This is a genomic window from Corallibacter sp. (genome assembly GCF_048381695.1).
GTDB classification, from domain to species: Bacteria; Bacteroidota; Bacteroidia; order Flavobacteriales; family Flavobacteriaceae; genus Corallibacter; species Corallibacter vietnamensis.
In genome coordinates this window covers 216244-331586 of sequence record NZ_JBLXHI010000002.1, presented here as the reverse complement: position 1 = coordinate 331586, position 115343 = coordinate 216244, and the positions used below count along the sequence as shown (strand labels likewise).

The following is a 115343-nucleotide window of genomic DNA, read 5'->3' as shown; positions in this document are numbered from 1 at the left end:
CCTCCAAATTTTTTGGTTCCCATAGCAGGTATCACATAATCTAGAGCAAAAACAATTAAAGCGACAGCTAGTGTAATGCCTAAAAACCACCAGTTGTTGTCAACGGCATTTGTAAGGTATAATAAAAGTAGTCCAATCCAGCTCATAGGAGGTCCTGGCAATACAGGAAGAAAGCTTCCTAATATGCCAATAATCATAAAAAGAAAGCCAATACACGTTAGTAAGATATCCATTGTTTTTTTATTTGTATGTCGAAGATACATAAAGAAAGTTACATTTTTTAACTAAAAAATTAGTTCAAACTAAATATTTAGTTATATTTGTATTCAACTAAATTTTTAGTTTTTAAAGAATAATACATTTTGAAACAACATAAGATGAAGCAACTTACTAAAGCAGAAGAAGAGATAATGCAAATACTTTGGCAACTAGAAAATGCTAATGTTAAACAAATGATACAAGAGTTACCAGAGCCAAAACCTGCATACAACACGGTGTCTACAATAGTGCGAATATTAGAGAGTAAAGGATTTGTTGATTATGAAAAACAAGGAAAAGGTCACAGGTATTTTCCGTTAGTGAAAAAAACAGACTATAGTAATCAAAGTATAAATTCTTTAGTAGATAACTACTTTCAAGGTTCATTTAAGAGTATGGTTTCGTTTTTTATGAAGAAAAACGACATTGGTTTAAACGAGTTAGAATCGGTGCTTAAAGAAATAAATAAAAGCGAGAAATCATGATACATTATATAATACAAACCATAGCTTTTCAGCTGGTTTTTTTAATATTTTATGAAGTATTCTTGAAAAAGGAAACATTTTTTAACTGGAACAGAATCTATTTATTAAGTACAGCTTTACTGTCTCTTATTTTACCGTTTGTAAAGGTTGATAGTTTTAAAAATGTTGTATCACAAAACTATATTGTGTCTTTTCCAAAACTTGCCTTTGAGACTCAAACACCCATTGTTTTAGATGAAGTAGTTTTACAAGGAGTCAATACATCTTATGATATGTTATGGTATATATCTGCAATTTTGATTTTAGGCTGTGCGTTGGCATTATTATATTTTTTGTATCGCATAATATCTATAGTAAAGCTTATTTATAAAAATCCAAAAACAAAGCAAAATCATATTCGCATTGTTCAAATGTTGAATAGTTCTGCGGCATTTTCTTTTTTTAACTATGTGTTTTTAGGAGAAAAAATAGATGCTCAAAACAGAGAATCAATATTAAAGCATGAGTTGGTTCATATTAACCAAAAGCACACATTAGATTTACTTTTTTTTGAGCTGCTTCGTATTGTGTTTTGGTTTAACCCTTTTGTTTATATGTATCAAAATAGAACATCTGACTTGCATGAATTTATTGCAGATTCTAAAGCGGTAAAAAACAATAAAAAACAATATTATGAAAACTTGTTATCGCAGGTTTTCGATACCAAAGCGGTATCATTCATCAATCCATTTTTTAAACAATCATTAATCAAAAAACGAATTATTATGTTACAAAAATCAAAATCAAAACAGTATCAATTATTAAAGTACGCCTTGCTAATCCCAATGGTTTTAGGAATGTTAGTCTATGCTTCATGTTCCGATGAAAGCAATCACGTTAAAAAGCAAGACGAATTAAATTTAAGCCAATATTCATACTCATTAAAAAAAGGAGAAGAGTTAGTTGGTGCTAAAAAAGAGATTCATAACAATTATGAAGCATTCTTGAAAAATAATCCAGAATATGTGGCCTGGGCACAAATAAGTTCTGATGAAAGTGAAATAACATATAGTGTTCATTCTAAATTAGAAGAGATTCCAGAAGGATTAACTAGAACAGAAGTGTCTTCTTCAAATGGTTCTTATTTGATGTATACTAATTTACCTAATTCAAATAACGGCAGACCTGAATCAGGAGAATTATTAAACAAAATTGATGCTGTAAAAGAACAAATTGAAGTACAAGGAAACATATCAGATAAAGAGGAAAAAGGTATTGAGTTATTATTTAATATGCTAACTCTAAATGCTGAAAACGTAAACCAAAAATTAATTGAGGATGTTCAAAACTTTAATAATGCAAAAAGCAAAAGTGAGCTACATCAGCGTATTTCAGACTTGTTTTTAGCTATTCAAGAACAAGGTAATATGTCTGTTGAAGAAGAATTATCATTAAAAACGCTATTAACTTTAGTTTCTAAAGCAGGTTTGAATAGTAGCTTTTATGAAGAAGTAAAAGACCGAATCGAGATTCCATTTGCTATTATTGATAAAGTCCCTGAATTTCCAAATAGCAAGGCTTTCGCTTCTCAAGAAGAAAGCAAAGTCTTTTTCAATAATAAAATTAACATGTTTGTCGGTCAAAACTTTAATACAGAGTTAGCGAATACCTTAAAATTATCTGGTGCTCAAAAAATTTCGGTTTTCTTTAAAATAGGCCATGATGGACAAATAAAAGATATAAAAGCAAGAGCGTCACACCCAGAATTAGAAGCTGAAGCCATTCGCGTAGTTAGTATGTTACCAACTATGGTTCCGGGAGAACAAAACGGCAAACAAGTAACTGTACCTTATTACTTGCCAATAAAATTTGAAGTGAAGTAATTGTTGATTATGCTTACAAACTGCATAAATGCAGATTAAAATATAAAAAAATTGTACATTTCGCTTTCAGATGAATTTATGAAGCGCATTAGTTTTATTTTAGGATTTTTATTGTTGTTTTCATGCAATTATTTTACTGCAAAAAAAACATCTTCTGAAGCTATATTAAATGAAGAACTAAAAGCATTTAATTGGAATGAGGTTGATGATTACCCTTCTTTTGCTTTGTGTGATACAGCAGCATCAAAAGAGTTTAGAAAGCTATGCTTTCAAAATACTTTAACTAATGTTATTACTGATAATTTGCAAAAAGAAACCATTATAGTAAAGCAAGATGTTAATGATACCATTACTATAAAGTTTCAAATTTCAGAAACAGGAATATTATCACTTATAGATGTGACTGTAGATTCTATAACGCTTCAAGAAATCCCTGATATAAAGAATATGCTTACATCAAGTTTAGATTCGTTACCAAAAATTTATCCAGCATTAAAACGAGGGCAACAAGTAAAAACAGAATTTAAATTGCCAGTAGTGATACAAGTAAATTAAAACCTGATGGCTAATTTTTTCATTAGCCTTAAAATCTCAACATAAAGCCAAATAATAGTAACCAAAAGTCCCCAAGTGGCAAACCATTCTTTAGTTTTAGGAGCTTTGTTTTTATGACGTTCTATATAATCAAAATCTAATAGTAATGCTAGCGAAGCAAAAATAGCAGCAACAATATTGAATACAATTGCTAGCCAAGATGTTCCCCAAAGAAAAGATTTGATGCCAAAAAAACTTAATATCCACGAAATAATATAAACAACAAAAATACTTGCACAAGCAGTAATAATAACACTGCGTAGCTTTTTTGTCACAACAATAATACGTGTTTGATACAAAGAAAGCATCACAAAAAAAGTAATAACAGTAACTCCAATAGCTTGGTAAGGCATATTAGGAAATTTTGCATGAGCATAACTTGTGATGCCTCCCAAAAAAACACCTTTAGCTACAGCGTACAAAGGAACTAAAAACCAAGCCCAGTGTTGTCTGACTGAAATAACAACACTTATAATTATAGCAGATAGCATGCCGCCGGTTACAAACCATTTTATGTTGGTACCTTGACTATAAAGTTTCCAAATACCAACCGTAATTGTTGTAATAATGAGTAAAGAAAAAAGTGTTTTTATAAGAATGCCTTTAACGGTCATTTTTTGAGAACTCTTGTTAGAATTACCCCAAAAGTAGTCGTTAAACGCTGGATTTGATGTTTTGTCTAAACGCACTATAAATTAAGTTTGTAGCCTATTGCAAAATCAATAGGAAAATCAGAATGATTATCTATAAATACAGCATAAATATCATGATAAGCTAAAGTAATGAAGCTATGATCAGATATTTTAATGTCGCCTCCTAAACCAAGAATGAACGGCGCTTGAATACCAGAAAAAGAATCTTTGTAAGCAAATGGTGTGTTAGGATATTTTGTTTCTTCAGATGCTGTGTAGGTTGCTATTTTTAGATTTGTATATAGATTAAAACGCTCTCGGTTTATAAATCTGAATCTATAACCAATAGCTAGTTGAGTAGCTGTATATTTAAAATCATCGCTTTCTAGAGCGTGTTCTAGATTAAAAAATAAAGCGTGTCGAGCTAATTTTTTTTGTTCAAAAATTTCAAATTCAAAACCAAAAAATGGCACAGATTTGTTGTCAGGATTAACAACAAAAGGTTGATTAGTTAATCCACCAAAAACACCTAATCTTGCTTGTAGTTTCGCTTTTTCTTCGTAATTAAAATTTAAATCTGTGGTAGCGTTATAAACATTAAAAAAATCTCGTAAACTTGATAGCGTAAGTTTAACTTTCTCAACCGAAACACCATAACCTTCGGTTAATGATTTTAATACGGTCTTGTATTCTTCTTGATATTTTTTGTCCTCGCCTTTTGTGTTTTTTAACTCCTGAATGTTGCCATTTTGCGTTTTTACAAAATAACGATATTCGTTATCAATAACATTCCACAGTAAATCTAGATTACCATCAACTTCAGTTTTTAGTTTTAAAGTTTCGTTGTTTATGGTATATGACTCTTGAGAAAATGCAAGAGTATTTATGATAATAAAGAAGAATAAAAGTAACTGTTTTTTCATGGCAAGAATCATTTTAAGATACTTGTAAAACTAAAAAAATAAAATGAAATTTTATGTGTTTGTAATATTATTTGTTAAATGATCTGTCTTTCCATTTGTAGCCTTTAAACGTAGATAATACAGCAATATAGACACAGAAAAACGGATAAAACACAGTGCTAAATAAATAAGAAGAAAGGAGTTGTTCTTGATTTAAAAAACGTGCTGTTTTAAAAAGTAATAAAAAGTCAATACCACTTTTTATTATAAAAATATAACCGATAAATTGAGGCTTCAAAACTCCTGTAATTCCCAAAACTATAGATGCTAGTAATAGCATGTTCATAAGTAACACAGCAACACCAATAAATGTGGCATACATGCTGGAGTAGCTTGTGGTTTTTGATGCCCAACGAATACGTTGAGATATTAGGTTTTTTAGATTTTTTTCAGGCGTTGTTTTCACAACAACCCTATCAGATTTAAGGTAAGAAACAGTTTTTTGGTTTTTCTTTATAGCCTTTTGTAATAAAAAAACATCATCTCCACTTGCAATATTGTTATTGTTCTCAAATCCATTTACACCATTAAAAAGTGTTTTTGTATAACCTAAATTGGCACCATTACATAAAAAAGGTTTTTTAATACCAAATGCTCCTATGGTTGTGCCAATTAAGCTAAAAAAATCTAACGTTTGAAACCTGTCTAGAATACGTGATGAGCTATTGTAACTTACAGGAGCAACAATCATCTGTTTCTGCGGGTTGTTTTGTATAAAACAATCATAAGTGTCAAGCCAATATTTAGGTAATTCGCAATCAGCATCAGTAGTAATAATCCACTCGGTTTTTACATGGCTAATAGCCGTAGTAATAGCATCTTTTTTAGGCGAGTTTGAACTCCGCTTATTTTTTAAAATGGTAATAGGTAATTTATGAGTTTTAGCGTATTCTTGAATAATACTCACAGATGAGTCACTAGAATCATCATCAATAAAAATAAACTCTGTTAAATGACTCGGGTAGTTAAGTTGAGATATAGATGCTAGTAATTTAGGTAAATCTGTAGCTTCATTTCTAAAAGGAACGATAACCGAAAATTTTGTTTTAGCAGGCATATCTTCAAGATTAAAAGCAGGTACTTTATCAAAACCGTATATAAATCTGCCTATAACAAGTAGGTATAGTATAGTAATGCTAATAAAAATAACGCTTACTATCATAACTGATCTTTAGATTGATTAAAAACCATAACGTAATAACTACCTATAACACTTGGTATAACAAAATTTAAAATCCACATAAGTGTAATAATACTCAAAATAGTAAATGCATTTATACCAACAATTGAAAATAAGTATAAAGCAACACTTCCTTTTATTACAACATCAAAAATAAAAATAGAAGGAATTATAGAAGATAATAAGTACATAGATGTAATAACGATCATGGCGTTGAAATAAGAAACATCAATGCCAAATATTTGTAGAAGTATAAAAAATTGATATGAAAAAATAAGATAGCGTATTACGGATAGTGAAAAGTTTGTAGCATAAAAACGTGTTGAAATTTTCTTAAAAAAATCTATTATACGCTTGACGCTAACACCTTTTATAGAAACATTTTTTTTAGAAAGTCCAAAAGCAGTAGCAAACGCTATAATAAGTAAAATACCAGCAAATCTTACAACCTTATAATAGTTAATATCCATCGGGTATTTTAAAACAAAAAAGTACAAACCTATGCAGCCTAATATAACAGTAATAAGCATTTGCATACTGTTTCCTAATACATTTAGAGCGACTATTTTTTTTCTGTGTTCCGGTTTGTAAAACAATGCTTTTGCGCCGTATTCGCCTATTCTGTTAGGAGTAAAAATAGATGCTGTTAGTGAGCCTAAAGTTTGTTTTGTAGCCGTTTTAAAAGAAATTTTCTTGAAGAAAGAAACAAGATGTTTCCATTTTAATATTTCAAAAAACCAATTAAAAAAGCTTAAACTAATCAAAAAGTAGATGTTTTTTAATGAAAACACGTTATTTTCCTTTAAAAAACGCCAAAAAACAATGAAGTCTAATTGTTCGTTTGATGTAAGCTTTTGATAAATAAAATAAAAAGCACCAACAACAATACTTAATTTAATAAGTACAAAAAAGAATTGTTTAGTTTTGTAAGGTAGTGCTCCAAACATCTAATGCGTAGATTATTTAAGAGCACAAATTAAAACAATAAAGTTATATGAACTCATCATTTATAAATTATAAACTTTTCATTGCTTGTTTAGCATGTTTTATTTTTGGTTTTTCTGGATTTTCTCAACGTGAAACTAGCAAGTGGAAAGCACAATTAGCCCTTGGTGTAAACAGTCCGTCGCAATCAGGTTTTGTAACCAATTTTGAAGGAAAAAGCCTAAATTTACCTACTGTAAATTTAGGCTTACAGCACATGCTAAAACCACAATTTGGAGTAAAATTAGATTATGGTTTTAATAGAATTACTAACGATGGTAGCTCTCCATATTTTAAATTGAATTACTCAAGAGTAAATGCCCAAGCTGTTTATGATGCGTCAAGATTACTTATGTTTTTACCAGAAAATATGGGTGTTGTTGGTCATGCAGGTCCAGGGTTTTCATTTGTAAAACCATTAGCAACCTACGGAAGCAATAAGACGTCTTTTTTTAATGCAACGGCTGGCGTAGAAGTACATTATGGTATTACGCAATTACTTTCAGTGTATTTTGATGCGTCTTATATTTATGGATTCTCAAAAGATTTTGACCCTGTAATTGATGGTTATGGTTCTTTTAATGGAAATTTATTGACAGCAACTATAGGAATATCTATATCTTTGAGTGGTTGCTATTATTGTGATTAATGAGTAAAGAAAAAATAATTTTAGGTATTGATCCCGGAACTACAATTATGGGTTTTGGACTGATAAAAGTAGTGGGAAAAACCATGTCTTTTTTGCAACTCAATGAGTTAGATTTAAAAAAGCATAGCGATCATTATTTAAAGCTAAAACTCATTTTTGAGCGCACCATAGAACTTATAGATACACATCATCCAGATGAAATAGCTATTGAAGCGCCATTTTTTGGAAAAAACGTACAAAGTATGCTTAAGCTTGGTCGCGCGCAAGGTGTTGCAATGGCAGCAGGTTTGTCTCGAGAAGTGCCTGTGACTGAATATTCTCCAAAAAAAATAAAAATGGCTATAACAGGTAGTGGAAATGCCAGTAAAGAGCAAGTAGCAAAAATGTTACAAAGCTTATTGGGATTAAAAACATTACCAAAAAATTTAGATGCTACAGATGGATTAGCTGCTGCAGTTTGTCACTTTTATAACCAAGGTAGAATAGAAGTAGGTAAGAGTTATTCTGGATGGGCAAGTTTTGTAAAACAAAATGAAGACAGAGTTAAAAAATCGTAAAGGCTTATTTTTGTTTTCTACAAGGCATAAATTAATTTAAAAAAAACTAGTCACTTTTAGTTGTCAGGAATTTATATTCATATCCCGTTTTGTAAACAGGCGTGTCATTATTGCGATTTTCATTTTTCTACATCTTTAAAAAAGAAAGAAACGTTAATTCAAGCATTAATAACCGAGTTAGAATTACGTAAAAAAGCGTTTGATAACGTCATAGTTTCTACCATTTATTTTGGTGGCGGAACACCTAGTTTATTATCTGATGAAGAAATACAAGCTATTATAAAAGCTGTTTACAAAAATTTTGAAGTAGCAGAAAATCCAGAAATTACATTAGAAGCAAACCCTGATGATTTAACAGATGCTAAAATTAAAGAACTCGCAGCATCACCAATAAACAGGTTGTCTATCGGGATTCAATCTTTTTTTGAAGATGATTTAAAAGCGATGAATCGTGCTCATAATGCATCAGAAGCTCAAGCTTGTTTAGAAAAAGCAACCCGCTATTTTGATAACATTACAATCGATTTGATTTACGGCATACCAAATATGAGCCTAGAAAAGTGGCAGCAGAATCTTGATATTGCATTTCAATTTGGCATCAATCATATTTCTAGTTATGCATTAACAGTAGAACCAAAAACAGCGTTAGATAGTTTTATAAAAAAAGGAATCTATCCGCCAGTAAATGAAGCTTTAGCACAATCACATTTTAATCATTTGGTTGCAGAAACTAAAAAACAAGGCTTTGTGCATTATGAGATTTCTAATTTTGGTAAACCGCATTTCTTTTCAAAACACAATACAAGTTATTGGCAAGGAAAACCGTATTTAGGTATTGGACCTTCAGCTCATTCTTTTTTAGGAAAAACAAGAAGTTGGAACGTTGCAAATAACACAAAATACATACAAGCAATATCTCAAGGAGAATTACCAGCAACTTCAGAAGTATTATCAGTAACAGATCAATATAACGAATATGTAATGACTGGTTTGCGAACCATTTGGGGTGTTTCTCTTGATAAAATTGAAAATGATTTTGGAACAGTCTATAAAAATTTTATCTTAAAAGAGGCAGAAATATTTTTGTCTAAAACGTTACTGGTTGTAGAGCAAGAAAACCACCAATCGGTGCTGAAAACAACATCAAAAGGAAAGTTTTTAGTAGATGGAATCGCTTCAGAGCTATTCATGATTTAGTATCTTTGATACACGTTTTGTCATGTCTTGTTAAGGCAAATAGTAACGTATTTCTATTAATATAATTTTAAAAAAACAATTAGTGAAAGCAACTATAGAGACCAATTCAAAAAAGTATAAAATAGATTTAAAAAAACCACTAGATATATCTATTCCTTTACAAGCTTCAGAAAGCAATGTAAATGCTTGGTATCAAGATGCACCAAAAATTGAGCCTGTAAAAGATGAAGATTGGGTTGGTAGCGTGGCACAAGGTTCTAGTGTAAATTTTAATAACATTTTTTTTAATCCGCATGCGCATGGTACTCACACCGAATGTGTTGGTCACATTACAAAAAAAGTACACTCTATAAATCAAAATTTAAAACAATTTTTCTTTTTAGCAGAAGTAGTAACTGTTGCGCCAGAAAAACTAGATGATGATTTTGTGATATCTAAAAAGCAGTTGCAATTTGCTTTGGGTAACAAAAAACGAGAAGCTCTTGTAATTCGTACTATCCCAAATATGACTGATAAAACATCAAAACAATATTCTAATACAAACCCAACATATTTACTAGAGGAAGCTGCAATTTATTTAAGAGAAAAAGGTGTGAAACACTTACTAATAGATTTACCAAGCGTAGACAAAGAAAAAGACGAAGGGAAACTTCTAGCGCATCATGCCTTTTGGAATACCGCAGGAAGACCGCGATTAGATGCTACCATTACCGAGTTTATTTTTGTGCCAAATAACGTTTTAGATGGTACGTACTTTTTAAATATTCAAATTGCACCTTTTGAGAATGATGCATCACCTAGCAAACCTGTTTTATATCAAATTTTAGAATAGTGATTTAATATGAATATTGAACAATTATACACATATTGTCAATCTAAAAAAGGTGTAACCGAGCATTTTCCTTTTGATGAAGATGTTTTGGTGTTTAAAGTAGGTGGCAAAATGTTTTTATTAACTTCTTTGAAGAGTTGGGAGCAAGAAGAGCAAGCCATTAATTTAAAGTGTGATCCAGACTATGCTTTAGGGTTACGAGCTATGTATGAAAGTGTTGAGCCAGGTTACCATATGAGTAAAAAACATTGGAACACGGTTAAGCTGTATAAAGGTGAGATAGAAGCACAGCTCATAAAAACGTTGATAGATCACTCATATGATTTAATTGTAAAGTCATTACCAAAAAAAATACGAGAAATGTTATTATAAAAAAAGAGACTGTTTACAGAAACAGTCTCTTTTTCTAACACTAAAACAACTTACTGTTTCTACTTCCAGCCACCACCAAGATGACGATACATAGAAACTCTAGCAAGTAATTGGTCTTTTTTAGTTTCTACAAGTTCCATTTTAGACTCTAAAGCATCTCTTTGAGTCAATAAAACTTCCATATAGTCCGCTCTTGCAGATTTAAAAAGTTTATTAGTAATATCAATAGATCTAGTAAGTGCATCAACTTGCTGCGCTTTTAGATTATAGCTATTTTTTAGATTGCTTATGTTTGATAACTCATTAGCAACGTCAACATATGCCTGTAAAATAGTTTTTTCATATTCAAAAACAACTTGTAACTGCCTATCGTTTGCAGTATTGTATTCTGCTTTTATAGCATTACGATTTATCAATGGCGCAACCATGTCACCAACTACAGAATATATTAAAGATTCTGGAGTTGAAGTAAGGTATTTTGTGTTGAATGCTTCAAAACCTATACCAGCTCTGATAGTAAAAGCAGGGTAAAAATTAGCTCTAGCTACTTTTGTGTTTAATTTGGCAGCTGCTAGCTCATATTCAGCTTGCCTTATATCAGGTCTGTTTAGTAAAAGTTGAGAAGGAATACCAGTAAAAATAGTATCAATTTTTTGCTCAATAAAGCCATTAGAATCGCGCGCTATTTTTTGTGGTGTTCTACCTATTAAAAAGTTGATTTTATTTTCTGTTTCAACAATTTCTTGTTTTACTGAAAAAAGTTCGCTTTTATTTTTAAAAACTTCAGCTTCTAAACGTTGTACACCAAGTTCTGTGGCTCTGGCAGCTTGTTTTTGAAGCTTAATAGTTTTTAATCCAGAATTTTGAAGCTCTAAATTTTGCTCTATAATAATCAGTTTGTTATCTAATGCTTGAAGCTCGTAATAAGAGTCTGCAATTTCAGAAATAAGATTGGTTACCATAAAGTTTTTGCCTTCTACGGTAGATAAATACTCCATAACTGCTGCTTTTTTAGAGTTACGAAGTTTTTTCCAAACATCTATTTCCCATGAAGCTGATAGACCAATATTATAATTAGGTAAAGGTTCAGGGAATTCTTCTCCAGGCTTTATGTTAGTATTAGAATCGTTTGCACCTTGACTGGTATAGCGCCCTACTTTTTCTACTTCGCCAGCAGCTTGAAGACCAATAAATGGTAAGTATTCTCCTTTTCTTGCTTTTATTTCGTTTTTAGCAATTGCTACTTGTTGAAGCGCTATGTTTAACTCTTGGTTGTTTGCTAAAGCAATATTTATTAGCGAATCTAAATGCGCATCATTAAAAAATGATTTCCAATCTATATTGGCAGAGTTTAAAGTGTCTGTAGAAACTGCATTTTGATAACTTTCAGGAAGTGATGTGTTTTCTTCACGAATGTTCTTCACTGGTACACAGCTATAAAACAGCAGTGTTGCTATAGCAGTGATGGTACCAATTTTATATATATTAGACTTAATGTGCTTATTCATTTTCTTTGCGTTTCATTAATTTTTTCAATTGTTTGTTTATGGTTTTAAGCTTATGTCTTATGCCACTTTCTCCTTCGCTATATCTAATAAATTCTTCAGATACAGGTTCGTGCTCTTGATCTTTAATTAAACTGCGGCCATCTGCCATTTTTCCAAACATATAGTATAAGCCAGGAATTATGATAACACCAAATAGAGTTCCTATAAGCATACCACCTAATGCAGAACCTCCTATTGTTCTATTTCCAATAGCACCAGCTCCAGAGGCTAAAACAAGAGGGATTAAACCGGCTATAAAAGCAAAGGATGTCATAAGAATTGGTCTAAAACGCATTTTGGCTCCTTCAATGGCTGCTTCTAGAATTGTTGAGCCTTGCCTGTTTTTTTGCACAGCAAACTCTACAATTAGCACAGCGTTTTTACCAAGTAAGCCTACAAGCATTATGACGCCAATTTGTGCGTAAACATCATTTGATAAGCCCATGAGTTTTAAAAGTAAAAATGAGCCAAAAACACCAACAGGAAGAGATAACAATACGGCAAATGGAAGTAAAAAGCTTTCGTATTGTGCCGCTAAAACTAGGTAAACAAAAATAAGTACGATACCAAAAATAACAATGGCATCATTGCCTCGGTTGGCTTCATCATAAGATAATCCTTCCCAAGCTATATCATAACCTCTAGGAAGCTTTTCTTTGGCAACTTCTCTAATTGCATTAATAGCATCAGCACTTGTGTGTCCAGCAGCAGGAAGTCCGCGAATTGCAGCAGAATTATAGAGGTTGTAGCGTGTAATTTCATTTGGACCTAAACGTTTTTCCATTTTCATAAAAGCTGAATATGGAACCATTTCTCCTTCTTCGTTTTTTACATATAATTTTTCTAAATCTGAAGGTAAGCTTCTGTATTCAGGAGCTGCCTGTGTGTAAACTTTAAAGAATCTTCCAAATTTAATAAAGCCTTGCTCGTAAGTACTACCAATAAGAATGTTAAGGTTTTCCATAGCTTTACCTATTGAAACGCCTTTTTGCATAGCTGCTTTATTGTTGATTATTAATTCATATTGCGGATAGTTAGCAGCAAAGAATGTAAATAAGCCGCTTAACTCTTTGCGTTTTCCTAGTTCATCTAGAAAGGCATTGTTTATTCTTTCAAATTCATGGTAGTCAGTGCCGTTAGTTTTATCTAGAAGACGTAAGGCAAATCCTCCTGAAGATCCAAAACCTGGTACAGCAGGTGGTTCAAAAAATTCAATTACAGCACCTAAATCTTTTGATTCTTCTTCTAGTTCTTCCATGATTTCATGAACAGAATGCTCTCTTTTAGACCAAGGTTTTAAGTTGATTAAACATGTACCTGCGTTAGAACCTCTACCTTCTGTCATGATTTCGTAACCCGCAAGAGACGAAACAGATTCTACACCTTCCATTTCTTCACAAAGTTTTTGAAGCTTATGTGCTACTTCATTTGTGCGTTCTAGAGTTGCTCCAGGAGGCGTTTGTATAATAGCATATATCATACCTTGGTCTTCACTAGGTATAAAGCCAGCAGGAAGTACTTTATTGGTAATAACAATACCAGCGCAAAAGGCAATTAATATTCCGAAAGTAACAACTCTTCTGCTAACAATGTGTTTTAGGAAACCAGTGTAGCGACCAGTTAGTTTTTCAAAACCATTATTAAACCAATCTATAAATCGGTTTATAGGTGTTTTTTTTCTTGCTTTACCATGGTTGTTTTTTAGTAACATAGCACAAAGCACAGGTGTTAATGTAAGAGCAACAATAGCTGAAATTATAATTGATCCAGCCATAGTAATAGAGAATTGTCTATAAAAAACACCAACAGGACCTGACATAAACGAAATAGGAATAAATACAGAAACCATAACTAATGTAATAGCTATAATAGCTCCACCAATTTCTCCAAGAACTTCTGTTGAGGCTTTGTAGGGAGACAGGTTTTCTTCTTCCATTTTAACATGTACTGCTTCTACAACAACAATAGCATTATCTACCACAATACCAATAGCTAAAACAAGAGCAAATAATGTGATTAGGTTTATAGATAATCCAAATATTTGCATAATAAAGAAAGCTCCAATAAGCGAAACAGGAACTGCAATAATCGGGATAAGTGTTGATCGCCAATCTCCTAAAAATAAAAACACAACAATAGCTACTAAAATAAATGCGTCTCTAAGAGTATGAATTACTTGCTCTATTGATGCGTCTAGAAAGTTTGATACATCATAACTTATTTTGTAATCTACGCCTGGAGGAAGGTCTTGTTTTAGTTCGTTTAGTTTTGCTTTTACATCTTTTATTACATCGCTACCATTACTTCCAAACGTTTGTTTAAGTACTATGGATGCTGATGGATTTCCGTCTAGATTAGAATAGATGTCAAAAAACTCACTTCCTAATTCAACATCTGCAACATCTCCAAGAGAGATTGTTCCTCCTTCAGCATTAGCACGAATTATAATGTCTTTATATTCATCAGGTTCACTGTATCTGTCTCTGTAGGTAAGTACATACTCTAGTGCTTGAGATTTTTTTCCAGAACTACGGCCAATTCTTCCAGGTCTAGCTAGAATACTTTGATCTTCCATCGCTTCTAAAACTTCTTCGGCAGAAATATTATAAGCACGCATTCTGTCTGGTTTTAACCAAACTCTAATAGCAAACTTACGGCTTCCTAAGATTTTTGCACTTGCAATTCCGTTGATACGTTGAATTTCAGGAACTATTCTTGTGTATGCGTAGTTGTATAAAAACTTCTCATCGTTGTTTTTGTTTTTACTAAACAAGTTTACATACATAAGCATACTAGGTTGTACAGGAGTAATAACAACACCTTCTCGCTGAACAAGTTCAGGAAGTAAGGGCATAACTTGATCTACGCGGGTTTTTACTCTAACAACAGCATCGTTAGGATCTGTGCCTGGTTCAAAAATAACACGCAGTGTACCTTCTCCAGCACTTGTTGCATCTGAAGCAATGTAGCGCATGCCTTGTACGCCATTTATGGCTGTTTCTAAAGGAATTAATGTTGATTTTACTAATACATCTGCACTAGAACCGGGATATGCGATAAAAATATTTACTGTAGTAGGTGCAATTTGAGGAAACTGCGAAATAGGTAATTGTTTTATTGCTAATAACCCTGTAAAAACAATAATTACCGATATGACAATAGCCAAAACCGGTCTTTTAATAAATTTCTTAAACATGAGTTTATGATTTTTTTTTAAGGTTACTCGGCATACATATCTAGATGCGATAGTACTTCATCCGGACGTTCTAATTCGTATTTTATTTTTTGACTGTCTTTAACCAGTCTTATGCCATCTAAAAGAATTTTGTCATTTTCACTAAGGCCATTTTCAACTACAAATAAATGCGGAAGCTCTGCACCAATGGTTATTTCTTTTTGTCTAACAATGTTATCGTTATCAATTACAAATACATAGCGTTTGTCTAATATTTCAAACGTGGATTTTTGAGGAACAAGAAGCGCATGTTTTAAAGGAATAGTCATAAGTACGCTTCCGGTTTCGCCATGTCTTAAAATGCTGTCAGGATTTGGGAATGTTGCTCTGAAGGCAATGTTTCCTGTTTCGTTATTAAATTCGCCTTCAATGGTTTCTACAATACCTTTTTGGTTAAATACCTTGTTGTTTGCCAGAAGTAGAGAGACTTCTTCTTTTTCATTTTTTTGGGTATTCATCATGTAATCTAAATATTCAGCTTCAGGAACATTAAAATAGACCCACATTTTACTGTTGTCTGATAAGGTTGTTAGCAACTCACCTTCGTCTAGCATGCTGCCTTCTCTTACATGTAAATGATCAACAATACCCATAAAAGGAGCTTTTATGCTTGTAAAACTTAAATGTGTGCTAGCTAGAGAAACTTCAGCTTTTGCTTTGTCGTAATTGGCTTTAGATAGTGCTAACTCATTTTGAGAAACAACATCATTGTCAGCAAGTAGTTTGGTGTTTTGATATTCTATAGATGCAGCATCGCTTTCTGCTTTTGCTTTTTGTAATTCGGCTTGGTAAATATTAGGCATAATTTGAAATAATGCTTGCCCTTTTTTTACTGTTTGTCCTTCGTCTATAGAAATGTTTTGTAAATACCCTTTTTCCATTGCTCGAAGTTCTATGTGCCTAATAGCATGTATTTGTGATACATATTCTTTAGTTATGGATGTGTCTTTATAAACCGGGTTTGTAACCACAAAGGTTCTTTCTTCATGTTTTTCTTGCTTATGTGTATTGCAGCTTGTGCTAAATACCATAGCAAATAGCCCTAAACAAATAGGAATTTTTTTCATAGTAAAATGAATTTTATTTAGATAGTAATAAGTGATTGCTGCTAGTTAGGTAACAGCAGCGTTGTTTTAATTGTTTGTTGAGAAGAGAAACAAGTTTGTGTTAAAACTTGCTTGCAGGAAAAGGTTTATATCCTAAAAACTTCGAATTGGATATATTTCTTACAGAGATTACGATTAATAATCCTATTGTAATAGGTTGTTTGCTTTTTTCTTTTATTAAGAAATTCAGAAAAAATTAATACACATAAAAAGAAGCTGTAACTGCTTGTGTAGCTTAATGTCTCTTTGTTTGCAGTGTCTTTGTAGTTTTTAACTTCTTCATTTTCTATTTCTTCAGCTATTATTTTTTCAAATTCTATACTGCCTTTTGAAGAGTGCGAAGAAATATGTTTTTGTTGTAAACTACTATTTTCTTGAAAATGGCTTATGTTTTTTAAGGATGTGTTTGCTTGTAGTTGAGCACCAATCCCTAAAAAAGTAATTATAAGAAGTAGGTATTTTATGTAAGCCTTTTTCATATAGCGCACAAAACTATTTTTGCAATTGGTATCTCACAAATTTTTGATGTTAAAATTGTTTTAACTTTTTTAATTTAATTTATAATCTAGCTAGGTTAGGAGTTGTTTAAAGCTTTAATTAACTCTATTATTGCAAAATAATATTTTATAACATGAGCGTTTTACAAACATTACAAGAAAGAAGCAATACCAGCTGTGAACTTTGTGGTTCAAAAACAGGTTTAAAACAATACAATATTCCGCCAGCATTAAATGAAACTGTAGATACAAGTATTCTTGCATGCGAAACCTGTTTTAATCAAATTGAAGGTAATGAAGATATGGATGCTAATCACTGGCGTTGTTTAAACGATAGCATGTGGAGCGAACACAAAGCAGTACAAGTAATGGCTTGGAGAATGTTACAAAGACTTCGTAAAGAAGGTTGGCCACAAGACTTACTAGATATGATGTATCTAGATGACGAAACAATGGCATTTGCAAAAGAAACAGGCGAGCATAAAGACGACAGCGAAAAGATTATTCATAGAGACTCTAATGGTGTAATATTAGAACATGGTGATTCTGTAGTGCTTATTAAAGACCTTAAAGTAAAAGGCTCAAGTATGGTAGCTAAACAAGGAACAGCCGTTCGTAACATTCGTTTAGATCATGAAAATGCCACTTATATTGAAGGAAAAGTAGACGGACAACAAATTGTTATTGTTACCGAGTATGTCAAAAAATTATAGTTTTTTAAGATTTTTCTTTCATTAATTTTTACCGTTTATCCTAAAAACAAGTAAGGTTACTTCATTAAACTAATACTCTGGTTTTTTATCGAACAGTTTGTTTTATAAAGAATTAAGGCATTATATTTACATACCTTATAAATTGATTAATAGCATGATGTATTAAGAGATTAAACAAATGTTATTATGAACCTTACAATTACCAATAATCAAGATTTTTTTAAAGTAAAAGGAATCTTAAATAGGCATTCTGTTGCGTTTTTTCAACAAGAATTAGAGAGAGCTTTTGAAAAGCAAGCAAAAATTACCATCAATATAGAGGGAATAGAAAGTATTGATAGGTTTGGTGTTATGGCTTTTGCAAAACTTCACAACAGCGCATTGCAAAACAATAAAAGTTTTTCAATTATAGGTTTAGGCTGCAAAGATCTTTATGAGCATTTTAAATCTGTTGAAGCAGCTTAATTAGGTTGACATGTCGGCAATTATTTTCCAATGACCATCAATTTTTTTGAAAACAATTAAAAATGTTCCTTCTGCATTACCACTAACAGAGCGTTTTAAATGATATTGTCCCATAACATAGTAAGAGTTTTCTTCTATAGGAGATATAGATTTTATAGTAAATTTTAATTCTCCTGTATGGTCTTTAGTAGGGTATCCCTTTTTATAATTATCTAGTGTTTTTTGCCAGCCTTTTTTAACATTATTACCGCTATAAAATTTCAAAGAATCATTTTTCCAGTAGCCTTGCATAAAGGTTTCTAAATCATGATTGTTCCAGGCTTTTATTTGCGAGTTTAAAACATTTCTAATAGCCGCTTCATCTTTCTGAAACTTACTTTGTGAAAAAGTAGCTGTTGATATTATAAACAAAACTATAAGGTGAAATTTTTTCATTATGTTGGCTTTTTATTTCTTAAATGTACTAACAAAATAATTAAAGTCCCTTTTTTTGATGTTGAAAAAATGCATCTGCTTGTAATTGCATTAATTCTCTAGCTTTTTTGCGTTTGTAGTTGTAAAGTTCATCCTCTTCAGTAATGTCAGTATAAATTCTATTGTTTAGATTCATATCGGTTTCTAGTAGTTTTTTTCGCTCATTAACTTTTTGGTTTGCCCAGGTTTTTGTAGTGGTTTCAGCATCTTCTAACTTGTAATCATATTCACCTTGTGAAGCTAATAGCTTGGCAAAAATAGGAGAGGTTTCAATAGCTAAAAATAGAAGGAAAATAAAAAATGATGGTAGCCAAGGCAAGCTGTTCAAGGCATTAATACGAGACATTAGGCCATCAAAATTATTAATAATAGGTTGTGTAGATGCTATTTGAGATTCATAATTGTTTTTTAGTAGTGCAATTTGCGATTCTGCCTCTTGTATTTTTGATTTATTAGTTTCTTTAAGCTGGTTAAGGTCAGCTAGGGCTGCATCGTGTTTTTCACGTTTTTCTTTATAAACAGGGCCTTTTCCTAATAGTTTTGATCCGGCAGTTCCTTCGGCTTCAGAAATATAAGTGTTATATAATGCGTTAACTTCAGCTTCTTTATTAATGATTTGATTTTGAAAAGCTATAATATCATTTTCTAAAGCAGAAATTTCAGGGGTGAATTGTTCGCCAATTTGATTTTTATTGGCTATGGTTAATTCATTTTTTTGCTCAAGTAATACTTGATTAATTTCTTTTTCAAAAATCTTGAGTTCTAATGGTTTTGATATAACTACGGCAATAATAACAGCGAGCAAAATTCTAGGTAATGCTTGTATAAGTTCATCAATTATATGTCCACGTTTTTTTATGGTTGAGACAATAAATCTGTCAAGATTGAAAATAAGTAAGCCCCAAATTAAACCAAAAAATATTGACGTGTAAAGGTTGTCAAAAACTGTATAAAGTGCATAGCTTGCAGCTATAAATGCCATGACAGCTGTAAAGAAAACTGTTGCGCCAACACCAGCATATTTATTTTGTTCGCCATTAGAGCAGCTATTTAATATGTTAGTGTCTGCTCCTGAACACAGAATGAAAAATTGTTTTAACATGATTGATTGTTTTTTGATTGATAGACTATTAGAACGTAAAAAGCTGTGAATTGTTACAAAAAAAGCCTCGAATTATCGAGGCTTTTTTTAGACATATGTTTAATAAGCTATTTAACTGACCAAAACTTAACAGTTCCTTTGTTGTTTTTAATGTTGGTAGAGATATTGATATTTGGTTCTTTTTTTACGATTTTTAAAATCTCGTCATAAGACACTTTTTTCTTATTGTAATAATAAGTGATATCATCATTTTTTAAGCTTTGTACAAATTCAAAAGCAGATTTTGTTGATGATGGTGACGGTATGTTATGCTCTTCAACGACCTCTATTACTTCCGGTGCTTTAGGAGGTTTAGGTGCAGATGCTTTAGGTGCTTTAGGTGCAGACGGTAAAGGCTCTCGCTCACTTACTTTACCATTTTCAACTTTGTACTTTTTATAGTATTCCTCACTTATTTTTTGATATTTTTCTTTTTGTTCTTTTGTAGCGTTTTCAGGAACAGGTGGCGGCGGTGGCGGCGGAGTTTTAGCATTTTTTTCTACTACTTCAACTTTTACAGCTTTTCCATTTTCATCAGTGTATTTGTAAGTATGTGCTTTACCTGCTTTGTCTTTTTCACTAACAGCTTCAGGTGCTGGAGCAGGTGGAGGCGGCGGTGGGAAATTAGGCAAAGGTTCAGCTGATTTTCGTTGTTTGTCAGTCATTAAATCGTATAAATATTTGATACGATTCATATCTGAAAGCTTGATAGTGTAGTTTGAGCCTTTTTGAGAGTTATAATATTTTGCTAGTTTATTGTATTCAGCAATTTGTTCTTTGGAAGCATTTGCGTTAACTGATGGCGAAGTTTCACTTTTATCAATAAGTTTAATAACAACAGGAGACCTAACAGGAGTAGTCGGAGTTTTTATTAGGGTTGTTGCTGTTTTTAAATGAAATAACTGAATATAATCACCGCTTTTTGAATTGTTTAAGTAAGAAATGGCTTTGCTGTTTAATCTGTTGCCTGTTACATTAACAGTTGGTTTTTCAGAAAATTTTATGTTGAAAGAGATTATGGGCTCTTTTGTGTTGGTTTCAATGGTTAATTTTTCTAAATCTTCTTTAGTAAGACTCAACTCGCAACCATCACAAACACGCCCGTAAATTTTTGTAAGCGGATTGGTTTGTATAAGATTGTTTTTTTCAATTGCAAAAGGTTTATTACCTTTTTCGCTAACAATTTCTTGGTTATGTGTTACAATGCGATGAAACCCGTATTCTATAAATGAATTATAAATAAACCAAACGTCTTCATCTGAAACAGACTTTTCACTCTTTACGTGTACATTAATTATTTTTTCTCGTATTTCTTTAGAAATATCTTGGTGTAGTTTATTTATAACAGAGGTAAATGTTTCTTTTGTTGCGGCAATATCGTCTATCAAGTAATTTTCATTATCTAATATATTCACACTAATGCTTCTGGCTGTGTGGTTTGTGTCATGGGAATTAGAGATTTTCTCTACTTCCTTTGTTGTGCTAAAACTATAAATAAGTGTAGCTAATAAAGGTAGAAGCACTAAACTCCTAACCCAAATAATGTGTTTTGATGTGTGTGTTTTCATAACTGTAAATCGTTTTTTGATTGATGAATAATTCATGGCATTTGCCAATTGAGGTTCTGTAGCATTTGATGAGAATGCCAATAACGTATTTTGATATTTTTTAAGCTCAAAGCCATGGTTTAAAACAGCTTGGTCGGCTAAAAACTCATGATTGAGTTTGATATCTTTTTTAATGAAATAGATTAGCGGATTAAACCAAAAAAGGATCTGTAATATTTCAATAAACAAGATGTCTAAAGCATGCTTTTGTTTTGCATGGGTTTCTTCGTGAAGTAGTACTTCTTCAGGTATTTCATGTGCTTCATATTTAGATTTGTTTAAAAATATATAGTTTAAAAAAGTGTGCGGATGCACCAAATCGTTTAACAATACATGAATAACCGAATGGTTTTTAAATTTTGGATTGTGTTTAATACGTTTGAGAATATTGCTTAAGTTCATACCGAAGCGTATTGTAAAAACTAAAACACCAATAAGGTAAACACTCCACAAAATTATAGACCAAAATTTAGCAGATCCTTCAAGCATATGTTCAGGAACATAAGGTGGTGTTGCTATTTCGGAATTGTAAGCGGGAATTTCTATTGAAGCTATTTCAACGTAGGTTATAAATGTAATCAGAGGAATAATAGCTGATATAATTAATATAACCAATAAGTAGCCACGTTTGAATTTGTGAAAGCTCTCTTTTTCTAAAAAGAATTTATAGAACAGCATAAAAACTGCCAAACAAGCACTAAATTTTAAGAGATAGCTTATCATAACTATTTGTTTTTTATTTCGTTGTCTATCAGTTTTTTCAACGCTTCCAGTTCGGTTTTGGATAAATTGGTTTCTTTGGTGAAAAACGATGCAAATTGCGAAGCACTATCATTAAAAAACTGTTTTATAAGTCCGTTTACATGTTTAGAGAAATACTCTTTCTTTTTAACTAACGGATAGTATTCGCGAGATTTTCCATAGAGCTTATAAGCAATAAATCCTTTGTCGTTCATACGCTTTAATAGGGTCGCAACTGTAGTGGTTGCAGGTTTAGGCTCTGGGTAAGCATCTAGTAAATCTTTCATGAAAGCTTTTTCAAGTTTCCATAAATGATTCATTAGTTCTTCTTCCGAATTTGATAATTGCATGTTTCTACAATGTTAGAGTTTGTTCTACAAATGTAGAATAAATATTTGTATTCTACAAATGTAGAGTAAAAAAACATTATCTATTGTAAGGCGTTTCGTTTATCCAATTAAAGCCGCGGCTATTTAAAAGAAAGGATTCGTGGTCAATTTTATTAAAAATAATATTCAGAGAGTCATTTTCTAATACACCGTTAAGTTCTAAATAATGACTGTTTGGATGTTTGAAGTTAAAGTTATAATGAAGTGTATCTGCATTGCGTTTGTACATGCTAATTTTTTTTGATGTAGAATCTACAATAAATTCATAATACAAAACATTATCAGTCATCAGCTTTACAGAAGCTCGATCTTTATAATCTATAATTAAATATCGCCAACGATTAGAATCTGTTGTAAGTGGTGGTAGCGTGTCATTGTTTTTTATAAAATAGGATGATTCCCAAATTCCGTAAAGATGAGGTTTGACTCTTTGATCTCCCCATTTTTTTTGATTAGAGCATCCTTGAGGAACAATGAGTGCTAATACTAAAAGTAGGAAAGAAGCTTTTATCCAAAAGGTTAACATGCTATAAAAAGTCTCTTTTGTTGGTCTGTAATACTGATATTTGTCTGTTGGTTTGTTAAGAACAAATACGTTAAATAGACGTTTTATATCTGTGCTAAAAATAAATATAGCCATTAAAACAAGGTGAACCGAGAAAATTTTAACCGGAATATCAAACATGAAATTCATAACGGCAACATGGGTCATAACTCCAGCAACCATTAGTGCACCTAGGCTTTGTGTTCTTTTTGGGATTAATAGCAACCCTGCAATTACTTCAAGACTTCCTGTGAAAATATTAAACCCATTAGAATATCCCATATAAGTCCAGGCTAATCCCATTGGAGAAAATTCACCTAAAGGTTGAAGCATTCTTGTTAGCGAAGGATAAGGAAATTGTGATTTAAATACTTTAATAAACCCATAAACAAGCATAAAGTAAATAATGTAAATGCGAATTATAACTGTAAACCAGTATAATAAAGCATTATAAGATGCCCGTTTTCTATCAATGACACTCCAGATAAGTGTTAGAATTATAGAAAGTAAAAAATTGGTAAATAAAGAAACATATGAGAAAGTATTGTCTCCGCTTCCATAACCACTTACATCATATTTATAATCAATATTTAAAAACACATCACCAACCCAACGAATGGGAGCTTGAAATAATGAGCCAGTAAACGATAGTAGTATGTAAAGAGTAAAATAACAAAAAGCAAATCGGAATACAATTTTAGCCATTGTACTCCAATTTGCTTTGGGTTCTAATGATAATATCATTTATAAAAATGAGTTTTTAGATTGGTTTAGTTAAATGTTTACCTAAAAACGTTTCGGGTTATCAATTAATTGTGTAGTTCTGTAAAATATTTGTAGAACAGTGGTATGGTTTCAATGCCCTTTAAATAGTTCCAAACACCAAAATGTTCATTTGGAGAGTGAATAGCATCACTATCTAGACCAAAGCCCATTAAAATTGTTTTGCTTTTTAATTCTTGTTCAAATAATGATACAATTGGAATACTGCCACCGCTTCGTTGCGGAATTGGTGTTTTTCCAAAAGTGTCAGCATATGCTTTGCTAGCGGCTTGATAACCAACGCTGTCAATTGGAGTTACATAGCCTTGTCCTCCATGATGCGGATTTACTTTTACGGTAACACCATCTGGAGCAATACTTTCAAAATGTGTTTTAAAAAGCTGTGTAATCTCTTTCCAGTCTTGGTTAGGTACCAATCGCATAGAAATTTTTGCATAAGCTTTACTTGCAATGACAGTTTTTGCACCTTCACCGATATAGCCGCCCCAAATACCGTTAACATCAAGTGTAGGACGAATGGAGTTGCGCTCATTTGTAGAGTAACCAGCTTCACCGTAAACAGCATTAATGTCTAATGCCTTTTTATAGTTTTCTAAACTGAAAGGTGCTTTTGCCATTTCAGCGCGTTCTTCTGTTAATAATTCTTCAACCTTATCATAAAACCCAGGAATTGTAATATGGTTGTTCTCATCATGAAGAGATGCAATCATTTTAGTTAATACATTTATAGGATTTGCTACAGCGCCTCCGTATAAACCTGAATGTAAATCACGATTTGGACCTGTTACTTCAACTTCAACATAACTTAAGCCTCTTAAACCAGTAGTAATAGAAGGAACATCTTTTGCTATCATTCCTGTGTCAGAAATTAAAATGACATCATTTTTAAGTTTCTCGCGATTTTCCTTTACAAAATCAGCAAGGCTTTCGCTACCAACTTCTTCTTCACCTTCTATCATGAATTTTACATTACAAGGCAACTGATTTGTAGAAGTCATAAACTCCATTGCTTTTACGTGCATATACATTTGACCTTTGTCATCACATGCGCCGCGAGCAAAGATAGCGCCTTCAGGATGCAATTCAGTTTCTTTTATAACAGGTTCAAAAGGTGGAGAGTTCCATAAGTTTAACGGATCAGGTGGTTGCACATCATAATGACCATAAACTAGAACTGTTGGTAAGTTTTTATCAATGATTTTTTCTCCAAAAACAATAGGATAGCCTTTTGTTTGACAAATTTCTACAGAATCGCAACCAGCTTTTTCTAATTGGTTTTTAACAGCTTCAGCTGTTTTTAAAACGTCATTTTTGTAAGCGGAATCAGCGCTAATTGACGGTATTTTAAGGAGTTCTATGAGTTCGTTTAAAAAGCGATCCTTATGTTCCTGCACATAAGATTGTATGTTTTTCATAAGTTATTTTTTGCGTTTGAATCAAAAATACGAAAAGAAGAAAGATTTTTATAAAAATAAGCGTTTGTATATTAAAACAAATTTTTATATTTGCACACCTTATTGCGGGCGTGGTGGAATTGGTAGACACGCTAGACTTAGGATCTAGTGCCGCGAGGTGTGAGAGTTCGAGTCTCTCCGCCCGCACAATAAGCAAAAAAGCCTCTCATTATTGAGAGGCTTTTTTTATTTTAAAAAGGTTGTAAACTATTTGTCAGATTTCAATTTTAGTTTTCCTTTTTTAAGTCCTTTACCAGTAACGGTTAATTCTATATCGCCTGCGTCTTCGGTAGATTGAACTAATACTACCAATTTACCACTGAATAATTTCATAGTTGGTAAGTGAAATAATTCAAGTGATGTGGCGTCGCCATTACAAGCAGCTCTGTAAGTGCCATTACCTTTAACTTTAAAGTTAAGTTGATTGGTTGCTGTTGGGCAAGGAATACCATTTTTATCAACAACAGAAACCGTTACAAAAGCCAAATCTTCGCCATTTGCTTTTATGGTTTTTACGTCAGAATCAAGTACAAGTTGATATGGTTTGCCTGCAGTTTTAATTTCTTTTTCTGCTGCCGGATTACCGTTGTCATCAAGTGCAACGACTTTTAATGTACCTGGCTCGTATTTTACATCCATCCACATTAAGCGATAACGATTTTGCTTGGTGTCTTTGTTTTTATTTTGAATACCTAAACTTTTTCCGTTTAAGAACAGTTCTGCACTATCATAACTTGTGTACACAAAAACAGGTGTGGTTTCGCCTTTGCGACCTTTCCAATTCCAATGTGGCAAAATATGAAGTGTTTCATCGGTTGTGTTCCAACGGCTTCGGTATAAATAATATCGGTCTTTTGGTAAACCAGCCAAATCATTTATGCCGAAATACGAACTGCGAGAAGGCCAAGCTTCATCATAAGGTGTAGGTTCTCCTAAATAATCAAAACCAGTCCAAACAAATTCGCCAATAACCCAAGGTTTATCATCTTGTAAAACAAAATCATCATCAGGAAGATTAGACCAGCTGCAATATTCTAAATCGTAAGAAGAAGACTGAAAATCTGGATAAGTTTTCATACTAGCTATCTCTACAGGAAACTTATAAATTCCACGAGAACTCACAGTTGAAGCTGTCTCGGAACCTAAAAGAAACCCTTGCGGAAAACGTTCATAAGCTTCTTCATAAAGATGCACACGATAGTTTAAACCGGGAACATCCATAATAGCGCCAAAGCCAGATTCCATAACGGCTTTTACTTGGTCCATACCAACCGTTACAGGTCGTGTTGGGTCTTCTCTGTGGAAAATATCTTGCAACCATTTAGCACGTTTTACACCTTCGCTACCCCATTGGTCTGGTACTTCGTTGCCAGAACTCCACATGACAATACTTGGATGATTTCTGGTTGCTCTTACCAGATTTACAACATCTTTTTCGGCATATTCATCAAAAAAGCGATTGTAACCATTTTCAACTTTTGGTTTTTTCCATTCGTCAAAACTTTCAGCTAAAAATAGAAATCCCATTTCATCACAAAGCTCTAATTGCTCAAAAGATGGCATATTGTGTGCGCTTCTAATAGCATTACAACCCATATCTTTTAAGATTTTGAGTTGACGTCTCAAGGCAGACATATTCACTGCAGTACCAATAGGACCTAAATCGTGATGCAAACAAACACCTTTAAATTTTCGGGTTTCGCCATTAAGACTAAAACCAGTTTTTGGACTGTAATCTATGGTTCTAATACCAAAGCGTTGCGTTATTTCGTCTTTAAGAACGTTGCCTTTATAAAGCTTTAAAACTGCCGTGTATAAATATGGTGTTTCAGGACTCCAAAGTTGAGGTTGGCTAACTTTTATGTTTTGTTCAAACTCATCATTGATAATGGTTGAGGTTTCTTTGGAAGTAATTTTGTTTCCATTAGCATCAAAAATTTCGGTTACTAATTTTAAGTCAGTTCCAGAAGCTTTAGTTTTAATGTTGACTTTAGCTTCATCTTTAGTAATTGAAGGTGTAGTGATGAAGGTTGACCAATGATTAAAACTTTCTTTGTCTTTTACAATAAGTCTTACATTTCTATACAAACCAGCACCAGGATACCATCTAGACGATTTGCCGACATTAGTGAGTTTTACAGCTAAAGTATTTTCAGATGTATCATTAATGTATTCTGAAACATCAAAATAAAAATAGCTGTAACCATATTTCCATTCGCCAACTTTTTTGCCATTCAAAAAGATTTCTGGTTCGCTCATTGCACCTTCAAAAAGTAATAATACCTTTTTAGAGTCGTCAAAATTTTCAAGTGAAAATGTATTTCTGTACCAAGCTTCTCCGATATATGGTAAAGCGCCAGTTCTGCCTGTTTTTTCTGTGGCAATGTTTTCGCCATTTTGGGTAATGGCAACGGTTTGCTTGTCAACTTCTTTGTCAAAAGGACCATAAATTGCCCAATCATGTGGAACGGTTATAGTTTCCCATTTGGAATCATTAAAGTCTATTTTGGTGGCATTAGGATGTTGTCCTTTGTTGAATTTCCATCCTTTTTTTAGCGTGATGACTTCTCTGGTTTGAGAAAAGGATTTGCTGAAACAACATAAAAATAATGCAATGAAAATGTATAGGTTAAGATTTCTCATGAAAGTGTTTTAAAAAGAACCGTTATAAAATTGCATTCCTAAAGTTGCTTTAAAATCAAAATCAAATAAAGCAGCATTTTCCCAGGCAGAACCTTGGCAACCATTTGATGTTGCAGAAATCCAAGCTGGTTCCCAGTAAACAATACCTTTTCCACCGGAACTTTCAACAATGCTTTTAAGTTGATTTAAGTAATTTAATTGCCCTTGCTGTGTAGCTTCATAGCCGTTAACTAATGCGTTTTCACCTAGAATATTATTGTTAGAATCAGCATAATCTAAAGTAAAAGGATAAGCTGTTTCTACAATCATTAGTTGCTTGTTATAGGTGTTTATTAAAGTGCTTAAAGCTGAACCAAGGTTGTTTAGGTTGTATTCTGACCAAATAGGGTAGTAAGAAAGTCCAATCCAATCAAAGTCAGTAACGCCATTTTCAGTTGCTTGCTCAAACCACCAAAGTCCGTTTTCAGGTTGCGCAATGTGTAACATAACTTCTATTTCTTTGTTTTTTTCTTCAGAAATATCTCTTACAGCTTGTATACCTTTGTTTATTAGGTGTGAGTTTCTAGACCAATCTATAGGCCAAACAAGATCACCTTGTTGTAAAATCATACCATTTATTTCGTTTCCAACTTGAACCATGTCTGGAAGTAGGTTTAAACTAGCTAAATTGTTAAGGGTGTTATATGTGTAATCGTAAAGTAATTGTCCTAAAGCTTCAGTATTGTTGATTTCGCTAGCCCATGCAGCAGGTATTTCTTGCGAGTCAGGATCTGCCCAAGTATCAGAATAATGAAAATCTAATAATACTTTCATGTTATTTGATTTTGCTCTTTGTATAGTAAGTTTTACATCATCATAATTAGAATAATTTGTCCATGTTGGGTTATGCCATAGTCTAACACGAACTAGATTTGCACCTGAATTACTAAATATTGCAAAAGGATCTTCTGTTTGATTGTTTTCGTTTTTATAAGTGATACCGCAATCTTCCATCTGGTTTACATAAGATAAATCTGCACCATAGAAGAATGGAATTTCTTCTGGTTCCGGATCTGGGTTTGAACCAGAATCTGGGATGTTATTTATTGGGTTGGAATCATCACTTGATGAACAAGCATAGAATAACGTAATTGCTATTAAACATGCTATTGGTTTGAAATTTAGATATTTCATAATATTTAGGCCTTGAAAATTTTATATTGATTTAAACAACGTATGTTTTTTGCTAAATTATAAATTTTTTTCAAAAACCCAACCAGTACCTACCAGTTTTTATTTATATTTGTTGCATGAGTTTAATAACAATAGAAGATACTATAGGGATTCCTAAATACAAGCAAATTGTATTGTCTGTAGAAAAAGGATTAACCGATGGGTCATTAAAAAAAGGCGATAAATTGCCTTCTATAAATAGTGTTAGAGATAGGTTTTTGCTGTCTCGAGATACGGTTATGATGGCTTTTAATGAGCTTAAAATGCGTGGTATTGTTGAGTCTATTTCAGGAAAGGGTTATTATATAAAAAGTGAAGATATAGCAGTTACACAAAAAGTGTTTTTGTTATTTGATGAGTTAAATGCTTTTAAAGAAGATTTATATAATGCGTTTTTGAATAGTTTAGATGACGGAATTCAAGTAGACATATTTTTTCACCATTTTAGTTATGATGTTTTTAAAAAGCATATCTATGATAGCATAGGTAATTATAACTATTATGTGATAATGCCTGCTAACTTAACAGAAACTGAACTTGTAATAGATAAGCTTCCAGAAGATAAAGTGTTTATTTTAGATCAAACACATGAGGCTTTAAAACAATACCCATCTATACATCAAAACTTTGAAGATGATATTTATAAAAGTTTAAATCAATCTTTAGATCTTCTTAAAAAATATCAAAAAATAGTGCTGCTATTTCCAGATAAAAAACAACCATTAGGAATGCTAAAGGGATTTCAAAAATTCAGAAAATCTACAAGCTTTCCTCAAGAAGTTATTAATTCATTAGAAAATAGAACGCTAAAAAAAGGAGAGGTTTATTTGATATTAGATGATAGAGACTTAATTGTACTTATAAAAAAAATAAAGGAGCAGCAATTAGAGATAGGAAAAGACATAGGTGTTATTTCTTATAATGAAACATTACTAAAAGAGATTGTAGAAGGTGGTATAACAACTATATCTACAGATTTTAAAGCAATGGGAAAACGTTTAGCAACTATGATTGCAAACAATGAACGATCTCAAATTGAAAATCCCAATGCGCTAATTATAAGAAACTCCCTTTAAGTTTAAGAAATGGCTGTAAAACAGAAACAGAAAGAACAATTAGATACTATTGTTAAGTTGGGTAATTTAGACAATACGTATGCAAAAATTAACCTTACACAAGGAGGTGCAATACAATCGCTGGTTTATGGAAATAAAATTATTATTGATGAAAACCAAAGCTATCCTTATGCATCATCGCTATTATTTCCTTTTGCAAATAGGGTTGAGAAAGCAAAATATACTTTCAATAAAACCTCATATGAATTAGAAACAAGTGCTGTTGACAATGTAAACGCAATTCATGGATTAATTTATAACAAAACATTTCAGGTTTTAGATAAAAATGAATCTTCGGTAAAACTTGTCTTTAATCAAACAGAAAAACACAAAGGATATCCCTTTTTATATCAAATATTACTTACCTATACATTAAAAAGTAATGGGTTAGAGTTACAGATGGATATAAAAAATTTAGATAGCCAATCAATACCTTTTAGTTTAGGTTGGCATCCATATTTTAATACAAGTAATTTACAGGAAAGTTTCTTGATTATGGATACATCAAAACGCTTTTTAGTGAATGAAATAATGATACCTACGGAGCAAGAAGATATTCAATGGAGTAACACCAATGTAATAGGAGATAAAAGTTATGACGATTGTTTTGAGTTAAATACCAATCAAGTCATTTTAAAAACACCGGACTATCAGTTGAAACTGACATCGCAACCTAAAGCAGACTATTTGCAGGTATATACGCCAAACGATAGAAATTCTATTGCGATAGAACCACAAACAGCACCAGCAAATAGCTTTAATAGTCAAATAGGTCTTCAGGTAATAGAACCAAATGCAACATATACTCAAAAATGGTTAATAGAAATTAAATAACAGTTAATGAATCCCAATTTAAAAAGATATATAAACACCCAGTACCAAGAGAAATTTAATGAAAAGCCAATCATAGTGTGTTCTCCTGGAAGAATTAACTTAATAGGAGAGCATACAGATTACAATGAAGGTTTTGTGTTTCCTGCTGCTATTGACAAAGGAATTGTTACAGCTATAGAAAAGAGTCAAACAGAATTATGCACCATTTATGCAAGTGATTTAGATGAGATATTATCATTTTCATTAGGCGACGTGCAGCCAATTCCTAATGGCAATTGGCGAAATTTTATTTTAGGCGTTGTGGGAGAACTTCAAAAACTACATATTGAAGTAAAACCATTTAACATGGTATTTGGCGGTGATTTACCTAAAGGTGCTGGATTATCTTCATCTGCTGCATTAGAGAATAGTATTGTTTACGGATTGAATACATTATTCAATTTAAAACTTTCAAAATCTCAAATGATTTTAATATCTCAAAAGGCAGAACATAATTATGTAGGAGTTCGTTGTGGAATTATGGACCAATACGCAAGTATGTTTGGTGAAGAGGATCATGCTTTATTATTGGATTGTAGATCTCAAAAAGCAACATCTTACAAGATAGATTTTAAAGATTACGAACTTATGCTTATTAATTCTAATGTAAGTCATAATCTAGTTGATGCTGAATATAATGACAGGCGCCTTGTTTGTGAACATGTAGCCAAGTTACTCAATGTACCTTTTTTAAGAGATGTAAATGAAGACATGCTTTTGCAAGTGAAATCGCAGTTGTCAGAATCAGATTATCAAAAAGCACTGTATGTGGTTCAGGAAAATCAGCGTGTAATAGAATCAGGAAAAGCATTAGAAAATAACGATTTACAAGCATTAGGAGGTTTGCTTTATGAAGCTCACCATGGCGCGCAATATCAGTTTAAAATAAGTTGTAAAGAGCTTGATTTTTTAGTAGAAGAAACAAAAAAGCATCCTGAAATATTGGGAGCAAGAATGATGGGAGGCGGCTTTGGTGGTTGTACCATAAATATCATAAAAAAATCGGCAGTAACTGATTATTCTAATCACATATCAAAAACATATCAAGATACTTTTGGCATTAACTGTACTATTCATACAGTAAAACTTTCTCAAGGTACCCACATTATAGAACTATAATTATTATGGAAACAGACATTCAAAATTATTCACATAAACGATACAATCCCTTAACAGGTGAATGGGTTTTAGTATCTCCTCACAGAGCAAAACGTCCTTGGCAAGGACAGGAAGAAGAAGCGGTTAGTCAAGAACGACCAAAACATGATGAAACCTGTTATTTATGTGCTGGGAATAAAAGAGCTAATGGAGAAGTAAATCCTAATTACGAAGATGTTTTTGTGTTTGTAAATGATTTTTCGGCGCTACAAAAAGATTCTAAAACATTTAATATAAACGAAGGCTTACTAAAAGCTGAAAGCGAGCAAGGCATTTGTAAGGTTATTTGTTTTAGCCCTGATCATTCTAAAAGTTTAGCACAAATGACAGTTAAAGGTATTCAAAAAGTCATTCAAGTATGGCAAAATGAGTTTATCACTTTAAGTAAACAAGAAACTATAGAGTATGTGCAAATTTTTGAAAACAAAGGCGCTGTAATGGGATGTAGTAATCCACATCCTCATGGTCAAATTTGGAGTCAATCTTCATTGCCAAATGAGGTTCTAAAAAAAGACAAACAACAATTAGCATATTACAAGCAGCAAGAAAAAACACTACTTCAAGATTATTTAAAGCAAGAGCTAAAACTTAAAGAGCGTATTGTTTTTGAAAACAGAGCTTTTGTAGTTTTAATTCCTTTTTGGGCTGTTTGGCCTTATGAAGCAATGATTGTTCCTAAAACACCACAACGTGATATTTCAGAATTACCAGCTGAAGAAACCATTTTATTTGCCGAAGCTATTTCTGTATTAACAAAAGTATATGACAAACTTTTTAATACATCATTCCCTTATTCTAGTGGTATTCATCAAGCGCCAACAATCAAAAAAAATAATGACCATTGGCATTGGCATATGAGTTTTTATCCGCCATTATTACGCAGTGCAACAGTAAAGAAATTTATGGTAGGCTATGAAATGTTTGGTATGGCACAACGAGACATTACCGCTGAAACTGCTGCTCAAACATTAAAACATTTAGCAGATAATTTATACACAACAAAATACGCCTAATTATGAAAATTAAAAATTGCCTGTTTTTACTTATTTGTTTTATCTCTTTCTCTTTAGGTTTTAGTCAAGACAAATCATTAAAAGGAAATGTTATCATTGATGATAGTGGTGTTATGCGTTGGGAACACTCACAAGAAGAAGTACATGGTTTTGGTGTAAATTATACCGTGCCATTTGCTCATGCTTATCGCACAGCTAAACGATTAGGTGTTGATGTTAAAAAAGCTATTGATAACGATATTTATCATTTTACAAGGTTAGGCTTTGATCTATATCGTATACATGTTTGGGATACCGAAATAAGCGATGTAAACGGTAACCTAATTGTAAATGAACATTTAGATGCTTTTGATTATTTATTAAAAAAACTAAAAGAAAATAATATCAACTTTGTTATTACGCCAATAGCCTTTTGGGGTAACGGTTGGCCAGAACCAGATACAGAAAGTCCTGGGTTTTCTAGCAAATATGGTAAAGCAGACTGCCTAACAAATCCCGAAGCTATTAAAGCCCAACAAAATTATCTTTATCAGTTTATAAACCATGTAAATCCTTATACAGGCATTGCTTATAAAGATGAGCCAAACATTATTGCTTTTGAAGTAAGCAATGAGCCACACCATAAGGGAGAAGCAAAAAATGTTACTGATTTTGTTTCTAAAATGGTTACGGCTATTAAAAAAACAGGGACTAAAAAACCTGTTTTTTATAACATGAGTCATGCTGTACATTTTATGGATGCATACTTTAAAGGAGGTGCGCAAGGCGGAACTTTTCAATGGTACCCAACAGGCCTGGGCTATGGTAAAGAATTGTCAGGAAATTTACTTCCTAATGTTAATGATTATAACATGCCTTTTGACTCTATTATAAAAAAGCATAACGGGGCGAAATTAGTTTATGAGTTTGATGCAGCCGATGTTGGAAAATCTTATATATATCCAGCTATGGCAAGAAGTTTTAGAACAGCAGGAATACAAATAGGTACTCATTTTGCTTACGATCCTACATTTCTGGCACCTTTCAATACCGAGTACAATACGCATTATATGAACTTAAATTATGCACCGCAAAAAGCTTTAAGTTTAAAAATTGCTTCGGAAGTATTTCATGAAATTCCTATGCACTCTCAATACGGAACTTATCCTGAAAACAATGAGTTTGGAAACTTTAAAGTGAATTATGAGCAAGATTTGGCAGAATATAATTCAAAAGACAAGTTTTTTTACACTAATACAACAACATCAACGCCAGTAAATGAAAAACACTTAAAAGAAATAGCAGGTTATGGTAATTCAAAATTAGTGTCTTACAATGGACTTGGTGCATACTTTTTAGACAAAATAGATAAAAACTCATGGCGATTAGAAGTTATGCCAGATGCTATTTGGGTAGATAATTTATTCGGAAAAAATAGTTCTAAAAAAACTGTAGCTGTTATTAATTGGGATATACATACAATGTCTTTAAATATAAAAGATTTAGGTACTAATTTTAATATAGAAGCTATAAACGAAGGCAACACACATAAGGTTAATGTTTCAGAAAATACTTTTATAATAAAACCAGGAACTTATATTGTGAGTAAAAGCGGAGCAAAAAAGCGCTGGTCTAAACAAGATGTTTTTAAAACCAATACGTTAAATGCCTTCTACGCTCCACAAACAACTGTGAGTAAGCCTTGGTTTAATCATGCTTCTATTGAAGAGGTTTCTGAAAATACTCTGCTTAACATCAATTTACAATATGTTGCACCTGAAAAACCAGATTCAGTAAAAATGGTAGGGTATTTAGGGTCTAAGAGATTTACATTAGACATGAATGAAGTTACTCCTTATCAATTTAGTGTAACTATTCCAGCAGAAGCGATTAAAACAGGATATTTGTATTATCATATTCTTGTTGAAACAGGAAATAAAACTGTGACTTATCCTGCCGGAAAAGAAGGAAAGCCAAACGAATGGGATTTTTACGACACAACAAGTTACAAAACAACTGTTGTAGGGAAATCTAACCCAGTTTATTTATTTGAAGCTATAAACGACTCTGATAACCTTGTAAGGCAATGGAAGCCTGGTTTTAAGCTAATGCCAACGCAAAATAATAATGAAGCGGAATATCAAATACATTTAAAAAACCTGTTTGAACCTGATGTAGAAAACCTAAATGCGAAACCAATTTATGATTATACATTTAAGCACTTTGTTTTTGAAAATATTAAAGGAAGAGTTCAAGATTTAAATAATAAGAACACAATTGTTGTAAAAGCAAGATCTTTAAATAACAAAGTATGCAAACTACAAGTAGCTTTAGTACTTAATGATGGATCAGCTTACGGAACTATAATAAATATTACTCCTGAAATTAAAGAACATAAACTTGAGGTTCAAAATTTAAAACCAGTAAAAACAGTGACACTTCCTAGACCTTATCCTAGTTTTTTACCATACAATTTAGAGCATCATATTTCAAGTGATTTTGATATTACAAAGTTAGAAAGTATTCAATTTTCAATAGGCCCAGAAATGTCAAAAGATGAGCAAAAAGACACTTATAGTTTGGGACTTATAAATGTAAGATTAGATTAATAGCAGAGATTTATTTTGAATTAGATCTTTAAACTTAAAAAGGTTCAACATTTGTTGAACCTTTTTTTACCCAGAAAAAATTAATTGGTGTTAAAATCTCTAGCGTTTCACAAGTTTAGTGGTTTTAATTGCTCCTGAGTTGTTTTGAGTTTTTATGATATATATGTTTTTATCAAGGTTACCTCCATTGTTATTAAAAAAAGCAGTATAGTTCGTAGCTCTTTGGAGATATTGAATTGTTGTTTGCCCATAATGTGCTAATGAGACAAAACAACAAACTATGATAAAAAGCTTTTTCATAATTGTTGATTTAGTTAATAATCAGTTTTCTTGTAGTTGCATTATTATTCTCACTTAATTTTACGATGTATAATCCTTGAGTCAGGTTTGATACATTGAATTCATGATTTTTTTCAAAACGACCAGTTTCACTAAAAACTAATTTACCGGTAGTATCAAATATTGAAATTTTATCTAAAGCTCTATTAGCTTTAAAAGTATTTGATGTTGGGTTCGGATAAATTGTTAGTGTTGAAATATTAGTGAAATTTTCTGTAGATAGAGTAGAAGATGCATTACCGTAAATTCTAAACGATCCAGCAGGAATGTTTATGGCAGTACTTGTGTTTGAAACATTAATTGATGTGTTTCCTGTTTCATCCATTAAGTCATACCATGTTCCTGTGTAAGGAAAATCTGGTGTAATATTTTGAGCAGTTATATCAAAATTTGCTAAAATAACAACGTTTTTTAATTCAGTTGATGGTAAAGCATCATTCCAGATATAAATACGTGGCGTTAAATTACCAGAGTTTATGGTGTAGTTTCCTTCAAAAACAGCTTCATTAATTTTTAAATCATTAAGTCTAGCCCAATCATTGTAAATCTGACTTCTGTTAGCATCTTGAGTCCAATTGTTTACCCATTGAGGTTGAGGTTTTGTGTCTAATTTACAATCTCCATCTGTACCACTTGAATCATTTACGCTTCCATCATTACAGGTAAAAATAGAGTTTTCCATCCCTAACTCACCAAAATGCCAAATCATTTTAGGCCCAGGAATAGTTAGCGTCACGGCACCTAAAGCAGACATACGTTGTAAGGCTGTTTCTAGGTTAGTAACATCATAGCTTCCAGAGCTATTACCGTATAGTAAGTTTTTATACATTAAACGTTCTTCATCATGGCTTTCGGCATAACCAACAAGTCTTGGTGCATTAAAACCTCTTGAGTTGTGTCCCATTCTGTTTATGTTTGCTGGATAACCCATAGTAAGTTCGTTATAATCGTGGTTCATAATTCCCCACATCATAATACCTTTACTTACAGCATCATTAATTCTGTAGTTTGCCCATTCTTGCTCTTCAGCATCAGTACCTAAATGTTCAAAAATCACATAGTGTGTTTCGTCTAAACTCCAACTATAATCAGCATAAGATTTTAAAATATCAACACGATCTTGTTGGTATGAATTTGTACAGCCTTCATCGCTTCCAGAACAGTTTTGAGTAAATCCTTTTGTTAAATCCCAACGGAATCCATCAATATTAAACTCTTCTATCCAGTGTTGAACAACTCGCTGAACGTAATATTGAGTCATAGGTTGTTGATGATTGAAATCATTACCAACATTATAGCTGTGTCTTGCTGTTTGGTTAAAATATGGGTTTTCACTACTTGGTCCGCCCCAACCATCACCATCAGGATCATCCATCCACATGCGTACCATTGGATTACGACCAAAAGCATGATTTAATGCAATGTCAAGAATTATAGCAATTCCATTTTGGTGACATACATCAACAAGTTCTTTAAATTTATCTTTTGTTCCATAAAACTTGTCTAAAGCCATATGAAAAGAGGTGTTGTATCCCCAGCTTTCATTACCTTCAAACTCCATTACAGGCATTAGTTGTATGGCGTTAATATTAAGGTCTTTGAAGTAATCTATTCTATCTATTAAATCTTGAAAGTTTCTATCTTCATCAAAATCTCTAATTAAAGCTTCGTAGATAATTAAATCTTCTTTTTTAGGTTTTTCAAAGTTTGTTACTTGCCAGTTATATTCTGATTGACCGGTTTCTAAAACTGTAACCTCTCTTTTTTGTCCTAAAGGATAAGTTGGTAAGTTTGGATATGAAGATGAAGGAATCCAAGGGTCGTCATCAGGGGATAAAACTAATGTAGAAAAAGGATCAGCTGTTTTAACTTCGTTAGGAGAACCATTTACAGGGTTGTTATCATATAGCCAGTATTGATATGTATAAGCTTCACCAGGTGTTAAGTTTGTTAGTTCAAGCCAAAATTTTGAACTTGAAGGGTCTTTTTTCATTAGATAAGAGTCATAAGGATCCCAGTTGTTAAAGCTACCAGCAACATATACAAAGTCTTTATTTGGTGCATTAACTACTAGGGTCGCTTTTGAAGGATCTGTTTCATCATAATTAATCCCATCAACAAGACCAGCAGGTAATGTTTCAAGTGTTAATGAGGCTATAGCAACTTCAAAAGTAGCTTCACCAGACTCTGAAGAACCAACAGGTGTTCCAACAACCCTCATAGTACCTGATTCAGTAATATTGTTTACGGTAGTTCCAAAGTTAGGAAATCCTGTTCCCGTAGCTACGGAGTTATTGTTTAGAAAAACCTCAAAGTTTCCAACCTCTGTGCTTCCACCAGATTGCATGTAAGCATTGATAGATATGTTTCCTCCAGATTCAATAATAACTGTTTCAGACGTAGGGTTACTAATTGTTACAGTAACAACGCCTACATAGTATAGTTCATCTTGAGATTGTTGCGAGCCATCATTACTTTTTATTAACATTCCTATTTGACCAATTCCTGTGTCGTTAAAAAAGGTTGTAGGTGTTAATGTTAATGTGTATGTACCGTCTCCGTTGTTTGTGAATTTTTGTGATTCATTTGAATCTGACCATGAACCATTGTTTGGAGCATCACCAACTTGGTTACCATTAGTGTCAAAATACCAAGCCCATAGATAAATGTCTTCACCATTTGTACTTCCCCAAATACTTGCATCTAAATTTGATATTGATATTGTTATTTCTTCATTTTCTTCAAATGTTGAAGGAGATATATCAAAACTAACATCCGTTTGAGTTTGCGCAGAAAGTGTTAATGCGCAAAAAAAGAATAGAATAGTATGTAGTGTTTGTTTCATAGTGCTTTTTTTAAAAGAAAAAGGCTATGATTATTATTACCATAGCCTTTGTTTATATTAAACCAATTATTGTATAGATATGGTTTTGTTTACAGTATCCATAGTCAAAGTATAGGATCCAGGTGTTCCAACAAATTGGAAATTACTATCACCATCTAAAGCATTAACAAAATTGCTGTCTATTGTATAGCCTTCACCTTCGTAATAAGGGAAGTTTCTTCCAGAACCCCAATCACCTTCAGTTGTAAAAAACCTAAAGGCATCATTAGCAAATGTTACATCAGCCGAATATACTCCAGCACCTATACAAGCTAATTCTACAGGAGAGTCCCAACCCCAACCAGCATCAGGTACACCAGCTCCAACTAGCCATAGTTGGTCAAACTCACAGTTAACTTGAGCTGCATCTAAAACTATTGTTTTATTAACCGTGTCTACGGATAAGAAGTATTCGCCAGTAGTTCCAGTAAAGGCAAAGTTACTATCGCCATCTAAAGCGTTTGTGAAATTTGAATCTATTGTGTAACCTTCACCTTCAAAGTAAGGGAAGTTTTGACCAGATCCCCAGTCGCCTTCAGTAGTGAAAAATCTAAAGTTATTATCTGCACCACCATTGTTTTGAATCGTTACATTTCCAGAATATACTCCAGCTCCTGTACATGGTAGCTGCACAGCAGTTTCCCAGCCCCAACCAGCATCAGGTATACCAGCTCCAACTAACCAAAGTTGGTCAAACTCGCAGTTAGGTCCAATAATAGGAGGTCCTAATGTTATCGTTTTGTTTTCTGTATCTATTTCTAATAGATATTCTCCCTCTGTACCAATAAATTGAAAGTTGCTATCACCGTCTAATGCGTTTACTAAATTAGAATCAATTGTGTAGCCTCTAACTTCATAATAAGGGAAGTTATAGCTTATTGGTCCCCAGTCTTGTTGTGCAAAAAACCTGAAATTACCATCATTATCTGGACTTAATAAAACGTTTCCTGAGTAAACAGCTCCTTGTAGAATAAACTCTTGAGGTGTGTCCCATGCCCATCCAGCATTTGGCATTCCTGCTCCAACTCCATAAATAACAGGAGGTAAAGCGGTTTCATAAGGAGTAACGGTTATTGTTATAAAATCTGATATACGCTCTAAACTATTTGATGTTGTCTCAATAACTGAACGAACTCTTAAGTCTAATTGAGAAGCTGCGTCAGCGTTAAGCCCTAAGTTTAAAGCAGCTTCGTTTAAACTACCGTGAGTTGATTCTAAAACTCTATCTTGGGTGTTGCCAAGTGTTTCAATAGTGACAAAGTTAGAACCAGCTACAGCTATCTCAATATAATAATCAATTTCAGCTGAAGTGTCAACAGAAAAGTCAGGATCATCCCACTCAACAGCTAAAGCATTTTCATTTTCTGTTATATCAGATAAGACAACTTCAAAAGTGCTGTCAGGACTTATTATTACAGGATTTTCTTCTGGATAAGTAACTACATTAAGAGATATAACATTACTTGTTGTTTCCTCTGCTTTAACTCTTACGTAAATAGACGTGTCTTCATAAGCGTTAGGAGCAACTTCAATAAGTGCGTTGTTAAGCTCATTTACAGGCATTGTAAATGTATTTGAAGATGAAGATCCTAATGTGATAGAGGTATCAAAAGATGCCTCTGTAGACATTTCTATAGTATAAGAATCTGCACCAGTAATATCATCAACCCAGACAATGGTAAAAGCAGGGTTGTCAGGGTACTCATAGTTTAACACAATGTTTGATGCATTAGGAGTACTTAACTCAAATTTTTTGGCTTGAGGTACTACCTGTATTGTATCATCATCACTACATCCAAAAGGGATAATAAGTAATAGTGCTAGGCAAATTTTTAATATATGTTTCATTTTTTAAAGTGTTTTAGGGATTAAAATATATTCTCCCGTTAAGTCGTTAAACCAAACTTCGTAGTCATCTTCAACAATTACAGTTATAGAGCCACCACCTAGTGTAGTTTGTCCTGAAAATTCAGTGTCACTTCCCCAAGTATCAGAGCCATTAATTACAAATTGTAATTCACCTGGAACTAAAATAACGCTTCCTAAAAACCATATGTGATTGTCAAAAGTTGTACCGCCTATACCATATTGTTGTAGCGATGTTTCTGTACTTCCATTAGGAGTAGCAGAACCAGTTATTCCTACAGAAGATAGTGTTGGAGAAGTGCTTTCGTCATAAGGTTCTAAAGTGTAGCTTAACTCGCTTAAGTCAGCGCTAAATCTGTAATATCCAGCAGTAGCTATTTCAATAGGAGAAGGATCTGCGTCATCTTCAGTTGGTCTTGCAATCAAGTTGTTGCTAGTATCTCCACCGTATTGTGGAGCCCAAGACCCTTTGTTTTCAATGATTTTAAGCTGATCTGCATTAAAATATCCTGTGTAAGTATATTTGTTTTCATTTGATTCATCTCTAAACATTGCTGCGTTTGAGTTGTCGTTATTCCAACCAGCTGCACATGCAGGACCTACTAAATATACATCTTTAAAAGGATAGTTATAATAAGATTTTACCGAAAGAGTAATAGTGTTTGAAAAATCTTCTAAAGTATTTTGGGAGCCTAATGCAGATTTTACCCTAACATATAAAGGGTAAAATTCAAAAGGAGCAATACCAGAACCAGCAGCTATAGAATTAAGTTCTCTAACATTCCAAGAAATTGAGTTTTCTGTAGATGAACCAGCATTGTAAGGGTTTGTAAAAGCTTCGTCAGCTGAAGCTTCAACAGTATATCTGACTGCTGTAGGAACTCCGTAGTTAGCATCACTCCATGTAATTGTAATAGCTGGGTTATCAGGGTTTGTATCATCTAATTCTATAGTGCTTATATCTGCATCTAACAGAATAGAACTTGAGACATTAGAGGCTGTAAAATCCTGATCGTCATTTTCACATGAGTATAGGCAAATGATTGAAAAAATCAAAAAACCTAATATTTTAGTTGTTTTTATCATGATTTTTAATTTTTAATACCCTGGGTTTTGAGCAAGGTTAGGATTTGTTGATATTGAATTGCTAGGTATAGGGAAAACATTTCTAAAGTTACTTACAGAAGCACCATTAGGTTGGTTTCCTTTAAAAGGCCATACATAGTTTCCGGTAGTAAAATAGTTATAGCGTACTAAATCTGTACGTCTTTGTCCTTCCCAATATAATTCTCTTGAGCGTTCATCTAATACAAAATCTAAATCTAAAGCAGATGTAGAAATGTTTCCTGAATTGTCACCATAAGCTCTTACTCTCAATTCGTTAATAAGGTTTACGGCAGTGCCTAAATCTCCGTTGCCACCTCTTAATGTAGCTTCAGCATAGTTTAGGTAAATTTCAGCTAAACGAATTATAGGTAAATCAGTATCTGCAAATTCACCATTTGCATCATTACCTTGTGCACCTGTTGATGTTATATTTTTGTATTTAGTAATTGTATAACCTTCTTCAAAAGCTGAAATGTTTTGTATTTCTAAACTTTGTCCGTTAGTGTAAAACATACCTCTTTGATCATTGGTATCAAACTTATTTACTAAGGCAGAAGTGGTTCTGTTTCCTCCCCAACCACCGTTTACTCCAAAGGCAGAAGCATCCATAGTGCCTCCTATAGCGGCATGAATTAAGAAGGTAGATCCTCCGTAAGTTTGTGACTGTACTCCGTCAAAACTTAAAACAAAAATGAATTCATTTTGAGCTCCGTTAGAATTGTTATCTGCAAGGAAAAGCTCATCGTATGAAGTGCCATTGTTGTTTGCATCATTCATGTTTATAGAGTATGATGAGTTTATTACATTGTTAGAATAAATAACACAATCATCATATCTTTGAGTCCCTGTCCAAGTTTCGGCATTTAAGTAAAGTCTAGATAACAACGCCCAAGCAGCAACTTTGTCAACTCTTCCGTATTCGTTGTTGTCTGGTAAAGTGTTTTCTATTTCTAATAATTCAGCTTCAACAAAGTCAAAAATTTCTTGTCTAGAACTCTGTGTTGGTAGCTCTGTACTAATTTTAGTAACTAGAGGAACATTTGCGTAAAAATCCATAAGGTTATAGTAAGCAAAAGCTCTTAAAAATCTTGCTTCAGCCAAGAAATCCTGAATAGCAGGATCGCTTATTGCTGCTGCTTTGCTAATGAAAGAGTTACAAAATGATACTTCTTGAGCTAAACGCACATACATAGCTTGAGAGAAGTCGTTTCCAGATGTCCAATACATACCGTGTAAATCTGGTAATCCAGGATCTCCCCAACCGCATACAGCGTGATCTGTTGTTAACTCGTTTAAGTTAAACAGCATACGTGTAAACTGTGAAGCTCCTTCATCAATGTCAGCAATATCTGCTTGTCCTGTGGTAGCCTGCCCTGTAAGAGTTAAACTGGCATATAATTTAGCTAACGCACCTTTTGCTTCAGTGGCGTTAGAGAAAACATCTTCTTCGGTAAAGCTATCCGGATCAATTGGAGATTGATCTAAGTCATCATGACAAGCACTAACGAGCAAAGAAAATGTTACGGGTGCAATTAAAATTTTAAATATTTTTTTCATAATTCTTTTTTTTAAAAATCAACATTAAATCCAAGCATGAATGATCTTGGTCTTGGATAGAAACTGTTATCAATTCCTCCAGTTATTTCAGGATCTAATCCATCATAATCTGTAAAAGTAGCTACGTTTTGTACTGAACCATAAACTCTAATGTTACTATCTTTAATAGCATTATCAAAAGTATAGCCAAGCGTAATATTATCTATTTTTAAGAATGATGCTTCCTGAATCCAGTGACTGCTTAAAAAGTTTTGATCTGTTTGTTCTACAAACCCAGTTTCTAAATAATCAGAATGTATGTTCCATAAGAAATTATTTGTTGTTGGAATAACACCATTTAAGTATGAGTTTCCTGAAGCCACATTGTTGTATGCATAGTTACCAATGTTAGCTCTTGTTTGTATTGAGAAATCCCACTTTTTATAGTTTAAGTTAGTGTTTAGACCCATGATCACATCAGCATAAGGGTCTTTATATATGTAACGGTCATCATCATTTATAATGTTATCACCATTTCTATCAACAAAGGCACCTTCTATAGGGCGTCCGTTAACGTCATAAACTTGTTCAAACACATAGTAGCTATAAGGAGCTTCTCCTTCTTTGTGTATTTGAATAGTGTTTCCGGTTCCTCCACTAATTCCACCTGTATCTTGATCAAAAGGTAGATTGGTGATTTCGTTGTCATTAAGCGATATGTTATAGCTTATAGACCATTCTAAATCTTCAGTACGAACAGGAACTAAATTAAGTACAAATTCAAGACCTTTATTTTCCATGTCACCAATGTTTTTAGATATTCTACTTCCAAAATTAGTAAAAGGATCAACAAAGGCAGAAGCAATTAAGTCTTCAGTTGTTTTCTTGTAAGCATTAATAGAACCAGATATTCTACTGTTGAATAAAGAGTAATCAAGACCAACGTTTATTGTTTTTCCTACTTCCCAACGTAAATCATCATTTGTAGGTTCTGGTCTGTATGTTTGATAAAACGCAGGCAAGTTATTAGCTCCGTTTCCAAACTGGTAATTTGCTGATGATTGACTTCGAGTATAACGAGTTAAGAATAAATAATCAGAAAGGCCATTAACGTTTGCTATTTCTCCATATCCTACACGTAATTTTAAGTCGTTAATAGTGTTTGAGTTTTCTAAAAAAGACTCATTACTAATATTCCAAGCTAATGCAGCAGAAGGGAAGAGTCCCCATCTATCATCTGGGTTTAATTTAGAAGAGGCATCAGCTCTTAAAGAAGCTGTAAGTAAATATTTGCCTTTGTAATCATAGTTTAAACGTCCAAAGTAAGATAATAATACGCTTTTCCATTTGTCTATGAACTCGTAATCTATATTAGCATTAGGATTTCTTTCATCACGTTCTTTGTCTTCACTATTAAAACTATAATTATCACCTTCAAAAGATTGATAAGAATAACCAGCAACAACAGTTAGGTTGTGAGTGTCTTTAAACGAATCATTATACGTTAAATAGGCGTCAAAAAGTTGACTAGTGCTTTCGTTTATGTAGCTAGATCTAGAACCGTTCCAATATTGCCAACCATCATTTGTTAATGATGTTGATAAACTTTGTTGTGTTATGTTTCTACCATGGCTATTAGATTTATCTAAACCAACATTTACTGTTGCAGTAACTTGAGGTAAAAAGTGTAATTTGTAATCTACTTTAGCATTTCCAAAAAGTCTTCTAACTTCAGCCGTGTCATCAACTAAATTTAATTGCGCTAAAGGGTTTTGGTTTGCTAAATTTATTTGACTTAATACTGGTAATCCTGTATTTGGGTCAATTGCGCTAGATAAAGGTTCGTACCAGCCATTATATCCAGCAAATTGAGAAATAACTTGTGGATCGTTACTAAATACAGGTTGAGTTGGATCAAATGTATTAGCTGCTCCAATAGCGCCTCTATTAGCAAAAAAGTTTTCTGTGTAACTTCCTCTTGCATTTAATTCAACTTTTAAGTGATCATCTAAAAAGCTAGGGCTTAAATTTAAAGAAGCCGTTGTTCTAGTAAAATTATCTCTTTTTAATATTCCATCATGGTTAGTATGACCAAGTGAAATTCTTACTGGTAATACACCAAAAGCTCTACCTCTTGCGCTTATGTTGTGGTCTTGCCCAAAAGCAGTTTGGTAAATTTCATCTTGCCAATCTGTATTAGCATTGCCTAATAAAGCAATAGTGTTTGCGTTAGCTCTAGGATGGGTAGTAACTACATTTCTGTAAGCATTTGCATCTAAAACATCAACATAGTCTGTTGGCGTATGAACAGTTGTTGATGAACTAACATTGAATTTAAACTCGTCGCCTTTACCTTTTTTGGTAGTAATCATGATAACACCATTGGCAGCACGAGAACCGTAAATAGAAGTTGCAGAGGCATCTTTAAGCACAGTCATGCTTTCAATATCGTTAGGGTTTATTAAGTTTAAAGGGTTTCTTGTACCTCCAACACTATCTCCCATAGGTACACCATCTACAACAATTAGCGGGTTTGCAGATAAGGTTAAAGATCCTGTACCTCTTATTATAATGTTTTGACCATCACCAGGAGCACCACTACCAGAAGTAACAGATACACCAGCAATTTTTCCTGAAATTAATTGTTGTGCTGAAACTACAGGGCCTTTGTTAAAGTCTTCACTTGTAATTAAATCTACAGCACCAGTAAGGTCTTCTTTTTTCACACTACCATATCCAATAAGGACAACCTCATCAAGTTGTGCAGCATCTTCAACAAGTGTCACATTAAGAGATGATTGTCCTTGATAACTAACTTCTTTCGTTAGGTAACCAACATAAGAAAAGACAATAATATCTCCTTCATTAGCTTCAAGTTGGTAATTCCCATCAAAATCTGTAGCAGTTCCTTGAGATGTCCCTTTTATAATTACGTTAACTCCAGGTAAAGGTAATGATGATTCTTCTGTTACTGTTCCAGAAACTTGATTTTGCGCAATCAAAAATGAGGGCAAAAAGAAGAGTAAAAACAGCAAGCTATTTAACATTGTTTTCATACAATACTTTGAATTAATTTGTTAATTTTTTAGTTATATTCTCACTTCTCGATGTTAAATCTATGTAAAAAATGTGTATCTTTTTTGTATTCCAATAATTGCGACGTTGCGAAAACGTTTTCGTGTTAAAAACTTTCTTGAAATTATAGGAAAACAACAAAAAAACACCTATAATTAAGAGATTTGTATTTAAAGTACAGCTATATTGTTAAATATCTAAAACTGTATTTCGTGTGTAGTAATTAAAAGTCAAGTTTTTAGTGTGAATTTTAGTTGTTATATTTAGAGCCTCTAAAGAATACAATGAAAAGAAAAATAACTTTAAAACAAATAGCAAGAGAATTAGATGTTTCTATCTCAACAGTTTCCAAAGCTTTAAGAAATAGTAAAGAAATTAGTGAGGATACTAGACAAAAAGTTCAGGCCTTTGCAAAACTCTATAATTACCGCCCAAATAATATAGCATTAAGCCTGAAAAACCGAAAAACGAAAACGATAGGTATCATTATACCTGAAATCGTACACTATTTCTTTTCAAAAGTTATTCGTGGTATAGAGCTGGTTGCTAATAAAAGAGGGTACAATGTAATCGTAGGGCTTTCTAACGAATCGTTTGATAAAGAGGTGATAAACATGGAGATGTTAGCCAATGGAAGTATAGATGGTTTTATATTATCTATATCTAAAGAAACATTGTTGCAACAAGATTATCATCATTTTTATGAGACCATTAATCAAGGAATGCCTATTGTAATGTTTGACAGGGTTGTTAATGAAGTAAATTGTGATAAAGTTATTGTTGATGATTTAAAAGGGTCAAAAAAAGCTGTTGAACAGCTTATAGCAAATGGTTGCAAAAACATTGCTATTATTACAACTAAAGATTATGTTAGCGTAGGAAGGTTGAGAACTCAAGGCTATTTAGAGGCTTTAGAGGAAAACAAAATGGAACCTCAATCAGAACTGATTTTAAAAATTGTTGAAGAACTAGATTCTGAAGACCATTTAGAAGACCTTGAAGCTGAAATAGAACAGTTGCTTGTGAACAATAAGAAAATTGACGGTGTTTTTGCTGTAAATGAGCTTTATGCACTTACAGCTATGAAAGTAGCAAGAAGACTCAAGAAAAAAATCCCAGAACAATTACAAGTGATTGGTTTTACAGATGGTGTTTTGTCCAAGCATGCAACACCAAGTCTAACAACCGTTAGCCAGCATGCTGAAGAAATGGGGAAAAAAGCCGCTGAACTATTAATAAATAAACTGGAGAATGAAGATGAAGAAGAATACTTTGAAACGCACATAATTGAAACGGAGATTATTAAAAGAGAATCTACCAAATAGAAATTTAACATTGCGTATTTAAAAACTTTTATATCTTTACTGCCAGAAATCAAAACTTATATTTTCACTTCTCACCATAAGTTTTGATGAGTATATGCTTATCAAAATAGTATTAATCTAAATTATACTATTAATGAAAAAGCGTTCCTTAAGTTTTTGGGAAATCTGGAATATGAGTTTCGGTTTCCTAGGAATTCAATTTGGTTTTGCGTTACAAGGAGGCTTCATGTCTCGAATATTTCAAACACTTGGTGCTGATAAAGATGCTATTCCATTGTTATGGATTGCAGCTCCTTTAACAGGATTACTAGTGCAACCCATTATTGGTTATTTAAGCGATAAAACCTGGCATCCACGCTGGGGAAGACGTCGTCCATATTTTTTAATCGGAGCTATTTTAAGTTCACTTGCGCTGTTTTTAGTACCACATTCATCAGTTTTGTGGATGGCTGCAGGTTTTTTATGGATTCTTGATGCTTCTATCAATGTTTCAATGGAGCCTTTCAGGGCTTTAGTAGCAGATAAGCTACCCAATTCGCAACGTTCATATGGTTTTGTTGTGCAAACACTTATTATTGGTATTGGTACTTGGATAGCAAGTAATTTGCCTTGGATGGTATCACAACTAGGTGTTAGCGATGCAGCGCCAAAAGGCGTTGTGCCAATGTCAGTAAAAGTAGCCTTTGGTATTGGTGCTGTTGTATTTTTAATAAGCATTCTATATACCGTATTTACTACATCCGAATATCCTCCTGAAGACATGGAGGAATTTGAGCGTGAACGAAAAAAGAAAAACCGCTTTATTCCTGATATTTTAGAAAACATAGGCAAAATGCCACTAACAATGAAAAAACTAGGACTTATACAGTTCTTTAGTTGGTTTGCGTTTTTTACTATGTGGAGTATGGCAAATCCTGCGCTTACAGAGCATGTGTTTCAAACACCTGCACCATTAGAGGCAGCATTTGATTTAACTATTGCATCACAAGCTGAAGCTTTTGATACGGCAAATACAGCATTTCAAAAATCATCAAACTTGGTAGGTTCTGCAATGGGTGTTTATGGATTGTCTTCTATGGCATTTGCATTACTACTAGCACTGTATACATCTAAAAAACGTATAAACAGAAAATTTGTTCACATGGGTTCTCTTATACTAGGAGGCGTTGGGTTTATGGCTATGTATTATGCAACACCAGAAACCTTAAAGTACTGTTTTATTTTAATAGGAATTGCATGGGGAAGTATTCTTTCAATGCCGTATGCGATGTTATCAAGTTCCGTAGATCCTAAAAAGATGGGAGTTATTATGGGTATCTTCAATATGTTTATTGTAATACCTCAAATTATAGCAGCACTTGGTGGTATTAATTATGTGTCTAGTCTTTTAGGTGAAGATGCAATTAATGCTATGACTGTTGCTGGTATTAGTTTAATTCTAGCAGCACTTTGCAACCTGTTTATTGTGAATAAAGACGCAATTTCATATCAACCAGAAAACGAAATAAATTAAAATGAATACAAAAGGATTCATATTTGACCTAGATGGTGTTATTGTAGATACTGCAAAATACCATTTTTTAGCATGGAAAAAATTAGCCAATAGTATTGATGTTGATTTTACTGAAACACAGAACGAACAACTAAAAGGTGTAAGTCGTGTAAAATCTTTAGAAAAAATCTTGTCTTGGGGAAATAAAACAATTTCAGAAGATGAGTTTATGGCATTAATGGCAAAAAAGAATGATGATTATTTAAGCTACATAGATAAAATGGGAGAAAGCGAAATTCTTCCAGATGTGCCAAAAATTTTAAATCATCTTAATGAAAATAATCAAGGAGTAGCTTTAGGGTCGGCAAGTAAAAACGCCAGAAAAATACTTCAAAAAGTAAACCTTATTTCAAACTTTCAAGCCATTGTTGATGGTAATGATGTAAGTAAGGCAAAACCAGACCCTGAAGTATTCCTTATAGGAGCAAAAGCACTTAACCAAAAGCCTGAAAATTGCATTGTGTTTGAAGATTCTGTAGCAGGTGTTCAAGCAGCAAATAATGCCAATATGATTTCAATTGGTATAGGTGACAAAACAGTGTTATCTGAAGCAGATTATGTGTTTAAAGATTTCACTGAAATAAGTATAGAATTTATAGAAGAATTAATAAAGAAATAAGTTGTCGTTGTAGCGATAACAAGACAATATATTAAAATTATGAACCAAGATTATATTAAACCAGATAATTGGTCAATCATAGAAGAAGGGTTTCATGCAGAGCGCGTAGAATCATCAGAAAGTTTGTTTAGTATTGGCAACGGAGCCATGGGACAACGCGCTAATTTTGAAGAACAATATTCAGGAAAAACCTTTCAAGGAAGCTACATAGCAGGTGTATATTATCCTGATAAAACACGTGTTGGTTGGTGGAAAAATGGCTACCCAGAATATTTTGCAAAAGTACTTAATGCGCCAAACTGGATTGGTATTAATGTAGCAATAAATGGCGAACAGTTAGACCTAAACAAGTGCAAAACGGTTCAAGATTTTAGAAGAGAACTTAATATGAAAGAAGGTTGGTTGTCTAGAACTTTTAAGGCAACACTTCAAAATGGTATAGAAGTAGAAGTTAACGCAAAACGTTTTTTAAGTCTTAACCAAGACGAAATGGGAGTAATCAATTATCAAGTAACACCATTAAATAGTGATGCTGAAATTGTATTTCAACCTTATATCGATTCAGGAATTACAAACGAAGATACTAACTGGGACGATAAGTTTTGGGACACTACTCAAGTAAGTCACGATAATAACCAAGCGTTTATTCAGGCTAAAACCATGAAAACCGATTTTTACACATGCACGTTCATGGAATCAAAGGTTTTTATCAATGGTAAGTCGGTATTAATCGAGCCAAACGTTAGTGCAGATGCAACATTAGTATCTTACAGCTACAAACAAAATGTTAAGCAAGGCGAAACATATGCCATTCATAAATTTGGAGGTTATACTGTAGATAGAAACCATGACAAAAACGCATTGGTGACTGCAGCAAAATCAGTGTTGGAAACAGCTACACAACTTGGTTTTGATACTTTGCTAGAGCAACAAAAACAAGCTTGGGCAAACATTTGGGATATGGCAGATATTACCATTAGTGGTGATGTAAAAGCGCAACAAGGTATTCGTTTTAATATCTTTCATTTAAATCAGACGTATTTAGGAAAAGATTCTAGATTAAATATTGGTCCAAAAGGATTTACGGGCGAAAAATATGGAGGAAGCACCTATTGGGATACTGAAGCATATTGCATTCCGTTTTACATGGCTACAAAAGACCAAAAAGTAGCAAGAAGCTTATTGGAGTACAGATATAATCATCTGCAAAAAGCTATTGAAAATGCTGAAAAATTAGGCTTTACTAATGGCGCAGCATTGTACCCAATGGTAACTATGAATGGAGAAGAATGTCATAACGAATGGGAAATTACTTTTGAAGAAATTCATCGTAATGGCGCCATTGCTTTTGCCATTTATAACTACCACAGGTTTACAAACGATTACAGTTATATACCTGAAAAAGGCTTGGAAGTACTTATTGGTATTGCACGTTTTTGGCACCAACGCGCTACGTTTTCAACAGCAAAAAATAAGTACGTTATTTTAGGTGTTACAGGTCCAAATGAGTACGAAAATAACGTAAACAACAACTGGTATACTAACTATATAGCTAAATGGTGTATAGATTATGCTATTGAAAATATTAGTAAAGTTGAAGCAGAATACGATACAGACTTTACTAGAATAATGAACAAAGTTAAGCTGTCTAAAGCTGAAATATCACAATGGAAATCGGTTGCAGATGCGATGTACTTCCCATATTCTGAAGAACATAATGTGTACTTACAGCAAGACGGGTTTTTAGATAAAGAATTAATAAAAGTTGATGAGCTAGATGCTAGTCAACGTCCTATAAACCAATATTGGTCTTGGGATCGTATTTTGCGTTCGCCTTACATAAAACAAGCCGATACATTACAAGGTTTCTATTTCTTTGAAGATCATTTTTCTACTGAAGAGTTAGAGCGTCATTTCGATTTTTACGAGCCATATACTGTTCACGAAAGTTCATTGTCACCTTGTGTTCATAGTATTCAAGCGGCAAAAATTGACCGTATGGAACAAGCTTATACGTTTTATTTAAGAACATCGCGATTAGATTTAGATGATTATAATAAAGAAGTTCACGAAGGCTTACATATTACATCTATGGCAGGAACTTGGATGAGTATTGTTGAAGGTTTTGGCGGAATGCGTGTAAAAGATAATACCTTGTCTTTTTCACCTAAAATTCCAAAAGAATGGGATGGTTATTCGTTTAAAATCAACTTTAGAAATCAAATCATAAAAGTGAATGTTAACCAAGGTAAAACCAACTTCGAACTAGAAGGTGGCGAAAGTTTAGACATCTTGGTAAACGATAAAAAAGTAACGATTGAAGCTAATAGCTTGGTTACTGTTTAATGAGTAAAAACACACTTAAAACTATTTAACATGAAAAAGTACACACCTATATTTTTAATGCTTCTATTGGTTTTAAGTGTGTCTTGTAAAGAGCAAACTTCTACATCAATAGCCAGCAGTCAACCTAAAGCGTTGATTAATAAAAACGATATTGATCGCGTAGAACCACCTAATTGGTGGACTGGTTTTAAAAATGATAGCTTACAGTTATTAGTACATCATCAAAATATTGGGAGTTACCAACCAAGTATTGAATATCCTGGAGTAACTATTGCACATGTAAGTAAAGCAGAAAAAAGCAATAACTACCTGTTTATAGATGTCATCATTTCAAACAGTACCAAAGCAGGAACTTTCAATATCATATTTAAAAATGATGACAACGAAGAACTCGTAACAACTTACGAGCTTAAAGCTAGAGAAAAATCAGCTGAAGATTTTGTAGGGTTTAATAGTTCAGATGCTATTTATCTAATCACACCAGATCGTTTTGCAAACGCTAATCCAAACAATGATACGTTTGATAACCTAAACGAAAAACACATAGATAGAACCAATGATTATGCACGTCATGGTGGCGATCTTGAAGGAATTACAGCGCATGTCAACTATATTAAAGATTTAGGTTTTACTGCTGTTTGGCCTTGTCCTGTGCTAACTAACGACATGCATCATGCATCCTATCATGGTTATGCTATTACTGATTATTATCAAGTAGATCCAAGATTTGGTACAACCGAAGACTACAGAAAATTAGCTGACGAATTACGAAAAAATAATATGAAGCTAATTATGGACCAAGTCGCAAACCATTGCGGTTTGGAACATTGGTGGATGAAAGACTTACCATTTAGTGATTGGGTAAATTATCAAGCGCATTACGAAGCAAATAAAGCTAATTGGAGTAATGAGATTGTAAAACGTTCATCACACAGAAGAACGGTAAACCAAGATAGCTATGCTTCAAAAATTGATAAACAGGAAATGAGCGATGGTTGGTTTGTTCAGGGAATGCCAGATCTTAATCAACGTAATCCGTTTATGGCAAAGTATCTTATTCAAAATAGTATTTGGTGGATAGAAACACTAGGTCTTGGTGGTATTCGTCAAGATACTTATCCATATCCTGACAAAGATTTCATGAGCGATTGGGCTGGAGTTATAATGGCAGAATATCCAAATTTTAATATTGTAGGTGAAGAATGGTCAAGCAATCCGTTGTTAATTGGATATTGGCAAGATGGTCATCAAAATGCAGATGGTTATGACTCTAACTTACGCTCAACTATGGATTTTGCTATGCAAGAAAAAATTATAGCAGGATTAAAAAACGAAGAAACTTGGGGAACTGGTCTTATGGAAATATACACAGCATTGGCTAACGATTTTCATTATACAAGACCTGAAGACATTTTAGTGTTTCCAGACAACCACGATATGAGCCGTATTTTTACGCAATTACAAGGTGACATTACCAACACGAAAATGGCGTTGAGCTATTTGGCAGTATTACCGCGTACGTTTCAAATGTATTATGGTACAGAAATCTTAATGAATGATTTTGATAAACCAGGTGATCACGGATTAATTCGTACCGATTTTCCTGGTGGTTGGGAAGGTGATGCTGTAAATGCGTTTACAGGCGACAATCTGGAAGAAACTAAAAAGGATATGCAGAGTTATGTGTCTAAACTGATGAATTTTAGAAAAAACTCTAAAGCCATTCATAATGGAAAAACCATGCACTTTGCACCAGAAGACAATACCTATGTTTTAGCAAGGTTTAATGATGACGAAACAGTTGTTCATATTCTGAATAAAAATGAAGACGCTTTTAATTTAAATACAAGCCGATTTGAAGAATTAGGTTTAACAGGAAAAACATTAAAAAATGTATTTACAGGAGAAACTGTAATTTGGAAAGATAGCATTGTTTTAAAAGAAAAAGGAGCCATAGTATTAACAACAAAAATTAAATGAAACAACTAACCTACATTTTATGTCTTCTTTTATTCCAAACAACGTTTGCTCAAGTTACTATTGTTGTAGAGCAAGTGCCAAAGGAAACACCAGAAAATGCTTCGATATTTATTTCAGGCGATTTTGAAGGTTGGTCTGGAGGACAAAAAGCCTATCAATTAGAGTTACAAGATGGTCGTTATACCATCACATTACCTCAAAGCGAAGGCACAATTAATTTCAAGTTTACGCAAGGTGCTTGGAGTTCTGTTGAGTGTGACAAAAAAGGTTTTGCTATTGAAAATCGTAGCTACACATTTGGTAGTAAACCAGATACTTTAAAACTAAAGATAGTAGGTTGGGACAATTTATTTGATGTTGAAAATGCTTCAACAGTCACAAAGCATGTTACAATTCTATCAGATACGTTCAACATGCCGCAACTCAACCGTAAACGTCGTGTTTGGTTGTATTTGCCAGCAGATTATAAGACCTCAAATCAATCGTATCCTGTTGTGTATATGCATGACGGACAAAATTTATTTGATAAAAAAACATCTTCATATTCAAATGAATGGAGTGTTGATGAAACACTAGATAAACTATTCCGAAATAAAAATTTAAAGCTTATAGTTGTTGGTATTGATAATGGCGCTAATAAGCGTCTGGATGAATATTCACCTTTCAAAAATGAAAAATATGGCGGAGGCGAAGGCGATGCCTATTTAGAGTTTATCGTCAATACACTAAAACCATGCATTGATTCTAATTACAACACCTTAAAAGATAAAAAGCACACAGCCATTTTTGGGAGTTCAATGGGAGGTTTAATTTCGCATTATGCAGCCTTAAAATATCCTAACGTATTTGGGAAAGTAGGTGTGTATTCACCAGCATTTTGGTTTGCACCAGAAATTGAAAATTACACAAAATCGCATGCAAATCTAAACGATACAAAAATGTATTTCCTTGCAGGAGGAAAAGAAGGTGAAAAAGCAGGTTTTGATGAGATAAGTCAGACCGTAAAAGACATGAATCAAATGATTTCTGTTTTAAAAAACAATGGTTTTTCTACTGAAAACATAAGGTCAAAAGTTGTTCCTGACGGAAAACACAACGAAACATTATGGCGAGAAAATTTTGAAGAAGCTATTACGTGGTTGTTTCAAGATGCTATAAAAACGCGTGAGTTTGTTAATGCTTCTTTTAACAATAATGAGCTAAACGTGAAAGTATCTGATGGTTCATATAACATTCAATTCTTTACATCTAAAATAGCAGAAACCACCTTTCTGCCAAAAGGTGAAACTGCAAGCGCAAAACCATCTCACGCAGTGGTTTTAAATAAAGGATTTTCAGGTGTTCAATTTTCTGAAACCAATTCAGAAGTGACGTTAAAATCTAAAGATTTATCGGTTCTTATAACCAAATCGCCTTTCAATATTTCATATTGGAAAGACGGAAAAGAAGTCATTTCAGAAAAAAATGGCTACCAAAAAAATGATGCTTTTGAGACCATTCAATTTAATCTAACACCTGATGAAGTGTTGTATGGAGCTGGAGCAAGAGCTTTAGGAATGAATCGTCGTGGTCATCGTTTGCAGCTTTATAATAAAGCGCATTATGGCTATGAAACTACAAGTGAGTTAATGAATTTCACCTTGCCAATTGTGATGTCGTCAAAACAGTATATGGTACATTTTGACAATGCTCCAATAGGATATTTAGATTTAGATAGTAAAGGCGACAATACACTAACTTACGAAACCATTTCTGGTCGTAAAACGTATCAGGTCATTGTTGGAGATTCTTGGTATGATGTCATAGATAATTATACCGATTTAACAGGAAAACAACCAATGTTGCCTCGTTGGGCTTTAGGAAATTTTTCAAGTAGATTTGGTTATCATTCTCAAAAAGAAACATTAAAAACCATTGATGCTTTTAGAGAAGAACATATTCCTGTTGACGCAGTGATTCTGGATTTATATTGGTTTGGAAAAGAGGTTATGGGAACCATGGGTAATTTAGAATTTCATAGAGATTCGTTCCCAAACCCAAAACAAATGATAAAGGAATTGCAGGCCAAAAATGTAGAAACCATTCTCATTACAGAACCTTTTATATTAACAACATCTAACCGATGGAACGAAGCGGTTACCAACAACGCTTTAGCAAAAGATAGCTTGGGCAATCCAGCAACCTATGATTTTTTCTTCGGAAACACAGGCTTGGTAGATGTATATAGTAAGTCTGGTTACAATTGGTTTAAAGGAGTAAATAAAGACTTGTTGAATCTTGGAGTTACAGGAATTTGGGGAGATTTAGGAGAACCTGAAGTACATCCTTCTAGTGTAATTCATGCAACAGGAACAGCTGATGAAGTTCATAATACTTTTGGTCACGATTGGGCAAAACTGGTTCAAGATGCTTTTCATGAAGCTTTACCAAATCAACGACCATTTGTTTTAATGCGTGCTGGTTATTCAGGTTCGCAACGTTACGGTTTAGTACCTTGGTCTGGAGACGTCAACAGAACTTGGGGCGGATTGCAAAGTCAGCCAGAAATTGCATTGCAAATGGGAATGCAAGGATTAGCCTATATGCATAGTGATCTTGGTGGTTTTGCAGGAGCAAATCTTGAAGATGAACTGTATGTGCGTTGGCTTCAGTATGGCGTTTTTCAACCAATTTATAGACCTCATGCGCAAGAAGATGTGCCAAGTGAACCGGTTTTTAGAAGTGAGAAAGCCAAAGCCTTGGCAAAACAAGCCATAGAATTACGTTACAAGTTGTTGCCTTATAATTACAACCTCATGTTTGAAAACAACCAAACAGGAGCACCATTAATGCGACCATTGTTTTTTGAAGAAGCCGCTAATTCACAGCTTTATAATTATTCAAAAACGTATTTATGGGGAGACAATATTCTAGTTGCGCCAATTCTTGAGGCTGGACAAAAAACGACATCGGTTTATTTTCCAAAAACATCTAATTGGTTTGATTTTTATTCCGATGAATTATACAAAGGAGGTCACCCAATTAATTACGAAATAAAAGAAAATAGCATACCAACATTTGTGAGAGGTGGAAGTTTTATTCCTATGGCAAAACCAATGCAATCAACAAAAACCTACAATGGTTCGGTATTAGAGCTTCATTATTATTTTGATAAAGAAGTAGGAAGTAGTGATTATCAAATGTATAATGACAATGGTTCAACTGTTAACGCTTTTGAAAAGGGGAACTACGAAATTCTCGAATTCAAATCTGAAAGCAATCAACGCTATTTAGAATTTGAGTTTAATGCAGAAATAGGTAAGCATTTTTCAAGTGAAACAAAACAAATTGAGCTTGTTATTCATAACATTTCTAAAACACCAAAACAAATAAAAGTTGATAATAAACAACAAGAAATAATACATAATACAGAAATAAAAAAAGTGCGTATTCCGGTAACTTGGAGCACTAAAAACAGTAAAACAATTAGACTAAAATTAAACCAATAAACATGAAAAAATTAATAGCCCTTTTAATGACGATTTCCGTTTTTACAGCTTGTAAAAATGATAAAAAAGTAGAGCAACCTGCGGAAGAAAAGCAGGTAGAAGCATTTCCTAATTTTAATGCTGATGTAGAAGAGCAAGCCGTGATTTATGAGGCAAACATTCGTCAGTATTCACCAGAAGGTACTTTTGACGCGTTCACTAAAGATATTCCTGTGTTAAAGGATTTAGGTGTTAAGGTTATTTGGGTTATGCCAATTAACAGAATTTCTGAAGTAAAACGTAAAGCTACCGACGGACAATTCACTAGCGATATTGAAGACGAAAATGAACGTAAAAAATATTTAGGTAGTTACTATTCAGTGTCAGATTACCGTTCTATAAACCCAGAATTTGGAACGTTAGAAGACTTTCAAGAGTTAGTTGATACAGCTCACGAAAATGGAATCTATGTTATTGTTGATTGGGTACCTAACCACACAGGTTGGGATCATCCTTGGATTGCTGAACACCCAGAATATTTCACACAAAACGACAAAGGTGAAATTATTGATCCTATCAACCCAGACACAGGAGAATCTTGGGGATGGACAGATGTTGCTGATTTAAATTATGACAACCAAGATATGCGTAATGCAATGATTGCTGATATGAAATATTGGGTTGAAGACGTAAATATTGATGGTTATAGAATGGACGTTGCACACAAAGTACCAGTTGATTTCTTTAAGCGTGCTATTGATACTTTAAAAACGGTAAAACCAGTATTTATGTTAGCTGAAGCAGAACAACCAGATTTATTGCAAAACGGTTTTGATATGCATTACGGTTGGGAAGCACATCATATTTTTAACGACATAGCTAAAGGTCACAAAACGGTAAAAGCACTAGATGACTATATGGTAAAAATAGATTCTACGCTACAAGACGATGATATTAACATGTACTTTGTTACAAACCATGATGAGAACTCTTGGGCTGGAACTTTAAAAGAGCGTATGCCAGAAAATAAAGAAATATTTACAGCATTAAGCTATACAATTCCTGGTATGCCATTAATTTATTCTGGTCAAGAATACGACATGGATCATCGTTTGAAATTCTTTGAAAAAGATTCTATTCCAAAGACAAAAGGAAACTACTTTGAACTACTAAAAAAGTTAGGAACACTTAAAAACAGCAATAAAGCATTAAACGGAGGAAAACAAGCAGCAGCTTACCAAAGATTAAATGCTGATAATGAAAATGTATTAGTTTTTAAACGTGAAAAAGCAGGAGATGAAGTTGTCTTTATTGGTAACTTTACAAAAGAGCCACAAACTATTACACCTGAAGTATCTGGAGATTTTACAGATTACTTATCTAATCAAGCTGTAAAATTAGAAGCAAGTGAGATGACGCTTCAACCATGGGAGTTTAAAATTTTAGTAAAATAAGAATGAAAAAAATCATTGCAATTCTTGTTATTGCTTTACTGTTTTCAAGCTGTAGTAGTAACAATGAATCAAAAAAATATCAAGCAACGTCACCAAACGGAACCATCGTTGTAGATTTCAACTTGAATGCTAAAGGAAAGCCTTTTTATTCAGTTGTTTTCAATAATAAGAAGGTTGTGGATAGCTCGTATTTAGGGTTTGAGTTTACAAATGCTAAAGCCTTAAAGGATAATTTCAATATTGTAAATACAACAACAAGCACGTTCAATGAGACTTGGCAAATGCCTTGGGGAGAACAAGTAGATGTAGTAAACCATTACAATGAATTAAGAGTTGAATTACAAGAAACATCAGAATTAAAACGAAAACTAAACCTTGTTTTCAAAGTATATGACGATGGTATTGGGTTCAGATATGAATTCCCTGAACAAGCTAACTTTAAAGAAGCACTGATTAAAGATGAACATACAGAGTTCAATTTAACCGAAGACTACAAAACCTTTTGGATTCCTGGTGATTGGGATATTTATGAGCATTTGTATAATACTACAAAGTTATCAGAGGTTGATGCCTTACAGTTTGCAAACCACAAAAATTTAGCACAAACATATATTCCGGAAAATGCTGTTAACACACCAGTTACTATGGTTGGTGCAGATGGAACACATTTAAGTTTTCACGAAGCAGCGTTGATAGATTATTCAGGAATGACCTTAAAAGTAGATACTAAAAACCTTGATTTAAAGAGTAGTTTAGTAGGTTCAGAAAACACCGATTATAAGGTGAAAAGAACGTTGCCTTTTGAGACGCCTTGGAGAACAATTCAAATCTCAAATAATGCACCAGAACTTATAGAATCAAAGTTAATCGTGAATCTAAATGAGCCAAATAAACTTGGAGACGTATCTTGGTTTACACCAATGAAGTATACAGGTGTTTGGTGGGAGATGCATTTAGATAAATCAACTTGGCATTATGGTATGGAGCACATAAACGGTGAATGGAAAGATACTGGTAAAGCACACGGAAAACATGGTGCAACAACTGAAAATGTTAAAAACTTTATTGACTTTTCAGCAAAAAACAATATCGGAGGTGTTTTGGTTGAAGGATGGAATACTGGTTGGGAAAACTGGATAGGTTTTGAAGACCGTGAAGGCGTATTTGATTTTGTAACACCTTATCCAGATTACGATATAAACGAAGTAGTACGCTATGCTAAAGAAAAAGGTGTAGAAATTATTATGCATCATGAAACATCTGCAGCTACCGAAACATATACAAAACAGCAGGATACAGCTTTTGCTTTGATGCAAAGTTTGGGTATGCATTCGGTAAAAACTGGTTATGTGGGTAAGATTTTACCAAAAGGCGAATACCATCATGGGCAATACATGGTAAATCACTACAATAATACTGTTGAAAAAGCAGCTAGATACCAAGTAGCTATTAATGCGCATGAACCAATAAAAGCAACAGGATTACGTAGAACGTATCCTAACACCATTTCTCGAGAAGGATTGAGAGGGCAAGAATTTAATGCTTGGGCAAGCGACGGAGGTAATCCGCCAGAGCATTTACCTATAGTTGCTTTTACAAGAATGTTGTCTGGTCCAATAGATTATACGCCTGGAATTTTCAATATTAAATTTGATGAATACAAACCAGATAATCAGGTAAACACAACCATTGCACAACAGTTAGCATTGTATGTCGTGATTTATAGTCCAATTCAAATGGCGGCCGATTTAGTAGAACATTACGAGGCTAATCCAAAGGCACTTCAATTTATAAAAGACGTAGGTGTAGATTGGCAACAAACTACAGTGTTGAATGGAGAAGTTGGAGATTTTGTAACAATTGCAAGAAAAGAACGTCTTACAGAAAATTGGTTTGTTGGAGGTATTACTGATGAGAATGCTAGAACAATTGATGTAGATTTTAGCTTTTTAGATGCAGATGTAACGTACCAAGCTACAATTTACAAAGACGGTAAAACAGCACATTGGGATAACAATCCAACAGACCTAGAGGTTGAAACGCTTACAATAACAAAGGCGTCTAAATTATCATGTAATTTAGCAGCCGGAGGTGGTTTCGCCATTAGTTTAATAAAAAAATAATAGCGTAAGTAAATAAGGAGTTGTACGACTTAAGTTATTATTTGTAGCTTTGCAATATGAAAGGTTTGAATGGTAATTTAGAGTCTCCTTTTACGCTTAAGATTAGTTTTAATAAGCTGTTAGAGCAATATGAGGAATTAGCAAATAGTGAAGATACATTTCTATCTGCTAAGTCAAAACGTGTTTTAAAAACAGCCGAGGCTTATCCGGAACTGCGTCAGGGGTTTACGAATCTTGAAGTTTTAAAAGAAAGAGAAAACGAAATAAAACTTTTACTTCAAGATTCGTTTAGTCCTGTATTGACTAAAAACGAGATTAAAACAGCCTCTATGCCGTTTCATGATATTATTTTTAATGAATCTGAACGATTTAAAAAAATAATAAGTGATGCAGGAGATGATTTTAAACTTACCATAAATAACTTACCAGAAGATTATTTATACATAGCTGCTTGTACTATCATTCTCAACATTAAGTATGGCTATGATTTAAATTTTAAAAGGCCTTTTTTTTACGAGATACCAGGAGCAGATGGTATAATGAGGTATTATAAAATACTTTATAATGCTGATTTTACTGAAATAGAAGCAACAAGCAAAGCACCTAAAATAACACAAAATGATGTAGATGAATTATTAGATAATTTTGATAACATTGAAATGTGGAAACAAAAATTTCCGCCAAACACTTATGTGTTTAGTGGCTTTGTTATTTCTAATATTTTTAATGTAACTGATGATCACGCTATATCAACAATAAAATCAAATTTAATTGCTGAAGGAAAACGAAAAGACGAAAATTTTATTGAGAATTTTCAGTCTATTTTTAAGTCGTTTTTAAACATACCTGATATTAAGGTTGGTTTTTTAGTTTACAATAAAGATGATCAAACTTTTGATAGGGTTTATGGAGAAGGTATGTGTAGTTTCTTACTTCACGATATAGATTCTAATAGCTGTGTTGATGTATTTTGTGAATGGTCATACAATAAGCTGTTAAAAGAGAATAAACCAGTATCAATATCTAATGTAGATAATGCGTTTAAGCAATCATCAAGTGCATGCACACCTCAAATTAATGTATTGCACGAGCAAGGTATAAAGAGTGCTATTTTTGCTCCTATTGCCAATGATGAAGGCTTAATGGGAATTTTAGAGTTAGTGTCTAATGTGCCTAAAGCATTAAATAGTATTAATGCCAATAAGTTGGTAGATGTCATGCCATACATTGTGGCAGCGGTAGAACGTTCTAAAAACGAACAAGAAAACCTTATTGAAGCTATTATTCAACAAGAGTGTACATCAATACACCCTAGTGTGCATTGGCGATTTAAACAAGCAGCACAGTTATTTATAAAAGAAAATATTTTTCAGAATAAAAACACAGCTTTTAGTAAAATTTCATTTAAAGATGTTTACCCATTATTCGGACAAATAGACGTAAAAGGTTCTTCTGAAGCTAGAAATTTAGCAACACAAAAAGATTTATCTCTACAATTATCTTACGCCGAAAAAATAATTGATAAAGCTTTAAAAGAAAAGAAAATGCCTGTTTATGAGCAAATCATGTTTCAGGTTAAAACTTTTAAAGAGCAATTAAAGTCAGGTATAAAAGTTGATAGCGAACACCAAATAACAACTTTTTTAAAGCATGAAGTTGGTCCGTTATTTGACCTGCTTCTTAAATCAAAATCTAGCTTAAAAGACGAAATAAAAGACTATTTAAGCAAGCTGGATGATGAGCTTGATGTCATATATCATTACCGTAGTAGTTATGATAATACCATAAAGCTTATAAATAAAAACATGTCAACATTGTTAGATACTAGGCAAATGGAAGCTCAAAATATGTACCCACACTTTTTTGAGCGTTTCAAGACAGATGGTGTAGAGCATAATATGTACATAGGAGAGTCTATTACTAGAGAAGATAGTTTTAATATGATATATCTCTATAACTTGAGATTGTGGCAAATTCAAGTTATGTGTGAGATGGAAAATGCTTACTATAGTAATCAGCAGTTATATCCAATTTCGCTTGATGTAGCCTCTATGATACTTGTTTTTAATCAACCACTTTCTATAAGGTTTAGAATGGATGAAAAACAATTTGATGTAGATGGAACTTACAATGCAAGATATGAAGTTGTGAAAAAACGTGTAGATAAAGCTTTTGTAAAAGGAACTGATGAGCGCGTTACTGAAAAAGGTAAATTAAGTATTGTTTATTCTCAAAGCGAAGATGAAGATGAATACTTAAGATACATAGAGTTTTTCCAAGCTAAAAAACTACTAGGTGACGATGTGCAAATAGTAGAGTTGGAAGATCTTCAAGGAGTAACTGGATTAAAAGCTTTAAAAGTTAGTATTTTATATCAGCATGAAAAGGCCGATGAAAATGAATTTTATACCTATAATGATTTAATGCAAGCTATTAAAGATTAGATACAATGTAAGTGTCTTTAATAGGTGTTTTTACATCATTTTTTTCAGTCTTAATTGAAATAACATCCTCAAGCTTTTTATTACTTTGTAACTTAAAAGACACAGCAAAAGATAGTACAGATATTATCATGCCAATCATAAAAATATTATAAGTAAGGCGTAAAATTCTGTATTTTCTATCAAGCACTTTTCCTAAAAAATACAAATCTTTTGTTAGTGAACTGTAAACATAGTCTTTGTCTTTCAAAAGTTCGTTAATTGCCCATTGATATTCGTTAAGTTCCATTTTATGGAAATTACCAAAAAACGTAAGGTTAACATCTTTGTTTTCTACATCTTCTTTGGTAAACTCGCCACGTGTTATGTTTGGTTTTGTAGCAATAATAGATAACACCATAGATATTACACTAGAAACTGTGAAAATAGCAGTAGGAATAATAAGGTATTGATTAGAAGGACTATCTAATTTAGACATCAAGTTAGAAAGTACCAATGAAATAATAATGGCGTTTACAGAAAGCAAAATGTTAGCTTTTGTATCAGCAATATCACTTAATTTAATGTGGTTTCTTAAAGCAACTCTATAAAAGGTTTGAATACCTCTTTCAGGACTTTCATTTTTATATTGAGCTTTGTATTTTGCTTTTTGTTTTTCGCGTTTTTCACGCTTTTTTTGTTTGTTTTTTTCTTTTATTAAGCTTGCTAAATTACTCTCTTTTTGAGGTTGCCAGTTCTTTAAAGCATAATCGGTATAAAAAGTATGTTTCTCGGTAAGTACCTTAATGTTTCCTTCAAGCCATTCACTAGGAGAATATGTTGCTATACCTTGAATTTCAAATTCTTTTCTTAAAAACTCGCTAGTTTCTTTAAAATAATCTTTTCCAAAGTGAGACGCATCAGCATCTCTAATTATTTTTTCTAATTCAGTTTTAGGAGAATCTTTAAATTTTGTTGCCATAATACAAGCGTTTACAGCATCAATGATAGATTTATCAACTCCATGATTATTTAAAAACTTTGTAGCAATTTTTACACTTTCTTCTTCATGACCGTCTCTTGTTTTTGTGTAACCAGTATCGTGAAGAATAGCAGCTAGTTGTAGAATTTCAGCATCTTGTTTGCTTATTTCAGAGTGAGAAATTATTTCTCTTAAGCTTCTTAAAACACGTTCTGTATGTGTGAAATTATGGTATAAAAATGTGTGATCAAGTTCTTCTTTAAATAAATCAAAGACATATGCTTCTGCCTTTTCTATAATATTTGTCATAAATTTGATATCTAGGCTAAATTAGACGTACAAATTACTAAAAAATAACTAAAATAAAGCGTTTTTAGTGATATGATATGATTGTAAGTAAATTAGAGAAATAACGACCAATTCAATCAATAGATTAAAGCGAAGAACTGTATTTTTCTTACAGTTTTTTTATTAACTTCTAATGAGTTTATATAACTTAAATTAAAGAAAGGACATAGTATGTTAACTTGGAAAAATGTTATCAATTTTTCAGTAAATGGAAATCCCATACCAGACAAAAGAGTAGAAAAATCTCCTGAAGAATGGCGAGCTATTCTTACTGATGAGCAGTTTAGAATAACCCGAAAAAAAGGAACTGAAATGGCTGGTACAGGTGCATTTTGCTCTAGCCACGAAGCAGGAAAGTATAATTGTGTTTGTTGTGATACACCATTGTTTGATTCTACCATTAAATTTAGTTCAGGAACTGGTTGGCCAAGCTTTACACAGCCTATAAAAGAGAATGCTGTGAAGTATGAAAAAGACACAACATTTGGTATGGTACGTGTAGAGATTATGTGCAACACTTGCGATGCACATTTAGGACATGTGTTTCCTGATGGCCCAGAGCCGAGTGGCTTACGATATTGTGTGAATTCGGAATCTCTAACATTGCAGAAAGGTACAGTTTAATGAATAGTCATATACAAACAGCAGTAGTTGGAGGCGGTTGTTTTTGGTGTACCGAAGCCGTTTTTCAAGAGGTAAAAGGAGTTATATCTGTAATGTCAGGATATTCAGGAGGAACAGTTCCTGGAAAGCCAACTTACAGAGAAATTTGTTCAGGCCTTACAGGGCATGCAGAGGTTGTAAAAATCACTTTTGATAGTCGTATTATTTCTTACAGAGATATATTAGTGATTTTTATGACAACACATGATCCAACAACGTTAAACCGACAAGGCGCCGATGTAGGAACGCAATACAGGTCGGTTATATTTTATGAAAATAGTTTGCAAAAAGATATAGCAGAACAAGTTGTTAGAGATCTTCAAGCGTATTATGATGAAACTATTGTTACAGAAATAAGTCCATTAAAACCATTTTTTGAAGCAGAAAAAGAACATCAAGATTTTTATAAAAATAATCCTGATTTTGGGTATTGTACATTTGTCATAAATCCAAAGTTGGCAAAACTAAAAAAACTGCATTCTGAAAAATTAATATAAAAAGAAAAGATATCTTCTTGAAACAAATAAAACTATATGGCAGTAGCCAATGCCATAAAACACAATACTATAAAACATTTTTTGAAACGCGTAATTTAAATTACGCGTTTCTTGATGTAAAAAAGAATACTGAATTTGCTTCAGAATTACGTAACTTATACCAAAATGAAGGGTTACATTTTCCAACAATTTTAGTAGAAGGAAAAAGGTTAAGAAATCCCAATGATAAAGAATTGATTAAATGGTTGAATAAATGAAATTAAACATAAAGAATACATTTACAGAAAACCTTCCTGGAGATACTATTACAGAAAATTCAAGGCGTCAGGTTTTTGATGCGTGCTTTTCTTATGTAAATCCTAAATCAACAGCAAAACCAGAGATGCTACATGTTTCTCCAGAAATGCTTAATGAAATAGGACTTGATCATGAGGATAGCAAGGGTGAAGATTTTTTAAACGTATTTACGGGTAATAAAATATTAAAAAACACCAAGCCTTATGCCATGTGTTATGGTGGTCATCAGTTTGGGCATTGGGCAGGTCAATTGGGTGATGGTCGTGCTATCAATTTAACAGAGGTAGAACATAATAATAACCGCTGGGTTTTACAGTTAAAAGGAGCAGGAGAAACTCCGTATTCACGATCGGCCGATGGGCTTGCGGTTTTGCGTTCTTCAATAAGAGAGTATTTATGTAGCGAAGCCATGTATCATTTAGGCGTGCCAACTACACGAGCTTTGTCGTTAGCACTTACTGGAGATCAAGTTTTGAGAGATGTTATGTATGATGGCAATCCTGCTTACGAAAAAGGTGCTGTGGTTTGTCGTGTGTCATCATCATTTTTACGCTTTGGTAATTATGAAATCTTTGCATCTAGGCAAGATGTTGAAACGTTAAAAACATTAGTCGATTTTACGATTCATCAACATTTTTCTTTTTTAGGAAAACCTTCAAAAAAAACGTACATAAAGTTTTTTAAAGAGGTTGCAAAGCGTACTTTAAATATGATTATTCATTGGCAACGCGTAGGTTTTGTTCATGGTGTAATGAATACTGATAACATGTCAATTCTAGGTTTAACAATAGATTATGGGCCATATGGTTGGTTAGAAGGATTTGATTTTGGTTGGACACCAAACACCACAGATAGAGAGCATAAACGTTATCGGTTTGGAAACCAACCCAACATGGGGCTTTGGAATTTGTATCAATTAGCTAATGCTTTATATCCATTAATAGAAGAGGCAGCGCCTTTAGAAACCGTTTTAAATCAGTATAAAACAGACTTTGATAAAGAGTCTTTAAAAATGATGCGTTCAAAGTTAGGTCTTCAAAAAGAAGAAGCACTCGACAAGTTGTTAATTCAAGATTTAGAAGATGTTTTACATGTGTCTGAAACTGATATGACAATCTTTTTTAGGTGCTTAAGTGAATTTGATGAACATGAATCAGATAAATGGTTCCATATTGTAAAAGAAGCTTTTTATAACCTTGAAGAAATTACTGGTGATATAAAAAAGCAATGGCAAGAATGGTTTAGTCGCTATGCGAATAGATTACAAGTTGAATCAATATCAAATCAAGAAAGAAAACACTTCATGAATAGTGTTAATCCCAAATATGTTTTACGTAATTATATGGCACAGTTGGCAATAGATGCAGCAAATAAAAACGATTTTACAATGATTGATGAGTTATTTCAGCTCCTAAAAAAACCTTATGACGAGCAGCCAAAATATCAAAAATGGTTTGCAAAACGTCCGGATTGGGCAAGACATAAAATAGGATGCTCTATGTTATCTTGCAGCTCTTAAAATAACACTAATATCAATAAAAAATAGTAACTTTAAGTTTTAAAACAACCCTATGTTTAGACCTTTAAAAACGATTGTTAGCTTACTAATTATTCTTATTTTTAATGCATGTGCAACTTACAAAACCCAGTATAAACAGGGTGAAGATCAGTGGCGTAATGTGTTACATGGCGAAAAAGAAATTGAACATTCTTTTTACCTTATTGGCGATGCAGGAAATTCACCTATCGGAACAAAAACAAAGGCTTTACAAGTATTTGAGGAGGCTTTAAATAATGCGCAAAAAAATAGTACAGCTTTTTTTCTAGGTGATAATATTTATCCTAAAGGGTTGCCAGAAGAAGGAGCAAAAGGTTATGAATTTGCAAAGCATCAACTAGATGTGCAGCTAGATGCAGTAAAAAACTTTAAAGGGAGAACGATCTTTTTACCAGGAAACCATGATTGGTATTCTGATGGCTTAAAAGGATTAGAACGTCAAGAAGATTATATTGATGATGTTTTGGGTAAAAACTCCTTTTTACCTGAAAATGGTTGTGCTATTGAAAACAAAACAGTTACAGATAATATTGAACTCATTTTTGTAGATGCAAAATGGTATATAGCCAATTGGGATAATCATCCAACAATAAATGATAAATGCGATATAAGAACTCGTGAAACATTTTTGGCTGAATTTGAAAGCAGAATAAAAAAAGCGCGAGGAAAAACTACCATTGTAGCAATACATCATCCTATGTTTACAAATGGTCCGCATGGTGGTCAATACGCTTTTAGTGACCACATGAAGCCAATACCTGTGTTAGGAACATTAAAAAACATATTAAGAAAAACAACAGGTGTTAGTCCTGAAGATATTCAAAACAAACGCTATAACGAATTAAGAAAACGAATTATTACAATTGCTCAAGAGAATGATCATGTGATTTTTGTTTCAGGACACGATCATAATTTACAGTATTTAGTAGAGGATAATTTAACGCAAATTATTAGTGGTTCAGGATCCAAGTCAACGCAGACAAGAAATGTGGGTAGTGGTTTGTTTTCATCAAGTGAGTCAGGATTTGCTAGATTAGATGTTTATAAAGATGGTTCTTCTTCGGTTTCATTTATAGCAGCCAAAACAGAAGATACTTTATACAAAAAAGAGGTGTATGCTAAAAGAAATAGCCCTAACAAAACCTACAAAGAAGATGTGCCTACAGAAACTATGGCGTCTATTTATACCAAGCCTGAAGCAGATAAAGGTAAGTTCTATAGGTTTTTATGGGGAGATAGATATTCAAAAGAATATGCAACTCCTATTAAGCTGAAAACGGTTATGCTTGATACACTTTTTGGCGGATTAAAGCCTATAAGAAAAGGAGGCGGAACACAATCTAATTCATTACGACTGGCAGATTCTACAGGAAGAGAATATGTTATGAGAGGCTTAAGAAAAAATGCATTAAACTATATTCAAGCCTTTGCTTTTAAGGATCAATATATTGAAGGACAATTTACAAATACAGCTGCTCAAGACTTAATTCGTTACGTGTTTACAGGGTCTTATCCTTATGCGCCTTTTGTAACAGCAACGTTGTCTGATGCAGTTGGCGTTTTACATACCAACCCAACATTGTACTATGTGCCACATCAAGAAACAATAGGTGTTTATAATGATACATTTGGCGATGAACTTTACATGATAGAAGAGCATGCTGGTGATGATCATGGATATCAAAAAAGTTTTGCCTATTCTGATGAGCTTATTGGAACAGACGATTTACTTAATGAAATTAGATCTGATGAAGATGTAGTAATAAATGAGTCTGCCTATGTTCGTGCGCGTCTATTTGATATGCTTTTAGGAGATTGGGACAGACACCAAGATCAATGGCGTTGGGCAACAACAAAAAAAGATGGAAAAACAATTTATCAGCCAGTTCCTAGAGACCGAGATCAGGTTTTTTCAAAAATGGCTGATGGTTTTATGCTTGGTTTGGGATCTAGGTTAGTTCCGGCAGGAAGAATGTTACAGTCTTATGATGATAATTTAAGAAGCCCAAAATGGTTCAATTTATCACCTTATCCACTTGATATGGCATTAATAAGTCAATCAACTAAAGATGTTTGGGACGAACAAGTAAAAGCCATAACAACAAACCTAACAGATGATGTTATTGAAGAAGCTTTTACTTTTATACCTCAAGAACTACATGATGAAACTCTAGAAGACATCAAATCTAAACTTAAGGCAAGACGAAATAATCTTCAGAATATATCAGATAGGTACTATAAAATTATAAACAAAATAGCTGTTGTAAAAGGAACAGACAAAGATGATTGGTTTGATATAGAGCGTTTATCTAATGGTCAAACAAAAATTACAGCCTATAGAATTAAAGACGACAAAAAAGCTGATGTTTTTCATGAGCGAACTTATACCAAGGAGGAAACAAAAGATATTTGGTTATATGCACTAGATGATGACGATGTACTGCATGTTTATGGTCAAGGTGATAAACTTATTCCAGTAAAACTTATTGGTGGTCAAAACAATGATATATATAATATTGAAAATGGTAAACGTGTTAAGGTTTATGATTATAAGTCAAAAAAGAACACGTTTAAAACCAATAAAGGAAAAGTAAGATTGACAGATGATTATGATATCAACGCTTATGCCTATAAAAAACTTAAATATAACAATAACCAGGTGTATCCTATTTTAGGGTTTAATCCAGATGACGGTTTCAAATTTGGTTTTACAGATACCTATACCGTAAATGGTTTTAACAGAAACCCTTTTAGTTCGCAACATAAATTATCAGCAGCTTTTTATGCTGCTACTAGCGGATATAACTTAACATATCAAGGAGAGTTTGCTAATGTGTTAGGTAGTTTTAATCTAGGCTTAAATGCTGTGTTTACAAGTCCTAATTATAGTATCAACTTTTTTGGATATGGTAACGAAACAATAAACCCAAATGCTGAAAACGATGAGGTTTTTGATAGAGATTATAATCGCGTAAAGTTAAGTACTATAAGAATCGCACCTTCACTAATTTATAAAGGAAATTTAGACGGTCAATTTAAACTTACATTAAGCTATGAAGCTATTGAAGTAGAACAAACTTATAATAGATTTATCAATACATATTACCTTTCAAACGTAATTGAAAACAATAATAATTTCTTTGGAGCAGAGGTTTCTTATCATTTTGAAAATAAAAACAACACGGCTTTTCCTTCATTAGGAATGCATGCTAATTTTCAAGTAGGATATAAGACCAATCTAGATAACTCTAATAGCTTTGGATACATCATTCCAGATCTAGGTTTTGATTTTAAATTAGAGCCTCAAGGGAAATTGGTTTTAGCTACAAAATTAAAGTCACAGATTACTTTAGGAGATGGCTATGAGTTTTATCAAGCGGCATCAATTGGAGCAAATGATGGTTTAAGAGGATACAGAAATCAGCGTTTTACAGGAAAGGATTCTTACTATCAATTAACAGATGTTAGGTATATGTTCAGTAAAATGAAAACCGGTATTGTGCCAATAAATTTAGGTGTTTATGGTGGTTTTGATTACGGCCGTGTTTGGCTTAAAAATGATCCGTCAGATAAATGGCATAACGCTTATGGTGGCGGATTTTTACTAATTGCAGCCGAATTATTCACAGGTGATTTTTCACTATTTCATAGTGATGATGGTTTCAGATTTGCTTTTGGATTAGGGTTAAAGTTTTAAACTATAAATATTTCCGCCATCGCTGCCTTGTCTTTCATCGGTAATAAGAATGGTGTTGTTTGTTTTAAAACAAATGCCTTCTTTTTGTGAGTTATGTTCAAACGGAACAACTTCAATATGACCTTTAAAGAAATTATCAGCGGTGAAATCTGAAATTTTCCAAAGTTTATCGTGGTTTAATAAAATGACTGTTTTTCCGTCGTTGCTAATATCAGCCGATGTTATTTTGTTGTGTTTACCTTCTAGATTAAACTCTGTAACTAACTCGGCTTTTTGTTTGCCAATTTTATTAGCCACTTTTACAACTTTAAACGAACCCGATTCTTTGGTAAATAAGTAAAAATAATTGTTGAGTAAAAAGAAAGATTCATAATCTTCATCTTTCAATTTTTTAGGCATTTCAATGGTTATAATTTCAGCAGTGGTTTTATCTGCTATATTGGCTGGATTTTTTACTTTGTATATAGTAAATGTTTTACGTTTTCCTTTATTATTACCAAAATCACCTATATAAATATTTCCATCACTATCTGATGTAAGATCTTCCCAGTCAATGTTTTCAGCGTTACTTATATCTATGTCTTTTATAATGTTTCCGTTTAGGTTAAGTCCGTATAAATTATTTTTATTGCCGGCATCTTCAATAACCCAAACCAAATTAGAGTTTGAAATATATTCAGCAGCAGAAACTTCTTTTAAGCTATTTGCTATATCGCCTATGACATTAAGTTTGCCAGTGTTGCATGATAAAAGAATAAAAAATAAACCTGTGAATTTTAATAAATTAGATGTCATAAAAAGCTATATTTAATAAGTTGAAGTATACTGTTTTTATAAATAAAAAGAAAATATTCAATCTTAAACTATCCCTAAAATGTGTGTAAACCCGTTAGTATTTTATAGTTTTGAAAACACTTACAGTAAATAAGTAAATTATGACTTCAGTTGATGATTTATTACATCTTTTAAATTTAGAAAGTATAACCGAAAATCAATTTCAAGGGTATAATAAAACCGTAGGAAGCCCAAATGTGTTTGGTGGTCAGGTTTTGGCGCAAGCCATTAATGCAGCTTCGCAAACCATAACTAATAATAGAGTTTTACACTCTATGCATGCATATTTTTTAGAAGCAGGAAATTTAGAACTCCCTATAATTTATAATGTGGCTTTGGTGAGAGATGGCGGAAGTTTTTCGGTACGTCGTGTGACTGCAGACCAAAACGGAAAAACCATTTTTATTCTTTCGGCATCGTTTCATAAAAAAGAAGATGGCTATAATCATCAAATTGATATAAATACCAAGGTAAAGCAACCAGAAGAACTAATGAGTTGGACTGATATGCTAGAGCACTTTGGCGATGCGATTCCTAAAAAAACTAAAGGATTTATTGAAATTGAACGCCCAATTGAGTTTAAACCTGTTGAGGTTGTAAATCCGTTTAATAAAGAAGATTTGCCTCCTTTTACAAACGTGTGGTTTAAATTAAAAGGCGATACAAGTAATTTGAATTTAGCATCAAAACAGCAAATCCTAACGTATGTTTCAGATTATAATATTCTGGCTGCTGCAATGAATCGTCATGCTAGTAAAGCACATTGGGGAAATACGCAAACAGCTAGTTTAGATCACTCTATGTGGTATTTTAGAGATTTTGATTTTGACGATTGGTTGCTGTATTCTATTGAATCGCCTAATACCTCAAATGCACGCGGATTTGCCAAAGGAAATATATTTACACGCGACGGAAAACTTGTAGCTTCAGTGGCTCAAGAAGGATTAATGCGTCCATTAAATAGCTAATGAAACATTACGACGTTATAATAATTGGAGGTGGTGCAGCAGGTTTTTTTGCGGCTATTAATTGTGCAGAGCAAAACCCAAAGCTCAATATCTGCATTCTAGAAAAAAATAAAGAAGGCTTACAAAAGGTGAAGATTTCTGGAGGTGGTCGCTGCAATGTGACGCATGCAGAGTTCATACCGCAGGAATTGGTAAATAATTACCCAAGAGGCGAAAAGGAGTTGTTAGGACCTTTTCATCAGTTTATGACAGGTGATACTATTGAGTGGTTTGATAAACGTGGTGTAGCATTAAAGATAGAAGAGGATGGTCGTATGTTTCCAGTAACCGATTCATCACAAACTATTATAGACTGTTTTTTAAACGAAGCAAAAAAACTTCAAATAGACGTTTTGTACAGTCAAAATGTTCAGGATATTGAAATTTTAGAAGCGCAAGAGGTATTTCAAATTAAAACAAAAGACACCAATTTTCAATGTGAAAAGCTACTTGTAGCCACAGGAAGTAACATGAAATTTTGGAAATTAATATCACAATTAGGTCATACGATTGTGCAACCTGTTCCGTCGTTATTTACGTTTAATATTAATGACAAACGTATCAAAAACATTCCAGGAGTTGTTGCTCAAGATGTAGAAGTAAACATATTAAAAACCGATTTATCCTCGCAAGGCCCTTTGCTTATTACACATTGGGGAATGAGCGCACCTGCGATTTTAAAATTATCGGCTTTTGGCGCTGTGGAATTAGCAAAAATGGATTACAAATTTCAAATTGAAATTAATTTTATAAAGCAAGATTTTGAGAGTTGTTTAGATCATCTCAAAGCTATCAAACACGATTTTGGTAAAAAACTAGTTTATAAATTACCACAGTTTGAATTGCCTAAACGCTTATGGCAGCAATTGGTTTTAGCATCAGGTATGACTCAAGATACACGTTGGGCAGATGTAAATAAGCAAGAATTAGACAGTCTTACAGAACAGTTAACACAAGCTGTTTTTGATGTCAATGGAAAAAGCACGTTTAAAGACGAATTTGTTACTGCAGGTGGTATCGATTTAAAAGAAGTCAATTTTAAAACGTTTGAAAGTAAGCGCATTCCTAATTTATATTTTGCTGGCGAAGTACTCAATATAGATGCTATTACAGGCGGCTTTAACTTCCAAAATGCGTGGACAGGAGCTTTTATTGCTGCAAACACGATTGCCAAAAAAAGTCCCCTCTAAAAAGAGGGGATTTGGGGTGTGTTCATATAAATTAGTTTCGAATGAAAATTTATTACAATCCAAAACTTAAAGAATTAGCAAGGCAACTTCGAAATAACGCAACAAAGTCAGAAATTAAACTTTGGACTTATTTACGCAGAAGCCAGATGTATGGATATGATTTTCACAGACAAAAGCCTATTGATGAGTACATTGTTGATTTCTTTTGTAATAAATTACAATTAGCTATTGAGTGTGATGGCTATTCTCATGAAATATTAGAGGTTTATGAAAAGGATGTGAAAAAGACAAAACGATTGAATGATTTAGGGGTTTATGTTTTGCGTTTTTCTGATTTTCAAATCATGAATGATATTGATAATGTTATTAGAGCAATTGAAGATTATATTCTTAAATTTGAAGAAAATAATACACCTCCCTTAATCCCTCCTTTCTAGGAGGGAAATAAATTATGAAATATATAGCACTACTTCGTGGCATTAATGTATCGGGACACAAGAAAATCCCGATGGCAGAATTACGTACACTATTAACAGATTCTGGTTTAGAAAATGTGCAAACTTATATTCAGACAGGTAACGTCATTTTTGATGCGGCTGCATCTGCTGAAATACTTAAAAATCAAATAGAAGTTGCTATAAAAAATCATTTTGGCTTTGATGTGCCTGTTTTGGTAATAACGCCTAAAGTACTGCGACAAATTTTTAATGATTGTCCTTTTTCTGAAGAAAAAAAGCAAAACAGTTACTTCTCATTATTATATGATACGCCAAAACAAGAATTGATTGCTGCTGTTGCAGAAATAAAATACCCAAACGAAGAAGTTTCAATAGCCAAAAACTGTATTTATTTTTACTGTTCTACAGGTTATGGAAAAACCAAATACAACAATAATTTCTTCGAAAAGAAATTAAATGTCACAGCAACGGCTAGAAACTATAAAACAATGCTAAAGTTGTTATCTTTGTCGGAATAATTAGAGATAATGACCGAACAAGATTTTATTCCAAAGCCATATACAAACACTTTAAAACAAGGAAAAGTCACTTGGGAGTCACCTAGTAACATAGCCTTGGTGAAATATTGGGGAAAACGCGATCCGCAAATTCCAGAGAATCCATCTATAAGTTTTACGTTAAGTCAATGCAAAACCATAACAACACTATCATACAAGCAAAAGGAGGCAATTAGCGATTTTTCGTTTGATGTGTTTTTAGATGGTGAAAAAAAAGATGCTTTTAAACCAAAAATTGAAACATTCTTTAAGCGTGTTGAGCAATATGTGCCGTTTTTAAAGGATTTTCATTTTACTATTGAAACAAAAAACACGTTTCCGCATAGTTCAGGAATTGCATCATCTGCTTCAGGAATGAGTGCTTTGACATTGTGTTTAATGAGTGTTGAAAAACTGTTTAATGCAGAAATGTCAAATAAGTTTTTTAATCAAAAAGCATCGTTTTTGGCGCGTTTAGGTTCTGGTTCGGCATGCAGAAGTGTAGAAGGCGATTTAATTGTTTGGGGATGCACAAAACATGTAGCTGAAAGCAGTGATTTGTTTGGAGTGAAATATCCTTATACAGTTCACGATAATTTTAAAAACTATCAAGATACCATCTTGTTGATTGATAAAGGTGAAAAACAAGTAAGTAGTACAGTTGGTCATAATTTAATGCATAATCATCCGTATGCTGCAAGTCGTTTTCAGCAAGCTCACGATAATCTTGAAAAGCTAAAACCAATTCTAGAAGCTGGCGATATAAAAGGATTTATCAACCTAATGGAAAGCGAAGCGTTAACCTTGCACGCGATGATGATGACTAGCAATCCGTATTACATTTTAATGAAACCAAACACTTTGGAAGTAATTAATCGTATTTGGAAATTTAGACAAGATACAGGTTTACATATTGGCTTTACGTTAGATGCAGGTGCTAATGTTCATATATTATATCCAGAATCTGAAAAAGTAGAAATTCTTAACTTTATTGAAAACGAATTAGTTGCATATTGTAAAAATGGCGAATATATTTGCGACCAAATTGGTTTTGGAGCGAACCAAATAGAATAATTAATCGTATATTTACATAGTAGATTGCTATTGAAACTATGAAAGGACCACTTTTTTACTCAAAAATCCTACTTTTTGGAGAATATGGAATCATTAAAGATTCCAAAGGATTATCTATTCCGTATAATTTTTATAATGGAGCTTTAAAAGTAGCATCAGAACTTACTAATGAAGCAAAAGCATCCAATGATGCTTTAAAACGATTTGCTGATTATTTAGAGCAAGTTGATGCAGAATTAGTGACTTTTGATATTGAAGCATTAAAGCAAGATATTGTCAGCGGAATGTATTTTGACTCGTCTATACCACAAGGTTATGGTGTAGGAAGTAGTGGTGCACTTGTTGCAGCGATTTACGACAAATATGCTCATGATAAAATAACTGTTTTAGAGAATTTAACACGTGAAAAGTTATTGCAGCTTAAAGCTATTTTCTCTGAAATGGAATCCTTTTTCCATGGAAAATCTTCTGGATTAGATCCGTTAAACAGTTATTTGAGTTTGCCAATTCTTATCAATTCAAAAGATAATATTGAAGCAACAGGTATCCCTTCGCAAAAAGTAGACGGTAAAGGTGCTGTCTTTTTATTAGATAGTGGTGTTGTAGGAGAAACAGCTCCTATGGTAAGTATTTTTATGGAAAACATGAAGCAAGAAGGTTTCCGTAATATGCTTAAAGACCAGTTTATAAAACATACCGATGCTTGTGTTGAAGACTTCTTAAAAGGTGATATTAAATCATTGTTTAATAATACCAAGCAATTGTCTAAAGTGGTTTTAAATCATTTTAAACCAATGATTCCAAAGCAATTTCATGAATTATGGAAGAAAGGTTTAGAAACCAATGACTATTACTTAAAGCTTTGTGGTTCTGGTGGTGGAGGCTATATTTTAGGTTTCACTGAAGACATTAATAAAGCCAAAAAAGCGTTAGAAGGTTATAAACTAGAAGTAGTTTATAATTTTTAGGTCTTTTTTGTAGCTCCATGCATCTATTGGAGTAACTTCAAAATAATCCTTTATTCTCATGCTAACCAGAAAACAAAAACATATACTACTTAAGTTTTTCAGTATGTTTTCTGTGATTAGAGGCTATAACATTTTGGTTGTAGTAATTGCGCAGTATTTAGCATCCATTTACATTTTAGCACATGATAAACCAGTAAAGGAAGTCGTTCTAGATCTTAATTTATTAATGCTAGTTCTTGCTTCGGCAGCTGCTATTGCTGGAGGTTATATTATTAATAATTTCTACGATTCTGAAAAGGATTTAATCAATAGACCACAAAAATCTATGCTCGATAGGTTAGTCAGTCAAAACACAAAACTGTCATTTTATTTTGTGTTGAATTTTGTGGCGGTTATTATGGCTAGTTATGTGTCTTTTAGGGCGGTAGTGTTCTTTTCAGTATACATTTTTGGTATTTGGTTCTATTCTCATAAGTTGAAAAAAATGCCGTTTGTTGGTAATTTAACATCGGCAGTACTTACAATAACTCCTTTTTTTGTTGTTTTTATTTATTACAAAAACTTAGAGCATGTCATTTTTGTACACGCTATGTTTCTATTCTTAATAATATCTATGCGTGAACTTACTAAAGATTTAGAAAATATAAAAGGAGATCTAGCGCAAGATTATCAAACGATTCCTATTCGTTATGGAGAAAAAGCATCAAAATATATGCTAACAATTTTAGGTGTTTTAACAATCATACCTGCTTTTTTACTTATTTACAAGTTTCAAGTAGGCGATATGAGTTACTTTTTTTATCTGTGTGTTTTATTATTGATAGGTTTTTTAATTTTATTATGGAAATCTAAAAATAAGACACATTATCTTATCTTACATAATATTCTTAAAGTGATTATTTTAGCAGGTGTTTTCAGTATTCCTTTGATAGATATATCATTGGTTTTGAATAAAATCACTTTTATGCAATAAGCAATAAATTATCATTTATCTTTGCAGCAAAATTTAATATTAATTAAAACAATCTCTGTTTTACAGGAAATAGATATGAGTAGACAGCAAGGAACCGGTGGAAAAGGAAAATCTTCAGGAAGAGGATTTAAAAATGGAAAAGATAAAGTTTCCGGAAGAGGAAGAGACAATGCCAAAAGTAAGAGTTTTGCTAGAGGTAATGCTCCTATGAAAAAATCAGCACAGCCTAAAAAAGCATCAGATTCTGACGCAATTAGACTTAATAAATATATCGCTAATTCAGGTGTGTGCTCTCGCCGTGAAGCCGATGAGCATATTGCAATTGGTTTGGTTACTGTAAATGGTAAGGTGGTAACCGAGATGGGTTATAAAGTAAAAATGGATGACGATGTACGTTATGATGGTGCTCGCATTAGTCCAGAGAAAAAAGCTTATGTGTTACTTAACAAACCTAAAGGCTTTGCAACAACTACAAGTGAAGGAAAAGGACGCACTGTAATGGATTTGGTAGCAAATGCAACCGCTTCTAGAATAAAACCTATTGGGCGTTTAGGAAGAAACTCTACAGGGTTATTGCTATTTACAAATGATGATAGTGTTGTTAAAAAGTTTACCAATTCTAAAAACGGTGTTTCACGTTTATTTCAAGTAGAGCTTGATAAAAACCTTAAGTTTGAAGACTTAAAAGCCATACAAGAAGGTTTAAAAATAGAAAACAACCTAGTAACAGTTGAAGAAATTAGTTATATAGAAGGTCAGAGTAAAAATCAAATAGGTTTAAAAATAAAGAATACCGGAAACACCATTATCCGTACTATTTTTGAGCACTTAAAATATGATATTATAAAGATTGATTGTGTAGCAATTGCACATCTTACTAAAAAAGATATTCCTCGAGGTCACTGGAAACATTTAACCATACAAGAGATAAATACCTTAAAAATGTTATAATGCTTTAAGGAAATTTATAATAAATAACCACAATATCAAGACAACACAAAGGTTTCGTAATGATAAACTTTTGTGTTGTTTTTTTTATCTGAAACTCTTAAAAAGGAATTTCAAGAAGATTAAAGATGTGAATAGCATTTTTTTAAACAAGTAGAGCTTATGTAGCTAAAACCTGTTTTTTTCTATTAAAGTAGGTGAAGAGTTGTTGTAAACCCTTTTAAATTAAATTAATAAGTATTTGTTTAGCGCGTGAATAGGTTTTGATTTAAGAGTAAAAATCATGCTTTATAGTAATTAAAGGCATTGAAAATCAGACGATAAAAAAATATTTCAAAAAAACTTTTTTTTTCAAAAAAATGTATTTCATTTGTACTGCATTTAGCTGAACAAATTGAAATCTGTTTTTACGTTCGGGTTTTTGAACATTAGGAAGTCATATTCAAAAACTGCTTATCGATTAAGTAACCGAATTTTAGAGCTAACTTCCGCTTTCTACATTGTTATGAGCCAACATTTGTTTGGTTTCAAGCCTACAACGCATCCTCAAATACAAGTTTGATATACATTATTTGTTATTCTCTTAATATTGAATTATTTTATAATTCTCAATTTTAAATTTTATTAAACAATAATTGCGTATATAATCTAAAAATGCAGTTCTTTTAAGTATAGTTAGAACTGTTAATTACTATAATAAACACAACATGAATACTAAATATATTGATCTTATCAATCAATCTTTTTATTTTCCTCAAGAAGAATTTAAGCTAGAGGACAACCATTTACAATTCCATGATATCGATTTAAAACAATTAATTGATACTTATGGCGCGCCTTTAAAATTTACGTATTTACCACAAATTTCTAACAATATAAATCGAGCAAAAAAATGGTTTGCAAATGCCATTGAAAAGCATGATTACAAAGGGAAATACAATTACTGTTATTGTACAAAAAGTTCACACTTTAAACATGTTTTAAACGAAGCTTTAAAAAATGATATCCATATAGAAACATCATCAGCTTTTGATATTGATATTGTAGAGTCTTTAAAAGCTGAAGGAAAAATAACAGACAAAACCTTTGTAATAAGCAATGGTTTTAAAAGAGCGCAATATGTGACCAACATAGCAAGATTAATAAATAATGGTCATGAAAATGCAATTCCAGTTATTGATAATTATGAAGAAATAGATTTACTATCTGAAGAAATTAACGGCTCTTACAACATAGGTATTCGTATTGCTTCAGAAGAAGAACCAAAGTTTGAGTTCTATACATCTAGATTAGGAATAGGCTATAAAAACATTGTGCCATTTTATAACAAGCAAATTAAAGACAACAAAAAAGTGTCTTTAAAAATGTTGCACTTTTTTATCAACACAGGTATTAGAGACAATGCATATTACTGGAACGAACTTACAAAGTGCTTAAAAGTATACGTAAGCTTAAAAAAGATTTGTCCAAGTTTAGATAGTTTGAATATTGGAGGAGGTTTTCCTATAAAAAACTCATTAGGTTTTGAATTTGATTACGAATATATGGTTGATGAAATCATCAATCAAATAAACATAATTTGTGAGCAAGAAGGCGTAGATGTACCAAATATATTTACCGAGTTTGGAAGCTTTACAGTAGGAGAAAGCGGTGGCGCTATTTATGAAGTGTTATACCAAAAACAACAAAACGATCGTGAAAAATGGAATATGATTAACTCATCATTTATCACAACATTACCAGATACTTGGGCAATAAACAAGCGCTTTATTATGCTTCCAGTAAACCGTTGGAACGAGAGTTACGAGCGTGTTTTATTAGGAGGTTTAACTTGTGATAGTGACGATTATTACAATAGCGAACAACATATGAACGCTATATATTTACCAAAATATAATAAAGATAAACCTTTATACATAGGCTTTTTTAATACAGGAGCTTATCAAGAAACTATTGGTGGTTTCGGAGGCTTGCAACACTGCTTGATTCCGTCGCCAAAGCATATTTTAATAGACAAAGACAAAGATGGAAACATCACAACAAAATTATTTAGTGAACAACAAAAAAGTGAAGACTTACTTAAAATTTTAGGTTACCATGAGCAATAAAACGTATGCTGGAATTTCAGAAGAATATTCCAAATTAGACAGTTCAAAAATTGTTTTAATTCCTGTGCCTTATGATGGTACAAGTACTTGGCAAAAAGGAGCAGATAAAGGTCCAGATGCTTTTCTTGATGCATCAGAAAATATGGAGCTTTATGATATTGAAACCGATACAGAGGTTTATAAACAAGGCGTGTATTTAGCAAACGCTATTACAGAAAACTCTTCACCAGAAGCTGTAGTTGATGCGGTACATGAAATGACTAAAAAGTATATCAAACGCAATAAATTTGTAACCCTTTTTGGTGGAGAACATTCTATTTCTATTGGTAGTATTCGTGCATTCAATGAGTGTTTTGATAACCTAACAGTATTACAAATAGATGCGCATGCCGATTTACGTAAAGAATACGAAGGTTCAAAATGTAATCATGCTTGTGCGGTTTATGAAGCAAGTCAAACAACCAACTTAATTCAAGTAGGAATTCGTTCTATGGATATCATGGAAAAAACGGTAATGGATGAAGAGAAAACTTACTTTGCTCACGAAATGGCTGTTGATGATAACTGGATGGATTCTGCAATAGATCAAATGACAGATAATGTTTTTATCACCTTTGATTTAGATGCATTAGATCCATCAATTATGCCTAGCACAGGAACACCAGAACCAGGAGGTTTATTCTGGTATGAAACACTAGAGTTCTTAAAGCAGGTTTTTGCTGAAAGAAACGTAGTAGGTTTTGATATAGTAGAATTATGCCCTAATAAAATTGATAAATCATCAGATTTTTTAGCAGCTAAATTATATTATAAAATGCTTACCTATAAGTTTCTAGATGATGCTGTAGATGATGATTATGACAATAATTTTAATGAGAGTAATTCAAGTATAAATAAATTTTCTAAATTTAATGACGACGATGACAACTAAAGGACACATATCACAATTCATAGAAAAGTATTACCTGCATTTTAATGCAGCAGCATTAGTTGATGCAGCAAAAGCATACGAAGACCAATTAAACTCTGGAGCTAAAATGCTTGTGTCTCTAGCAGGAGCAATGAGTACTGCAGAGCTTGGGAAAATTTTTGCTGAAATGATACGTCAAGATAAAGTGCAAATAATTTCTTGTACAGGTGCAAACCTAGAAGAAGATATTATGAATTTAGTTGCGCATTCACATTACGAGCGTGTTCCAAACTATCGTGATTTAACACCACAACAAGAATGGGATTTACTAGAGCGAGGCTTAAACCGTGTTACAGATACATGTATTCCAGAAGAAGAAGCTTTTAGAAGATTACAAGAGCATATTTTTAAAATTTGGAAAGATGCTGAAGAAGCTGGAGAGCGTTATTTTCCACATGAGTTTATGTACAAAATGTTATTGAGTGGAGTTCTAGAAGAGTACTACGAGATAGACTTAAAAGACTCTTGGATGTATGCAGCAGCAGAAAAAAACTTACCAATAGTTGTTCCTGGTTGGGAAGACAGTACTATGGGTAACATTTTTGCAAGTTATGTACTAAAAGGAGAGCTAAAAGCAAGTACCATGAAATCAGGAATTGAGTACATGACATTTTTAGCAGATTGGTATACAAATAATTCAGAAAACGGTATTGGTTTCTTCCAAATTGGTGGAGGTATAGCTGGCGATTTTCCAATTTGTGTGGTGCCAATGCTTTATCAAGATATGGAGCGAACAGATACGCCGTTTTGGAGCTATTTCTGTCAAATAAGTGATTCAACAACAAGTTATGGGTCGTACTCAGGAGCTGTCCCAAATGAAAAAATCACTTGGGGAAAATTAGATATTAACACACCAAAATTTATTATAGAAAGTGATGCTACTATTGTTGCACCACTTATATTTGCTTACCTACTAGACATGTAAATTATGAGTAACAAAAGAGATAATCTTAAACGCGTAATTGTTGACTTTAAAAAGTTAACGCCAGAAATTTTAGCCCTATTGGTTGAGAAATATCCTGATGGTTATGATGAAGATCATATCATATCATTTAGAAACGCCAATAATGAAATTGTTGAAGCTGTAGAAGTAACAACCCATGATACCAAATACTTGGTAAAAGTAAGTACCAAGCTGGCTGTTACTATGGAGAATTATGAAGAAGAAGATTATGATGATTATGATAGTGATGACCCAGAAGCAGTTCAAGATCCAGAGTTATTATCAGATGATGATGCTTCTGAAGACGAAGATTAAAAATTAAAAGCTTCAAAAAATATAAGAGATAAGTTGTCTAAATTTTAGGCAACTTATTTTTATTACCATAGTGTTACAATAACAAAAAAAGTTTAAATTTATATAAACGAGTTAGTTATGAAAGCACAATTCCATTTAGCGTTGCCTTGTTTAAGTATAAGCCGTACAAAAACATTCTATACAGAAAGTCTAGGAGCAACAATAGGTAGATCGGCTCAAAACTGGATAGATATTAATTTGTTTGAAAACCAAATTACTTTTACTAAAAGTGGACCATTTCACTTTGATTATAAAAGCTATTCTTTTAACGGTGATATACTGCCGTCTTTTCATTTTGGTGTTATTTTAAATAATGACCAATGGATACAAGTGTTACAAACTTTAAAAAGTAAACACATAAAAAGTTTAACAGAAGTTCAGTTTTTACAAGATAAAACAGGAGCTCATGCCTCTTTTTTTGTAAAAGATCCAAATGATTACACAGTAGAGTTTAAGTGTTTTAATAATAATCAAGACGTATTTAAGTATTAATGTATAAAGTTGTTGCGTATCAAGTTGCAAACGCTATTCAAGTAAAAGATTGTAGACAGCAGTTAGAATGGAGTTTGTTGTTTTCTGATAGCGATGAGCTATTTTATAAATATTCTCAAGATAAGTTTATCTATATTTTTCAGTATGGAATGATGAGCTTTTTTAACATGTCTGATCTAGAAATATCAGATGTTTTAAAGTTCTTAAAGCCATTTTGTAAAGAATATATATCAGACAAAATATCTGAAGAAGTTACAATTGCTATTCAGCCTGAAGTTATAAAAATTGAGTTTGAACAAATTATTTTACCAAGTGTAGACGAAGAAATGATTCGATTAGTGATGCTTAATGCATCACAATCTGTAGCATTAAATCGCTATTCTGAGATAACTGAAGAACTTCTAGTAGAAACAAATCAGCATACCTTATATCTTGAAAACAAAGGGAAGCTAGATATTTCAGGTAATAAATTAAAACGATTTATTGGTAAAACACTTAATATAAAGAATAAAATCTCTGAAAATCTTTACATTTTTGATGCACCAGAAATAACATGGGAAGACGAGCAGCTTAATAAGCTTAATGCGGACTTAAAACAAACGTTTGATCTTAAAGACCGTTACCATCTTATCCATGACCGTATAGATATTATTAAAGAAAATTTAGAGCTTTTTAAAGATATTATGGATCATAATGAAAGTAGCCGCTTAGAGTGGATTATCATTATTCTAATTCTTGTTGAGGTTGTAGATATGTTTATTGCTAAATTTTTATTTTAAAGCAATTCTTTAAGAGCGTCGTAATATTCTTTTGTGATATGTAATCCATTATGGCCGCCATCTATCACAGGGTGTAAGGTGATGTTTTCTGGACTTATGGCTTTAAGCTTTTTAGCATTAGTATCTGGATGTATTAAAAAGTCTCTTGTGCCGTAAAAAATATGAATAGGACAGGTTATTTTTTCAATATACGCATACGTTGTAATATCATACTTAACTAAAAAACGCGGAATAGGTGGAGCAATTTCTTCTGATATTAATGTTTTCCATGAGTAATATGGCGCGTTTAATATAAGCATTTTAGGTTGGTTTTTGGCGGCTGTATAAGCTGCCAAACCACTACCTAATGAGTATCCTAAAACAATGATTTTATCTTCGTTATATCGCTGTTTTATAAAGTTATAAACTTTTTGAGAGTCATTAAAGAGTTGTTCTGTATTGTTGTAGCTGCCATCACTTTTTCCATAACCGCGATAGTCAAAAAAGAGAATGTCATAACCATTATTTATGTACAAAGGAGCACGTTTTCCCCAATCATGAATAGCGCCTGCATTGCCATGAAAGTAAACAATAACGCCTTTTCTAGGTTGTTGTGTTTTAAATAATAAAGCATTCAAAAAAATGTTTTCTTCAACAGGAATGTTTATTTCTTCAAAATCTTCTTGAAAAGTATATTGATAGTTTTTTTCTAAATGTTTAGGATTAAAAAAGAATCGTTCTTGCTTAAAATAAACAAACACTAATGATAATAAATATATAATCACCAATGATGCAATAATACGTAGTAAGCGTCTAAAAAGTTTAGGTAAGTTTATTTTCAAAAGTGTTTCTTTTTTTTGTCAACTCATACAAAAATACACTAAAAACTATAATATATTCAAGTGTGATTGCCCATATATTTTCTTGATAATCAGCTTGTATGTAAGCTGTGTAGCTTAAAATTACCATAAAACTCCAAATTAGAGCAAATTTAAAACGAGTAAAAACACTTAAAATAACAGGTGTAGCTATATACCAAGGATGCACAGTAGTGGCTAAAAAATAATAAATGCATATGGAGAAAAGCATAAGGTTAAAAAGGTTTTGCATAGTGGCCTTTTGCCTGTTTTTTATGCTTAATATAATAATTAAAAAAGGTAATAATATTACGATTGTTATACCGTAATAGGAAATAATGTTGAATCCTAAAAAGTAATCGCCAATAGCTCTTGCTATGTAAAAAACACTAGCGTTAAATTCAAAATTTTGAAACCATAATCCTGTAGTTTCTATATAGTTTTGTGTGAAAGCCTCAGAGAGAAACGGGAAGAATAATAGTAGTGAAATAAAACCTATAATCCCTAAAAATCCTATGCACTTTTTTAACCCTAAATTAGTGTACAAAAGAGGGATAAATATTAGAGGAATCAATTTGATAGAAATTGAGCACGCCAGTAAAAAAGCAGACCATTGCCATTTGCTTTTGTGTAATAAGTACAAGCTCCAAATAAGAAAGAAAATCATTACACCTTCAAAATGTAAATTACCTGTAAGCTCTATAATTATAAATGGGTTTAAAAGATACCAGAAGATATTGTAGCTAGGCAAATTTAAACGAGTGAGTAATTTTTTTCCAAAGTAAAGTATACCAAAATCGGCTGCGATAATAATTATTCTTAAAACTATTATTGATCCCAAAATACTATTACCAGCAAAAACACTAGCTATATAAAAGCATAGTTGATTTAACGGCGGATAGTTTGTGTAGTGACTTGCGCTTAAATTTCCCATGCCTGCATGTAATTCTTGGGCTTGAGCAACAGGAAAAATATGATTATCAATAAAATAATCAGGAGTAAAAAGGTATGGGTTTAAACCTTCATAAATCATTCGGCCATCCCATATAAATCTATAAAAATCTTGAGATAGGTTGGGTATAGCTAATATAAAAATAGCTCTAAAACTAAAAGCAATCCATGTAAGTAGTTTAATGTCATGCTTAATGAGTTGTATTATTATATAAAAAAGATAAAACAAGCCCGTATAAAGCGTTAGTAGTTTTATAATATCTGTGCGTTGCAGATCGTAAGCGAAGGCTACATAAAAAAGTAAGCTTGTTAAAGCAAGTAGTAAAGGGATTTTGTTTAGTTTAAAAAAGTACGCTTTTACCATACATTAAATATACATATTTGAAATGGAGAGAGGCTAAATCTATGAATTGCGCATAGGTATAGATTTTAAAAATACATAGCCAAAACCAATAAAAAGCATTAAATGAAATATAAAAAAGCTAAAATCACCTTTGTCAGAAATAGTAAAAGCACTGTATAATCCAAAACCAAAATAAAGCGTCAATATACCTTCAAAAATAGTGCTTATTGAGAATGTTCTGTTTAGATACTTGTTATTTTTCCAAGAGGAATTTATTGCGTCAATATTAAATTTTGGAGTTCTTATAAAATCACTTCGCTTACCTAGATGCCCTTCAATAGCGGCTATACTGTTGTGGAGAGAAAAGCCCATAATAATGGTGAAGAACACAAAAAATAAACCAATATAGTTGATGAAGTTTTTAATGCCATTGCCATAAATTGTTTTATACATATACCAGTAATACATGAAAAATATTATGGAGCTTAAAATAAAAAAACCAAGTCCTATGGTGTATCCTTTAAAAGGTTCTATTTGTTTAATGTATAACATTGGAATACTTAATACAGCAAGAACAAAAAGAATTAAAAACATGCTACTGTTTAACAGGTGAAAAAAACTATGAAACTTTGTAGAAGTTGAAATATTATCTGTAGATAATACCTTAAAGAAAGATTTTCTAAAGTTTTCAGCGGCACCCTTATTCCATCTGAATTGTTGAGAACGCGCTGCACTTACAGCAATTGGTAATTCTGCAGGTGTTTCTACATGTTCTAGATATTTAAATTTCCATTGTTTTAGTTGCGCACGATAACTTAAATCTAAATCTTCAGTAAGTGTGTCCGCGGTCCAGTTACCAGCATCTAGAATACAGTTTTTTCTCCAGATACCAGCTGTGCCATTAAAATTTATAAAATGCCCTTGTGTATTTCTGCCTACCTGTTCAATTGTAAAATGAGCGTCTAAAGCAAATGCTTGAACTTTGGTTAATATCGAAAAATCACGATTTAAATGTCCCCAACGCGTTTGAACAACACCTATATTTTCATCATTAAAGTAAGGGACGGTTTGTAGTAACCAATCTGGTTTTGGTAAGAAATCGGCATCAAAAATGGCAATAAACTCACCTTTAGCAGATTTTAATCCTTCTTTTAGAGCGCCAGCTTTAAATCCTGTACGTGTTTTACGTTGTATATGGGTAATGTCTAATCCTTCTTTTTGAAGTGTATTAATAATAGAAGCTGTTTTTGTAACAGATTCGTCAGTAGAATCATCTAATACTTGAATATCAAGTTTGTCTTTAGGGTATTTGATTTTAGCAATATTGTTTAATAAGCGCTCAATAACATACAATTCGTTGTAAATAGGTAGTTGTATTGTGATACGAGGAAATGTGTTGAGATTGGGAGTTGTTTTGTCAGCAGAATGCTTTTTAGCTTTAATATAGCTTATTAGCAAGTGTAGTTGAGCCAAAGCATATATAAGAATTAGCCATAGAGCAACAGAGTAAAAAATAACAATAAATATTTTTATCATCATGATTTAAAACTGTATTTAAATATCCAACCTAATATTTTATAACCAGCCATAATACTACCGTAAACAGTTCCTGATACTTTAGAGATTCCAATTCGTTTTCTGTAATGTACAGGAATTTCTTTGTAAGGAACATTTTGCTTTAAAGCTTTTAATTGCATTTCTATCGTCCAACCATAAGTTTTGTCTTGCATGTTTAAGCTTAAAAGTGTCTTGTAAGATATAGCACGAAAAGGCCCTAAATCTGTAAATGTAGATTTGAAAAACCAATGCATAAGTGTTGTAGCAAGCCAATTGCCAAAAATTTGTTGTGGTGTCATAGCATGTGGTTCTCGTAGAGCTTTAACACGAGCACCAATTACTAACTTTGCTTTACCGTCACAAATAGGTTGAATAAGTTTTGTTAACTCTTCTGGGTAGTCGCTGTAATCACCATCTAAAAACACAATGATATCCGGTTTTTCAGATTGTTTTGCTATGTAATGCATGCCTCTTAAACAGGCGTATCCATATCCTTTTTTAGGTTCGTGTAAAACTGTAGCTCCAGCCTTTGATGCTTCTGATTCTGTTGCGTCAGTTGAATTATTATTAACTACAATAACTTCATTTACTGTGTCAGGAATATCATTAATAACATTTGCAATAGAATCGGCTTCGTTAAAAGCTGGAATAATTACTGATATTTTTTGCATTTACATCGCGTTTAGGTGCAAAAGTAAAATAGATTATTGGGTTTATTTGTTTTGCGTTTGCTTTTGTAAATCTATTTGTCGGTATTCTTCTTGTTGAGCAGGAACAATGTGTTTGTCAAAATACCATGAAGACCATTTTTCTAAAGTTAAAAAAATACCAATACCTAAAACAGCAATAATGAGAGTTACCAGAATTAAATTTTTCTTTTTTCGTTTAGGGTCTATGGAACATTGATTTTGTTTTTTTCGGTATAAATAAACACCGTAAATTCCAATAATAACAGCAAGTCCTCGAAGTATCCATGAGCCAATACCTACAGAACCATCATCGGCATAAAAGAAATCGGCAAAAGAAATAGCATAAATACCACTCATTAAACCTATCATAAAAAGTACGGCAGGAGCAACACAGCATAAAATACCAGCAATGCCAGCTGTTGTAGCAAACTTAAAAGCCCACTTAAATACATTGAGTTCTTTTTCTTGTGTTTGATTGTTCATGTTTTAGCTTTCTTGTTTTGGTCGGTAAAATCACATAACCTTTCAGTGTTTTTCTTTAGAAAACGGATATAATTCTTGTTTAACAAAATCTTTAGGAAAAGTCTCGTCACCATCAAAACCTAGTTCTATGTTTTTGCCATTATGAGGAATATGGTTTGTTTTAAATAAATAATCCCATAAGCTTAATGTGAGTCCGAAATTTACGCCGTATTTAGTGTGTTTAGGGAGCTGTTTTGCATGATGCCAAATATGCATTTTAGGATTGTTTAAAATATATTTTAAAGGGCCATAATCCCAACCTAAATTAGCGTGGTTTAAGTGCCCTATGGTAATTGCAAAAAAGTGAACAATAGCAACGTCTTGAGCATCAAATCCGCCAATAATAGCTATAGGTATGTATAGTAACGATTTGTATACAACTGGTTCCATCCAGTGATATCGTAAATGAGCCGCAAACCCCATTTCTTTTACAGAATGATGTACTTTATGAAAATTCCATAAAAAAGGAATAGCATGAAGTAAGCGGTGTGTGTTCCACTGTACAAAATCACTTATTAAAAAGAAAATAAGCAGCCCTAACCATGTTGGTAAATTATCTACATCAAAAAGTTGAAGGTTGCTTAATGATAGGTTGAAAACACTTAAAATATCATTAAATATTTCTGCAGCAGTGTTTGATAAAGCTATAAGTATGATTAAGTTTAATATGAAAAAGTTAAAAAACATATAGAACGTGTCAAGCCAAAAATCTTTTCTGAAAATAGCTTGTTCTTTTCGCCACGGAAAAGCAATTTCTAGACACCAAACAATCAATGAGATAATAATTAATCCATAAAAATAATTATCCCAGTGGTTTATTTGAATGAGCTCGTATTTAAGATAATTCCAATAACCGTAATAGGAGTTTGCTATTATGTCAATATACTTTTTCAAAAAAACTATAGGTCTTTAATCAACTCTTTAAAAAGTTTAGCAAGTTGAGGTTCTGCTTTATTAGCCATAGCAATAATTTCTTCTACACTAACAGGTTTTAAGTTATCAGGGTTGCATTCGTCTGTTAAAACAGAAACTGCTGCTACTTTTAGGTTTAGGTGATTTGCAACTATTATTTCAGGAACAGTACTCATGCCTACAGCGTCAGCACCAATTATTTTAAGCATTCTGTATTCTGCTTTAGTTTCTAGTTGAGGACCAACAACACTTGCGTAAACACCTTTGTGTAATGTAATGTTGTTTGATGAGGCTATGCTTTCAAATTTTGAGTTTATCTCAATATCGTAAGGCTGACTCATATCAACAAAACGCTCACCTAATTGGTCAACACCTTTAAAAGCAAGTGGAGAACTTCCTTGTAGATTAATGTGGTCTTCAATAAGCATTAATTCTCCTTTTTTAAAGTTAGTATTAATAGCTCCAGATGCGTTTGAGACTAAAAGTGTTTTTATGCCTAAAGCTTTCATAACTCTTACAGGATAAGTTATGTCTTGTAAAGAGTATCCTTCGTATAAATGAAACCGTCCTTGCATGACAACTACGGTTTTGCCTTCTAACTCTCCGTAGATAAGTTTTCCTTTGTGAAACTCTACAGTTGCTGTTGGGAAATTAGGAATGTGGTTATAGCTTACTTCATGAATAATGTTTACATCATCAATAAGTTTTCCTAAACCTGTGCCTAATATGATTCCTATTTCTGGTTTATCAAAGCCTTTGCTTTGTAAATATTCAGTAGTTTGTTTTATAAATTTAATCATGGTTAGATTGTAATAGGTTTAATAATTCGTTATGAGCTTTCAAGTCTTCAAAGGTATCAATATCATTTAATTCTTTTAGTAAGAAAACACTACTATTCTGTAGGTCGTTTAGTGTGTCTTTAAGGACAGAGTTTGTACTCCAAGCTTTATTTTTAAATATATTTTGATGAAGAGATTTCATACCTAAAAGGTAATATCCTCCGTCTGTTGCTGGGCCAATAACAAAGTCGTTTTCGTTTAGTTTGTCATAAGCGTTAGTTATTGTTTCGGTATTCAAATCAGGTAAGTCACTACCTATAATAAGCACTTTTTTATAGCCAAGCTGAAATAACTCGGAGAAAGCATTTTCCATACGAGAACCTAGTTGATTACCTTGCTGTAAACGTTTCTTGAAAATAGAATCATTCCAAAGGTCATTGCTTGATATAGATTCGGAATAAAACACATATTTATCTGCCTTGATAGAAGATGCTGTTTTTGCTGTATGCCTTAATAAATGTTTGTAAATAGATAAGGCTGCTTCGTTACCAATAGTTTTAGCAAGTCTTGTTTTACATTTTCCTAGTTCAGGATTTCTGGTGAAAATAATAAGTGCCTTTTGCGAGGTTGGAAAATATGCATTTAGACTTAAATCATTACCGTTCTCTTTTTTTGAGCTTAAAAGTCCCATTTCTGTTTGTTTATATTACACTTCCTTGACAGCTACTTCCAGCACCGGCTGTGCAACCATAGCAATGTTGCGATACAGCAATGTTTCTTTTATAAAGTAGAGCTTCATTGTATTCTGAAATATGTTTTATACTACTATTTACAGGTAAATTTAGCATTTGATTAAAGTCGCAGTCATAAAGGTATCCGTTCCAACTTACAGAAAGTGTGTTGGTACACATAACGTTTTTAACAGCTGAAGCATTATAAGACTCTACTAAATTATACATGTAATCTTCATAATTTTCAGAAGCAATTAAATAGTCTAAAAACCGACTAATTGGCAAGTTGGTGATGGCAAATAAATTGTGAAACTGAATCCCAAAATCATCATTTAAAGCTTTTTTAAAATCTTGCTCCATGGCAGATTGATTTGCTGGTAAAAATGCTCCAGAAGGGTTGTAAACCAAGTCTAAACGTAAATCACTGTTAGGTTTGCCATAACCTACTTTGTTTAAATCTTTTAAAGCTTCTATAGATTTTGAAAAAACACCATCGCCTCGCTGCTTGTCTGTTTTTCCTTGAGTCCAATGTGGCATTGATGACACCACGTGTATATTATGTTTTTTGAAAAAATCAGGAAGATCATAATACTTTTTGTTGGCACGAATTATTGTAAGATTAGATCGAACAATAAAATCTTGTATACCAGCTTTAGAAGCTTCTTCAACAAACCAACGAAAATTAGGGTTCATTTCAGGAGCGCCACCTGTTAAGTCTACGGTGTGAATATTACTGTTTTTTATAACGTCAAGACATTGTAGCATGGTGTTTTTTGTCATGATTTCCTTTCTGTCAGGTCCGGCATCTACATGACAATGTGTGCAAACTTGATTGCACATATAGCCTACATTTATTTGTAATATTTCAAGCTTTTCAGATTTTAATGGATACTGATTGGTTTCAGAGATTTTATCTTTAAATTTAGGCAAGTCACCGTTTTTAAAAATTCCATTCGATAGAATTTCTAATTGATGTTTGCTTTCAGCGAGCTTGTTTTGTTGTTTATGTAATGATTTTATCATCTTTTTAAAGATAAAAAATTACCCATCTAGTTTGTTTACCTTATTCATCATTTGAACACCGTGAACTAAAGAAGCGCCACCTCTTATTGCAGAAGCCACATGAAGAGCTTCCATCATTTCTTCTTTAGTAATGCCGCGCTGTAAACCATCACCTGTATAAGCGTCTATGCAATAAGGGCATTGTATAGTGTGAGAAACGGCAAGTGCTATAAGAGATTTTTCACGCTCAGTAAGCTTGCCGGCTTCAAAAACAGAGTTGTAATAATCAAAGAATTTTTCACCTAATGTTTCGTTCCATTCAGAAATTTTACTAAATTTTTTAAGATCAGCAGGATCATAATATGTTTTTTGCATAATGCCTTTTGTTTATAGTATTAATTATTTGCGAAGTATGTGAATATACGGTTTTATGTCGGTTTGTATTATTAAATATTACATAAAAAGAAAGAAATTATAATTATGATTTTTGTTTGTAAGGTTTTTAAAAAGCGGTTGACCAAAACGTAGAACAAGAAATTATGACAAACAAAATTTTAATTTTATTCGCATTTATTGCTGTTACAACAATCAATACTATAAATGCACAAGTGCCTAGCAATGCTGAAGATGTTAGTCCGTTATTAATAGGAGAGCGTGTTCCTCAAGCAACCCTTATTGACCCTGATGGAAATAAATTAACTCTAAAGTCAGTAATAAAAGAAAAGCCAACAGTATTAGTTTTTTATCGAGGCGGATGGTGTCCTTATTGTAATGCGCAATTATCTGGGTTGTCAGAATCTGAATCTAAAATTTTAGAATTAGGTTATCAAATTATTGCAGTAAGTCCTGATAATTACAAAAACTTAAAACCAACAATACAAGAGGATAATGTAGCGTATAGTCTGTATTCTGATCCAGAGGCAAAACTTATTCAAGATATAGGTATTGGTTTTGAAACGCCAAGTATGGCAAAAATGTATATTAAGAAAAAAACAAAAATGGATGCAACAGATATTTTGCCAGTACCTACAGTGATGGTTCTTAATACTTCAGGAGAAATTTTGTTTGAGTATATAAATCCTAATTGCAAAGTTAGATTAAGCGAGTCTTTATTACTTTCAGCTTTAAAAGCATTGAAAGAAGATATGTAGTATCTAATAATCAAAATTTTATTTAAAAAAAGTCGAACAATGTTGTTCGGCTTTTTTTGTTATTTTCATCAGTAAAATTGCATTTTATGGTTAAGCATGTGTTTACTATCGTTATACCTGTGTATAATGAAAAAGATAATTTGTTACGATTAGAAAAAGCGCTTTTAGAGTTTGTGAAAACCACTAGTGTTGCATCAAAAGTGCTTTTTGTAAATGATGGTTCTACAGATGGAAGTCAATCTCTTTTGACTGAAATTTGTGATAGAAATTCGGAATTCTCTTTTATTGCGTTTAGTGAAAACTTTGGTTTAAGTGCAGCTTTAAAAGCGGGTTTTGATTATGTAGATACAGAATTGTTAGGGTATATAGATGCTGATTTACAAACCACACCAAAAGATTTTAACTTATTACTGCCTTATGTAGAAGACTTTGATTTAGTAACCGGAGTTAGAGTTAATCGTAAAGATACATACATAAAAGCACTGTCTTCTAAAATAGCTAATGCGTTTAGAAAGTTATTTACTCATGATGATATGGATGATACTGGTTGTCCGTTAAAAATCATTAGAACATCTTATGCAAAAAAAATCCCAATGTTTAGCGGTTTACATAGATTTTTACCAGCACTTATTTTATTGCAAAACGGTTGTGTGAAACAGGTACCTATAATGCATTTTTCAAGAATAGCAGGTAAGTCCAAATTTGGTTTAAGTAATAGAATATTAGGATCTTTTATTGATTGTTTTGTTTTTCTCTGGATGAAAAAGCGCTATATAAATTATAAATTAGTGAAGTAATAAAACCAAAAAACCCGAACAAATTGTTCGGGTTTTTAGTGGTGGTGCCTCCAGTACCACTTTTGGGTGTAATCCATTTTAATCTATTTTACCTCATTTTACATTCATCTCTTATATATACTGATTTTATTAGGTTTTTAAAGTATTTATAGTAATTTTGAATTAACAATGATTCAACAAGATGTTGTCCCTATTGTTGTCCCTTTTTAAAAATATGAACTTTAATATTTTATGAGTAAATCAATACAGTCAACTTCAGGTACGGTTAAATATAGATTAAAGGATGTTAGCTCAAAAGCGGAAACATCAATTTTTTTAGACTACAGTTTTGGACGTAACAATCGTATAAAATTTGCAACAGGCTATAAAGTCAAACCAAAAAATTGGGACAATTCCAACCAACGGATAAGAGCGGTTTCTACAATTGCTAATAGAGAGAAAGTAAACAGTGATTTACTAAATTACTCTTCAGATTTTATTAAGGCTGTTTCAGAGCTTGATGAAGAAGATAAACAAAATAAAGAAGTGTTGAAATCCTTGCTTGCTAAAATAATTAGAAAAGAAGTTGGAGAAGAAAAAAAGAAAATTACCACATTTTTTGAATACGCTGATGATTATATTGCAAACAAAGAAACCCAGTCCAAAGATATTAAGTCTGTTAAATTAAGCCCTATTACCGTAAGAGCATACAAACAGACAGTAAACAGGCTAAAAGAGTTTAACAAGCGTAAAAGCTATGGTTTGGATTTTACTAATATCGATTTAAAATTCTACTATAAGTTTGTCGCTTATTTAGAAGAATATGGTTATTCGGTTAATACTATTGGTAAGCATATTAAGAATCTTGTTACGATACTTAATAGTGCAACTGAAGATGGCTTTAATAGTAACCTAAAGTATAAGAGTAGAGAGTTTAAGCCTGTTTCAGAGGAAACAGTCTCAATTTACCTAACAGAAAAGGAAATAGATGCGCTTTACAACGTAGATTTGTCAAAAACACCTGATTGGGAGTTGGCGCGAGACATTTTTTTGATAGGTTATTATACTGGTCAAAGGGTTTCTGATTATAATGGCATTACGCTTGAACAAATTAAAACATTCAATGGAAGAGAAGTGTTTGAGTTTGTGCAACAAAAAACAAATAAAAAACTGTACGTTCCAATTCACCATAGAGTAAGAACTATCATGAATAAAAGGTATTATGGTAACCCACCAAGAAAATTAAATGCCTCTGATATTAATGAATATATTAAGGAAGCAGGTAGAAAAGCTAAAATTATAGAGCCAATTACTATTACAAAAACAATCTCGGGGAATAAAGAAGTTCAGTTTATTCCTAAACATAAGCTTATAGTGTCTCATACTGCAAGACGGTCTTTTTGTACAAACGCCTATTTATCTAAAATGCCTGTAATTGATATTATGGCAATTAGCGGACATTCAACCGAGAGAGAATTTTATAAATATATACGCATAACACCACAGGAAAGGGCTGTAAAAATTGCAGACAGTACATTCTTTAATAATTAAACCAACCCATATTATATGAATTATAACGATGCTTTCGCTATTGATAATATTTCTTTTTTAGAACGAAAGAAAGGAAAGAGATATTCTCCTGAAAAGTATGAACTACAGAATCACGATTACCATAAGCCTAGACTTGTTGGTGATTTTTACTTGAAATATTTTACAAGAGAGGTGTTGTTTGAAATCGATATTTTAGAAGTAAAATACTTTTTGGATTATCATTATTTGAATTGTTCAAATAACAATCTTTATATAGAGGTTCTTAAATATAAAATATTACCTAAAATAGATGAATTAATAGAGAATGCGCAAGTTTCACTTGAAGGTGTTGGGTATTATAACGAAACTAAATTAGATAATGGTTTTGTTGAAAGTGAAGAGGTGATACATAAGTCAAGTTATGAATACGGATTAATGCTTCATCAAATAGCATTTAAAAATCTTAATAGCGATATTAAAAAAAGAGCTGAAATTATAAATGAGTTTTTAAAATCTATTATAATAAATGAAAATGATACTAATTCTCTAATTTGGAAAGGTAAGACATCACATCTTGCGTATATAATTTCAACTTTAATTGAAGAGGGGTATATAGATGCACCTTTAAGGCAAAATGGAGAAATAAACTCTACAGAATTATCAAGACAAATTATACAATCATTTAATTTTGAATCTAAAACCCCAAGGGTTGAACATTTAAGGCGCTACTTAAGTGTTGATGATGATAGGTATCAGGAGTTGCATGAAAAGTTCAGTGAATCAGGCTTTTCCTTGCCAAATTCTAAAATAGTCAGCTAAGTACCGGTACATATCGGTACATTTTTTCCTTGTGTGTGGTGATAACTTTGCAAAACATTTCAAATAGCACCAAATGAATTACACACAAACACATATTTATCAAATGACTCCAAATGAGTTAAAGGACTTCTTGTTAAAAGATGTTCGACAAACACTTAAGGAGTTTTACGAAATGAACAAAACTGCTAAACCTGAAAACGAGGAGTTGCTCACTGTTCAAGAAACAATGGATTTGCTTAAATGCTCTAAGCAAGCCCTACACAACTGGCGAAAAAATGGTATTCTTCCAAGTTATCGCATGGGTAATCGTGTTTACTACAAGAAGAGCGAAATCTATTCCAAACTTATTAAACAAGAATCTCATGATGAATAATAATGGATTTATTATGCTCAAACGGGATATTATGGAATGGGAATGGTATCAGGATTTAAATACCAGCAAAGTGTTCTTACATTGCCTTATTAAAGTCAATTACAGTCCAAAGAGATGGCAAGGTGTTTTAATTAATAAAGGTGAGTTTTTGACATCACATGAAAACTTGGCTCATGAAACTGGGTTGACAGTTAGTAAGGTAAGGACTTCATTGAAAAAGCTTGAATCTACAGGGTATATTAATATTGCAACCGCCAACTACACTAAAATTAGAGTTCTTAACCTGAATGAGTTTGTTTCAGAACCTAATCTGAACCATGTTGACAAGGTTGAAAACGTATCAAATTCCCCGTCATTAATGCAAAAACCGACATCTGATGAAGTGAAGTTAGCAGACAAATCGCAGACGGTTGACAGGCTGTTGACAGACCAATCGCAAACGGTTGACAAGCCTTTAGCAACAACTAATACTAATAATAATACTATAAAAAAAAGAAAAAAAATATTTAGAGAGAAGGTCTTTGCTCACACTCAATTTAATTCTAAAATTTTAAATGCTTTTTATAACTATTGGAGTGAATTAGATATCAAAGGCGCACAAATGAGATATGAATGCCAAGATTTTTTTGAAATTGAAAAAAGGCTTAATAAGTGGCAAAAGACGGAAAGAAATTTTGCGCCAAATTCAAAACAAAAAACTGATAGAATAACCAACCGTTAACCTTGTTGAAATGAGAATTAATAGAACCCTTTCCTGTGGAGAGTTGATGAAAGACATTACAACTCCTGAAAAAAATAAAAACATTAAATTATCCAAAAGTAACCCTAGTATTATCCTGCCAACCAAAAATGATTTATGGAATCCATTCAAGGAGTGTTTTTATTCAATAACTGATAAAAGATTAGAGGTAAATAATGAAACAATAAACAACCTAAAAACACTCTTTTTTTATTTTACAAAAGATGATAGTTTTTTTGGGTGTGAAAACTTGCGAAAAGATATTAGTAAACCAAGATTTGATAAAGGTTTACTTATAATTGGTAATTATGGAATAGGGAAAACTGCATACCTTAAAGCTTTTGAAAAATTATTTAGATTTTATACGCCTTTAAGGTTTAAAGGCTACTCATCAATGGAGTTAGTGAGAATGTATGAAAATATTAGTTCGCCAGTAGAAAAGGAGCTCTTTTTCCATAACATGGAACGAAAGTGTTTATATATTGATGATTTAGATGCTGAAAAGAATGCAAGTAACTTTGGAATAACCAATGTTGTAAAGGAGGTGCTTTCACTTCGTTATGAGAAAAGTTTGTTAACTTTTGCATCATGTAATTATTCCAGTAGTGATTTATGTGTAGAACAAACCATGGAGTCTTTTATTGAGCGATACGGTAATAGAATTTATGACCGTATGTTTGATATGTTTAATGTCATAGAATTTAAAGGAAAAAGTAAGAGGAGATAGAGGCTGTATCTATAACTTCAAAAATGAACGCATTTATGCTATTTGCATATTCCTATTTGTTGCTATCTCTTTGGTTGAATTGTTTAGTAAACTCATCTTGTTCCGCACCTAATGGAAACAAAACATAATACCATAAACAATTTAAATAGTATCTTATTATCCTAAACCATCTTGGTAATTTGCTTTTTGCCATGTTACAATGGTAATTCATTATTCCTTATAAATATATGGAATTATACTAAATTTTGGCTACACCTTTAGTCAAATTGGTTACATCTGTAGTCAAAAGCAATGGTGGTTGCAATGGTGAAGCAATGGTGAAGCAATGGTGAAGCAATGGTAAAGCAATGGTGGAGCAATGGTGGAGCAATGGTGGAGCAATGGTGAAGCAATGGTAATCCAATGGTGTTTTTTTATTAATAAAATCATCAACTGACTCAATTATTAAAAATGTCCTATTTCAAGTTAATTGATTTCTTCATGAATTAAATAAGAATCACTTAAATAGTTATTTTAAGTATACTTAAAATTCATAACTTTAGAAGCTATTATAATCAACTATTTAATGTCATTATATCAACCATCAGTATTAAAACACTATTCAAAATTACAAGATAGTGAAGCCATAAATAAAGCCTATACTAAATATAAAAGATACTTTCTAAATCCAACAATACAAGATAACATACGTAGCTCTAAAGAAGAAGAATATCAAGGTATATTCCTTACAGAGTTATTTGTAAATGTATTAGACTATACGCTTAAACCTAAAGCTAACTTTAATCTAGTTGCAGAGTATAAAAACCAAAACAATGCACGTAAAGCAGATGGCGCCATATTAGATAATGATATTGCTATTGGTGTTATAGAATTAAAAGGTGCTAACACTAAAGATTTAGAAAGCATACGTAAACAAGCTTTCGATTATAAAGCTAATCAAAAAGGATGCGTGTATGTAATAACTTCTAACTTTGAAAAACTAAGGTTTTATATTAACGATGCAACCGAGTTTGAAGAGTTTAATCTATTCGAACTTACACCAGAACGTTTTGAGTTATTATACATCTGTTTACAAAAAGACAATGTGTTAAATAACACACCTCTAAAAATTAAAGAGCAGTCTGTTGTAGAAGAAGAACAAATCACAAAGCAATTCTATAAAGATTATTCACTATTTAAACGAGAGCTATTTAGAGACCTCGTAAAACGCAACGCTAAAACATTAAAAAATGAAGCGTCATTGCGAGCTTCAGCGAAGCAATCTCATCAATTAACAGATGAAGAAAAAGCAGAACTCTTAAAACTAGAAAAAAACGTTAAGCTAACACTTTTTAAAAAGTCACAAAAACTAATAGACCGTTACCTATTTATTTTCTTTGCAGAAGATAGAGGGTTACTACCACCAAACAGCACACAACAAATTTTAGACAAGTGGAAAGCAGATGTAGATTTTGGAGACGATAGACCGCTATACGTACTATTTAAACAATACTTTAACTTCTTAGATACAGGAAGAGCAGGAACAACCAAAAGAGCCGAAATATACGCTTATAACGGTGGTTTATTTAAAGAAGATAAAACTTTAGATAGCTTAGATATAGATAGCGATTTATTATACAAACACACCAGTAAATTAGCAGCTTACGATTTCGAGAGCCAAGTAGATGTAAACATACTAGGTCATATCTTCGAAAACTCTTTAAACGAAATAGAAAGCGTTAATGCAGAAATTGAAGGTGCAGACTTCGATAAGCAAAAATCAAAACGTAAAAAAGATGGTGTCTTTTACACACCTAAATACATAACTAAATACATTGTAGAAAATACGGTTGGTAAACTGTGCGAAGAAAAGAAAACCGAGCTAGGCTTTAAAGAAGAAGAATATTTTAAAGGGCGTAAGAATAGGCAAAAAGCAACTATAACTAAATTAGTTAAAATCCTAGATGATTATAGAGATTGGTTATTACAACTAACAATATGCGATCCTGCTTGTGGCTCTGGTGCTTTCCTAAACCAAGCTTTAAACTTTTTAATAGCAGAACATCAATATATAGACGAGCTTAAAACAAAAGTATTAGGTGGTGGTTTACAATTTCCAGATATAGAAAACACAATATTAGAAAATAACATTTACGGTGTAGATTTAAACGAAGAGTCTGTAGAGATAGCAAAACTATCTCTTTGGCTACGCACAGCACAACCAAGACGTAAATTAAACGATTTAAGTAGTAATATTAAATGTGGTAACTCTTTAATAGATAGCAAAGCAGTAGCAGGTGATAAAGCTTTTAATTGGCAAGAACAATTCCCTAAAGTGTTTGAAAAAGGTGGTTTTGATGTGATTATTGGAAATCCGCCTTATGTTGTCTATATAAAATCAATTTTCGGAAAAACTACTCTAAGCTATGTAAATAAAAAATATAGCTATGCTGAGTATAATCCTAATACCTATGCTCTATTTACTGACCTAGCTATTAATGTATTATTAGGAAAAAAAGGTTACTTAGGTTTTATTATACCAAATAGTTGGTTAGATGGTCAATACTTTTCTAAAATGCGTGAAAATGTGTATAGTTTAAAAGTTGAAGAAATAGTTTATTTAAAGAATACAGCATTTGATGAAGTAGTTGAAACAGTTGTGTTACATATCAGAAATACTGAATCAAAAAATTATGATATTAAATTAACTTCTAATATTCTAGAGGATGAGTTTCTCTTTGAGCAAATAGATTTTTTAAAATTCAAAAAAGGATATAATCCGTTTATTTATTCATACAATCCATTATTAGAAAAGTTGGAAGAGAATTTTGATAGTATTGGAAAGCACGCTATTGTATATCGAGGTTTAGAAACTCGAAATAATAAAGTTTGGATTACTGAGAGTAAAGACTCAGAAATGCATTTACCAATCCTTTTAGGTAAGGACGTAAATAGATATAATATAACATATTCAGGAAGTTATGTTAATTTTATTCAAAAAGAAATGAAAAGTAATGCTAATCTTGAATTGTATTTACAGGACAAGATTTTAATGAGACGAACAGGTTCTAATATAATTGCAGCTAAGGATGTCGATAAGATGATGGTTTTAAAAAATTCTTATTTAATAATCCCTGATGAAAAGGATAAATTAGATTCATTACTAGCTCAGCTAAATTCTAAGCTTTTGGCTTTTTATCATAAATCAAAAACAAGTGCAGAAAATAAAGCTTTTGCACAATTTAAAGGTGTATATATTTTAGGGTTTCCATTTCAATATGATTCTTCATTTGATTTTTCTTCGACCATTAACCAAATCATCTCTTTAGAAAGAAGTTTCCAAAAAACAAAAGAGGCCTTTCTTAGGTATTTATTAAGTAAATACTCTATTAATAAGGCTTCAAAAAAACTGCAAAACTGGCACGAGTTAGAGTTTGGAGATTTTATAAAAGAGCTTAACAAAGCAATAAAAGCAAATAACAAACAACGTGTTAAAAATGGTTTAGAAGAAGTACCAACACTTACTAAAAAAGACGAGTTTGAGTGGTTAGACCTCTTTGAAGACAACAAACAAAAAGCACAAGCCTTACAAACCCAAATCAACCAAACCGATAAAGAAATTGACCAAATGGTTTATGAGTTGTATGGCTTAACCGAAGAAGAAATCAAAATTGTAGAAAACTCTTAATTCACGAGTGCATTAATTTAAAATAAAAGGGACACGAGCTAAATCTAAATTGTTGAGAATAATTAAAATGTTGCTATCGACGAAAATTTGGTTTTTTAACCTAATGTGAGCGTTTACTTTTGAACTATTATTAATTATTAAATTTAAAATTATGTCATTAAGAAAAGATTATGAGTACACTCAAGCAGATTTAAACAATCATGCTAATCAATTGAACCCTAATCATAGTGAGTATCAGGGGAAATAAAAGATGGTAATTTTTAATGAAAATCCATTGTTATTTTGGCAATGGATTTATTAGTTTAATATGAATTTTGATATAGATAAGTTTAAACCCAGCTACCAACGTAAAAACGGATTAACAATTGGGTTTTTATTGTTTTGCTTTTTAGGAGTTTCTTTTAAAGAAGATACCTTTGATAGAACATTTGCATATCTCTTTCATATATTGGGTATTATAAATTACGGGGATTTAAAAACCAAATACCCTAATTTAAATGATACTGATTTATTGCGCGAAGTGTTCTTTGTTTCTCGAAACAATAAGGTTTATAAATTGAAATTATTAAGAGAGATTACTGGTATTAAATCTAAAGACCTTTTTAGAAAACATTTTGAGACGTATTTTGAGGAAATGAATTATACAAGAAGAAGAGTGTTTACTCTTGAAGAAACCTATAACATCCTTAATTTTTGGAATCCTGATTTTAAAGGAGAGTCTTTGCAACTATTATTAAAAACAGAATTAGCGAGTATTTATACTACTGGTGATTATGACTTGCTAGAAGAGACATTTATTGATAACAATATTATGTCTTTAGAAGCATATAAAAATGTAAAAAAAATACCGCCTAAACTCTATAATCAACTAGATGAAACATTAGAAAGAGGAAATGCAAATGTTTGTTTTTATTTTTTGTTTCTATTAAACTATACGTAGTTTTATGATATGGCAACAGACCTATTTATTATAAGTAACATCAAGGTGTCAAAAGAAGATGTACTTGCTGAAAAAGATGAGTATATTAATAAATTAAAAGCCCTAAACCTTGATTCGGTGCTTCCTCGTTCAGAACACATTGAGGATTGGGAATGCGAATTTCCAGAGATTTATGATGAACAAACGAATAGCGTTATCCCAAACAAAGAAACAAAAGAAATTATCCATTTTAGTAGTCCTTTTTCATATAGTATTACGGTTTATCCTAATTGCCTAGAAATATCTACTATTTATAAATACCGTTTTATATATACCCTGTCTGAATCAGAGTTTTTTAATAAATTCAGGCAAGATATTTATAATATTATTTCCATTTTTGGTGGTTCAGAAGTTATCTATTTAGCAGATAATGGTTGTGATATTTTAAGTGCTCATTTGGAATTAAAGGTATGGGAAGGGGTTTCCTATAATGTGGTAAAAAAAGACATAGAAAAGAGTGGAATACCTCTTACATCAGATTACGACAGTCTTAAATTAGATACATTGTCTTACAGAAACATTACAGAAATTGTCTATGATGATTTTGCTGATTTTAGTTAAAATATTTTTTAGCTTTGCATGTGCTATTGCATTATTAGACTTTCAATCCTTTGTGATGTATAGCAAATCACCAAAGTGTAGCACCTGTTGGACTATTTTCCTCAAGGCGATGGCTTTGGTGTTTTTATCTAATTATCATTTATGCAAATCAGAAAACTATATAACACAAGAGCAATAGAATTTTATGGAGCAGATGTTTCAACACTTTTAGAGCTTCCATTTGTGGCTAATGGGATAAGCGCAGGCTTTCCCTCTCCAGCAGATGATTTTTTGGATATAAACATTGACCTTAACAAACATCTTATCAAAAACCCAAGTACAACCTTTTATGGTCGTGTACGTGGTGATTCAATGATAGATGCAGGTATTCACGATGGTGATTTACTTATTATAGATAAAAGTTTAGAACCTACAAATAACAAAATAGCTGTTTGTTTTATAGATGGTGAATTTACAGTTAAGCGCATCAGCATAGAAAAAGACTGTGTTTGGTTAATAGCCGAAAATCAAAACTACAAACCTATAAAAGTAACTAAAGATAATGAGTTTATGATATGGGGAATTGTTACCAATGTGATAAAACAGTTATAATTTATCCTCATACATAGATTTTAGTTTTAGATTTTGCCCCCAAACAGATGTGATCTTCAAATTATACTTTTTAAAATTTTTCCATTTAGGAGATTTTATACTGTAATCTAATTGATAAGTTGCAATGTAATCTTTACCGTTATTTTCAATTTCAAAGGTATTCCATCTAATATTAGTTTTCCTGTAGGGATATTTTTCTTGATATGCTTTTTGCTGTTTAATTATTTGTTCTAGTGTTAAATTCTGTTTGCTATACCATTTATCAACTATAGGGTTTATAAATTGTTTAAGTTTTGATAAATCACCTGCATCAAGATTCTTATAATAATCCTGTATTATATTTTTAATATTAGACTCATTATCCTGTAAGCTAGAAGTATTGTCATCAAGGCTAAAGTCGTCATTTCCATAAATAGATTTAGTAATGGAAAAACCTATTATTAAAACTAAAATAACACTAGCAGAGATGAACCAGTTCCTTTTAGGTTTATAAAAAGAAGATGTTTTTTCATCTTGCTTGATAATTTTTTCTAAATCATTGTTAAACTTATATTCATCTAACTTTAAATATTTAACGTTAATTGCCTTTTTATCAATATCAAACTCAATAAGTTTGGAGCGATACATATTTAAGTAGTCAAATTCATTTATAGGAATTAATGAAATATGGTCTGGATTTCTAGCTGCACCTTCATAACCTAATATTATAAAAACAGGTGTTTTTTCAGTTTCTTGTATTTCTTTATAGCGGTCAAATTGAGGTTTAGTTAATACCTCTAATTTATTGTGATTGTTGAAGTTACTTCTAAACTTTGCTTCAACGTAAAACTGTTTTTTAGACGTCTTGCATTCAAATTTGAAATCAGGAAGCATTGTATTTCTTGAAAACCTTTCAGAATTTTGCTCAAAAGAATTAGTTCTATGGATTAAATCAAATTGATTTTTTGGGAATATTGTTGTGTGAACAAAATTTTCAAATTCTTCTCCTTTGATTATAGAGAATCTATTCATTTTAAAGAGTTTTAGTTCGGTAATTTGTTAGTAATGATATTCTTAAATTAAATACAATGTTTAATTTTCGGGTGGAAATATATCCCTATATTTTTTTGTTTTAAAATTCTTTAAAAGATTTTTAGGAATTCTTTGAACTTTTTCTCCTTTTTTTGATGTTTGCTTTATTTTCCACTGTTTTCTAACATATGAAATATATTCGTCGTTATCTAGGCTTATTAAATAATCATAAAACTCCTTTTTAAGTCCAAGGGTGTCTTCATTTGAACAAAAATATGAAGTGTTTGAACTTCCTGATGGTGATGGTAAGTCTTTTACAACTTTTTTCGAAATTTTAATATAATCTTCACCCATAATTATTTTAAAATTAAATAATGCATTGTTGCAATTTTCACCACTTGTGAAAATTAGTTTTTCAATGAAACGATTGTTTTTTAAAATATAATCTTTAAGCTTGTGATTTAAATCATTATAATCAACTTTTAAGTCTGAATCTCTAAATGAATTACCTTTTCTTTTACATTGTATCACTGTATCAGTAAAACCAACACTGTATTGTTGTTGCCATTCTTGTATAGATTTTATTGTGTCGAAAGAATTTTTAGTGTAAACTTCCTTAAGGATATTCCAAAACGAAGCCACATTACCATAAAAATATTTTATTTTGAATTTTCTTTTTCCAGAAGTTAATTTGGCTTCTATTGAAGGAGGGATCGTTCCGATAACAATATATTTGACTGGTTTTTTAAGTGCGTATTTTTGCAAAAATGGGTGTTGATCTTTTTCCATTTTATAAATTTTTTTTTACCCCTGTTTAGGATTTAATCATTGTTGAAGGGCTTGCTTTCACCTTTTTTATCTGTTCTTTTTTCCACTCTTCAATTGCAACTTGAGCAATTTGTGCTTGTGCTTTAGATATAGATTCTAATAATTCTTTATTAGCTAACAGTTCAGAATTTAGTTTTTGTTCATTTTTTTCAGTATTTACTTTTACAGCTGTATTAATTTCTTGATTAATATTCGATTGAAGTAGAAGTTGTTTGACTTTTGCTTCATGTTTAATTCTGTCTAGAATATCATCGTAGGTTCCTCTTTCGGTCATCATTTTAAAAAGTATAGGTGCTATTTCTATGAAGATAAACAAAATGGTAACTAACCATTTCGTATACCATACGATAGATCTAGAGGTGGTAACTCCAGTAAGTTGTTTTGTGCCATCAACTATTTCATATTGTTCAGTTTCCTCAAAACAAAGTCTATTCAAGGCCAGTAATCTTGCCATAAGTCCGTTGTTTTGCTCTTGAACTCTTTTATGGCTTTCAATATCCGAAATTATACCATCCTCGTAAATTCGTATTTTATTTTGTAATTCAGTTATTTTAGCTCGATCCTGTTCATTTAAACGGGAGTAATTAGACTCCATATTTTCAAGTTGAACTAATAAGCGTTGAGCTTTTTGGTTAAGTTCTTCCCAATAAGGCCCTTTGCCTCTTTTACCTGTTTTACCTTGACCATTCCATTCCATACGTTGATCTTCGTCTGCCTGTTCATACTCTTTTCTTTTGTTTTTTAAAGTTTCCTCTCTATTTGATACAGAACCTTTTAGAGCTTCTACTTGACTACGGTAGTTTACTAAAATGTCATTAGAAGTTGGAGAATTTTCATTTTCTAATTTTTGATTTGAAATGGCTATTTGTTTATCAATTTCAGCATTTATCTCGCTTTCAAACAATTTTAATTCTAGAGGAGTGGAAATGACAAACCCAAGGATTACAGCCATGGCTAATCTTGGAGCGGCTTCAAGAAGTTCTTGTTTTGAGATTGTCTTTTTTCCATCCCCGACGCCAAAGGTAGAAACGATATATCTGTCTAAATTAAATATTAATGCACCCCAAAACAGTCCAAAGAATATTGATAGAATTGAACTTTTAAATGCCGTAAAAAACGCATATCCCCCTGCAAAAGAAGCCATTAGTGCTGTGAAAACGATTGTTCCCCCAATGCCGAAATATTTGCTATTATCAGTTGGGGCTTGTTTGAGAATTTCTAAATCAGCACCAGAAGACCATAAAAAGAATTTATAAATTTTTTGAAAAGGATATTTTATAAGTTTTTTCATTTTGACAATCTATTATTTATTTTTTCTAATATATTTTGATATATGTGAGAAAATCCGATTTTTTCTTTACTATATTTTTTTATCAAAGCATTTTCGTGTTCAAACTCAGGGAACTCAAGAGACGACTTAAGTTCGGTAGAGTCTAACTCTAAATTGTTAAATTCGATTGAATTAGAGAATTTAATGTTGTTAATGTTTAATAAGTTACTTGGCACTGCAAGACTTTGGGGGTGAATGTTAGAATTGATCTCAATTTTTGGAGCCTCTGCAAAAATTTGTTTAACCACAGGAACAGGAAACGGATGAGCAGTTATTTCTTTTTCTACACTATTAAACAAACCTTTTGCTATGAGTTTGAATGTAGTTTCCCTACTTATGGGAACATGAGCTAATCCATTACTCATAGTTTCTTTAACATTAGGAGAAATCTCTACTCTTTGGGCTTCTTCAGTTTTCCATTTTAAGTCAACATTATCAATACCATGTTCTAGATTTACTTCCCAAGTGAAAAAATTAATTTTAGGAGAAACAACATCAATTAATAGTTCTTTCGTTACCTTTTGGTCAAAAAAGCCTAAAGCTGTTAAACAGTATTTTGTTGTTGTAGTTGGCTCTACATCAACATTTCCATTTTTTTCAAAAGTTTGGTTGACGTTAGTTATTTGGATAGACTTAATATTTGAAACTCTCCAAGTAAGATTAATTGGTGATAAGCTATCCCTTACAAGTTTAGAAGCCTCAAAACTCAAAATTTCAGGTTCAACTTTATTTGCCTGAATTCTTATGGTTTCTTCAACTTCACCAAAATCATTTTTTACTTTAAGCGTTACTTCTTTAGAATCATCTAATGAAATTGAAATTGGCTCTGTAGTTTTCAGGGGTACGAGTTTACTATCTAAATAAACTATATTGTACTTTTGAGTAACAAATGAAAAATTCGCAATTTCATCTTTACGGGAAATAGTTGTTTTATCCGAAGTAAAACTTTTAATTAAAGGTTTATTTCCTAAACCTTCATTTAATTCTTTAATGAGGTTTTTCCATTCATTTGATGATAACCTTTGGTTTTCATTTTTATACCCTTTATTAAATACCCGCTTAAAAGCATCTATCAAATCTTTTGCTCCAGCGCTTTCTAATTGCTCTATAAAAGATATTACTGTTTGGTGTTGTTGTTGGTTTGCTGTATTAAAAAGAGACGATGTGTAATCTATATTAGGCCACTCATTATCTTTTAAATACTTTTTTTTTGTTTCATCATCTGTATCTGAAAGGAAGAAGAAAGGCATAACTCCAAATATGACTTCAAATACTGCGTTAGCTAAAACCCAATATTCTTCATATAGCCTGTCCAGTGTGGTTAGACTTGAAGAGTCCTTTTTTTGACCAATTATATTTCTAAATGTGCTACCAATCCAATGACCAACTTTTCCAACTGTTGATGGTTTTCCTTGTGAATCAAAATGATAACCACTGTCATAATCAATTATTGAAAGTTGGACTCTATTCGCATTAAACCAAAGAGAATTTTCACTTATATCAGCATGAATAAATTCAATACTATGTAAAAAGTTTATTGTTTTTGTGAGTTGATAAGCAAGATAAAGTTTATCAGGAATGCTAAGGTTTTTGTATTCGGACAAGTTTGCTGTGTCACTTCCATAGTCTTCATAACCAAGCTGGTTAAGATTGTACATTAAGAAGGCTACACAATGTTTTTCTGAAATACTATCAAATCCTTTAAATACGAGAAAAGGCAAACCTAATAATTCTGGTAAGTCATGGTATGTTGGTACTTTAGTTTGCTGTTGACGTTTCTTTAACTTATCGTGTAATAACTTAATAACATCGTATGCATGTTCTTTATTAGCGTCATCTGTAAATACTTTTAATACAAAGTCATTTTGGGTTTTCCCATCAATAGAATTAACTTTATGAACAGAACCAAAACCACCAGAACCTAAAGGTTTATCATCAAAATCAATTTTTGATAAGGACAGAATATCATTGATGCCATTTTGATCAATGACCGAAATATCTGTAATATTTGATATTGACTTAATCATTGGCAACTCGCTTGTAATATGATAAAACTTGTTCAGTTATAATGATACCCAGAGAAGCATCGTCTTCAAGGTAATTTTCACTTTTCAATTTTTCTAAAATATCCTTATTGAATTTCACCAAAATATCATCAAAATTATTAGTGTTGTATCCAGTTTTTAAAAACTCATTTAATTTTGATAAAATTAATTGAATTGCTGCATTTTCATTTCTCCAATACCTGTCTTCTCTATCTTTTAAAATTACTTTGTCTTCTAGAGAAGATATACCATCACTAAAAAGTAAAATGATATCACCATTAAAGTAATTAAGATTGAGCTTGATTTTTGAGCTTAATAACTCTGGTCTATTGCTGTTATGTGAAATATGCTTTGTCAACACACCGTTAGGTGAAATGTGTGGAATCATAATTTCTCCATACCTGTATGGCTCATCAGAATTTGCATTGTTAGCAAAATCTCCGTGTAAATGTATAATACCTCCATTTCCTAGGTATTCTATGTCAACTTTATTCGATTCATGTTTGTTAATTGCACTAATAAAAGTTGTTCCGCCTTTAAATGATTCATCTTTAAGTTTTTCAACTTCCGAATCATAAACAAGTTTATCAATTGACTGAAAAGAATTTGCAATGAATCGTTCGACTATTACTTTGGCTGCTTTTCCTGAATCTGGAAATTCTCCGATCCCATCACAAATTATAAGGCCTTTCTGAATTTCATCTTGTGAAAAATCAGCATAATCTTGATTTAATTTTATATCTATATATTGAGCAGAAAAGAACATTAGTCAATTTTTGAAACGGTTGAAATACTTTTTATCATGTGTTTTCGGATTTCTTCAGGGTCTATATTTGAAGTGAAAAAATTATGGCCATTTTTCTCATTTGATGAAAACATTTTCAATTTTTTTTGAACTTCTTTTTTAAAATCTTCATCGTTTTCCCATCTTAAATCTTCCAATAACACTGATGAAACTGTTATTTTTTCATGCATTTTTAATTTATTAACTCTCTCCAAAGCTGAATCAAAATGTTTGATAGCCCCATCACTTAATATGATTATAAGTGCTTGACAATTTTTGTTCTTATTTAAATCTAAATAATTAACGCTAGAATTTATTACAATATCTAAGGTGTCATCTAGATATTCATACATAAAACCTTCTTTAAAATAATTAGTTGGATTAAAGTCGAAAATTTCATGGTCTATTTTGTCTAATTGTGTAATATCTAGAATTGTTTTATGTTTTTCAGCAAAAGCGTGAACAGCTATATCGAAAGAGTTTTTGTTTTTACTATTTTTCAGTCTATCTAAAATTTTCGTTATTGTATTATCTACCTCTTTTCCTTTAGAGATGCCAGTTTTTCCTTCCCAAGTCATAGAACCAGTACCATCTATAACAAAAACAACCAATTGATAGAATAATCTAGGGATGGATAATTCACTTAAACTTGCAGAGAGAGCGCCTGTGTTAATTGAAGATAAATCAAGTTTTTTCTTACCCGAGAAACTATCTACTTTTCTGCTAGATTTTTGTATTTCTTTACTCATGGTTTACGTATTTTTCAGTTAAGCTTTTGTATTCTTTATTTAAAACCTCTTTTTGATTTTGAAAAAAGATATTCCAATCGTTAATTTTTGATATGGTTTGGTATGTTTCTGATAATTTAATTTCAGCCAGTTCATTAAAGATATAGCTGTATTTAGATTTTAGTGTTTCAAGTTTAACTCGAAGATGTTCTAATTCATCAAATTTATCAATGTTTGTTAACGGATTGCCTAATTTTAACTCGCTCAATATATGACGAACTTTATTTATGTCATTTGTTTTAAAAGCTGTTGTTAACTCACCAAAAACCTTAGAAGCTTCTTCTTTATTCTTGTAAATGCATTTTGGTGAATCAGGATGACAAAGTTTTACAGCTTCTCGATGTATCTTTTTAATGTCAGAAGCTTCTTTGTCATTTAATTCAGGAATTTCATTTTTTATTTCTTCTTGATATTCTTTGTTTTTTCGCTCAAATTCTTCTTCTATTTTTTGATAGGTATCATCAACTATTCCATACTTTTTTAGTTTTTCATAAATCTTCTTTTTTACTGCTAGGATTTTTGATATTAGAGGATTTAATTCTATAATATATCTATGGTTAAACTGTTCAATTACAGCTTCTACTTCACTTTTTTCAATTTGCAATGTTTCAATTTGGTATGAAATCAGCTTTATTTGTGATAATATTTGAGACTTCTCAATAGACTTTAAATCGACTATTTGAGTATACGATTTTTCAAATTTTTCAATATCATTAAATGCAGTGTCATAGTTTCCACCAAGTAATAAGTTAATTATTGATGATAATTCCTTTATGTTTTTTAATTCATGTAGATAAGGTTGAATTTTTGAAGTTTCACCTAGGTCTACAAAAGCTTTAATTAACTTAAAGTATTTCAATGCTTTTGCAATATCTAAAGCTTCATCTAGTTTTTGAATTTTACCAGATAATTCTTTAAGTCTTTCAAACTCATCAATAAAATCGTTTGTGCGTTGTTGGTTTCCAGAAACTATAGTAACTTCTTCATTATTAACAGTAAAAGCTCTGTTTGACCAATTTGCAGAACCACTTATTACTATGTCGTAGTCGATTATGCAGAATTTCATATGCATTAATTGGTCGTCACTTCCTATTTCAGCAAAAAAACCATTTTTTTCCAGTAGGCGATATTCATTTCGACTTTGAGAATTGAATTCATGTTTAGTTATAATAACTTCTATTGAAACGCCTTTTTCTTGCAACTCAATAAGTTTATTAAACAGTATTGTATCTGTAAACCAAGCTACTGCAACAAATACTTTCGAAGAAGCACTATCTAAGAGCTCTAAAATAATTTTTCTAACATCTGTTTGTTTTGTAAAGTAGCTTTCTATTCTCATTTAATACTGTTTTTCTATGTTGAGTGGGGGAAGCTTTTTATGAGCGATAGCTTAATGGAAAACAAATAGCATTTAAAGCTATTGTTTTACTATTTCTAATATTTGCACATAATTATCCAAGTTTCCAATTTTGACTGTATCTCCAACAGATTTACCTTTTAAAGCTACCCCTAACGGAGACTTAATGTTAATCTTTTGAATTCCATTCGATTTTATTGGACTATTAGAAGCTTGTTCAACAAGTTGAACTTTCAAATCTTTATCATTATTTAAATATTTAACTTTCACTTTATTATTTAATTCTACGATATCTTTAAAAAGTTCTGTTTGAACTTTGTCATTTTTTGAAACTGCTTCTATTGTTTCTTTTAAATCTTTTCTTAATGAAGGTGAAACATTGGCTATTTCATTTTCAATTACACTAATATTGTCTGTAAAAGCAAGACTTATTTTTGATTTGTCTTCAAAAATTGATGGATTACTATTTTCAATATTGTTTATGAAATCAATTAGTTTTTGAGTTTCTTTTTTAGGATTTCTCCACCAATTTGTACTCCAAATTCTATGAAAAACGAAACCGTGTCTCTCCAATGTTTTTTGCCTATGTCTGTCGTGTAAATATGCTTCCTGACTTGAATGATAAGCTGCACCATCACATTCAATCGCAATTTTTGGAATACCAACTTTTTTAGTATCATAAACCAAATCAATTCTAAAGCCAGCAAATTGTAATTGAGGAATTATTTTTTCTTCATCAAAATGTTCAGTTAATGCTTCATATACTTCTTCTTCAAAAGGCGATTCTAAATCGCTATTGAAGTTGTCTATTGTTGTTTTGTTTGATGAGTTTTCCGCAAGTGCGTTTAAAACCGCAAGTCTTGATTCAGTGTCTTGTTCACTAACTGCTTTGGCATATGCTAAATATGCATAAAATGCACCTCTTCGATTATTTGAGCCTTCTGTGATTAAATGTTCTTTATAATTTAAGAAAACCTCTTGAGGAATTGAAGAGCAAACATAAACCTTATATTTTGCTCTAGTAACAATTACATTTAGAAGTTTGTAACCTTTTTGATGATTTATTGAACCAAAACGTTGATTGAATTTGCCTTCTTTATTTATGCCGTAAGTAGTTGAAAGAATTATAACGTCTCTTTCGTCTCCTTGAATGTTTTCTAGGTTCTTTACAAAGAAACCATTTTCTTCAAGTTCAAGTATTTTATCGTTAAATTCCTTAAAACGTTCAAATTTTCTACGTTCGTTAATTTTACTAAGAACTAGATTTCTTTGTGTTATGTTGAATGTTGCAACTCCGACAGTTGGATATTCTCCATTTGGTAATCTTGAAATAT

At 32.2% G+C, this 115343-nt stretch carries 97 protein-coding genes and 1 tRNA gene (2 of these 98 only partly in view); 55 read left to right on the top strand and 43 right to left on the bottom strand.

Translation table 11 applies throughout. The annotated features are described in order from the left end of the window. On the bottom strand, positions 1-233 hold the 5' portion of the coding sequence (locus ACN5J3_RS05275; RefSeq protein WP_418511030.1) for a DUF456 domain-containing protein. 277 nt of this gene lie to the left of the window's left edge; the window shows 233 of its 510 coding nt (coding positions 1-233); it begins with the start codon at positions 231-233; its stop codon lies off the left edge, out of view. Positions 234-377: 144 nt separating this feature from the next. Between ACN5J3_RS05275 and ACN5J3_RS05270 the strand changes: the two genes are divergently transcribed. From ACN5J3_RS05270 to ACN5J3_RS05260, 3 genes are all read left to right on the top strand, one after another. After that, positions 378-743: a BlaI/MecI/CopY family transcriptional regulator gene (locus ACN5J3_RS05270; protein ID WP_418511029.1), complete on the top strand. Its 366-nt coding sequence runs from the start codon at positions 378-380 to the stop codon at positions 741-743. Beyond that, positions 740-2605: a M56 family metallopeptidase gene (locus tag ACN5J3_RS05265; protein ID WP_418511028.1), complete on the top strand. Its 1866-nt coding sequence runs from the start codon at positions 740-742 to the stop codon at positions 2603-2605. The genes ACN5J3_RS05270 and ACN5J3_RS05265 overlap by 4 nt, the downstream gene beginning before the upstream one ends. 78 nt (positions 2606-2683) lie before the next feature. Beyond that, positions 2684-3160, top strand: coding sequence for a hypothetical protein (locus tag ACN5J3_RS05260; protein ID WP_418508555.1), 477 nt, complete (start codon positions 2684-2686; stop codon positions 3158-3160). Here the strand turns inward: ACN5J3_RS05260 and ACN5J3_RS05255 are convergent. The 4 genes from ACN5J3_RS05255 to ACN5J3_RS05240 form a co-directional block, all read right to left on the bottom strand. Beyond that, positions 3157-3888, bottom strand: a complete 732-nt coding sequence (locus tag ACN5J3_RS05255; protein ID WP_418511027.1) for a Bax inhibitor-1/YccA family membrane protein — start codon at positions 3886-3888, stop codon at positions 3157-3159. The two genes, ACN5J3_RS05260 and ACN5J3_RS05255, sit on opposite strands and share 4 nt — an antisense overlap. Next, entirely contained in the window at positions 3888-4754 is an 867-nt protein-coding gene (locus tag ACN5J3_RS05250) for a hypothetical protein (RefSeq protein ID WP_418511026.1), read from the bottom strand. The genes ACN5J3_RS05255 and ACN5J3_RS05250 overlap by 1 nt, the downstream gene beginning before the upstream one ends. Positions 4755-4821: 67 nt before the next feature. Continuing rightward, positions 4822-5955 (bottom strand): glycosyltransferase, encoded by a 1134-nt coding sequence (locus ACN5J3_RS05245; protein WP_418511025.1) that lies wholly within the window; start codon positions 5953-5955, stop codon positions 4822-4824. Then, a complete protein-coding gene (locus tag ACN5J3_RS05240; protein ID WP_418511024.1) occupies positions 5952-6920 on the bottom strand; it encodes a lysylphosphatidylglycerol synthase domain-containing protein in 969 nt (322 codons plus the stop codon). The genes ACN5J3_RS05245 and ACN5J3_RS05240 overlap by 4 nt, the downstream gene beginning before the upstream one ends. A gap of 47 nt (positions 6921-6967) precedes the next feature. Between ACN5J3_RS05240 and ACN5J3_RS05235 the strand changes: the two genes are divergently transcribed. The 5 genes from ACN5J3_RS05235 to ACN5J3_RS05215 all read left to right on the top strand — a co-directional run bounded on the left by ACN5J3_RS05235 (position 6968) and on the right by ACN5J3_RS05215 (position 10564). After that, the gene (locus ACN5J3_RS05235; protein ID WP_418511023.1) at positions 6968-7606 is read left to right on the top strand and encodes an outer membrane beta-barrel protein; all 639 of its coding nucleotides are present in this window, start codon (positions 6968-6970) and stop codon (positions 7604-7606) included. Beyond that, complete coding sequence (ruvC, locus tag ACN5J3_RS05230) at positions 7606-8163, top strand: crossover junction endodeoxyribonuclease RuvC (protein WP_344726320.1); 558 nt, start codon at positions 7606-7608, stop codon at positions 8161-8163. The genes ACN5J3_RS05235 and ruvC overlap by 1 nt, the downstream gene beginning before the upstream one ends. Positions 8164-8223: 60 nt before the next feature. Continuing rightward, positions 8224-9360 (top strand): radical SAM family heme chaperone HemW, encoded by a 1137-nt coding sequence (gene hemW / locus ACN5J3_RS05225; protein ID WP_418511022.1) that lies wholly within the window; start codon positions 8224-8226, stop codon positions 9358-9360. A gap of 82 nt (positions 9361-9442) precedes the next feature. Next, positions 9443-10192, top strand: a complete 750-nt coding sequence (locus ACN5J3_RS05220) for a cyclase family protein (RefSeq protein ID WP_417290424.1) — start codon at positions 9443-9445, stop codon at positions 10190-10192. Positions 10193-10201: 9 nt separating this feature from the next. Continuing rightward, positions 10202-10564: an MmcQ/YjbR family DNA-binding protein gene (locus ACN5J3_RS05215; protein ID WP_418511021.1), complete on the top strand. Its 363-nt coding sequence runs from the start codon at positions 10202-10204 to the stop codon at positions 10562-10564. Positions 10565-10623: 59 nt separating this feature from the next. Here ACN5J3_RS05215 and ACN5J3_RS05210 read toward each other — a convergent pair whose 3' ends face one another. The 4 genes from ACN5J3_RS05210 to ACN5J3_RS05195 all read right to left on the bottom strand — a co-directional run bounded on the left by ACN5J3_RS05210 (position 10624) and on the right by ACN5J3_RS05195 (position 16931). Then, complete coding sequence (locus ACN5J3_RS05210; protein WP_418511020.1) at positions 10624-12072, bottom strand: TolC family protein; 1449 nt, start codon at positions 12070-12072, stop codon at positions 10624-10626. After that, positions 12065-15307, bottom strand: coding sequence for an efflux RND transporter permease subunit (locus tag ACN5J3_RS05205; RefSeq protein WP_418511019.1), 3243 nt, complete (start codon positions 15305-15307; stop codon positions 12065-12067). The genes ACN5J3_RS05210 and ACN5J3_RS05205 overlap by 8 nt, the downstream gene beginning before the upstream one ends. A gap of 23 nt (positions 15308-15330) precedes the next feature. After that, positions 15331-16413 carry an efflux RND transporter periplasmic adaptor subunit gene (locus ACN5J3_RS05200; protein WP_417290420.1) on the bottom strand — a complete coding sequence of 361 codons (1083 nt, stop codon included), beginning with the start codon at positions 16411-16413 and terminating at the stop codon, positions 15331-15333. A 125-nt stretch (positions 16414-16538) separates the two neighbouring features. Then, positions 16539-16931, bottom strand: a complete 393-nt coding sequence (locus ACN5J3_RS05195; RefSeq protein ID WP_418511018.1) for a hypothetical protein — start codon at positions 16929-16931, stop codon at positions 16539-16541. Between the two features lie 152 nt (positions 16932-17083). Here ACN5J3_RS05195 and ACN5J3_RS05190 point away from each other — a divergent pair, with 152 nt between their 5' ends. Both ACN5J3_RS05190 and ACN5J3_RS05185 read left to right on the top strand, forming a co-directional pair. After that, positions 17084-17662 (top strand): PhnA domain-containing protein, encoded by a 579-nt coding sequence (locus tag ACN5J3_RS05190; protein ID WP_262732235.1) that lies wholly within the window; start codon positions 17084-17086, stop codon positions 17660-17662. 186 nt (positions 17663-17848) lie between these two features. Further along, positions 17849-18127 carry an STAS domain-containing protein gene (locus ACN5J3_RS05185; RefSeq protein WP_344726303.1) on the top strand — a complete coding sequence of 93 codons (279 nt, stop codon included), beginning with the start codon at positions 17849-17851 and terminating at the stop codon, positions 18125-18127. On the opposite strand, the gene ACN5J3_RS05180 is transcribed toward ACN5J3_RS05185, so the two are convergent. From ACN5J3_RS05180 to ACN5J3_RS05155, 6 genes are all read right to left on the bottom strand, one after another. Then, the gene (locus tag ACN5J3_RS05180; protein ID WP_418511017.1) at positions 18128-18562 is read right to left on the bottom strand and encodes a YybH family protein; all 435 of its coding nucleotides are present in this window, start codon (positions 18560-18562) and stop codon (positions 18128-18130) included. A gap of 40 nt (positions 18563-18602) precedes the next feature. Further along, positions 18603-19703 carry a DUF4407 domain-containing protein gene (locus ACN5J3_RS05175; protein ID WP_418511016.1) on the bottom strand — a complete coding sequence of 367 codons (1101 nt, stop codon included), beginning with the start codon at positions 19701-19703 and terminating at the stop codon, positions 18603-18605. A 107-nt stretch (positions 19704-19810) separates the two neighbouring features. Continuing rightward, positions 19811-22072: a M56 family metallopeptidase gene (locus ACN5J3_RS05170; RefSeq protein WP_418511015.1), complete on the bottom strand. Its 2262-nt coding sequence runs from the start codon at positions 22070-22072 to the stop codon at positions 19811-19813. Between the two features lie 2 nt (positions 22073-22074). After that, complete coding sequence (locus ACN5J3_RS05165) at positions 22075-22440, bottom strand: BlaI/MecI/CopY family transcriptional regulator (RefSeq protein WP_344726295.1); 366 nt, start codon at positions 22438-22440, stop codon at positions 22075-22077. A 76-nt stretch (positions 22441-22516) separates the two neighbouring features. After that, on the bottom strand, positions 22517-23767 hold the full coding sequence (locus tag ACN5J3_RS05160; RefSeq protein ID WP_418511014.1) for a DoxX family protein: 1251 nt from the start codon (positions 23765-23767) through the stop codon (positions 22517-22519). A 65-nt stretch (positions 23768-23832) separates the two neighbouring features. After that, positions 23833-25221 (bottom strand): dipeptidase, encoded by a 1389-nt coding sequence (locus ACN5J3_RS05155; protein ID WP_418511013.1) that lies wholly within the window; start codon positions 25219-25221, stop codon positions 23833-23835. 104 nt (positions 25222-25325) lie between these two features. On the opposite strand from ACN5J3_RS05155, the gene ACN5J3_RS05150 reads away from it, so the two are divergent. After that, a tRNA-Leu gene (locus tag ACN5J3_RS05150) sits at positions 25326-25407 on the top strand. Between the two features lie 60 nt (positions 25408-25467). Here ACN5J3_RS05150 and ACN5J3_RS05145 read toward each other — a convergent pair. Together ACN5J3_RS05145 and ACN5J3_RS05140 are read right to left on the bottom strand one after the other, a co-directional pair. Beyond that, complete coding sequence (locus tag ACN5J3_RS05145) at positions 25468-27903, bottom strand: DUF4982 domain-containing protein (RefSeq protein WP_418511012.1); 2436 nt, start codon at positions 27901-27903, stop codon at positions 25468-25470. Positions 27904-27912: 9 nt separating this feature from the next. Further along, a complete protein-coding gene (locus ACN5J3_RS05140; RefSeq protein WP_418511011.1) occupies positions 27913-29076 on the bottom strand; it encodes a glycoside hydrolase family 53 protein in 1164 nt (387 codons plus the stop codon). Between the two features lie 116 nt (positions 29077-29192). On the opposite strand from ACN5J3_RS05140, the gene ACN5J3_RS05135 reads away from it, so the two are divergent. The 5 genes from ACN5J3_RS05135 to ACN5J3_RS05115 are packed head-to-tail and all read left to right on the top strand — an operon-like array spanning position 29193 to position 35862. Further along, positions 29193-30191 (top strand): GntR family transcriptional regulator, encoded by a 999-nt coding sequence (locus ACN5J3_RS05135; protein WP_417290412.1) that lies wholly within the window; start codon positions 29193-29195, stop codon positions 30189-30191. A gap of 9 nt (positions 30192-30200) precedes the next feature. Then, positions 30201-31064, top strand: a complete 864-nt coding sequence (locus ACN5J3_RS05130; protein ID WP_418511010.1) for an aldose 1-epimerase — start codon at positions 30201-30203, stop codon at positions 31062-31064. 6 nt (positions 31065-31070) lie between these two features. Beyond that, positions 31071-32222: a galactokinase gene (galK, locus tag ACN5J3_RS05125; RefSeq protein ID WP_418511009.1), complete on the top strand. Its 1152-nt coding sequence runs from the start codon at positions 31071-31073 to the stop codon at positions 32220-32222. A gap of 5 nt (positions 32223-32227) precedes the next feature. After that, positions 32228-33274: a UDP-glucose--hexose-1-phosphate uridylyltransferase gene (locus tag ACN5J3_RS05120; protein ID WP_418508532.1), complete on the top strand. Its 1047-nt coding sequence runs from the start codon at positions 32228-32230 to the stop codon at positions 33272-33274. A 2-nt stretch (positions 33275-33276) separates the two neighbouring features. Continuing rightward, positions 33277-35862 carry a hypothetical protein gene (locus ACN5J3_RS05115; RefSeq protein ID WP_418511008.1) on the top strand — a complete coding sequence of 862 codons (2586 nt, stop codon included), beginning with the start codon at positions 33277-33279 and terminating at the stop codon, positions 35860-35862. 99 nt (positions 35863-35961) lie between these two features. Here the strand turns inward: ACN5J3_RS05115 and ACN5J3_RS05110 are convergent, their stop codons facing one another. The 6 genes from ACN5J3_RS05110 to ACN5J3_RS05085 all read right to left on the bottom strand — a co-directional run bounded on the left by ACN5J3_RS05110 (position 35962) and on the right by ACN5J3_RS05085 (position 46650). Then, on the bottom strand, positions 35962-36162 hold the full coding sequence (locus ACN5J3_RS05110) for a hypothetical protein (protein WP_418511007.1): 201 nt from the start codon (positions 36160-36162) through the stop codon (positions 35962-35964). 10 nt (positions 36163-36172) lie between these two features. After that, a complete protein-coding gene (locus ACN5J3_RS05105; protein WP_418511006.1) occupies positions 36173-39046 on the bottom strand; it encodes an alpha-amylase family glycosyl hydrolase in 2874 nt (957 codons plus the stop codon). A gap of 66 nt (positions 39047-39112) precedes the next feature. After that, positions 39113-40933, bottom strand: a complete 1821-nt coding sequence (locus ACN5J3_RS05100) for a SusE domain-containing protein (RefSeq protein WP_418511005.1) — start codon at positions 40931-40933, stop codon at positions 39113-39115. A 3-nt stretch (positions 40934-40936) separates the two neighbouring features. After that, a complete protein-coding gene (locus ACN5J3_RS05095; RefSeq protein WP_418511004.1) occupies positions 40937-42037 on the bottom strand; it encodes a SusE domain-containing protein in 1101 nt (366 codons plus the stop codon). Between the two features lie 12 nt (positions 42038-42049). After that, positions 42050-43615: a RagB/SusD family nutrient uptake outer membrane protein gene (locus tag ACN5J3_RS05090; protein ID WP_418511003.1), complete on the bottom strand. Its 1566-nt coding sequence runs from the start codon at positions 43613-43615 to the stop codon at positions 42050-42052. 11 nt (positions 43616-43626) lie between these two features. Further along, positions 43627-46650, bottom strand: coding sequence for a SusC/RagA family TonB-linked outer membrane protein (locus ACN5J3_RS05085; RefSeq protein WP_418511002.1), 3024 nt, complete (start codon positions 46648-46650; stop codon positions 43627-43629). 303 nt (positions 46651-46953) lie between these two features. On the opposite strand from ACN5J3_RS05085, the gene ACN5J3_RS05080 reads away from it, so the two are divergent. From ACN5J3_RS05080 to ACN5J3_RS05040, 9 genes are all read left to right on the top strand, one after another. Then, positions 46954-47994 (top strand): LacI family DNA-binding transcriptional regulator, encoded by a 1041-nt coding sequence (locus ACN5J3_RS05080; RefSeq protein ID WP_417290402.1) that lies wholly within the window; start codon positions 46954-46956, stop codon positions 47992-47994. Positions 47995-48127: 133 nt separating this feature from the next. After that, positions 48128-49507 carry an MFS transporter gene (locus tag ACN5J3_RS05075; RefSeq protein WP_418511001.1) on the top strand — a complete coding sequence of 460 codons (1380 nt, stop codon included), beginning with the start codon at positions 48128-48130 and terminating at the stop codon, positions 49505-49507. Between the two features lies 1 nt (position 49508). Further along, entirely contained in the window at positions 49509-50165 is a 657-nt protein-coding gene (pgmB, locus tag ACN5J3_RS05070; RefSeq protein WP_335973614.1) for a beta-phosphoglucomutase, read from the top strand. Between the two features lie 39 nt (positions 50166-50204). Then, positions 50205-52511, top strand: a complete 2307-nt coding sequence (locus ACN5J3_RS05065; RefSeq protein WP_418511000.1) for a glycoside hydrolase family 65 protein — start codon at positions 50205-50207, stop codon at positions 52509-52511. 30 nt (positions 52512-52541) lie between these two features. Then, the gene (locus ACN5J3_RS05060) at positions 52542-54491 is read left to right on the top strand and encodes a glycoside hydrolase family 13 protein (protein WP_418510999.1); all 1950 of its coding nucleotides are present in this window, start codon (positions 52542-52544) and stop codon (positions 54489-54491) included. Continuing rightward, positions 54488-57979, top strand: a complete 3492-nt coding sequence (locus tag ACN5J3_RS05055) for a TIM-barrel domain-containing protein (RefSeq protein ID WP_418510998.1) — start codon at positions 54488-54490, stop codon at positions 57977-57979. Before ACN5J3_RS05060 ends, ACN5J3_RS05055 begins: the two co-directional genes overlap by 4 nt. A gap of 2 nt (positions 57980-57981) precedes the next feature. Next, positions 57982-59412, top strand: a complete 1431-nt coding sequence (locus ACN5J3_RS05050; RefSeq protein WP_418510997.1) for an alpha-amylase family glycosyl hydrolase — start codon at positions 57982-57984, stop codon at positions 59410-59412. A 2-nt stretch (positions 59413-59414) separates the two neighbouring features. Further along, on the top strand, positions 59415-61535 hold the full coding sequence (locus ACN5J3_RS05045) for a glycoside hydrolase family 97 protein (RefSeq protein ID WP_418510996.1): 2121 nt from the start codon (positions 59415-59417) through the stop codon (positions 61533-61535). 56 nt (positions 61536-61591) lie between these two features. Next, on the top strand, positions 61592-63979 hold the full coding sequence (locus ACN5J3_RS05040; protein WP_418510995.1) for a GAF domain-containing protein: 2388 nt from the start codon (positions 61592-61594) through the stop codon (positions 63977-63979). Here ACN5J3_RS05040 and ACN5J3_RS05035 read toward each other — a convergent pair. Continuing rightward, positions 63969-65246 (bottom strand): Pycsar system effector family protein, encoded by a 1278-nt coding sequence (locus ACN5J3_RS05035; protein ID WP_418510994.1) that lies wholly within the window; start codon positions 65244-65246, stop codon positions 63969-63971. The two genes, ACN5J3_RS05040 and ACN5J3_RS05035, sit on opposite strands and share 11 nt — an antisense overlap. Positions 65247-65456: 210 nt before the next feature. Between ACN5J3_RS05035 and msrB the strand changes: the two genes are divergently transcribed. Genes msrB through ACN5J3_RS05010 form a run of 5 tightly spaced genes read left to right on the top strand, consistent with a single transcriptional unit; the run spans position 65457 to position 71997 of the window. Continuing rightward, a complete protein-coding gene (gene msrB, locus ACN5J3_RS05030) occupies positions 65457-65909 on the top strand; it encodes a peptide-methionine (R)-S-oxide reductase MsrB (RefSeq protein WP_344726257.1) in 453 nt (150 codons plus the stop codon). Then, positions 65909-66445 carry a peptide-methionine (S)-S-oxide reductase MsrA gene (gene msrA, locus ACN5J3_RS05025; protein WP_418510993.1) on the top strand — a complete coding sequence of 179 codons (537 nt, stop codon included), beginning with the start codon at positions 65909-65911 and terminating at the stop codon, positions 66443-66445. The genes msrB and msrA overlap by 1 nt, the downstream gene beginning before the upstream one ends. A gap of 17 nt (positions 66446-66462) precedes the next feature. Further along, a complete protein-coding gene (locus ACN5J3_RS05020; protein ID WP_344726253.1) occupies positions 66463-66702 on the top strand; it encodes a glutaredoxin domain-containing protein in 240 nt (79 codons plus the stop codon). Next, positions 66699-68261, top strand: a complete 1563-nt coding sequence (locus ACN5J3_RS05015) for a protein adenylyltransferase SelO (RefSeq protein ID WP_418510992.1) — start codon at positions 66699-66701, stop codon at positions 68259-68261. The genes ACN5J3_RS05020 and ACN5J3_RS05015 overlap by 4 nt, the downstream gene beginning before the upstream one ends. 52 nt (positions 68262-68313) lie before the next feature. Next, a complete protein-coding gene (locus ACN5J3_RS05010) occupies positions 68314-71997 on the top strand; it encodes a metallophosphoesterase (RefSeq protein ID WP_418510991.1) in 3684 nt (1227 codons plus the stop codon). On the opposite strand, the gene ACN5J3_RS05005 is transcribed toward ACN5J3_RS05010, so the two are convergent. Then, a complete protein-coding gene (locus ACN5J3_RS05005) occupies positions 71986-72792 on the bottom strand; it encodes a hypothetical protein (RefSeq protein ID WP_418510990.1) in 807 nt (268 codons plus the stop codon). The two genes, ACN5J3_RS05010 and ACN5J3_RS05005, sit on opposite strands and share 12 nt — an antisense overlap. Positions 72793-72932: 140 nt before the next feature. Here ACN5J3_RS05005 and ACN5J3_RS05000 point away from each other — a divergent pair, with 140 nt between their 5' ends. The 14 genes from ACN5J3_RS05000 (at position 72933) to ACN5J3_RS04935 (ending at position 85631) form a co-directional block, all read left to right on the top strand. Beyond that, positions 72933-73799, top strand: a complete 867-nt coding sequence (locus ACN5J3_RS05000) for an acyl-CoA thioesterase (protein ID WP_418510989.1) — start codon at positions 72933-72935, stop codon at positions 73797-73799. Further along, on the top strand, positions 73799-75028 hold the full coding sequence (locus ACN5J3_RS04995) for an NAD(P)/FAD-dependent oxidoreductase (RefSeq protein ID WP_418510988.1): 1230 nt from the start codon (positions 73799-73801) through the stop codon (positions 75026-75028). Before ACN5J3_RS05000 ends, ACN5J3_RS04995 begins: the two co-directional genes overlap by 1 nt. A gap of 41 nt (positions 75029-75069) precedes the next feature. Next, positions 75070-75465, top strand: coding sequence for an endonuclease domain-containing protein (locus tag ACN5J3_RS04990; RefSeq protein WP_129759365.1), 396 nt, complete (start codon positions 75070-75072; stop codon positions 75463-75465). 14 nt (positions 75466-75479) lie between these two features. Then, entirely contained in the window at positions 75480-76004 is a 525-nt protein-coding gene (locus ACN5J3_RS04985; protein ID WP_418510987.1) for a DUF1697 domain-containing protein, read from the top strand. A 9-nt stretch (positions 76005-76013) separates the two neighbouring features. Then, the gene (locus ACN5J3_RS04980; RefSeq protein WP_418510986.1) at positions 76014-77096 is read left to right on the top strand and encodes a diphosphomevalonate/mevalonate 3,5-bisphosphate decarboxylase family protein; all 1083 of its coding nucleotides are present in this window, start codon (positions 76014-76016) and stop codon (positions 77094-77096) included. Between the two features lie 38 nt (positions 77097-77134). Continuing rightward, positions 77135-78064 carry a mevalonate kinase gene (locus tag ACN5J3_RS04975; RefSeq protein ID WP_418510985.1) on the top strand — a complete coding sequence of 310 codons (930 nt, stop codon included), beginning with the start codon at positions 77135-77137 and terminating at the stop codon, positions 78062-78064. A gap of 58 nt (positions 78065-78122) precedes the next feature. Continuing rightward, complete coding sequence (locus ACN5J3_RS04970) at positions 78123-79037, top strand: geranylgeranylglycerol-phosphate geranylgeranyltransferase (protein ID WP_418510984.1); 915 nt, start codon at positions 78123-78125, stop codon at positions 79035-79037. Positions 79038-79112: 75 nt separating this feature from the next. Beyond that, positions 79113-79988: a pseudouridine synthase gene (locus tag ACN5J3_RS04965; protein ID WP_417290381.1), complete on the top strand. Its 876-nt coding sequence runs from the start codon at positions 79113-79115 to the stop codon at positions 79986-79988. 704 nt (positions 79989-80692) lie between these two features. Next, on the top strand, positions 80693-82093 hold the full coding sequence (locus ACN5J3_RS04960; protein WP_418510983.1) for an arginine decarboxylase: 1401 nt from the start codon (positions 80693-80695) through the stop codon (positions 82091-82093). Next, positions 82083-83024 carry an agmatinase gene (gene speB / locus ACN5J3_RS04955; RefSeq protein WP_417290379.1) on the top strand — a complete coding sequence of 314 codons (942 nt, stop codon included), beginning with the start codon at positions 82083-82085 and terminating at the stop codon, positions 83022-83024. Before ACN5J3_RS04960 ends, speB begins: the two co-directional genes overlap by 11 nt. Then, entirely contained in the window at positions 83014-83988 is a 975-nt protein-coding gene (locus ACN5J3_RS04950) for a deoxyhypusine synthase family protein (RefSeq protein ID WP_418510982.1), read from the top strand. Before speB ends, ACN5J3_RS04950 begins: the two co-directional genes overlap by 11 nt. A 3-nt stretch (positions 83989-83991) precedes the next feature. Further along, a complete protein-coding gene (locus tag ACN5J3_RS04945; protein ID WP_344726225.1) occupies positions 83992-84321 on the top strand; it encodes a hypothetical protein in 330 nt (109 codons plus the stop codon). A 117-nt stretch (positions 84322-84438) separates the two neighbouring features. After that, complete coding sequence (locus ACN5J3_RS04940; protein WP_418510981.1) at positions 84439-84852, top strand: VOC family protein; 414 nt, start codon at positions 84439-84441, stop codon at positions 84850-84852. Further along, positions 84852-85631 (top strand): RMD1 family protein, encoded by a 780-nt coding sequence (locus tag ACN5J3_RS04935; RefSeq protein ID WP_418510980.1) that lies wholly within the window; start codon positions 84852-84854, stop codon positions 85629-85631. The genes ACN5J3_RS04940 and ACN5J3_RS04935 overlap by 1 nt, the downstream gene beginning before the upstream one ends. On the opposite strand, the gene ACN5J3_RS04930 is transcribed toward ACN5J3_RS04935, so the two are convergent. The 10 genes from ACN5J3_RS04930 to ACN5J3_RS04885 are packed head-to-tail and all read right to left on the bottom strand — an operon-like array spanning position 85628 to position 94328. Further along, entirely contained in the window at positions 85628-86452 is an 825-nt protein-coding gene (locus ACN5J3_RS04930) for an alpha/beta hydrolase (RefSeq protein ID WP_418510979.1), read from the bottom strand. The genes ACN5J3_RS04935 and ACN5J3_RS04930 overlap by 4 nt on opposite strands. After that, positions 86433-87782, bottom strand: coding sequence for a mannosyltransferase (locus tag ACN5J3_RS04925; RefSeq protein ID WP_418510978.1), 1350 nt, complete (start codon positions 87780-87782; stop codon positions 86433-86435). The genes ACN5J3_RS04930 and ACN5J3_RS04925 overlap by 20 nt, the downstream gene beginning before the upstream one ends. A gap of 39 nt (positions 87783-87821) precedes the next feature. Then, entirely contained in the window at positions 87822-89300 is a 1479-nt protein-coding gene (locus tag ACN5J3_RS04920; protein WP_418510977.1) for a cellulose synthase family protein, read from the bottom strand. Continuing rightward, positions 89297-89989, bottom strand: coding sequence for a glycosyltransferase family 2 protein (locus ACN5J3_RS04915; protein ID WP_418510976.1), 693 nt, complete (start codon positions 89987-89989; stop codon positions 89297-89299). The genes ACN5J3_RS04920 and ACN5J3_RS04915 overlap by 4 nt, the downstream gene beginning before the upstream one ends. A 42-nt stretch (positions 89990-90031) precedes the next feature. Then, positions 90032-90490, bottom strand: a complete 459-nt coding sequence (locus tag ACN5J3_RS04910; protein WP_418508500.1) for a hypothetical protein — start codon at positions 90488-90490, stop codon at positions 90032-90034. Between the two features lie 42 nt (positions 90491-90532). Continuing rightward, complete coding sequence (locus ACN5J3_RS04905; RefSeq protein WP_417290372.1) at positions 90533-91423, bottom strand: sterol desaturase family protein; 891 nt, start codon at positions 91421-91423, stop codon at positions 90533-90535. A gap of 5 nt (positions 91424-91428) precedes the next feature. Continuing rightward, complete coding sequence (locus ACN5J3_RS04900) at positions 91429-92241, bottom strand: purine-nucleoside phosphorylase (protein ID WP_418510975.1); 813 nt, start codon at positions 92239-92241, stop codon at positions 91429-91431. Beyond that, positions 92234-92911, bottom strand: a complete 678-nt coding sequence (locus tag ACN5J3_RS04895) for a TIGR04282 family arsenosugar biosynthesis glycosyltransferase (RefSeq protein ID WP_418510974.1) — start codon at positions 92909-92911, stop codon at positions 92234-92236. The genes ACN5J3_RS04900 and ACN5J3_RS04895 overlap by 8 nt, the downstream gene beginning before the upstream one ends. Before the next feature lie 10 nt (positions 92912-92921). Beyond that, positions 92922-93974: an arsenosugar biosynthesis radical SAM (seleno)protein ArsS gene (gene arsS / locus ACN5J3_RS04890; protein ID WP_418510973.1), complete on the bottom strand. Its 1053-nt coding sequence runs from the start codon at positions 93972-93974 to the stop codon at positions 92922-92924. Between the two features lie 18 nt (positions 93975-93992). Then, positions 93993-94328, bottom strand: a complete 336-nt coding sequence (locus ACN5J3_RS04885) for an arsenosugar biosynthesis-associated peroxidase-like protein (RefSeq protein WP_417290368.1) — start codon at positions 94326-94328, stop codon at positions 93993-93995. 164 nt (positions 94329-94492) lie between these two features. On the opposite strand from ACN5J3_RS04885, the gene ACN5J3_RS04880 reads away from it, so the two are divergent. From ACN5J3_RS04880 to ACN5J3_RS04830, 11 genes are all read left to right on the top strand, one after another. Then, on the top strand, positions 94493-95104 hold the full coding sequence (locus ACN5J3_RS04880) for a peroxiredoxin-like family protein (protein WP_418510972.1): 612 nt from the start codon (positions 94493-94495) through the stop codon (positions 95102-95104). 86 nt (positions 95105-95190) lie between these two features. Beyond that, positions 95191-95901 (top strand): glycosyltransferase, encoded by a 711-nt coding sequence (locus ACN5J3_RS04875; RefSeq protein WP_418510971.1) that lies wholly within the window; start codon positions 95191-95193, stop codon positions 95899-95901. Positions 95902-96132: 231 nt separating this feature from the next. Then, on the top strand, positions 96133-97431 hold the full coding sequence (locus tag ACN5J3_RS04870) for a tyrosine-type recombinase/integrase (RefSeq protein ID WP_418510970.1): 1299 nt from the start codon (positions 96133-96135) through the stop codon (positions 97429-97431). A gap of 15 nt (positions 97432-97446) precedes the next feature. After that, the gene (locus ACN5J3_RS04865; protein WP_418510969.1) at positions 97447-98229 is read left to right on the top strand and encodes a hypothetical protein; all 783 of its coding nucleotides are present in this window, start codon (positions 97447-97449) and stop codon (positions 98227-98229) included. 73 nt (positions 98230-98302) lie between these two features. Beyond that, positions 98303-98602, top strand: coding sequence for a helix-turn-helix domain-containing protein (locus ACN5J3_RS04860; RefSeq protein ID WP_418510968.1), 300 nt, complete (start codon positions 98303-98305; stop codon positions 98600-98602). Next, positions 98592-99323, top strand: coding sequence for a hypothetical protein (locus ACN5J3_RS04855; RefSeq protein ID WP_418510967.1), 732 nt, complete (start codon positions 98592-98594; stop codon positions 99321-99323). The genes ACN5J3_RS04860 and ACN5J3_RS04855 overlap by 11 nt, the downstream gene beginning before the upstream one ends. A 10-nt stretch (positions 99324-99333) precedes the next feature. Then, on the top strand, positions 99334-100068 hold the full coding sequence (locus ACN5J3_RS04850) for a hypothetical protein (protein ID WP_418510966.1): 735 nt from the start codon (positions 99334-99336) through the stop codon (positions 100066-100068). 565 nt (positions 100069-100633) lie between these two features. Further along, on the top strand, positions 100634-103735 hold the full coding sequence (locus ACN5J3_RS04845) for an Eco57I restriction-modification methylase domain-containing protein (RefSeq protein WP_418510965.1): 3102 nt from the start codon (positions 100634-100636) through the stop codon (positions 103733-103735). Between the two features lie 307 nt (positions 103736-104042). Beyond that, positions 104043-104675 (top strand): hypothetical protein, encoded by a 633-nt coding sequence (locus ACN5J3_RS04840; protein WP_418510964.1) that lies wholly within the window; start codon positions 104043-104045, stop codon positions 104673-104675. 9 nt (positions 104676-104684) lie between these two features. After that, complete coding sequence (locus ACN5J3_RS04835) at positions 104685-105275, top strand: hypothetical protein (RefSeq protein ID WP_418510963.1); 591 nt, start codon at positions 104685-104687, stop codon at positions 105273-105275. A gap of 141 nt (positions 105276-105416) precedes the next feature. Next, positions 105417-105866: a LexA family protein gene (locus ACN5J3_RS04830; RefSeq protein WP_418510962.1), complete on the top strand. Its 450-nt coding sequence runs from the start codon at positions 105417-105419 to the stop codon at positions 105864-105866. On the opposite strand, the gene ACN5J3_RS04825 is transcribed toward ACN5J3_RS04830, so the two are convergent. The 8 genes from ACN5J3_RS04825 to ACN5J3_RS04790 form a co-directional block, all read right to left on the bottom strand. Next, positions 105861-106877 (bottom strand): hypothetical protein, encoded by a 1017-nt coding sequence (locus tag ACN5J3_RS04825; protein ID WP_418510961.1) that lies wholly within the window; start codon positions 106875-106877, stop codon positions 105861-105863. The two genes, ACN5J3_RS04830 and ACN5J3_RS04825, sit on opposite strands and share 6 nt — an antisense overlap. Before the next feature lie 60 nt (positions 106878-106937). Next, on the bottom strand, positions 106938-107666 hold the full coding sequence (locus ACN5J3_RS04820; RefSeq protein WP_418510960.1) for a hypothetical protein: 729 nt from the start codon (positions 107664-107666) through the stop codon (positions 106938-106940). A 25-nt stretch (positions 107667-107691) separates the two neighbouring features. Next, positions 107692-108996, bottom strand: coding sequence for a DUF4407 domain-containing protein (locus ACN5J3_RS04815; protein WP_418510959.1), 1305 nt, complete (start codon positions 108994-108996; stop codon positions 107692-107694). Continuing rightward, positions 108993-111062, bottom strand: a complete 2070-nt coding sequence (locus tag ACN5J3_RS04810; RefSeq protein WP_418510958.1) for a hypothetical protein — start codon at positions 111060-111062, stop codon at positions 108993-108995. Before ACN5J3_RS04810 ends, ACN5J3_RS04815 begins: the two co-directional genes overlap by 4 nt. Continuing rightward, entirely contained in the window at positions 111055-111846 is a 792-nt protein-coding gene (locus tag ACN5J3_RS04805) for a hypothetical protein (RefSeq protein ID WP_418510957.1), read from the bottom strand. The genes ACN5J3_RS04810 and ACN5J3_RS04805 overlap by 8 nt, the downstream gene beginning before the upstream one ends. Next, complete coding sequence (locus ACN5J3_RS04800; RefSeq protein ID WP_418510956.1) at positions 111846-112613, bottom strand: VWA domain-containing protein; 768 nt, start codon at positions 112611-112613, stop codon at positions 111846-111848. Before ACN5J3_RS04800 ends, ACN5J3_RS04805 begins: the two co-directional genes overlap by 1 nt. Next, positions 112606-113991, bottom strand: a complete 1386-nt coding sequence (locus tag ACN5J3_RS04795) for a phospholipase D-like domain-containing protein (protein ID WP_418510955.1) — start codon at positions 113989-113991, stop codon at positions 112606-112608. The genes ACN5J3_RS04800 and ACN5J3_RS04795 overlap by 8 nt, the downstream gene beginning before the upstream one ends. Before the next feature lie 78 nt (positions 113992-114069). Continuing rightward, positions 114070-115343, bottom strand: the 3' end of a protein-coding gene (locus ACN5J3_RS04790) for a GreA/GreB family elongation factor (RefSeq protein WP_418510954.1). It continues 3553 nt past the right edge of the window; only the last 1274 of its 4827 coding nucleotides appear in the window; its start codon lies beyond the right edge, outside the window; it ends in the stop codon at positions 114070-114072.

Coding starts and splice junctions, on each gene's coding strand:
- ACN5J3_RS04880 (WP_418510972.1), top strand. CDS start 94,493: ATGACAAACAAAATTTTAATTTTATTCGCATTTATTGCTGTTACAACA.
- ACN5J3_RS05075 (WP_418511001.1), top strand. CDS start 48,128: ATGAAAAAGCGTTCCTTAAGTTTTTGGGAAATCTGGAATATGAGTTTC.
- ACN5J3_RS04935 (WP_418510980.1), top strand. CDS start 84,852: ATGTATAAAGTTGTTGCGTATCAAGTTGCAAACGCTATTCAAGTAAAA.
- ACN5J3_RS04940 (WP_418510981.1), top strand. CDS start 84,439: ATGAAAGCACAATTCCATTTAGCGTTGCCTTGTTTAAGTATAAGCCGT.
- ACN5J3_RS04810 (WP_418510958.1), bottom strand. CDS start 111,062: ATGATTAAGTCAATATCAAATATTACAGATATTTCGGTCATTGATCAA.
- ACN5J3_RS04990 (WP_129759365.1), top strand. CDS start 75,070: ATGAAAATTTATTACAATCCAAAACTTAAAGAATTAGCAAGGCAACTT.
- ACN5J3_RS05185 (WP_344726303.1), top strand. CDS start 17,849: ATGAACCTTACAATTACCAATAATCAAGATTTTTTTAAAGTAAAAGGA.
- ACN5J3_RS05145 (WP_418511012.1), bottom strand. CDS start 27,903: ATGAGAAATCTTAACCTATACATTTTCATTGCATTATTTTTATGTTGT.
- ACN5J3_RS05010 (WP_418510991.1), top strand. CDS start 68,314: ATGTTTAGACCTTTAAAAACGATTGTTAGCTTACTAATTATTCTTATT.
- ACN5J3_RS05200 (WP_417290420.1), bottom strand. CDS start 16,413: ATGAAAAAAATTCCTATTTGTTTAGGGCTATTTGCTATGGTATTTAGC.
- ACN5J3_RS05260 (WP_418508555.1), top strand. CDS start 2,684: ATGAAGCGCATTAGTTTTATTTTAGGATTTTTATTGTTGTTTTCATGC.
- ACN5J3_RS05270 (WP_418511029.1), top strand. CDS start 378: ATGAAGCAACTTACTAAAGCAGAAGAAGAGATAATGCAAATACTTTGG.
- ACN5J3_RS05190 (WP_262732235.1), top strand. CDS start 17,084: ATGAGCGTTTTACAAACATTACAAGAAAGAAGCAATACCAGCTGTGAA.
- ACN5J3_RS05040 (WP_418510995.1), top strand. CDS start 61,592: ATGAAAGGTTTGAATGGTAATTTAGAGTCTCCTTTTACGCTTAAGATT.
- ACN5J3_RS05130 (WP_418511010.1), top strand. CDS start 30,201: ATGGCTGTAAAACAGAAACAGAAAGAACAATTAGATACTATTGTTAAG.
- ACN5J3_RS05035 (WP_418510994.1), bottom strand. CDS start 65,246: ATGACAAATATTATAGAAAAGGCAGAAGCATATGTCTTTGATTTATTT.
- ACN5J3_RS05085 (WP_418511002.1), bottom strand. CDS start 46,650: ATGAAAACAATGTTAAATAGCTTGCTGTTTTTACTCTTCTTTTTGCCC.
- ACN5J3_RS05110 (WP_418511007.1), bottom strand. CDS start 36,162: ATGAAAAAGCTTTTTATCATAGTTTGTTGTTTTGTCTCATTAGCACAT.
- ACN5J3_RS04965 (WP_417290381.1), top strand. CDS start 79,113: ATGAGTAGACAGCAAGGAACCGGTGGAAAAGGAAAATCTTCAGGAAGA.
- ACN5J3_RS05175 (WP_418511016.1), bottom strand. CDS start 19,703: ATGTTAAAACAATTTTTCATTCTGTGTTCAGGAGCAGACACTAACATA.
- ACN5J3_RS04840 (WP_418510964.1), top strand. CDS start 104,043: ATGAATTTTGATATAGATAAGTTTAAACCCAGCTACCAACGTAAAAAC.
- ACN5J3_RS04870 (WP_418510970.1), top strand. CDS start 96,133: ATGAGTAAATCAATACAGTCAACTTCAGGTACGGTTAAATATAGATTA.
- ACN5J3_RS04885 (WP_417290368.1), bottom strand. CDS start 94,328: ATGCAAAAAACATATTATGATCCTGCTGATCTTAAAAAATTTAGTAAA.
- ACN5J3_RS05215 (WP_418511021.1), top strand. CDS start 10,202: ATGAATATTGAACAATTATACACATATTGTCAATCTAAAAAAGGTGTA.
- ruvC (WP_344726320.1), top strand. CDS start 7,606: ATGAGTAAAGAAAAAATAATTTTAGGTATTGATCCCGGAACTACAATT.
- ACN5J3_RS04835 (WP_418510963.1), top strand. CDS start 104,685: ATGGCAACAGACCTATTTATTATAAGTAACATCAAGGTGTCAAAAGAA.
- ACN5J3_RS04820 (WP_418510960.1), bottom strand. CDS start 107,666: ATGGAAAAAGATCAACACCCATTTTTGCAAAAATACGCACTTAAAAAA.
- ACN5J3_RS04865 (WP_418510969.1), top strand. CDS start 97,447: ATGAATTATAACGATGCTTTCGCTATTGATAATATTTCTTTTTTAGAA.
- ACN5J3_RS05250 (WP_418511026.1), bottom strand. CDS start 4,754: ATGAAAAAACAGTTACTTTTATTCTTCTTTATTATCATAAATACTCTT.
- ACN5J3_RS05245 (WP_418511025.1), bottom strand. CDS start 5,955: ATGATAGTAAGCGTTATTTTTATTAGCATTACTATACTATACCTACTT.
- ACN5J3_RS05095 (WP_418511004.1), bottom strand. CDS start 42,037: ATGATAAAAACAACTAAAATATTAGGTTTTTTGATTTTTTCAATCATT.
- ACN5J3_RS05045 (WP_418510996.1), top strand. CDS start 59,415: ATGAAAAAAATCATTGCAATTCTTGTTATTGCTTTACTGTTTTCAAGC.
- speB (WP_417290379.1), top strand. CDS start 82,083: ATGAGCAATAAAACGTATGCTGGAATTTCAGAAGAATATTCCAAATTA.
- ACN5J3_RS04845 (WP_418510965.1), top strand. CDS start 100,634: ATGTCATTATATCAACCATCAGTATTAAAACACTATTCAAAATTACAA.
- ACN5J3_RS05080 (WP_417290402.1), top strand. CDS start 46,954: ATGAAAAGAAAAATAACTTTAAAACAAATAGCAAGAGAATTAGATGTT.
- ACN5J3_RS05115 (WP_418511008.1), top strand. CDS start 33,277: ATGAAAATTAAAAATTGCCTGTTTTTACTTATTTGTTTTATCTCTTTC.
- ACN5J3_RS04945 (WP_344726225.1), top strand. CDS start 83,992: ATGAGTAACAAAAGAGATAATCTTAAACGCGTAATTGTTGACTTTAAA.
- ACN5J3_RS05165 (WP_344726295.1), bottom strand. CDS start 22,440: ATGCAATTATCAAATTCGGAAGAAGAACTAATGAATCATTTATGGAAA.
- ACN5J3_RS04855 (WP_418510967.1), top strand. CDS start 98,592: ATGATGAATAATAATGGATTTATTATGCTCAAACGGGATATTATGGAA.
- ACN5J3_RS05105 (WP_418511006.1), bottom strand. CDS start 39,046: ATGAAACAAACACTACATACTATTCTATTCTTTTTTTGCGCATTAACA.
- ACN5J3_RS04895 (WP_418510974.1), bottom strand. CDS start 92,911: ATGGGACTTTTAAGCTCAAAAAAAGAGAACGGTAATGATTTAAGTCTA.
- ACN5J3_RS05050 (WP_418510997.1), top strand. CDS start 57,982: ATGAAAAAATTAATAGCCCTTTTAATGACGATTTCCGTTTTTACAGCT.
- ACN5J3_RS05065 (WP_418511000.1), top strand. CDS start 50,205: ATGAACCAAGATTATATTAAACCAGATAATTGGTCAATCATAGAAGAA.
- ACN5J3_RS04795 (WP_418510955.1), bottom strand. CDS start 113,991: ATGAGAATAGAAAGCTACTTTACAAAACAAACAGATGTTAGAAAAATT.
- ACN5J3_RS05005 (WP_418510990.1), bottom strand. CDS start 72,792: ATGACATCTAATTTATTAAAATTCACAGGTTTATTTTTTATTCTTTTA.
- ACN5J3_RS04805 (WP_418510957.1), bottom strand. CDS start 111,846: ATGTTCTTTTCTGCTCAATATATAGATATAAAATTAAATCAAGATTAT.
- ACN5J3_RS04985 (WP_418510987.1), top strand. CDS start 75,480: ATGAAATATATAGCACTACTTCGTGGCATTAATGTATCGGGACACAAG.
- ACN5J3_RS04950 (WP_418510982.1), top strand. CDS start 83,014: ATGACAACTAAAGGACACATATCACAATTCATAGAAAAGTATTACCTG.
- ACN5J3_RS05195 (WP_418511018.1), bottom strand. CDS start 16,931: ATGAAAAAGGCTTACATAAAATACCTACTTCTTATAATTACTTTTTTA.
- ACN5J3_RS05160 (WP_418511014.1), bottom strand. CDS start 23,767: ATGATATTATCATTAGAACCCAAAGCAAATTGGAGTACAATGGCTAAA.
- ACN5J3_RS04980 (WP_418510986.1), top strand. CDS start 76,014: ATGACCGAACAAGATTTTATTCCAAAGCCATATACAAACACTTTAAAA.
- ACN5J3_RS05170 (WP_418511015.1), bottom strand. CDS start 22,072: ATGATAAGCTATCTCTTAAAATTTAGTGCTTGTTTGGCAGTTTTTATG.
- ACN5J3_RS04960 (WP_418510983.1), top strand. CDS start 80,693: ATGAATACTAAATATATTGATCTTATCAATCAATCTTTTTATTTTCCT.
- ACN5J3_RS05120 (WP_418508532.1), top strand. CDS start 32,228: ATGGAAACAGACATTCAAAATTATTCACATAAACGATACAATCCCTTA.
- pgmB (WP_335973614.1), top strand. CDS start 49,509: ATGAATACAAAAGGATTCATATTTGACCTAGATGGTGTTATTGTAGAT.
- ACN5J3_RS05090 (WP_418511003.1), bottom strand. CDS start 43,615: ATGAAAAAAATATTTAAAATTTTAATTGCACCCGTAACATTTTCTTTG.
- ACN5J3_RS05100 (WP_418511005.1), bottom strand. CDS start 40,933: ATGAAACATATATTAAAAATTTGCCTAGCACTATTACTTATTATCCCT.
- ACN5J3_RS04815 (WP_418510959.1), bottom strand. CDS start 108,996: ATGAAAAAACTTATAAAATATCCTTTTCAAAAAATTTATAAATTCTTT.
- ACN5J3_RS04860 (WP_418510968.1), top strand. CDS start 98,303: ATGAATTACACACAAACACATATTTATCAAATGACTCCAAATGAGTTA.
- ACN5J3_RS05265 (WP_418511028.1), top strand. CDS start 740: ATGATACATTATATAATACAAACCATAGCTTTTCAGCTGGTTTTTTTA.
- ACN5J3_RS05000 (WP_418510989.1), top strand. CDS start 72,933: ATGACTTCAGTTGATGATTTATTACATCTTTTAAATTTAGAAAGTATA.
- ACN5J3_RS04830 (WP_418510962.1), top strand. CDS start 105,417: ATGCAAATCAGAAAACTATATAACACAAGAGCAATAGAATTTTATGGA.
- ACN5J3_RS04975 (WP_418510985.1), top strand. CDS start 77,135: ATGAAAGGACCACTTTTTTACTCAAAAATCCTACTTTTTGGAGAATAT.
- ACN5J3_RS05240 (WP_418511024.1), bottom strand. CDS start 6,920: ATGTTTGGAGCACTACCTTACAAAACTAAACAATTCTTTTTTGTACTT.
- ACN5J3_RS04900 (WP_418510975.1), bottom strand. CDS start 92,241: ATGATTAAATTTATAAAACAAACTACTGAATATTTACAAAGCAAAGGC.
- ACN5J3_RS05015 (WP_418510992.1), top strand. CDS start 66,699: ATGAAATTAAACATAAAGAATACATTTACAGAAAACCTTCCTGGAGAT.
- ACN5J3_RS05155 (WP_418511013.1), bottom strand. CDS start 25,221: ATGAAAAACATACAATCTTATGTGCAGGAACATAAGGATCGCTTTTTA.
- ACN5J3_RS04800 (WP_418510956.1), bottom strand. CDS start 112,613: ATGAGTAAAGAAATACAAAAATCTAGCAGAAAAGTAGATAGTTTCTCG.
- ACN5J3_RS04995 (WP_418510988.1), top strand. CDS start 73,799: ATGAAACATTACGACGTTATAATAATTGGAGGTGGTGCAGCAGGTTTT.
- ACN5J3_RS04875 (WP_418510971.1), top strand. CDS start 95,191: ATGGTTAAGCATGTGTTTACTATCGTTATACCTGTGTATAATGAAAAA.
- ACN5J3_RS05235 (WP_418511023.1), top strand. CDS start 6,968: ATGAACTCATCATTTATAAATTATAAACTTTTCATTGCTTGTTTAGCA.
- ACN5J3_RS05180 (WP_418511017.1), bottom strand. CDS start 18,562: ATGAAAAAATTTCACCTTATAGTTTTGTTTATAATATCAACAGCTACT.
- ACN5J3_RS05135 (WP_417290412.1), top strand. CDS start 29,193: ATGAGTTTAATAACAATAGAAGATACTATAGGGATTCCTAAATACAAG.
- ACN5J3_RS05060 (WP_418510999.1), top strand. CDS start 52,542: ATGAAAAAGTACACACCTATATTTTTAATGCTTCTATTGGTTTTAAGT.
- ACN5J3_RS04825 (WP_418510961.1), bottom strand. CDS start 106,877: ATGAATAGATTCTCTATAATCAAAGGAGAAGAATTTGAAAATTTTGTT.
- ACN5J3_RS04925 (WP_418510978.1), bottom strand. CDS start 87,782: ATGGTAAAAGCGTACTTTTTTAAACTAAACAAAATCCCTTTACTACTT.
- msrB (WP_344726257.1), top strand. CDS start 65,457: ATGTTAACTTGGAAAAATGTTATCAATTTTTCAGTAAATGGAAATCCC.
- ACN5J3_RS05205 (WP_418511019.1), bottom strand. CDS start 15,307: ATGTTTAAGAAATTTATTAAAAGACCGGTTTTGGCTATTGTCATATCG.
- ACN5J3_RS04850 (WP_418510966.1), top strand. CDS start 99,334: ATGAGAATTAATAGAACCCTTTCCTGTGGAGAGTTGATGAAAGACATT.
- ACN5J3_RS05210 (WP_418511020.1), bottom strand. CDS start 12,072: ATGAATAAGCACATTAAGTCTAATATATATAAAATTGGTACCATCACT.
- ACN5J3_RS05140 (WP_418511011.1), bottom strand. CDS start 29,076: ATGAAATATCTAAATTTCAAACCAATAGCATGTTTAATAGCAATTACG.
- ACN5J3_RS05055 (WP_418510998.1), top strand. CDS start 54,488: ATGAAACAACTAACCTACATTTTATGTCTTCTTTTATTCCAAACAACG.
- ACN5J3_RS04915 (WP_418510976.1), bottom strand. CDS start 89,989: ATGCAAAAAATATCAGTAATTATTCCAGCTTTTAACGAAGCCGATTCT.
- ACN5J3_RS04970 (WP_418510984.1), top strand. CDS start 78,123: ATGCTAACCAGAAAACAAAAACATATACTACTTAAGTTTTTCAGTATG.
- galK (WP_418511009.1), top strand. CDS start 31,071: ATGAATCCCAATTTAAAAAGATATATAAACACCCAGTACCAAGAGAAA.
- ACN5J3_RS04920 (WP_418510977.1), bottom strand. CDS start 89,300: ATGATGATAAAAATATTTATTGTTATTTTTTACTCTGTTGCTCTATGG.
- ACN5J3_RS04910 (WP_418508500.1), bottom strand. CDS start 90,490: ATGAACAATCAAACACAAGAAAAAGAACTCAATGTATTTAAGTGGGCT.
- msrA (WP_418510993.1), top strand. CDS start 65,909: ATGAATAGTCATATACAAACAGCAGTAGTTGGAGGCGGTTGTTTTTGG.
- arsS (WP_418510973.1), bottom strand. CDS start 93,974: ATGATAAAATCATTACATAAACAACAAAACAAGCTCGCTGAAAGCAAA.